Consider the following 113,247-nt stretch of genomic DNA (forward strand, 5'->3'; position numbering starts at 1 on the left):
AAGTGGCATTGGAGTTCGTGAACGTATACGTCATTGCATCAGCAACACGGTTTGTGTCCTCTGCCTTTATATGAAATTCGGTTAAGATGTCAGAAACGATATCAGCCGTTACGCCGAGGTCGGTTTGTCCGGCGGCTGCCGTCGCAAGCAAGCCGGGCATAGCGCCGATAATTTGGTTCGTCTTATAGCCGGCCATCGCTAAATACTGCATGCCTTCGGCTACTTGCCCATCCGTATACTGTGTGACGGCGCCAAGATGACGGGCTGTTTCTGTTAATGATGCCAATTGATCGTTTGTTGCGTTCGCCAAGGCGGCGACACGGCTCATATCTTTCTCGAAGCTCGCTGCGGCCTTAACGGTTGCACCGATCCCAAGCGCTCCGGCGGCACCAATTCCCGCTAATGCCTTTCCTGTGGCTTTTGCAGATTTATAAACAGCGTTCAGCTCTTTTGATACATCCTTTGAATCCTTTTTAAAAACAGAAAAAATTCCTGCAGCCCGACCGCTGCTGTCTGACATGGTCTGAAACTCTTTGCTGACTTTATTCAGCTCTTTACCGAGGTTCTCATGAACCGCAATAGCATCATTCAAACGCCGCGCCTGAATCTGTGTCTCTCGGTTGTCTTTTCCTTTTTGTCTGACCAGTTCTTCATACCGCTGACGGTGCTCTTGGACCAACCGGCCTTGAATCTTATACTTATTACTCAAGCCCTCCATCTGCGATTGCAGGAGCTTTGATTGATCACCAGCATTTTTATAGATGCTTCCGGCTGCCTTCATTTCTGAATTGGCCAGACGCATCTGCCTTTTTAAGCCTTCAATACCCCGGTTAAATCCTGTATCATCAAGGCCGACCTTAACGACCATATTTCCTATTGGTTGAGCCATATGTATCCACCCCGCTTTCCTGGCAAAGATTCAACAAAAAAGACAGGCTAAAAGCCCGTCTAAAAGAAGACATCTTCAAATTTCACTTCTTCTGGTTTATTGGTTTCGGTCAATATCTCTAAATAGTGATATATGTCCATCTCGTCAATTGCACTCATACTCCACCCTTGTTGTAGGAGAGTGGCGTAAATTTCATTTATCTGCTCTATTCCGCGCTCGTAGGTGTATTCTTCTCCGTCTGTTCCGGCAAAAAATCCTGATCAGCATCCTCAATTTTTTTATAGCCGGCAACTTCCGAGAGAATGCGGCTTATTTCCTTAGTCACTTCAAAAGATTCCAGCCCCTCAAATAATTGATCGTAAGTAAATTGGTTCCGGAATAGCCCAACAATAAATTGCAGCTGTTTTTCAAGAATCTTGATGCTTTTCTCCAAATTTTCTGCTGTTTTTTCAGCTTCTGCGTTCAACCGTAATGCTTCAATAAGTGTTTTCGTATTTGTCCGAGGTGCAATAAATGTTTTCAATTTCTTTTCATCTTCGAACCATAGTTTGATTGAAATATGTTTTTGAGCCATGTCGACTCCTCCTTTTAATTGTTATAGAAATTAAAAAGGAAGCACTCTGCTTCCCTTTTTAAGCGCCAAGATCAGTGCTTTTACTTGCTTTGGGTTCATCTTTAGATGAAGTGTAGGCGTTGCCGTATACCTTTTCATAAAACTTGTCTAAATCGAAATTAGGCGCGTCTTCATCTGCGATGATTTTATACACGTCATCCTGCTCTCTTTCAAGAAACTCCGCGGACAATTTAGAGGTCTGGAAGTCTATTTTTTCTTTTTTTGTACTCCAGTCATCATCCGGCAAAGTAAATCGACCTTGAACTAAGCCTACATGACGTTTTTTTCCGTTTGCTTTGACACCAAAGAAGGTAATCGCGATCCACGGCGGAGTAACGTTTTTCTTGAAAAGATATAGACCGTCTTTGGTTTCCTCTATCCCAAATAAATTGACAAGGTGTTCCGGCGGTACGTCTCGCATTTCTAAGTCGAGTTTCGTTGAGCCAGTCGAGACAGCTAAATCAGCTACTTTGTTATCTGCGTACTGTTTTTCTGTAGATGAATCGGTTGCCATCTTTGCGTTGATAGCATGTGGATAATCAATGATCTTGCTGGCGATCCACAAGCCTTCTTTTTTGATTAATGGTGAATACTTAACGCCTTCCAATCCCACCATAGAACTGTATTCGGGCATGATAAAACCTCCAATTATAATAAAATATTGGCCTCGAACCGATAACCTTTTCGAATGAGGCGCTCAGATTGTAAAAACTCATTAATAGGACCATAAGTCTGGAAATCAAAACTTCCCATTACATCAACGACAGCAGCCATTACGGATTCACAAGACTGATTGTGGTACGCATCAATCTGATATAGCGTGCTGTCCTGGATAGGCTTACCGTCTGCCCATTTGGTTGTTCGATAATCTAATTCTTGTACGACAATATAAGGCGGCTGGCTTTTTATCCCTTCCGGCACTGCCAATTCATAGATATTGCCGGGGTCAACCAATGATAAAAGCGCCGGATGGGCTTCCAGCGCTTCAAATAAACTTTTTTTCAATTGTGCAGCTCGTTCGATAAGATTCACAGCTTGTATCCCGCCTTTATGACTTTTTCCATAGCATCAAGCATCTTGCCATTCGCCTTTACCATACTCCGGTGAATAAATGGATTGGCAGCTTGATGGAGCGTGCCGAATTCCGGCAAGTGAACACGGAATTTTGTATCTTTTGTAGGGCCTACAACTGCGTATATCTCTCCGTCTTCATCCCGCCTGATACGGCTGCCGACTATAATATCATCGTCAATGTGCGGATGACTTCCGCCAATGGAAGAGCGTGGAGCTTCCTCGTTAATTTCCGCAGCCAAAACAGCCCCTCCGGCTTTCACTGCTGCTTTATGAATCTTTTCATCCTTACGGGCCAGATCAGCGAAAGTAGATTCAAGCTCTCTAAACCCTTTCAATTCCAGTTCAAAGTTCATCGGCTCACCACATTCGCTTTAATCGTAATGAAATGCCGCCGCGAATAATTCGGCAAGATAGCCTCAATTTCATATGAATCGCCCTGAAAGACGATTCGCATATGTTCATTGATATCTTCCCGGTGCCGGATTGTAAATTGAACTGTTTTTTCTTTTTGTATGGCCGCTGCAGCATAATATTCCCGGCCTTTTAAGCCTTCCGCCTTTGCCCAGCATTCAATAACTGTTTCCCAGCTATCATTTCCCTCCACAGGCAGACGGCCGCCGGGCTTCTTTTTTTGAAATTGAATGCGATACCGCATATCATTCAGCATTAGCCTTCACCTCTGGAACTACATATTTCAACTGATTGATCATCATAGTCAGCACCCCATCAAGATTGGATGTCGTGCCGGCAATCTCCCGGTTTTCATACCAATGCGTCACAAAAGCTTTTACACACATAGCTGCTCGTGCTGAGTTATTCGGAAATGTAAGGCCAGTAGCACCTGTTATATGTTCTTTTGCTGATGCGATAAAGTCTAAAATCAAATCATCCTCCAGATCACCATCGACCCGGAGGAATTTTTTCACTTTCTTTAATTCTATTTTTTCTGCTTCTGTCATCTGGCATCACCTGCCTTTCATTCTGCAGGAGTGGCGGATTTCAGTTCATCAATTTGTTTTTGCATACCATCAAGCACAGCCTTCACTTCACTGTTCAGATGATCCAACATGATGCTGCCACTGCCAACGTTTTTGCTGCGAACTGATTTTTCGCCCAGCATTTCATGTGCAATGCTACCCTCTTCAATGACAGCAGGATCACCTTTTTCACCTTTCGGGCCTGGCTCGCCTGGCTCGCCTTGGGGTCCTGGAGGTCCCGGTTCACCTTGAGGTCCTGGTTCACCCGGATCACCCTTTAGGCCTTTTACGTAGAGAGGATTTTCTTCGCTGTTATCAGCAACCGAAATGTCAGTGATCGGCACTCCTTTACCGTTGTCCCTCGCAGAAGTTAATACACCGTTACTTTCGTTCAGAATATTGTCTAATTTCGCCATGTCGATCAATCCTTTCAATTTCAATTTTTATTTTTATTTTCCAAGATCAGCAGACTGTTCAGGCGTTTCTACCTTTGCGTCTTCCCCGACGACAAGATCAGTGACAATGACGGCTGCCTCCGGATCTACTACTTTTCCGTCGAAACGTTCAATACCACGGAAATATGTCTGATCCGTAAGAAAAGCGTCTCCGCCTACGTCAGTTGATTTGATTTCGAATTTTTGACGGTCAAACATGAAATAGCCGCGCTTAAAATCACCAAATAGAATGTGCGTTTTCTGGGTTTTATCATCCGTAAGGATTTCGTCATAGACTTCAACAGGACGGCCGAAGAGCAAAAAGTTGTCCTCGTTTCTCGGATCTTCTGCTAAAATGCCACGACCGTTTTTATCTTCAATATTAGCCAGCGTTTCAAAAGCCTCCGTATTCATCACCCAAACTGCGCTGCGGCGATAACCGCGGTTAATTTGGTTTTTAACCTTGCGTAGAAATTTAATCGTAATTACAGATGGCGCTTTAAGCGTTTTGTATTTTCCGCTGGTAATGATGCCTTCAACATTCGTCTCCCCGCCTTTTCCATAAAAGACTTCATCGTTTTCTGTTACGATGGCAGATTCAGAGAGCCAGTCTACAATCTCACGAACGAAGTTTACAAATGAATCATTTAATAGCTCGCTGGGAGCAGGCATAAATCCGGCGAATTTTTTGACGTTGTACCAGACTTGATCGAATTCCATGTTTTTCAATTCTTTAATTTGTTCTTTTTCGGCTGTATTATAGAGTTTTCCAGCTACACCCTTTCGAACTGTATAACTCCCCGACGGAGCTGTTTTAGGCACAACACGAACCAGATTACGAACAGAGTTTAGCTCCTGAATGGACTTCAAGATTTCTTTTGAAATGTCATCCGGTACAGTGTATCCCCCATCTTTATCACTTCCAGAAGACAACGAGCGATTTTCCTTCAGAACACGCTGCATCATACTTCTTTCTTCTTCTCCGAGGTCATGACTGCGTCCGGTTAACACTTTAAACCAAGCATCCCGGTACTCATTTGTGGCTGTTAAGATGTCGCGCTGTTCCGGTTTCTCATCAGGTTTTCGTTCAAGTTCCGGTACAAAGTTTCGCTCTTCATCCAAAGCCGGCAGTTCCAAGTCGCGTTCTTCTGACATCAGTTCGATTTGTCTTTGCAGCGCCTTCGCTTCATCAAGCATGCTGCGGGCTTCTTCGGACTTTCCTTCATCCAAAAGATTGGATGCCTCTTGTTTTTTCTGTGTGAATTTTTGTCTTAATTCACGTTCTTTTTTTGTCATTGCTACTGGCATTCAGGTATCCTCCTTATATTTGAACATAAAAATAGACCTACAATGTGAGGTCTAAAAGCTCAAGTTCCATTTTCAATTTTTCAATTGGGGCAGTCCGCATTTCTTTTAACTGCTCCACTTTTTCTAAACTGCGTTCACCAATCACTGCCTCCGTATCGCTATAAGCAGGCGTCGTTACGAGAGAAATGTCAAAGATACGTTCGATATTATTGATGCGGCGTTCATAAATGTCCTCTTCATCATTATGTCGCCATTCGTCCGGATCTCCTTGACTGTAATCCAAAGAAAAAGCAAAAGAACACTGATTAACGACTCCGCTTCTAACATTCACCATTAAATCTTTCGCGTATGACGTGTCTGTAGGGATAAAACGGAACTTGAGACCTATTGCGTCTGTTTCTAGCTCCAGCCTCCCTACGTCCTCAGAAACGGTATTTCTCGCTAAGGGATAATCCTGACGGTGGTTAAAAAGAGCGACTACGTTAGAAAGGTCTGCGGAATCCAGGGCATTCCGGCTGATGATTTCTTTAAACCATCCTCCCAACGGCTCGGACCATTTTTCGAATTTCAAAGCGTACCCCTCAATAAAATGCCTTTTTTCTTCGCCTTCACCGGCAGAGCGCAACTCAATTTTCGTTGTCAGATGACGTACTTCCTTGCTCATGTTTGCCATCACCTCCTTTACTTGAGCCAGCTTTGTTCATTTGATACTGCTCCAATGAGTCAAGGAAGGTATAGTTAAGCGACACAAGGTGCCTATCACCGTGTTCAATCGCATTTTTCTCTTCCAGTGCACGAATTTCATTGATATTTAAGGCGCCGATCCGTTCCATAATTTCGTAATACTCGGCCCTTGATTTTGCATCACCGCGCAGCTCGCTGTTTACATTGAATTTGATGTAAAATCCTTCATTTATTTCACCATCAGTAAAAAGCTTTGTGATGATTTCCTGTTCAAAGGATACCAGCCAAGGATGCAGCGTATTTTTCACATACTCAATGGACTGGTGCTCAATATTGTTGAAAGTAGCCCGATCCAGTTCATTAATTTTGTGCAGAGGGACTTTATAGATAGACGCAATTTGTGCTTTGTTGAATTTCATCGACTCCACAAATTGCGCTTCTTGTAAAGGCATTGAAATTGATTCATATGAAAGACCGGCATCAATAATTGCGATGTTGCGGCCCGCATTGACTTTTTCCCATTCATCTCTAGCCCGATTTTTTGCGTCTTCATCAATTAAGGTTGGGACTTTCAATATTCCCCGGGGAGTAGCATCATTTTTATACAATTTCGCATTAAATTTGGTTGCAGCAGACTGAGCACCGATATGTTCCCTTATGACGCCTATCGGACTTTTCCCGTTAATCCCGTCTTCTGTCATACCCTTGAAATGCAGGACCTCATCCGCATATAATTCAACACTTTTTGAATTAATGACCGTTTCATACCACAGTAGACCGTTGTTCGGATTTACATAGGCCTGTGTATTGGCTGGATTTAACGGTAATAATGCTATGATTTTACCTGTTTTATCTACTTTGATATAAGAGTAGGCATTTCCCCAAAGACAGACGTGAATCATCATTAGCTTTTTCCATGTGAAAGCCGTCATGTAACGATTAGGCTTCAAATAGAGTAATTGAGCAACAGGATGTTTCATGCTGCTGATAATATCACCTTGGCGACTTTTGAACGTATGGACTGAAAGCTTAGCAATGTCATCAGACAATACATTCACACATGAATAGACATCAGGATGAATTAAGGCGGTTGATTCGCTCACACGTTCACCGCTGGCCGTCTTTGAGCCGCCGAACATATCAATGATCCAGTCAGGAGGGTTCGCAAGATTCCAAGTCTCTGATTCATTTGATCTTTTTGAAAACAGCCCTTCCAAAAACAATCAATCACCCCCTTTTTTTGCTAATTAACACCGCATAAAATATAAAAAAGACACCCGTCGTCAAAAGACCGATGTTTGTATGCAAGCGATATGCGGCGCACGCTATAAATGCTGCACCTGTGATAAAAAGAAAATCGTTTAACAGAAGCAGCATGAATGCGAATATTTTTTTCACGATTACACCGCCCTTAGAAAGAGAATGACGCTGATTTGATATATGAGTTCAGGTCTACTTCATTATCAGTTTGAGAAGCTCGTACATAAGCATTAATCAATGCGGCTACAGGATCAATCCGTTGTGTTGATTTGGATTTATCCAGCATGATATTCTCTTGAGCATCTACTTTAGTTACTGCGTTCCCCATCGCCCAAGTTAGCAGTGAATTTTTCGGATGAATGACTTTTTTTGATTTCACCTTAGCTCTGAAGCCTTTAGTCGGTTCTGATAGAGTAGCAACACCCTGACGAATTTCAATCATTACATACCCGTCCGCCTCCATCTGCTGAGCAAACTGCGTCGCATTGTATGGATCATATCCAATTTCTTTGATACGCCAGCCGTTTTCCTGCTCCATCTTTTTGATGTAAGCCCTGATGTAATCATAATCAACAACAGCCCCGTCAGTTGTCGTAAGCCATCCCCTATCTTTCCATGTGTCATACGGGACGTTGTCGGTTTTCATTCGCTCAAAAAAAGTATCTTCCGGCATAAAACTGTGGCTTTCCACAGCAACCCGCCCATCATCCAGAGGAAAAACAAAAGATGCTGCAGTTAAGTCGATTGTTTTTGACAAGTCGATACCGACGTAACACTCCCTGTTTTTCAGATCCGGAATTTTATCAGAACCGCAGTCCGTCCAGGCCTGCATATCCATATAGCCGTTTTCCCGCATGTTTACCCAGATGTTCATGTTTTTGGTCATGAAATTTCTCATTTTTTCCGGGACAGCAAGCGCGACCTCCAATTCCCCACGTAAATAATTCAAACCGTGCTCATTGGCAGCGACAATCGGATTCGCTTTAATCCAGTTCTTTTCATCCTTGACGTCATCGCCTTTATCAAGCTCATTGACCATTACAAAATATTGCTCGTTCTGTTCGACCTTATTCGGGTCCAGTATGCGAGACACGTAGTCATATTCCACACGATAAGCAGGATTATTTAATTCAAAGCCGGCCGTCGTAATAATTAACATTAATGGCTGGGCGCGGGCGGCCATACCAGAGGCCAGGACGTCATAAATTTCTGAGGTTTTATGAGCATGGTATTCGTCTATGATGCCGCATTGTGGGTTAAACCCGTCTCCGGTCTTCCCAGCATCTTTAGAAAGCGCCTCAATTTTCGACTGTGTTTTGGGATGCTCAATTTTTCCATATGCAATCCGATATTTTTTTTCCGGCTTGTTCAAAAGGTCGCTTTGCATGATCTGCGCCTTAATTTCATTCCAGCAGATTTTTGCTTGTTCGGTTTTTGTAGCCCCAATGTATACCTCGGACATATATTCATCGTTGGCCATCGTCTCATAGGAACCAACACAGGCCAGGCTCTGGGTTTTGGTGTTTTTACGGCCGACCTGCCAATATACCTTTTTAAATCGTCGGTAGCCGGTATCCTTATGCACCCAGCCGTACACATTACCAAAGATGAAAATTTGAATAGGTTCAGGAACAATATTTTCACCCTGTAATGGCCCTTTCGTATGTTTAAATTGTGTCATCCAGTAAAGGAACCGACGAGCTTTTTCGTCATCAAACACATATGGGAATTCCCTTGTGCCTTCCCTACTCACATCATTTAAAAAACGCTGGCAAGCCCATATGTGTTTTTCGCATGCCACAATCTCACCCGATATCACATCGCGCGAGTAATCAAGTAGAAACTGTTTGATTGTATTCATACATTTTTAAACTCCTTTTCTGCAGCTGTTTTCTCTCGTTCTTCCTGTGTACGAGTGATAGCAAGCTTTGCCCGGGCAGACGGAGTCAGGCCGAAGTCATTAGCGGCCGATTTCATCTGATCATAATAGTTTTTTTGCCGCTTTAATAAAGGATGTTCTTCCCCTATTAACTTGATAAGATTGCCCTCTTCATCCTCGCCTTCTGTATGGACCATAATCCCGTCTTCTTCAATCACTTTTGATATAGAAATATACTGAGAGTAGGCGTTGCAGTAGGCGGCCAACATGCTGATGTCCGCTTCCGTGATGATCTCGACCTCAGCCAGTAAAGCAGCAACTCGTTTGAATTCTTTTTTTCCGACTTTATCCAACCACGTTGGCGGTTTTATATTATCGGATCGCATTTTCAACTTTTTCTCGTGCTCTGCCCGGGCAGCCAGCTCTTCCGTATTCTTTTTATTTGGGTTGCCTTGTATCAATTGAAGCGTCGCTGATTTTGCAGGCCTCGGCATATACTCACCTCATTTCTTGTCAAAAAAGTTGCATTTTCCGCTTGTTTTTTTCGCCAATCGTGATACGATGAAATCAACAACAAAACCAGTCGCACCAAGCCCTCTCGGCAAATTTGCCGAGGGGGCTTTCTGCTGTTTTCGGAACTTTGAAAAGCGGTGTTTGTTTGCAGAAGGGGGATCGCCGTTCTCCATTCGTTTCCCTTCCAGAGATTTGTTAGGGGGGGATGGTCACTAGCCCTTACTGCCGTGCGCTTTGTTGTGACAGGCATTACACAAACTTTCAAGATTATTTATGTCTAATCTCTTCGACCAATCTTGCTTTACTTCCACGATATGATGCACCATGTCAGCCGGAGTGAAGCAATGATCTTTCAAACAATGCTGACAGAGATAATTGTCTCGTATCAAAGCAAGTTGTCTTGTTCGTTTCCATTCAGTTGATTTATAAAAACTTGTTATTGTTTTGTTTCTTGAATGTTTGTTGTAATGTTTTATTTCTTCCTGTTGTTGTGTCTTGTGTGTATCACAGTACCGGTCACGGGTGAGACTGGAGCATCCGCGAGCAGCGCATATCCTTAGAGGTTTAAGGGGCATCCCTTCCACCTCGCTCATTCCTGTTATAAAAGTTCTCTTTCCATAATAGCCTCGGTGGTATGAATTCCCCTTTCTCATCCCTATCTTTAACCCCTAAACTCTCATATGGAAGATGCAATAATCCTTTAACCTTACTGTATGGATGCATTTCGCTTATACGTGCAATACGTTCAACTGCTAATAGGTTATGCAATCCATAGTCACCAAGGTACCCTAAAGCCTCTACGACATCAGCATCCTGCCAAGGGCAACCTGAGACACGCAATTGGTATAAACCCTCATGTATCATTGCTGTAGTTATATTGTGCTTTGTGGCAGTGTTATAAGCTTGCACGCGTAAATCCTCATCAAATTGCATGGTGACCTCCTAAAAAAATAAAACACCTTTCCAAAGAGCAGAAAGGCGCTACTGATTAATGCTTTTATTCTTTTGATCAATTAACGGTTTCATAAGAACTTCAATCTGCGCCTTCACCTTTTCATATTCAGTAAGGAGACTGGCAGCTTTCTTTACTCTTTTTGCTTTTCTGTATTGGTTTCTTATTGTTCTTATCCTCTTTAGAAGAGATCTGATATGAGGATTTGTTACAGAGTAAACCGTTTTATGATGGCAAGCTGGGCATTGAATGAACCCCACAACGACACTATTTGCTTCTTTACACTCAAATAATTCGATCTCGTGATTTGCTCCGCATTGTTCGCATTTGCTAAAAGGTTTCATGATTTATCCCTCTATTCCTTAAAATTGGGTGCTCATATGGTTTCCTAGATTCACAAAGCCGGTTAATAATTTTCCGTCCTTATGTAATTCCTCTGCAACCTCTAAAGGAATGAGTTCGTCACACACAATGCTTTCATATTCTGATAGGTCCTTTCCATCCCAATACCCAATAAAGATTAAGTCTGGATGGATCTTTTTATAGTGATCTGCCATTGCTCGATTCGTAAGGACAGGAGCTTTGTTTTTTCGTGCAAAATCAATTAGTGCAGATGTTTTCCCTATACACCTTTGCCGACCTGGTTTGACATGAATGACCTCATTGCTTTCTGCTGCTTTTTCCAACAAATCAGAAATACTCATATGTGCAAGGTTCAAGTCAAATGCCATCTATTTGATCCCCCTTTAATAGTTCCAGTCTTTCGTCACGATTAGAAGTTTCTGCCCAATTATTAAACTCCTGAATTCCTATATTGACGCGTTGCAGGTGCAACTGCTTTTGTTTCTCGTTCAATTCGATTTTCCTTTGACTGATTTCAATGTCATAATTAATCTGTTTCAAAAGAAGCTCTTGTTCAGTGCGCCACGCTTTAAATTGATCGACATATAAATTATCTTCGGTCATGGTTAATCCCTCCAATAGAAAAAGCGCCCTCCCGATTGGGAAAGCGCTTGGTATATTCTTTCTAAACTGTCCCCGCACTCAAGCCGTTAACCGCCAATTGTTCTCCCTGAGATTTACCGGACGCAGTTTACAGAGAACATAAAAAAGCGACCCCGCTCATCAGCAGTGCCGCTTCCTTTGATTTATTACCTATTACCATAATACCTTATCTAAAACAAAATGGTGTGCCGTTATCGTGCCATCTTTCTGCCAAAATCTTTTTAGTACATTCCTTTTTGCTCTGCCGCAGTCATCCCGCTCACCTCCTAAAAATTGATACCGCGAGAAACTTCGAATTTTTCTATTTATCCCACAATTTACAAATGATCATGTTCGATTCTAATTAGGCCTTTTTCATCGTCAGTCGTTTTGCATGCTGGACATACATAGCGATAAAGACTATATGTCATTTCTTCATGTGCAACGAGCAGCTCCATTTCAGTAATTGGGTTGCACTTCGGACAATGTTTCACTTCGCAACAACCTCCCTCATCTCTTATTAATGATACCACGGAAAAGGGACAAGATTTTCCACATAACCCAATTAATCATAACTTATATTGTGTCCAATTCCCCGAATCGCTGAATCCTTTGCCACCGCTATGTTTAATTCATTTCTCTAAAATGAGTTTGACATTTTCTCAATATGGTTTATTCATAGGAAAAGGCATAAAAAAAGCCCGTCTGTTTTTTAAACAGATGAGCTTATAAGCTGAATGCATCCATTGTTTGATCCATGGTGTCTTGAGTAATTCCGATGTATCTGAGCGTAATGTCAGGGCTTGAATGATTAAATATCTCCTGCAGCAAGGCAACGTCTTTGAATTTCTTATAGTGCCAGTATCCGAAGGTTTTTCTCATTGTATGAGTCCCGATACCATCAAGACCAACATAATCAGCCGCTTCCCTTAAAATATTATATGCCATACTGCGGCTTATCGGTTTATTTAGTCCTTCGCGGCTTTTGAATAAGAATTCTTGATCATCCTTGTCCTTGATATAATCGGCAAAAGCCTTCCTTAATGCTTTATTGATTTTGATTCGCTTTTGTTTACTGGTCTTTTGCTCCCGCAGGTCGATATACATGCGCTTCACGTCCCTAACCCTTAAAAGCCGCAAGTCTGATATACGCAGACCTGAATTAATTCCGGCCACAAAAAGAAGGTGATTCCGTTCGCTCCGTTCTTTCAGGTACTTTTTAATATAATAAATCTGATCTAAATCCCTTATAGGTTGAACAAAATTCATTACGACGCGCCCCCATCCTTATAGACTTCCGCACGAAGGGCAAAGGCCAACCGGTAAAACGCTTTTGCTTTCGTCCGGTAGTAGCTGCGCTGGCTGATTCTCATTTCTGCATAGACTTCATAATCATACATCTCTTCATTCTGCATGTAGAGCATGACAAGAATTTGCCGCTCCTTTTGAGAAAGCCGGTTAACCGCTCTTTGCATTCTCTTTAAAAACCGTTCTCTTTCAATCTCCCAATCCATGCGTTTTAATGCTGCGTCTTCTGTGGAGGAATGAAATTCATTCGAAAAGCTGGGAGGGACAAGGCTATATGTTGCGGTCACTTTCGGCAAAAAATCTTCCGGCACTTGTAGCAAGTACATGCGATATTTTTCGAGCAGCTCTTCTGCCTTCGTTTTCGTTGCTTCTTCGTCAATTTGAGGTATGTTCAGTGTCATTTGATTCATCAAAAATCCCTCCTGTTATTATTTCTGTCTAAAAGCTCCGCCACGGCCTCTTTTGTATGTCGGTCTGTTTACCCCCATTAGGTCTTCTAAATCGCGCTTACTGAGCTTCTGAGACTTTTTAGATGGCTTTAAACAACGTTCTTTATTAACAATCGGCTTAGGTTTGGGTAATCGCGTTCCGAATTTTCTTAGGTTTTCCCCTAGTTCTTCACACGCCCGTTGCATTGTTTTCATCCTTTAACCTCCATTCAAATAAAAACGGACACCAATCAGAGCACAGTGATTCTGTGCAATGATCAGTGTCCGCAGGCTCTCCGTCTTGGACATATTGACTTTTGATTACTTCACGTAAAATTTTGCTGATTCAAATGTTCCGATGTAGTTCCGCTTGCCGGAATCAGAATAGCAGTCAAGCTGGATGACATAGGTTCCTTTCCCGGTCTTATTCCGGATCGTTCTCACGTTGAAAGATTTCAGAGGCGTTGCCGTTTTGAAGCTGCCGCGCTGTACCAGATTCGTATCAGTCAGCCCGCCGCCGCTGCGCTTCTTGTATACGCCGGCCGTGTAATAAAGTGTTCTTGAGCCTTTTTTCTCGGCTTTCCAGTCCACCGTAGAGGCGCCGGCCGTGTATGTCGCGGCATCCGTAAACACCCGGCCGCTGTACCCAGATTCGTTTTGCCAGCCGGACCATGCTGCGGAAGCAGACGGCGCAACGGCCGCCGCTCCCGTAAGTAATGCTGCTGATAGAATGATTGATTTGAATAGTTTTTTCATTATTTCCCACCCTTTTCTAATATCTGTATTTAAACGGATTAGCAAAAACAAACACAGGTTTACGTTTATCGAATCCTATGCACAGAACCCTTTTACTTCCGCAACCGCTATCATATTCTTTGTGTATGCATATCAGCGGCTTAATGTTGTTTAAATCCCATTGTTCTTTACGATGTATGTCAAAGCTTTTAAATTTCATTCCGCGCCCTCCTCACTCATATTTTCTGAATAACTATCCCAACCGCAACGGCACTTTTGCGCGCACCATATTGAATGCCCTTCTTTATTCCGTTTCAACAGCTTCCCTGTTTTAACTGACGTTTCATACTCAACCGCCATTTCCCCATAATCAATAATCTGGTCGTTCCCGCATTCCGGGCATTCAGTGTATTCGTTCATTCCGCGTCCTCCAATACTTCACCCGGAATCATAGCCCCGCACTCCGGGCATTCGTAAATGTCCATATGCCATAGTTCTAATTCACTTTCGCCGCAGGTAGGGCAAATAATATCTTCCATCACTCCGCACCCTCCTTCACGATATAGCCTTTTAAAATCGCCTTGTTCAGATCATAAGCAGACATGCTGTTGAGTGGTTCGAAAAGCCCGCCCCATGGTGCCAAGTCGCCATTATTGATAACAAATTGTGTCCCGACAAATTGAAGGCGTGCAAATTCTTCCTTGTCTCCGTTTGTTAATTCTTTCACTCTCTTGGGTGCATTATCAGCCATTATCATGTAATATTGTTTCCCTTCCTCAATCGCCCTCGCCTGCGCCTCCGTGACTTCAACCTTATCGCTTGTTTTGATTGTAATTTTTGTCTTCGTCATTCCGCGCCCTCCAACAACTCAGGATTTTGGTAAACGTCGCCGATTACTTCGATTTCTGGAACAAATGATTCGAGAAATTTCCCATCGAATAACAATGATTCTTTTTCATTCTCGAAATTATCTATCAATAACCCCGCCATGTAACCCCTTGCCCTAAAACCTTTTTCACTTTTCAAAAATTGCTGAATCCATATACCATTCCTTTGAACAACCTCGTAAATAGCATAACTTCCATGAATTTGTCGATTGATACTAACTGGCACTTTAAATACAGAACCGCCATAAACTAACTTTCCGTTCTTATCCTTCAACTCTGTGCCCCACATGAGAGCCGCATCCCAGTCATCACTAGACGCAACAATAACTCTGCAACCATCACGCCATAAAATCCATTTGCCCCCTTTGAGTTCAAGGCTCAACCCTTCATCATCCCCATAATGCATTTCCTCGCCGTCCCACACTCTGTATGCTGTGTTCATCAATATCCCTCCTGCTGCCGCTGATGATTGATGGCGTTTTTGTCCATGTAAGCCGCTTCGATCTGTTCCAAAGTAAATCCGAAACCGATAGTTCCAATGCTCAAGAACAAGGCCCAAGCCAAACTGAAACTGGTCTTTTTAGTGTCCTGATCTTTGGACATGTAAGAATTTAATAGCATCCATTTCATTTCTAGGAACACACCTGTTAAACCGCCTTCAAATCCCTTTTTCTTCATTTCGACAAACCCTTCTTCCGGTAGACTCATAGCATCTTCCCAGCCTTTTTTAATGGCTATTGAAAGAAAAAAGTGCAGGCAGTCCACAAATTCTTCAAGCAAAGAATACGATTTATAGCCATATTCAGGTTTCCATTCAAGGGCGCCTCCGTCCTCAGATGGTTTCCAGTTATACTCCGGTTCTTTCGGCAGCTGGTTATTACTCCAATGCTTGAACCAGCGTCCTTCATTTGCAAATTCAGCTAATTCAGTATCCAGAGCAACATAAGTGTTTGGCAGCAAGTCCTGCCCCTCAAGCCCCTTTTCTTTGATGATCCGATCATCAAGCACCTTTTGCATTTCAAACATTTTTTCAAGATTCATTGCGCATCCTCCCGAATATCTTTTTTGATCACTTTTATAGCGAATGCAGCCATATCTTTCACGTCTATTTTCTGCAAACAATTTCTGCTTTCTGTATCACACGCTGGTATTTCTATGGTTATGTTGGATTGTTCATAGATTTTATACGAGTAAGTTTTTCTATTGCATACTGCACATGGCTTTTTTTCTGATGATACGATGCTCGTTATTTTCATTTCGGTTCCCCCCTACTTCCACCAGCTGGTGGGATATATTTTTTAATAAAAGTCCACAGCTCCGTTTTCAGATGCCATTTCGAAAGCTTTTTTCCAATCGTCATACAAATAGATCCACACTTCTCCCGCATCGCCTAATGATTTGGCGAACTCACGGGCTGCACCGGCGTGTTCGTTGAAGTCTTTTGCCAGCTTTTCAGAAACGATAGGGCCTATTGTGCCCTCGTTATCTGCAAAATTGATTAACTCCTGAAAGGCGGTGTCTCCCTTGAATTCTTCTAATTTCCGACGCCACCAGCTGTATCCGCTGTAACTCCCCGCGCGGAAGCTGAAACTCTCTTCCCATGTATAAAATTTGTCAGGATCAACACCTTCGCCACGACCAGGAAAGTGCTCTTCCGACCATTTCATACTCTCACCCGGTGTCCATTCCGTTTCCCAATTTTTAATGTCGCCGTATTCATCCCGCTGAGGATTTTCAACAACCTTCAAATTTTTAAACACTCTAATATCTAATCCCATTTGTACCGCTCCCTTATTTCCGCCCGCCGACGGTATTTTTTAGAAATTCACGCACATGACACATAAGCAGCATGCCGCCTGTTTCCGGTCCGTGCTTTTCACGGAAGACAGCCAATGCTTGTTCGAAAGCCTGCCTGTAATCCTGTTTCACTGTTTTACCTCGGTGCCGCAGGCCTCTAAAGCCACTATACAAATTGCCATCTGAGGCGTTTCGGCAATAGCTGTGAAAACGCGTTTCTCTGTTGGTATTACTGCGAGGTATGGTGCATTACTTCTATTTGAATCTCTTTCAATTTTTACAAGTTTGAATTTCTCCACTACCGACCAAGCTTGATCAAGGTTTTTAGTAGGAGAAAATTGCTCCGGAATGGTCAATTCTCCATCCTCTGTGTAGGCAGATGTAACACCGATGTTAGGAAACGTTTGAGTCTGCCAACCCATCACCTTTTCAGCAATCAACCGGTCAATTTCTCTTTTATCTTTCACACTATTTCCTCCTCGGCGCCCATGCCGCGCCCACAATGCGGGCAGCGTGCATCTGCGCAGATTTCTAAATCGAGTTTTTTATAATCGCAGTCTGGGCAATAGTATTCGATCATGATGTTCCCATCCTTTTAATAACTTGGTTCCGGTTCTTTTTCTGGCGTAACTGCATCATTTTCCCATTCAATATCAAGGATTATCCCCACGCCGTTTTGTGATAATCTCATGAGAAGAATTTCAAATTCGTTCAGATGTCTGAGAGATTTCAAGTCATGAACTGAGTTGTATTTCAAATCCCATTCCTTATCTGTTCCGTTCTTATAAAAGGAAATCGGTATTTCAAAGTTCATTTCTTCGTCATGATCACACTCAAATACAATTATTGCGTGTTCAAAAATACTCCAACTTCTATCCTCGTTACGTTCAACATTTACAGATACCTCAACCGCTTCATATTCAGGTCCATCGTCAAATTCTACTTCCAGGTCGTCAGTCTCAACGTTTTTTGCAACATAGTTCATCCATTCTGCGAAGAGGTCAGACAGTTTGATTGTTTTTTCTGTCTCTTCCGACATCAATCCCTTGAAATTGTTTAGTAGGTTTCGGTTTTCTATTGTTGTGTTTTGTAATACTCCGACCAGCACATGATCAAGCTTTGTGATGTAATCCGAGTAATCATAGTTTTCTAAGTATGGGACGATGACGCTTTTTAGTTTGCTTTTAATAATCTCGGTCACATCGCCATAGCTTGAGAATAGATTTTCAAGCGCTTTTGAAATTCCTCTTTCCAGTTGTTCTGCGACCAGTTTTTCAACCAATCCTTCTTCCATTTGTTTTGCGATTACATCTTTGATATTTTGTTCAAGATTCATTTTGATTTCCTCCTATTTTGTGTTTATACTTGCAAATTTGGTCATGTGTTCACTTAAACAGGTATTGAAGAGATTTTCCTAAACCGGTTATGCTGTCACCCCATCAATCCCGGCAGGACAGCGACAGCGAAGAAGAAAAGCCCCACGCATGCCCCGACCAGCCAGATATTTGTTTTATCCCGTTTAGCGATAATGGTATCGCCGATCATTTTCAGATCGTCAGACCGTGCGACCAGCGTCGGGATGTAATCCGGGTGAACCTTTAAAAGCTCGGCCGCCTGCTCAACGGTCATTGCTTCGTCCTTTGTGGCCTTCACGTTCCGTTGCAGTTCTACTTGTAATGGCATCACTCTGCATCACCTTCCAATGCCAGGTTGGCTGTAGTAATCGCAAATTGAAAGTTGCAAGCGTTGGTATCATTGTTAGGCAAAGGCTTGAGAGCAGCGATTTTTTTTAATGCTTGTTTGAAACTGCCATTCTCGTATTTAAGCCGCCGAATCTCTTCCTGAGCCTGCTGGAACTGATGAACCGTTACTTCCTGCTGGCGTTGGTGTTCCTCAATGATTGCCTGCTGTTTTCTCATGTAGCCGATCATTATGTCTTTGACATAACTCTGCTCGATGATATAGCAAGGTCCTGCATTTATATCGAGTGGCTTCAATTCCTCTTTTGAAGCTAAGTGCCACAATGACAAGTCGCTTATAATTTCCTGTAATTTATCCATGCCCGTTCCTCCCCCGCAGAGGAAACCCCTGCTATTTGAATTTATGGCCGATCTCGTAATCACAACGAGCCAGGCCGCCTTTTACTGTTTGAATGATTGTTTTACCGTGCTCGGGGGCCTCAACGACATATGCGGCGTTTTGGTTGCCGTCTAACACGATGACAGACACCTTCCCCGGCTCAATAAATTGAGAAACACTTGTATTTTGATTGAGTGATATATGTTTTGGCTGCATGTTCAAAGCCTCCGTATGGTATAATAAAAGTGTCTAGTTTTTATTTTCCATACGGTGGCGGTTGCTTTAGCGACCGTCCTTACATCCAATAGTTTGACGGGAATAGCTGTATGCCAACCTTTGGTTTTTCCGTCGGAATGATTGGGTGTTTTTTTATATACTCAACGCGTTCCTCTTCGCTCATCACCCGTGTTGTAACTTCTCCATGTCGACGCAAGTTTTTGTTTTCTGTCATGGTGCTGTCCTCCTATTCTTTGTTCATGCCTTTGATTTGAAGATTATATAAGCGCTCAAGCTCTTCATCTGTCTGGCGGTTTAAAAAATCTCTGCCATAAGAACCGATAAGCAAAAGCCATTCCATTAAATGCTTTCGTTCTGCCTGTCCCAACGTCTGCCACTCCCTTCATAATCAGCATTTGTAAAGCTGCGTTCCGTACCTCCGGGGCACAGTCTTCATAACGCACGATGACCATAAGTTGCTGGACGGTTGCTTTTTCAAAATGGAAGCTTTTGTTTGTTGCGTTCATCTTCTGACGCTTCCTTTCCGAGCAAGCCGGATTCCCGAGGCTCTATGAGGTCTTTTTTTGCTTGGTCGATGATAAGAAATAATGTTTCGTCTTCATTCCGTTTCAGCTCTTTTGCTATGTTGAGATATGACTCATTTGCCGCCCATAGCTCCCGGAAACGCCTGATTTCGCTGTCATAAAACATGAAGTTTAGCTCCTGAAAAGGGATATACACCGGGCTTTCTTCAAACAAATAGCGCAGTCGATACATTTTATCTTTCATCGTTTTCTCAGATATTCTTATTCTTTTGTTAGCGCGTAAACCGTTCTTGCGGGCCGGCAGGATGTTTTTTCTTGCAAAGTCCATGACCAGCAAAATGATTTCATCCGAATCCCTGTTTAATAATTCCGACATATCAAGAATTGATTTCCCATCATGCCAGTATTGAACGACCTTTTTCAGCTGGACCATTGACCATTCATAATTCATATCCTCCAAAGCCAGTTCGAACCGTTCGGCACTGACCGCCTGACTCATGCTAAACACTCCCTTTTATAATTCATATAGCGGTGAACCAATATGAGACGATGCTCGTGCTGTAGATGCTCCAAGACGAGCCAGTTTTCAATGGTCAGGCCGTTTGCCTTAATGATTGCTTTTTGCGCACGCGTCGGACATTTACCACGTTTCACACTGCATCCCCCCTAAAGTTCTGATAGTCTGCTATTTTTTGATCAAGAACCTTGATAAGCTCGTCTATTTCTTTTTTGCGCTGGTCATCCGTTAATTTGCGTTCCGGGACGATCTGCAGCACGCCGGGCATGATTGCCTGTATCAACTGTTTTCACCTCCTTAAACCAGCGAAGCCGGTGTCTTGCGCCCTTTGCCTTTTTGCGCCTCTTCAAACTCAATTTGTTCAAGATGGGCTGTAAGGCGGTTGACGGTCTTTTTGTCATAAAGCTTTGCTAAAGCAATTCCGGTAAGATTAGTTGTCACAATCGTCACCTTGCCTTGCCTGCCAGTAGATATCCCATACCAAACCCTCTGAATGAAATCAGGTGCTGTCCTTTTCTCGTTATCTGTGTCGCCCACTTCGCTCCCCAAGTCGTCGATGACGAGGTAATCGACTCGTGTAAGCAGTTCGATCGCCTTGGACTCTGTAAGCTTTTCAGAATCATCGTTGAAAGAATTCTTTATGCGCCGCATGAGTGCGTCACTATTAACAAAAAGGGCTGATTTTGCATATTCCTCTTGACTCTTTTTGTTCAGTTCTTTAAGCGCTGATATTGCCAGATGACTTTTGCCGGCATTGGACGCCCCGGTTAGAAATATGTTCATGATTACGCCCGCTTTGATCTGTTCAACCAGTTCAAGCATCCGGCGTTTGTTCTGTTCATCCTCTTGGTTGTAACAGTGATATGTTTCAAACGTTGCCTTTTCCAGAGTTGGATCGGCAATGAGTGAGTGTGTAGATAAAACCCTTCTCTCTACCTGACGGCGCCATGCCTCGGCTTCTTGCTCAATCTCCTTATTACGCTGTTCCCTTTCGCACATAGGACACTTTACAGAGCCGTCCCAAAGTTTCATGAGCTGAACTGGATACGGTTTTTCTTCTCCGCCGATTATCCGTGTGTGTTTGTCGCAGTAGACAGGGTTGCCGTGCTCGTCAGTATGGAATGTCATCCTGCGAGATATTTCGCCCTCGACTGCCGCCGCTTGCTCCTTTGTAAAATCCTCCATTCGCTGATCCTCCTTTTTGGTTTAGGTATGATTCAAATTTTGTCCCAAACAATGTTTCAGGGCGTAAAAATCTATTCATAGCAGGATCATTGAGCCATTCCTCTGTTTTTACTAGAATGACATGTTTAAAATCCTCAAAGCGAAAACCTTCGTTCCAGCGTGCCTTGATGTCTTTTTTGGTTTTTGGTGTAGTAGGTCGGTATCGTTTGCCCGCTACTTTGTTCAGTAAATCAATGATCAGTTTGTAAGGAATCTCGTCCTTTTCGTTTTTGGAAGAAGATGCGTCGTCGGGTTTACCCGACAATATATCTTTTAATTCTTTTTCTTTATCTAATTCTTTATCTAATTCTTTATCTATATCTGTACCGTCACGTGACGTCACGCTAACGTCATTCTCTTTTTCTGGTCCAGAAAGTTGCAATTGTTTCTTTCGTTCCCTGTATTGTCTGTTTCTTTCCGCAGCTAATTTCCTTACCCTATCCATACCTTCGACGTTCTGATGTTTCTCCCAATTGGCGATGGAAATAAATTTATTTTCATCAACTTCAATCATTCCGAATTGTTGAAAGGTGTTGAGGGCCATTCTAACAATTGGCAAAGGCCTGTTAAAAATAGTTGCCAGCATCTCATCTGTATACGGGATATTTTGATTCAGGTAAATGTAACCTGATGCATTGGTCTTACCGGCTTGAGCAAGGAGTTTAACCCAAATAATTAGGATCGTATCTGACTCTGGCATTTGCTCAATGAGCTTGATTTTCTCATCCTCGAACATCTTGGTACTTAACTTGATCCATTTAACCTCAGACATTAGGATCAACTCCTTCTGCCTTCGTCAAAGGCCATACAGACCTCTTGCCGTTTACGATTACAGAGCCGAGGGTATTTTGCTGACATTGATCAGACAAGCAGACGCCGCCTTGCGCTTTTAGCTCGGCGATAGCTCGTTCATGAATCACGACAGACTCACTTATAACTACAGCGACTTGGTTGCGCAACCAAACAAGACTTTCTAAAAACATTTTGCAACCTCCTTATGCGTTCGAAATGCAGTTCTTTGCGATCCAAGCCTCAACAGCACGTCGCGAAAATCTTCGCTGGGTTTTTGCCCCGCCTGGGCGCTGAGGTGGTTCAAACGAAGGAAAGTCCGGCCTACTGAAATACAACTCTTCCGCGGTAGCGGCAGTACATTTAAGTATCCCTTCGTAAACCTCCTTCTTTGTTAGCAACTGATCCTGTGCAGACAGTACCATGATCATTTCTTGAATTTTAGGAACCAGCGCTGCGCTGACATTTGTGATTACTTCGCTTGTAATTGTGTCGATATCTGATTGTTCAAGTTCGATTTTCAATGTTTATACCTCCTCTAGTTTCCTTACAGGAAACCCAATTTCAAAAAAAATCGCTCATTGGAATGTCGAGCTTTTTAGAAATTTTTTCAATGCTATTAAGACTTGGATTGACTTTCCCATTTTCGATTTTAGATATGAAAGATGGAGAAAAACCCAAATGAGAAGCAAACTCCCTTACAGTCTGTTCACCTCTGATGCTTTTAATCTTACTTCTAAATTTAGAGAAATTCATTTTCTTCACCTCTCTCTTGGTTTCCCATCAGGAAACTAAATAAAATATAACATCTTGTTTTCTCCTTTGCAACCCCCTTTATAGTTTTTTGTGTATTATTTGTCAACTCTCGATGGTATAATGACTATAGTGATTATACGTTAATAAACGGGAGAAATAAGGTGATTTTTTGAATAAAAACATAGGAAAAAATATAAAAATCTTGCGTGAAAAAAAAGGTCTTGGATTAGTTGAAGCCGCTGAAGCAATAGGTATCTCTAAAAGCTATCTATCCAAACTCGAAAGAGGATTGCAAGACCCCTCAATGAAAAAGCTGGATATAATTGCAGACTTTTTTTCTGTTGATCGCTCTTATTTTTTTACAGACTTAGATAATATAGAACATTTCTCGGAGGAAGAAAAACAATTAGCGTTTGAAAAAGACTTGTCAATTGAAAACCTTAGGAAAAATTATAATATAACTCTTGATGGCAAAGAAGTTTCCGACGACGAAATAAATGTGATGTTAGAAGTCCTAAAAGCATACAGAAAATCAAAGGGCAGTTCTGATACTGATTGATTCTTGGTCGGCTAATTGCTTTATTTTCTCCAAAAATTCATCGAGTGAAATATCTGTTTTCATTTTATGCAATCCCCTTTATGCGAACTTTTGTTCTATTATAATGCATTGATGGTTAAAAATAAATCGGCAACTAAGGATTTCCTGTTTTTCATTTTTTGAAAACAGGAAATCCTTCTTAAAAACACGAAAGACGATGCCTATAATTTTGGCAGCGTCTTTTTTAATAAAATATAGTTTTTTCAGTTTTTGTGATTTTCGGCTCTACAACTTTGTAACTCATGCCCACCGGTGGATCAGCTAACTGTTTGGTGTTTCCAGAATTCTGCAAAGGTTGTGGTTCATTGTGTTCAGTATTAGAATTTGCTGTACTAAAAGCAAAGGCTAATACTATCACTAATGTTATTGCTATCCCTATGACTGTCTTTTTCACTAATATTCACCTCCCTCTTTATAATATTATAATCAACCCCCAATTTTAGCAACTCTATTTTTGGTAAATTTGCTCTGAAGTAGTCTTTTTTATCACAGAATATATGTAATGAGAGGAGCAATTTCTCTATGCTCTTCTCTCTCTTTCCATCGAAGTAAAAAGCTAATGCAGAGTATACCTCATAATCATAATATTGTTCCAAGTTATTCTGTCTAACTACATTTTTTATGAATTCAGATACGATAAGCTTTTTTGACACAGGTCTTTCCCAAAACATGTTTAAAATCGCCAGTTGCTCTCTTAGATCATTGGCAACAAAATACCTATCTCGAGAGTTATTAAGTTCTATCCCTCTTTTAAAATAATAAGCTGCATTGTCATAAGACTCATAGAAGTACGATAACCCTGAAATGAAAAATCCATTTGTTACTGAATTCACACTGAAGTTTCTTTCGATTAATTTCGCGGCTCTTTCCCGGGCCTGCTCTTTATTATTTCTAAATTTAAGATACATGTTAGCAAGAGCTTCATCCGTCCTACTTAAAAATGCCTTTTGAATAAAAGGGTCTTTTATTTCTGGCAGCATATCGTGAATCTTCTCGACATAATGCAAAGAAAGATCAAATTTCCCACTATAATAAAAACATAGCATTTCTAAAATTAACAAGAGGGTTTTTAAATCTTGTGAACTAGGCTTCAATGGTTTTAACTTCTCAAGATATTCAACTTCACTATAGACACGAGAATACTTTGACTCAAGCTGCCAGCCATAAACTAAAGCCCATTCCCTCAGCTCTCGATTGCTACCATTAATTGTTTCCCCTATCAAATGAGTAGTCATCGAATCGAGTTTTTTTGAGTGTGCATATTCAAATGCAGTTTTTATATTCTTTTTTGTTGCTTCATAGCAGCACTGGCGCATTATTTCAATTTCATTATCCTTATCAAGATAGCGAACGATTTCCAATACCATCCACAAGGCGATTTCTTGCCCATTAAGGAATTTACTGAGATGCGAAGCGCTGATTCCAATTTTATCAGCAATTTGTTTTTGCGGTTCTTCCTTTGACTCAATTATATTCTTCAAATGCCCTCTAACATCAAATTTATATTTATTCATATTAATCACCACTTCAAATTAATATATCACGTCCAGAAGAAAAACATTGTCGATAATTGACGAAAGCATCAAAAAAAGAACGATAATTTCGAATAAGAATAATATTCATATTTTTCTCTATTATACCATAATTCTTACTAAAATTATATATTTAGTGAGAATTTTTACAGGTACCACATGGCAACAAGCTTTAACTTTAATTGAACTAATCGCAAACGAAAATAACTTTACTCTACAAAAATATTCGATTGAGTTGCATAATAATATTAATAAAGTGATTTTAAGTAAAAATGGAGGATAGGATCAATGGCGAGTTATAGAAAACGCGGAGACAATTGGGAATACAGAATTACATACTATGATCCCATCACGAACAAAAGACGCGAAAAAACAAAGAAAGGCTTCAGGACTAAAAAAGAAGCTATGGTTGCAGCCGCTCAAGCTGAAATCAACATTGATCAAGATTTTTTTGAAAAGGATGATAATATTAGACTGGCCACTTACCTTGATAAATGGTTTGAAGATTATAAGCCCACCGTCAAAGAAAGCTCTTGGAAAACAAGACATGATAGTTTAATCATTTTAAAGAAGCACTTAGGGGCTTATAAATTAAAAGGCGTTAATGAAAAAATATACCGTAATTTTCTGAATGATATAGCGCCGCAATATGCAAAGAACACACTTATTGGGGTTCATCACGTAATTAAGATGGTTATGGATCAAGCTGTTAAAGACTCCTACTTCAGATATAACCCAATTAAAGAAGTGAAAATTCCTAAAACCACAAAAGACACCTCTTCAAAACAAGTTGATGAAGACCTTGCAGATATAAAATTTTGGGAGAAGGAGGAGATAACAGCATATCTGAACGCTGTAAAACGGAAAGGGAGGCCTAAAGATTTAGCGATGTTTTTGCTACTGGTGTATTCCGGTTTGCGTATCGGCGAAGCTGTGGCCCTCAAATGGGACAAAATTGACTTTGAAGAGTCTATTATCCGGGTCAGATTCACTTTGTTCCAAAAGAATGGGTTAAAAGGGAAATATAAAATGATGCCGCCTAAAACTCAATCATCTATCCGTAACGTACCGGTTCCGCCTCAAGTCATTAATCAATTACGTGTTTTGAAGCATGTACAAGAACGAATAAAAGAGGAGAAACGAGGCAATTACGTTGATGAAGACTTTGTTTTCGCTGATCATACTGGTCAGCCCGAACCGGCAAGAAACTTCAATTATCGAATGGCCACTTATATAAAAAAAGCAGGAGTGAAAAAAATCACTCCGCATAATTTAAGACACACATATACAGCTTTGATGATTGATGCTGGGATTGATATTAAAGAAGCTCAAAGACGCCTAGGACATTCCTCTGCAAAAACAACGCTCGACATTTATTCGCATATCATGAAAGATAAAAAAACTGCATCTATCGTCCAATTTAACGCTATGGCGAATGAAATCTTTTAAAAAACGTGGGCAAATTGTGGGCATGCACATTTTATAAAGCTGATACGCATGCCCACAACCCTTTTATATCAAGTTTTTTTCAAGGATCGTTTGAATCTTCGTGACCATCAGATCAATTGCGACGTGGTTTTGTCCGCCTTCCGGAATAATGATGTCCGCGTAGCGTTTCGTCGGTTCAACAAACTGATTGTGCATCGGTCTGACGACGGACACATACTGCTCAATGACAGAATCGATTGAACGGCCTCTTTCGTTAATATCTCTCATAATCCGTCTGATGATACGGAGATCCGCGTCCGTGTCGACATAAAGTTTCATATCCATGAGGTCGCGAAGTCTTTTATCTTCGAGAACGAGAATGCCTTCCAGAATAATGACATCCTTCGGCTCAACCGGAATGGTTTCCTCAGAACGCGTATGCAGTTTATAATCATAAATCGGCTTTTCTATCGGCCGGTAATTCAAAAGCTCTTGAATATGCTCGATTAAATAGTCATTATCAAATGCGAGCGGGTGATCATAGTTTGTGTTCAGCCTTTCTTCAAACGGAAGATGGCTTTGGTCTTTATAATAAAGGTCTTGCTGGATCATTAAAATCGAGTGTCCTTTAAACTGTTCATAGATGGAACGGGTGACGCTTGTTTTTCCTGATCCGGAACCTCCTGCGATGCCTATAACTACAGGACTCTTACCCATTGGTGATTACTTCCCCTTTCTCATCATGTTGCTCGGATAAATCTTTTTGTCTACTTTAAATGTAACGATTTGCAGGGGATGGCGGGCAGCATCAAGCTCGTTTCCGTCTTCGTCCCAAATAGTGCCGATTGTGAATGTGAAATTGTCGATTTCAGGACCGAAAAATTCCACTTCGTCACCTTGTTTAAAGAAATTGCGCTGCTGGAGCGTCACCATTTGAGTGTCCTCGTTATACGCGAGCACGAGACCGGCAAAATCAAATGTTGTTTTCTTTCCGTGTTCACCGAACATCTGCTCTTCATACCCGGGCGTGCCTTCAAAGAAAGCAGGCGCGGTATCCCGGTTTGCACATTTGTCCAGCTCATCCAGCCATTCTTTTTGAATGACAAAGTTTTCAGGATCAGCGCAGTATGCGTCGATGACTTTGCGATACACGCTGACAACCGTCGCAACGTAATGAATTGATTTCATCCGGCCTTCAATTTTCAGGCTGTCGATGCCCATCTCGATCATTTGCGGAATGGATTCAATCAATTTTAAATCTTTCGGGCTCATCGCAAACGGAGCGTCTTCTTCATCATAGAGCGCGACCGCGTTTGCACCGTCTGTCTGATACAGGTCATAATCCCAGCGGCAGGACTGACAGCAGCCGCCGCGGTTGGAATCCCGGGCCGTCATGTGATTGCTCAGCACGCATCGGCCTGAATAAGCGATACACATGGCGCCGTGGATAAAGGTTTCAATTTCAATATCCACCTTTTCCTTCATTTCTTTAATTTCCAGTCCGCTCGTTTCACGGGCAAGCACCACGCGGTCAAGCCCTTCTTCTTTCCAGAACTGCACCGCTTTCCAGTTGGAAAGGGACTGCTGTGTGCTGAGGTGAATTTCTACATCCGGGGCCACTCTCCGGCATGTTTCAATAATCAGCGGATCAGCGACGATAATTCCGGCAACTTTTGCGTCACCCAACGCTTTTAAGTATTCTTCCAGACCGTCCATATTTTCATTATGGGCGAAAATGTTTGTTGTCACATATATTTTTGCCCCGTATTTTTTGGCAAATTCTACGCCCTCTGCGATTTCTTCTATTGAGAAGTTATCCGCATTTGAGCGGAGTCCGTATTCCTGTCCTCCGATAAAAACCGCGTCCGCTCCGTAATGAACGGCAATTTTTAATTTTTCAAGGTTTCCTGCCGGAGCAAGGAGTTCAGGTTTTTTCGTAATGACGCGTTTTCCGTTTACGACTTTGGAAATGGTTTGATTTACGGCTGTCATCCGTTGCACCCTCCTTTTTAATAGACCGTTTCTTTAAAGAAGAATCCTGTGTCGATGCTTCTGTTCACAGGCTGAATGCTTTCAATCCGCTCTATCCAGCTCTCTTTTTTCTCTTCGTATGTCTCTCGGCTTTCGAAGCACAAATCGATTGCTTCTCTGTACATGCGGGTCACTTCAGTTAAGTATTCAGGAGACTTCAAAACTCCGTCGATTTTGAAAGAATCGATGCCGGCGTCCATCAGGTCCTCTAATTCATCAATCATGCACACATCGTTCGGGCTCATGATGTGCGTGCCGTTTTCATCTTCAAAAATCGGGTATTTATTGCCCCGTTCCTTGTCATGCAGAAACATTCCCGCTTCTTTTTTCTTCTGTTCGATGTCCATGACTTTACCCTGGTATTCGAAGTAATGGCCCACTAAAGAACGCTTCGATTGGAACATGCACGTCATGCCGTGGATTTGAATTTCAATTTCGACTTCGGCGTTTTCTTTTATGTCAATGATGCTGTCCATATTTAATTCCTTAGCCAGCACTGCCCGCCGTGCGCCTTTGCGTCCCCAGTAATTGCAGGAATAGTAGTTGGTTCCCGTTGTTTCCGTGCTCCAGTGCAGTTTAAGCTCGGGAGCCGCTTCACGCGCCGCCATTAAAACGGCCGGATCACCGAAAACAGCCGCATCAACGCCGGCCTCCTGCAAAAAGGCAAGATAGCCGTTCAGCTCGTCCACTTTTTCGTTGTGAAAAATAGCATTCACGGCGGCGTACACTTTCGCGCCTTCCTGATGAGCTGTCTTTACGGCTTCTTTTATATCTTCTCTTGAAAATTCACCGGCCAGTCTCAGGCCGTATCTCTGTTCTCCGACTAACAGGGCCGTTGCGCCCGCTTGAATGAGCGGAAGAATATCCTGTACAGAAGTCGGAGTCACCAAAAGTTCAGGTTTTTTCATGATCCTTCACCTCTTCTTTTTACTGATGGCGATGCCGTCTCCGACCGGCAGTATGACCGTTTGATAGTCAGGCCGGTTCATCAGCCATTGGTTATATTGATCAATTTTTTCAACAAGCTTCCGTCTTCTTTTCGGCTCAATGTCCACGTGATTTTGTGCCACCAGTCCTTTAAACAGAACATTGTCCGTAAAAATGACTCCATCCGGCGCAAGCATCGGTTCATAGAGCTCAAAAAAGTTCGTGTACTGGCCTTTGGCCGCGTCGATAAAAATGGCATCATAAGGAGCCGTGACACGGACAGACTCAGAAAGTTCCAGCGCATCCCCGTGCATTACGTGAATCCGGTTTTCCATTTCAAAGTCTTTTATATTGTTCACAGCTTCTTCATAGCGTTTGTCGTCCCGTTCAATCGTGTAAATATTCGCATCCGGAAGCTCAAGCGCCATCCGTATGGCGGAATATCCGATTGCCGCGCCGATTTCCAAAATGTTTTTCGCCTGTTGAATCGACAGCATTTGAAGCAGCACTTCAATGCCCGCTTCTTCCATAATCGGAACATGGTGCTCTTTTGCATAGGCTTCAAGCTTTTTCACTTTATCAGGCCGAGGCTTCAGCATCGCGTTTATATACTCGTTTATTTGTTCATACCGATCATTCACGGCAAACAGCCTCCGTTCTAAAAAGGAGTGCCCCTGACGAATCCGCGGGGACACTCTCTTAAGACACTTCTTTATCCATAAGTAAACAACCCGATATATTTTATCATAAAACCTTTCAGAATGGAATAAAAGGAGAGCTTTTGCCCTCCTTTTATTCGCTGTCTTTTTTGGAAATATACTTTTCCTTCGCTTTATTATGGTCTTTTAATGTTTTGGTGAAAACAACCTCGCCGTTTGATTTTGCAAGGAAATAGAGATAATCCGTTTTGTCAGGGCGGAGAGCCGCTTCCCATGATGAATCACCGGCATTTGCAATCGGTCCCGGCGGCAGCCCCTTATGTTTATACGTATTAAACGGAGAATCAATTTTCAGGTCTTTGTAGTAGACCCGGCTTTTATGCTTACCGGCCGCATATAATACCGTCGGGTCAGTCTGCAGCGGCATTTTTTCTTCGAGCCTGTTGTAAAAAACGCTGGCGATTTTGTGACGGTCGGCTTTGGCGGTGGCTTCTTCTTCAATAAGTGATGCCATTGTCAGCGCGTTATGGACGGAAAGTTTCTTTTTTTCCAGTTCAGATTTATACGTTTCGATACGGGTGTTTGTTTCCTGAACCATTGCCGTCAAAATCGTGTCAAGCGATGCATCCGGATCATTAAACGGATATGTGGCCGGATACAGATAGCCTTCGAGCGGATGCTTGAGCTTCTTGTTTGAAAGCGCGTCCGTTATCGTATCAGGAAACTGTTTTTTCAGTTTGCCGATGAATGTTTTGTCATCCAGTTTCGCCATGATCTCTTCTTTTGAATATGATGTTTCTTTTGCGATCGCATCCGCAATCTGCGTAAGCTGTTTTCCTTCAGGAACGGAGATCTGAAAGGCATATCCCGTTGATCCCGCGGTCAGTTTTTTGATAATCGCATCCGCATCCATTCCTTTATTCAGGTGGTAAAATCCCGCCTGAAACCCGGAAGCGCCTTTATACTTTACATACAGCTGAAATGCTTTTTTGCTTTTGATGACATGCTGATCCTCAAGAATTTCAGCGATTGCCGAAACGGAAGAACCGCTCGGAATATTAATATTGACTGCCGTTTTGCTGCCTTTGTCAACCGGGGACAGCAGAGATTTTCCATAGAAAAAAGCACCGCCAATGATGATAAGCAGAGCGATCACGGAGGACAGTATTATCGTCGTTTTTTTGTTTTTACGCGGAAATGAATTTTTAGTCTGATTGATATTCATACAAGTATTTTCCTCCCAACAGCTCTTATACTACATGATTCATGTGCATTCGGCAATTTATTACAAAAAAAGCCGAAGCGCATATGCGCTCCGGCTTTTTCCGTTCATTTTATTCTTCGTCTTCTTCCGCTAAAAACGTGTTCAGCGTTTCTTCGATCATTTCCCACTCTTCATCGGTTTCAATCGGCATCAGTTCGCCGTCTTCACCGTTTTCGTTCGGTTCGAAGCTTGAAGCGTGAATTTCGATTTCATCATCGTCTTGAGCATCAATCGGATAATAAAGTACGTAAGATTTGTTGAATGTGTCGTTTTCAAATGTGAACAGCACTTCGCAAAGCTGTTCGTTGCCTTGATCATCGACAATTGTAATGTGTTTTTCGCCGTGTTCCATTTGTTTCACCTCTTAGTTTAAACTGTCCAGATATCCTTGAAGGATCATGACAGCCGCCATTTTATCAATGACTTTTTTTCGTTTTTGCCTGCTGACGTCAGCCGCGATCAGCATTTTTTCAGCCGCCATCGTCGTCAGACGCTCGTCCCACAGCACAACAGGGACATTGTACGCTGTTTCAAGCAGTTTCGCAAATGTTTGGCTGGCTTCGCCTCTCGGACCGATCGTCCCGTTCATGTTTTTCGGAAAACCGAGCACGATCTTCTCTACATTATAGTCTTTCATCAGCTCGGATAAACGGTCCAGACCGTAATCTCCTTCAGCCTCGTTTATTTTTATCGTCTCAATGCCTTGAGCGGTCCAGCCCATTTCATCGCTTAAAGCTACGCCGAGTGTTTTTGTTCCAAGATCAAGTCCCAATATTCTCATGAATGTATTTACGCCTCTTTATGCTGTTCTAGATAGGATTTTACCAATTCCTCGATTAATTCGTCACGTTCCAGTTTGCGAATTAAGTTCCGGGCGTCGCGATGCCTAGGAATGTATGCAGGATCTCCAGACAGCAAGTATCCGACAATCTGGTTGATAGGATTGTACCCCTTTTCCTGAAGCGCATCATATACCGTAATCAGCACTTCTTCGACGTTTGTTTCAGCAGAATCATCGGAGAAATTAAATTTCATCGTTTTATCAAACGAGCTCACCGTTTTGCACCTCTTTCCCAAATTCGCAGGCAAAGTTCAGCCTGAGGTCCTCATCTTATCATCATTCTACACTAGTTGAAAGGATTATAAAACGGATTTTATCCAATCTTCCGCAGATGCGAGCGCCTCTTCCAATTTTTCAGGCTGCTTTCCGCCGGCCTGCGCCATGTCCGGACGGCCTCCGCCTCCGCCTCCGCAGACTTCAGCCGCTTGTTTGACCATTTTGCCGGCATGAAGGCCTTTTTCGATCAGGTCTTTCGTCACGCCTGCTGAAAGGTTGACTTTCTCATTTTGCACGGCGCCGAGAATGATGACCGCAGAACCGAGCTTCGCTTTCAGATCATCCACCATAGTGCGAAGGTGGTTCATGTCTTTCGCATTTACTTTTTCAGCCAGCACTTTTACGCCGCCGATGTCTTTTACTTTAGACAGAATGGCTCCGGCTTCCACATTGCCGAGTTTGCTGAGCAATGATTCATTTTCTCTTTGCGCTTCCTTCAGCTCCGCTTGAAGAGACTGAATTCGCTTCGGTACGTCTTTTACGTTTGATTTCAGCTCGTCCGCAGCGTGCTGCAGAAGGCTGAGCTGGCTGTTCATTTCCTGATAAGCGCCTTTTCCTGTTACGGCTTCGATTCTTCGCGTCCCTGCGCCGATCCCTGATTCGGATACGATTTTAAACAGACCGATTTCAGCCGTATTCGTGACATGGCATCCGCCGCAAAGCTCAAGGCTGTAATCTCCGACTTGTACGACGCGGACGATATCGCCGTATTTCTCGCCGAACAGGGCCATCGCGCCCATTTCTTTCGCTTCATTGATCGGTTTCAAATCAATCGCTACCGGAATGCTCGCCCAGATTTTTTCGTTGACGATTCCTTCAATGCGTTCAAGTTCTTCTTTCGTCACTTGACCGAAATGAGAGAAGTCAAAACGCAGACGGTTTTCGGTAACGAGTGACCCCGCTTGGTTGACATGTGTGCCGAGAACGTCTTTCAGCGCCTGGTGCAGAAGGTGGGTTGCTGTATGGTTTTTCACCACGCCGCTTCTCATTTGATCTTCAACTTCAGCCGTCACGCTTGCGCCTTTTTGAATCGTGCCGCTATCCACCGTGCCTTCGTGTACATGCTGACCGTTCGGAGCTTTTTTCACGTCCTTAATGGTTACGACAGCCTGCTCGCTTCTCAGCACTCCTCTGTCACCGATCTGTCCGCCGCTTTCAGCATAGAAAGGCGTTTTGTCGAGAAGGATTTGGACGGTATCCCCTTCCTGCGCCTCGCTGATTAATTGACCGTCATGAAGAAGCTCGATTACCTTCGCTTCAGCTTTTACGGAACTGTAGCCGACAAATGTGCTTTCTGCGGTAATGTCGCGCAATGCGCCGCCCTGCACCTGCATGCTTCCTACATCTTGGCGCGCATTTCTCGCCCGTTCACGCTGTTTTTCCATTTCGGCTTCAAAGCCTTTATGGTCAACCTTCATTTGCTCATCTTCCGCGTATTCCTCCGTCAATTCAACCGGGAATCCGTATGTATCGTACAGTTTGAATACGTCTTTTCCGGAGATGATGCCGCTGCCTTTTTCCTTCTCTTTCTTTATCACGTCGGATAAAATGGCCAGACCTTCGTTTAATGTTTCATGGAAGCGCTCTTCCTCCGTTTTGATGACTTTGGCGATAAACTCTTGCTTTTCTTTCACCTCCGGATAGAAAGCGTCCATAATTCCTGCAACAGTCGGAACCAGCTCGTACATAAACGGACGGCTGATACCGATGGTTTTCGCGTATCGCACCGCCCGGCGCAAGAGGCGTCTCAGTACATACCCGCGCCCTTCATTTGACGGCAGAGCTCCGTCGCTTACCGCAAATGCGACCGTTCTGATATGATCGGCGATCACTTTAAAGGCCGTATCCTTCACTGCATCCTTTCCGTAAGCATCTCCGGAAATGCGCTCTGTTGCTTCAATAATCGGCATAAACAAATCAGTGTCAAAGTTTGTCGGGACGTCCTGAATCACGGAGACCATCCGTTCAAGCCCCATGCCCGTATCAATGTTTTTCTTCGGAAGCGGTGTGTACGTGCCGTCCGGGTTGTGGTTGAACTCTGAGAATACCAGGTTCCACACTTCAAGATAGCGGTCATTTTCGCCGCCCGGATACAATTCAGAATCTGACGGGTCATTGCCGTATTTCTCGCCGCGGTCATAGAAAATTTCTGTATTCGGTCCGCTCGGGCCTTCGCCGATATCCCAGAAGTTCCCTTCCAGACGGATGATTCTTTCTTCCGGAACGCCGATTTTTTCCGCCCATAGCGTATAAGCTTCTTCATCCTCAGGGTGAACCGTTACAGACAGCAGCTCCGGATCAAAGCCGATCCACTTTTCGCTCGTTAAAAACTCCCAAGCCCACGTGATGGCTTCTTCTTTAAAATAATCACCGATGGAAAAATTTCCGAGCATCTCAAAGAACGTGTGGTGGCGCGCCGTTTTCCCCACATTTTCAATATCATTTGTGCGGATTGATTTTTGCGCGTTTACAATTCTCGGATTCTCCGGCACAACGCGGCCGTCAAAGTATTTTTTCAGCGTCGCAACGCCGCTGTTGATCCATAATAAAGACGGATCTTCATGCGGAACCAATGAGGCGCTCGGTTCAACGGCATGGCCTTTTTCTTTAAAGAAATCTAAAAACATTTGACGCACTTCAGCAGAAGTTAAGTGTTTCATCTATATTCCTCCTTATCACTACCCGAAATTCTCTTTTGCGACAGCAAAAAAGCTCTCTCCCTATGCAAACCATGCGTTCACACAGGGACGAGAGCTGTCTCGCGGTACCACCCTGATTACAGGCCGAAAAAGGCCTGTCACCTTTCATCCCGTAACGCAGGATTGCGGCAGCCTTTAACTGCACTCAGGATTAGCTTCGGCCGATCTTCTGCTGAAGCTCCTTTCAGCGTATCGGAGCTTCTCTCTTAAACAGGGCTTCGGCGTACTCATATCCGTCACTCGAGATTCGTATGTATTCTACTCGAAATTATAGACAAGCAGAACCCGAATGTCAATGTTCCGTCCTGATCCGCAAAAAGTGAATGGCCGTCACTTTTAAAACGGCTGCCGCCGGAACAGCGAGAATCATGCCGGGAATGCCCGCGAGCTCTCCTCCGGCAAGGAGCGCCAGCATGATCACGACGGGGTGCATTCTGAGACTGCGCCCGACAATAAGCGGGCTCAAAATGTTTCCTTCTATAAATTGCAGAATAAAAATCGTGACGATTACGATGATCACAGCTTTAGCAGAAATCGCCAGCGAAAGGAGCAGCGACGGTACAGCGCCGATAAACGGACCGAAATACGGGATGACATTCGTAATCCCGATGGCAAGGCCCAAAATCAGCGGGTAAGGAAGCCCGAACAGCCAAAATGAAACGCCGGCTATTAACCCGAGCAAAAAACAAACGAGAAGCTGACCGCGGATGTAATCACCGAGAGAGTCGTCCACATCCCGCAGAAATTCACTCCCCCTTTTTCTCCAGGATTTCGGCGTCAAATACCAGACCGTCTTTTTCATAACGTCTATATCCTTCACCATATAGAACACGAGAAAAGGAATCGTCGCCGCGATCAGGATATAATCAAGCACGAAACGGATGCTTCTGATCGTGCTTTCAATCGTGCCGGCAAGAAACGTTTCTGTCTGCTGAATCATTTTGTCCATCCGATGGTGCATGCCGTCAGGCCAATGATCCGTGTGATTATGCAGATGCCTCAGCATGCTGTTGTAGTTTTCGGCCAGACCGGGAATGCTCTCAGACAGATCCTGCAGCTGTTCAATTAAAACAGGAACCCCTTTATAAACCCCCCAGCCGATTCCGCCGAAAAACAGGCAATAAATCAGAAGCAGGCTTAAAGTTCTAGGCATCCCTTTTCTATGAAGCCATTCAGTAATCGGAAGTAAAAGATAAGCAATAAATACTGCGATGAATATAGGAATAAAGAGAGATTTTATAACAAGCCAAATGGGAGACCATAACATATCGAGCATGCAAAAGACATACACTGTTAACAAAACGAGCAGACATACAGCCGTCCACATTAAGAGCTGCAGCGGTTTTTGAAGCATGACGTTTCACCTCTTGCTTTATCTTTTGACAGAAAGCCGGAATTATTCCCGTTTCATAAACTCCGCCTTATGACGCAGACCTCTTGACGGAAATAATTATCAGAAATTACGAAATAATCTAAATAATATTCATAAAAATCTGTATAACCATCGTAATGTGTTAAAGGATTTCAGAAACTGTCCAGTCAATATGACTCATGTTTTTTTAAGGAGGATGGCCATGATTTCATTTCAGGATGTAAATAAGCACTACGGACATTTCCACGTGCTGAAAAACATTAATCTGCACATTAAAAAAGGGGAAGTCGTCGTTATCATCGGACCTTCAGGATCGGGAAAAAGCACGCTTCTCCGCTGCATTAATCAGCTGGAAACAGTTGATGGAGGCGCCTTAACGGTAAACGGCGTCTCCATCCATGACAAGAAAACGGATATAAATAAAGTCCGCCGCAATATCGGCATGGTGTTCCAGCATTTTCATCTGTACCCGCACAAAACCGTTCTGCAAAACATTATGCTCGCACCGATCAAAGTGCTTAAGCAATCAAAAGAAGAAGCAAAAGAAACGGCCTTATACTATTTGAAAAAAGTCGGTATACCGGAAAAAGCGGACGCTTATCCTTCACAGCTTTCGGGCGGCCAGCAGCAGCGTGTCGCCATCGCCAGGGGGCTTGCGATGAAGCCCGAAATTATGCTGTTTGATGAACCCACATCCGCGCTTGATCCGGAAATGATCGGGGAAGTGCTGGATGTCATGAAAACACTCGCAAAGGAAGGCATGACCATGGCAGTCGTCACACATGAAATGGGATTCGCAAAAGAAGTGGCGGACCGCATCGTGTTTATCGACGGCGGAGCCATCTTAGAAGAAGCTGCACCGGCTGAATTTTACGAAAGCCCCCGTGAAGAGAGGGCGCGTTTATTCTTAAGCCGTATTTTAAATCACTGAAAAGAAACGGAGGAGCGCTTATGTCACGCGTAACAAAATGGTTGTCATTCGGATTGATATCACTGCTGGCCGTCTTTATGCTGGCAGCCTGCGGAGGGAAAGATACGTCCGGGGATTCAAAGGGAACGGGAAAAGACACGTTAGCCTCTATTAAAGACAGAGACAAAATCATCTTCGGCGTCAAAACCGACACGAGGTTATTCGGACTGAAAAACCCAAGCTCCGGTGATATTGAAGGCTTCGATATTGATATCTCAAAACAGCTCGCAAAAGATATTCTGGGGGATGAGAAGAAAGCGGAATTTAAAGAAGTAACGTCAAAAACGAGAATTCCGATGCTGCAAAACGGCGATATCGACGCCATCACCGCCACGATGACGATAACGGCTGAGCGAAAAAAAGAAGTTGATTTCTCAGATGTTTATTTTGAAGCCGGGCAATCCCTGCTCGTCAAAAAAGGAAGCAGCATCAAAAGCATCGAAGACCTGGGAAAAGGCTCAAAAGTATTGGCGGTAAAAGGCTCTACTTCCTCACAAAACATCAGAGAAAAAGCGCCTGACGCCTCAGTGCTGGAATTTGAAAATTACGCCGAAGCGTTCACCGCGCTTAAAGCGGGACAGGGAGATGCGCTCACAACCGATAATGCGATTTTATACGGCATGGCAGATGAAAATAAACAATATCAGCTGACAGGCGAAACCTTCACTGATGAACCTTACGGAATCGCCGTCAAAAAAGGCCAATCCGGACTTATCAAGGAAATCAACGCCTCTTTGAAAAAAATGAAAGCCGACGGCAGGTACGAAAAAATCTATAAAAAATGGATTAAAGAAGAACCGGCAAAATAGAAAGGACCGCGGGATGAGCAGGCATGCTCATCCCCGTTTTATAAGGAGTGACATAGATGAACTTTTCAATTTTAACGGAAAACTTCGATATGTATATGGACGGTTTCCTGCACACATTGCTTGCGAGCTTCATCGCGCTGGCAGGCAGCTTTGCGCTGGGCGTTCTGATCGCAGTCATGAGAATCACGGCTTTCAAACCCCTTCAATGGATCGGCACTGCGTATGTGGAATTTATCCGCAACATCCCGCTTCTCCTCATCACATTCGTTTTTTATTTCGGACTTCCGAACGCCGGGCTGAGACTGGACGGCTTTCAGGCGGGAACGATTGCGCTTACGATATACACGTCGGCCTTTATCGCAGAAGCTATCAGAGCCGGAATTCTGACTGTCTCCAAAGGGCAGATGGAAGCGGCCAGATCGTCAGGCTTCACCTGCAGTCAGGCGATGAGATACGTCATTCTTCCTCAGGCCGTAAAAATCGTGATTCCCCCGCTCGGAAACCAATTTCTCAACCTTGTCAAAAACTCATCAATACTCGGAGTGGTGGCGGGACTCGATTTGATGTATCAGGCGGATCTCGTGTCCTCGAGCACTCTTGTCGTGTTTGATGTCTATATTTTCGTCGCGCTTTTTTATTTGATATTAACGATCCCGCTCAGCATCGGGGTTCACTATTTGGAAAGACGTCTCGGAAAGAGTTATTAGAGAAGGAGAGTGAAAAACATGGATTTTAGCGGCGCCTATACACCTGACCATCTGCTGTTTTTATGGGACGGCTTTTTGGTCACACTTTATGTTGCGCTGATCTCCATTGTCCTGAGTTTTATTTTCGGGCTTGCCGCCGGCACTTTGCGCTATGCGAACATTCCTATCGTCTCGGGCATTATAGCGGCCATTGTGGAAACCATCCGCAACCTGCCGCTGTTATTAATCATTTTCTTTACGTTTTTTGCCCTTCCGGAAATCGGGATCAAACTGGAAATTACCGCGGCCGCCATCACGGCGCTGACGATTTTTGAATCGGCCATGCTGTCAGAAATCATCAGAAGCGGTTTGCAATCCGTTGACAAAGGACAGATTGAAGCGGCGCGTTCTTCAGGACTGACGTACACGCAGACTCTTTTTCTCGTCGTCATGCCGCAGGCGCTCAGGCGTATGGTTCCTCCGATTGTGAGCCAGTTTATTTCTTTATTAAAGGATACGTCACTTGCGGTCGTCATCGCTCTGCCCGAACTGATTCATAACGCGCAGATTTTAAACGGACAAAGCGCTGACGGGGGGTATTTTTTCCCGATCTTTCTGCTGGCGGCCCTGATGTATTTCGCGGTCAATTACAGCCTGTCTCTTGCAGCCAGACGGCTGGAAGCGAGACAAACGTAAAAAGGATACTTCCGGAGAAGTATCCTTTTTTCTGCTTAAAACATTTTCATGACTCGTCTTCTCATCCGTTTCATACCTTTTTTATTCAGCATATCGGACTGAGAAGCCATACGATACATAACGGCTCCAGCTCCTAAAGCCAACAGAGAGGTCATTGTTCTGCCCATCGCGCGTATCTCCTTTCAACTTTAAAAATTGATACTGCGTTCGTCTTCAGAAAACAAATCATCAAGACTGCTTAACGTGCCGTCTTCCTCTACTTGATGTGTCGCAATTTTGCCTTTGGCCACCGTCAGCTCAATGAAGCAGCCCCAGCAATAGTATTGGTTTACGCCGATTTTGCCGATATCTTTGCTTTTGCAGTTCGGACATACAAGCACAGACTACACCTCTTATCCGTTCAGGACGATGCCTTCTTTCCCCGCTTCAATAAGCGTATCGGCGGCGCGGCGCACTTGGCGTCTGCCAGCCAGATCTGAAAAGAAGCCGTCCGAGAGTTCATATGCTACGATTATGCCCCTGTCCAAACAAAAGTATACATCTTCCAGCAAACCGAACATTTCACCATCAGGCGATTTCACCGGCTGCATTTTAATCTGTTCAAAGGTGAAACAGCTCTTCGGCAAAGGCTGCAAATGAGCATGACCGGCAGCTACGGCTTCTTGTTCCATCTCTTTTATATCACTTGCCTCTAAAAAAAGATGGCGGTTGTGAAACAGGCGTTTCTGCTCTAGCACGAAACCGAGAAACCGGCCGTCCAGAGAGAAACATACATCCGATATCATCCCGAGACTGCGCCCGGTGTTTTCGTCATATACTGTTCGTCCTTCAGCTGCATGGCATGTTCTCAAAGTGTGATCAACCACCTTTTGTTGAACACGTATAGGTTTTGCCAAGAAGCCGGGCAGCATACTTTGAAATGACTTCCACAGGCGAAAACCCGGCGCATGTTTATGCTCCGGGTTTTATTTACGCTTTTTCTTCCATAAAGTCAAAAGGCGTGATGCCTTCCATTCCGATGTTCGCATCATATACACTGAACGGCAGCTCTTTTTGCAGGGCGGCCAGTTCTGCATCCATCTCTTCAGTCTGCTCTGTGAGCCTGTTTTTAAGCGACGTCTGTCTGACGGTGGCATCATTGTTTTTGACGCCCCATTCAAGCGCTTCTTCTTCTCCGCAAAGAATCAGAAATTTTTTCGCCCTTGTTATGGCGGTATAAAGCAGATTTCTCCTGAGCATTCGATAGTAGCCTTTGACGACAGGAAGGACGACAATCGGGAATTCGCTTCCCTGCGACTTATGAATGGAACAGCAGTAAGCGTGGGTAAACTGGCTGAAATCCTTTTTCGTAAAGGTGATTTCGTTGCCGTCAAACGAGACGACGACCATGTCTTCTTTTTCCGTATTTTCTTTGGCATAAAAAATGGACACGATTTCGCCGATATCGCCGTTAAACACATTGTTTTCCGGCTGGTTGACAAGCTGTAATATTTTATCGCCCGTCCTGTAGACGACATCTCCGAATTTCAGCTCCCGCCTGTTTTCTTTAGGCGGATTCATGATGTCCTGAAGAAGCATGTTCAGCTCGTTAATTCCCGCTTTTCCTCTGTACATCGGGGCAAGCACTTGAATATCTCTGGAGGTATACCCCTTTTTTAACGCGTTCGAGACGACCTGGTCCACGACTTCTTTAATCTGTGAAGAATTACAGCGGATAAATGAGCGGTCCTTTGTCGGCGCGGTCAGCCCCTTTGGAAGCAGTCCTTTTTTCATATCATGGGCAAGTTCCACAATGGATGATCCTTCAGCCTGACGGTAAATATCTGTCAGGCGCACGGTCGGCAGCACCTCAGAAGCCAAAAGGTCTCTGAGCACCTGCCCCGGTCCTACTGAAGGAAGCTGGTCTTCATCACCGACTATAATGAGCTGAATGTGCTTAGGAAGCGCCTTAAACAAATGGCTGGCGAGCCAAATATCGAGCATACTCGCTTCGTCTATAATGATCAGTTTCCCTTCAATCGGCTGATCTTCATTATAGGTAAAGCCTTCAGCGCCATTCCAGCCAAGCAGCCTGTGAATCGTAACAGCCGGCAGACCCGTAGATTCGCTCATCCGTTTTGCGGCTCTTCCGGTCGGCGCGGCAAGCAGCACCGGAAATGCTTCATCTTTTTTATAATCACCAGGGTCAAGCGATACTCCGTGCAGTTCACTGTATAATTCCACGATTCCTTTAATAACGGTCGTTTTCCCCGTTCCCGGTCCCCCGGTCAGTAAAAGCATCGGCGAGGACAGCGCTTTTTGAATGGCATCCTTTTGGCTTGGTGCGTATTGAACATTCATCCGTTCTTCCAGTTCACCGAGTGCAAGCAGAAATTCCGATTCAGGAAACTGATCGGCATACTCCGTCTGGGCCGCAATGTCGAGCACGCGTTTTGCGACGTTTTGTTCCGCATAAAACAAGGACGGAAAATAGCAGCGCTCTCCTTCGATGACGATATCCTTACTCTCCCCGAGGGCGATGATGCCGTCAGCCGCATCCATTTCCGTGACGCAGCCGCCTTCAGCTGACTGATTCAGAAGCGTTTGCGTATTGATAATCAGCTGCTTTGTCTCTATGTACGTATGGCCCTCTGAAAGACAGGTCGATTCAATCGTATATAAGATTGCCGCTTTGATCCGCTCCGGGTGGTTTCCTGACAGACCCATTTTTCCGCCCAGCTCGTCAGCTTTCACAAAGCCGATGCCTTCAACGTCTTTTACAAGCTGATAAGGATTTTCCTGAATTTTCTCCAAGGTTTCCGTTTCGTAGGCCTGATATATTTTCATGGATAGCTGGGGCCCGAAACCGTATTGGTTCAGAGAGATCATAATCTGCTCAAGCCCCTGATGCCGCTGCAGCTCTCCGGCAAGCTTATCCGCTTTCTTTTTCGACATTTTCGGCACATCGTAAAGCACCGACGCATCCGTCAGAATTTTATTGAGCGCGCCGTCACCGAGCTTTTTGACGATTTCTTCCGCCGTTTTTTTTCCGATTCCTTCAAACAGATCACTTGATAAATAGTGAATGATCCCTTCTTTTGTGGTCGGAATTTCTTTTTTAAAGTGTTCAGCCTGAAATTGCAGGCCGAACTTAGGATGCGTGGCGGTTTTTCCGTAAAATGTGTAGGTCTCATCTTCTTGCAGCAGAGGGAAGTAGCCCGTTACGGATACGACCTTGTCTTCGATCGCCTCAGACGTTTCTGCAACTTTGACTTTCAGCACTGTATACAGGTTGGTGTCATTATGATAAATGACCGTATGAATGACGCCTTTTACATACGGCTGTTCTTCGATGTTCAGCTGGTCCACGAGCCTTCCCTCCTTTTGTTATGACTGGGTGATAAGCTGTTTCGCATGAAGCGCAAGCATATGATCAGGCTGTATGCCGATTGCGCCTTCCAGCATCTCAAGCGCCTTTTCACGATTTTCTTTGTACGCGTAAGCGACTCCGGCATTATAAAATGCGTCCGCGTGGCTTGGGTCCTGCTCGATCACCGTCTCAAACTGCGCCAGAGCTTCATCCAGCATTTCTTCATTTGCGAGGCACATTCCGAACTGGAAGCGTGCTTCCGTGTCATTTTCGTTTAATTCAACGGCACGCTGCAAATACGGCAGTGCAAGCTTCGGCCGCTCTAATTTAACGAGAACGGTCCCCAGCATATAAAACAAATCTCCGTTTTCCATTCCGGAGCGAAGCGCTTTTTCAAACATATCCTTCGCTTCGGAAAACAATTCTTTCATCACATATACGTTTCCCGCACCGTAATAAGCGGCTGCCGCCGAATTGTCCAATTCGAGCGCTCTGTTATAGAATGCAAGCGCCCGTTCGAGTTCGTTCACAGAAGAAAGCAGATTTGCGAAGTTGATATACGGCACCGGATCTTGGCCGTTTTCCTCAATCGCTTTCGTAAAAGCCTCTGCCGCTTTTTCAAAATCGCCCTCCTGCATGGCGTCAATCCCGATTTTATTATAATCCATTTTTAACTTCCTTTCGCTAAAAAACCCCAACATGCGAGTTGAGGTTTTTTACATGTGTTATACGTACCACAGTTTTGTTCCGTCTTTATAAACGTCATCTATCGTTCCGCCGCCGAGGCACTCTTCTCCGTCATAAAAAACGACGGCTTGTCCCGGCGTAACGGCGCGTACCTGCCCGTCAAAAATGACTTCCGCTTCATCATCACCCGTCATTTTCACCGTTACTTTGTGATCTTCCTGACGGTAGCGGAATTTCGCCGTGCATGTCATTTCGCCGCCGTCCATCAGACCGGGACGCGTCCAGCTGACATTTGTCGCCGTGATCTTATCGGAATACAGAAGCGGATTATGGAATCCTTGATCAACATACAGAATGTTTTTTTCAAGATCTTTACCGACGGCGAACCACGGCTCGCCGCTTCCGCCGATTCCAAGACCGTGGCGCTGTCCGATTGTATAATACATCAGACCGTCATGACGCCCTTTTACTTCTCCGTCCATTGTCATCATATCGCCCGGCTGAGCGGGGAGATATTGGCTGAGAAACGTTTTGAAGTTGCGTTCGCCGATAAAGCAGATTCCCGTGCTGTCTTTTTTCGCAGCTGTCGCAAGTTCCGCTTCTTTGGCGATTTCCCGCACGCGGCTTTTTTGCAGATCACCGATCGGGAACATGACTTTGCTGAGCTGTTCCTGATTGAGCTGATTCAGAAAATAAGTCTGGTCCTTGTTTTCATCCAGACCGCGGAGCATGCGCACTGTACCTGCGCTTCTGTCCACGCGGGCGTAATGGCCCGTCGCAAGATAATCCGCGCCGAGTGACAGAGCATGATCCAAGAAAGCCTTAAACTTAATTTCTTTATTGCACATGACATCCGGATTGGGGGTTCTTCCGGCTTTATATTCATCAAGGAAATATTGAAATACCTTTTCCCAATATTGCTTCTCAAAATTGACGGCATAATACGGAATTCCGATCTGGTTGCAGACCCGGATGACGTCTTCATAATCTTCCGTTGCCGTGCAAAAACCGTTTTCGTCCGTATCATCCCAGTTTTTCATAAAGATTCCGATTACATCGTAGCCCTGCTCCTTCAGCAGAAGGGCCGCCACGGAAGAGTCCACGCCGCCGGACATGCCGACTACGACTCTTGTATCCTCCGGCCGTTTTTCCATTTGCATTCACTCCATTAAAAACTAAGTCCGCCGTTTTAAGCAAGCCGTTTAACGACGGCGGCAAGCTTTTCGGCGGCTGTTTCGATTTGTTCCGCCGTATTGCCGAGGCCGAAGCTGAGGCGGATTGACGAAGTCAGCCTGCCGCTCTCACTTCCGAACATGGCCGTAAGCACATGGGACGGAAGAACGGATCCCGCTGTACAAGCAGATCCGCTGGAGACGGCAATGCCTTCCATGTCAAGATTGACCAGCAGCGCTTCCACCGGCACACCGGGAAAGTAAAGGTTTAAAATATGAGGCAGGCATTTCTCGGCATCTCCGTTCACCTCCGCTGTGACGCCGGCTTCTTCCAGCGTGCTCATGATGATGTTCTTAAACTCCTTATACTTCGCTGTTTTCTCTTCCCTCTCACGGTTTGAAAGGACGACCGCTTCTTTTAAGCCGGCGATGCCCGGTACATTTTCCGTCCCCGCGCGGCGCTTTCGTTCCTGCTCTCCCCCAAGAAGAATCGGTGACAGCTTCACCTCTTGATTTACATATAAAAAGCCTGTCCCTTTAGGCCCGTTAAGCTTGTGACCGGAAACAGACAGCATGTCAATTCTGCTTTTTTTCACATCAATCGGCATATAACCGAATGCCTGGACGGCATCTGTGTGAAAATAGGCCTGATGCCCGCTTAACAGCTCTCCGATTTCGTCAATCGGCTGAATGGTTCCGACTTCGTTATTGCCATACATGACGGTAACAAGGATTGTATCATCACGGAGCGCTTCTTTCACCTGATTTGCACTGATCCGTCCTGAAGGGCCGGGGATGAGGTATGTCACCTCAAAGCCGTCTTCTTCCAGCTTTTCGCAGGCGTGCAATACAGCATGATGCTCAACAGCGGTCGTAATGATATGCTTTCCTTCATTCTTCCGGGCGGCAGCCGTTCCGAAAATCGCTAAATTATCAGCCTCCGTGCCGCCGCTTGTGAAAATAATTTCCTGTTCTTTCGCACTGATTTCGCGCGCGATGTCCGCTCTCGCTTCATCGACCCATTTCCGGGATTCTCTCCCGAATGAATGAATGCTTGACGGGTTGCCGAAACTGCCGAAGAAATGGGGCTTCATTTCTTCGAGCACACGCTCATCCATCGGGGAAGTCGCGGCATGATCTAAATAAATCCGTTCCATTGTCTGTACACCTCTGGTTTAAATATAGAACATATAAGCTTCCTGCTCGCCGTCCGTGTAGCTCGCAAGGTCTTCTAACGTCGTGCTGTCCAGCACGTCTTTTACAGCGTCGCGGATGCGGATCCATAACTCCCGCTTGGCAGGCTCTTCATCCTCAAGCACTTCTACCGGGCTGATCGGCCCTTCCAGCACTCTGATAATGTCTCCGGCCGTTATCTCTTCAGGCCGGCCCCCGAGCACGTAACCCCCGTAAGCGCCTCTGATGCTTTTTACGAGTCCCGCGTTTCTGAGCGGTGATACAAGCTGTTCCAAGTAATGCTCAGAAAGGCTGTTTGTTTGGGCAATGCTTTTGAGCGACGTCGGACCGTCTCCGTGCTTTTTCGCCAATTCAATCATAATGGTGAGCCCGTATCTTCCCTTTGTCGATATTTTCAATATGAACACCCCAGTCAATTCTAATTGTTAATTTATACAAGTAAATGGATATGAATAATCTGTTTAGTATCTTATAGACCAACTGTTATTATAACATAACTTATCCTAATTTTCATTGAAACACGGGGCCCGCCGCAATTCGCTTTTCTAATCGTCCGTTTTCCGTTACCCTGTATATGTAAGGAGAGATGTTCATGAAACCATTGGCGTATCGGATGCGGCCTGCCAATATCGAAGACATTATCGGCCAGGAACATTTGGTCAAAGAAGATAAAATCATCGGCAGAATGGTGCGTGCAAAGCACTTATCATCCATGATCCTGTACGGACCGCCGGGCATCGGAAAAACGTCCATCGCCACAGCGATCGCAGGATCGACAAGCATCGCATTCAGGAAATTAAATGCCGTCATTCATAATAAAAAAGACATGGAGATTGTCGTACAGGAAGCGAAAATGTCAGGCCAGGTCATTTTAATCCTTGACGAAGTGCACAGGCTTGATAAGGGAAAGCAGGATTTTCTGCTGCCCTATTTAGAAAACGGCATGATTATTTTAATCGGCGCGACGACCGCCAACCCTTATCATGCCATTAACCCGGCCATCAGAAGCCGGACCCAGATATTTGAGCTCGAACCGTTAACACCCGATCTGATCAAGCAGGCATTGAAAAGAGCGCTCACAGATGAACACCGGGGACTCGGTTCCTACAGCGTTTCGGTGGACGACGACGCGATGGATCATTTCGCACAAGGGTGCGGAGGAGACGTCCGCTCCGCTTTGAACGCACTGGAGCTTGCCGTGCTCTCCACAAGGGAATCAAGCGACGGCACGATCCGGATTACACGGGAAACGGCGGAAGAATGTCTGCAGAAAAAAAGCTATACTCATGATAAAAACGGCGATGCGCATTATGACGTTTTATCCGCCTTCCAGAAATCGATCCGAGGCTCGGACGCAAACGCCGCCCTTCATTATCTGGCCCGTCTGATCGAAGCCGGAGACCTTGAAAGCATATCAAGAAGGCTTCTCGTGATCGCCTATGAAGATATCGGCCTCGCAAGCCCGCAGGCAGGCCCCCGGGTGCTGAGCGCGATTCAGACCGCAGAACGGATCGGCTTTCCGGAAGCGAGAATTCCGCTGGCCAATGCGGTAATCGAATTATGCCTCTCGCCAAAATCAAACTCCGCCATCTCAGCCGTTGATGAGGCGCTCAAAGACATCAGGACGGGTAAAATCGGCGATGTGCCGAAACATTTAAAAGACGCCCACTATAAAGGGGCCCAAGAGCTCGGACGCGGGATCGGCTATCAATATCCTCACGATTTCGAGAACGGATGGGTCGAACAGCAATATTTGCCTGATCCGTTAAAAAACAAGCAATACTATAAACCGAAACAAACGGGGAAATTTGAAGCCGCCATAAAGCAAGTGTATGAAAAACTGATGAAGCAGAAAAAATAACCGGACAAGGACACCCTATGTGTTCTTGTCTTTTTTGATACCGGCCAAAATCTTTCGTGTAAACGGCGGATTCAAATAAAAAACAGCCTTTCCTGAAGAAGGCTGTTTTTCTTTTTATTTATCTTTAACCCGTTTAATGTCGATCTCCTTTAAGAGCTCCATGACAACATGTCCGCCCATAATCAGACCGGCCACTGACGGAACCCAGGCGTTGGAAGACGGCGGCATTTGCGCTTTGCGGATTTTCGCTTCATCATTCCCGACTTCTTTTCTGACGTCTTCACGGATGACGATCGGGCTTTCATCAGAAAAAATGACCTGTACGCCTTTTTTAATGCCCTCTTTGCGAAGCCTTGTGCGGACGACTTTGGCAATCGGATCGGTATGGGTTTTTGAAATATCAGCAATCTGAAAGCGTGTCGGGTCTGTTTTATTCGCCGCTCCCATGCTTGAAATCAGCGGAACATTCCGTTTCAGACATTCTTTCATCAGATGAATTTTATAATGAATCGTATCCGACGCGTCAATGACGTAATCGAGCGGATGCTCAAAGAACTGCTCATACGTCTCTTCCGTATAAAACATTTTTAAGGCGACGACGTCACAATCCGGATTAATATCCGCGATCCGCTCTTTCATCAAGTCTGTTTTCGGCTGTCCCACCGTCGACAAGAGCGCATGCAGCTGGCGATTTACGTTTGTAATGTCAACATCATCTTTATCGACAAGCACGATCCGCCCCACTCCGGACCTCGCCAATGCTTCGGCTGCGAATGAACCGACTCCGCCGACGCCGAGAACGGCCACCGTGCTGTTTTTTAACGTGTCCAGCCCTTCTTTTCCAATCGCTAGCTCATTTCTGGAAAACTGATGTAACAAGAACCTCACTCCACATTCTGGTTTTATAAACTCGGCTTGTCAAAAAGCCGCTGGTTTTAGCGCACAAAAAATAAAGTCCCAATTGTGCCGTTGCAGCTTTCCTTCGTTTTGAACCCGCTCTCAGCAGGTGGGTGCCCTTTTTTAAATCTTGTAAGTCCTCTTAACGAATGAAAAGAGGCATGTACGCCATTTAAAAATACGGGCTCCCAAATCAAAAAAATGTTCGGTCAAAACTAGGTGTACAACTAACACATCAGGACTTTATTTAACTTGTCAAAATCATATCACAGCAGATTTTGATTTTCAAGAAACAAACTGCTGATCTTTACTGTTTCACTTTTCTTTTGACAGAAAGGTGAAGTTCTTCAAGCTGGGCGTCGCTCACTTCGCCGGGCGCTTCCGTAAGAAGGCAGCTTGCGCTTGCCGTTTTCGGGAAAGCGATCGTATCTCTTAAGTTTGTGCGGCCTGCAAGAAGCATAACCAAACGGTCTAAGCCGAGCGCGATTCCGCCGTGCGGAGGGGCGCCGTATTCAAAGGCTTCAAGAAGGTATCCGAACTCCTCCTCCGCTTCTTCTTTTGTAAAGCCGAGAAGCCCGAACATTTTTTCCTGAACGTCTTTTTCAAAAATACGGATTGAGCCTCCGCCGAGTTCATAGCCGTTTAAGACAAGGTCGTAAGCCTGCGCTTTCATATCTTCAGGCGCCGTTTCAATCAGGTCAAGATCTTCACGGACAGGCATTGTAAACGGGTGGTGAGCCGCATAGAAACGGCCTTCTTCCTCGTCATGCTCCAGTAACGGCCAGTCCACAACCCACAGGAAGTTGAAGAGGCTTTCGTCAATCAGGCCGCGTTCTTTGCCGAGCTTTAAGCGAAGCGCGCCGAGGGATTGAGCCACAACCTCAAACTTATCAGCGCCGAACAGGAGCAGATCGCCTTCAGAAGCATCAAGCGCTTCAGCCAGTTTTGCCTGCTTCTCTTCATCAAAGAATTTCGCAATCGGGCCTTTTACGCCGTCAGCTTCAACTTTCACCCAAGCGAGGCCTTTCGCGCCGTAATTTCCGGCAAATACGCCGAGCGCATCGATATCTTTTCTGGAATAGTCGCCGGCAGCGCCTTTGACATTGATCGCTTTTACAACGCCGCCGTTTGCCACGGCTGATGAGAACACCTTAAATTCTGTATCTTTCACTATGCCTGACACGTCCGTCAGCAGCATGCCGAAGCGGGTGTCGGGCTTGTCAGAACCGTAGCTGTTCATCGCTTCTTCATATGTCATTCGCGGAAGCGGAAGCGGTACTTCAACACCTTTTGTTTCGAGCATGACTTTCGCCATCATCTCTTCCGCCAGAGCCATGATGTCCTCTTGACTCATAAAGGACATTTCGATATCAATCTGCGTAAATTCCGGCTGGCGGTCGGCACGCAAGTCTTCATCGCGGAAGCAGCGGGCCACTTGATAATACCGTTCAAAGCCCGACACCATCAGAAGCTGTTTAAAAATCTGCGGCGATTGCGGAAGGGCGTAAAATTCTCCTTCATGCACCCGGCTCGGCACTAAGTAATCACGGGCGCCTTCGGGAGAGCTTTTTGTTAAAATCGGTGTTTCAATATCAAGAAATCCGTTTTCATCCAAGAAATGGCGGATGGATTTTGTGACTTGATGGCGCATTTGCAATGTTTGAAACATCGCCGGGCGGCGCAAATCCAAATAACGGTGTTTTAACCGGACGTCTTCAGAAACGTCAGCCGCCTGGTCACTGATCGGAAACGGAGGCGTTTTCGCCGTGCTGAGCACCGTCACCGCTTCAGCTTTGATTTCAATTTTACCGGTTTTCAGGTTGGGATTCACCGTGCCTTCTTCACGGGCAGAAACCGTGCCTTCGATATCAAGCACATATTCGTTTCTGATTGCTTCCGCTGCGGCAAGGGCTTCCTTGGATACGTCAGGGTTGAACACGACTTGCACAATACCCGAGCGGTCGCGCAAATCAATGAAAATCAAGCCGCCGAGATCGCGCCGTTTCTGCACCCACCCTTTCAGTTTGACGGTTTCGCCAATCGCTTTTTCAGTTATCTCGCCACAATAATATGTCCTTCCAAACATAGCGTTCCTCTCCTTCACTGCTTTTGATCTGCCTTTAACACTTGTATCAGCTCGTCTAACACCACTTCACGCTGCTCTCCTGCTTCCGCATCTTTTACATTGATTTTATTTTGGGCAAGCTCATCTTCTCCTAAAATCGCAATAAAACGTGCGCCGAGGCGGTCAGCCGTTTTGAATTGGCCCTTCATCTTTTTATTTTCATAATCGATTTCACTTGAGATGCCCGCTTCTCTCAGTTTGTACACGAGGGAAACGGAATAATCCTTCGCTTTTTCTCCGAGCGTCACGATGTAGCAGTCAATCCCCTGATTGACAGGAAGCTCTGTTTTCTCAGCGTCAATGGCTGCCAGCAGACGTTCGATGCTCATCGCAAATCCGATACCCGGCGCTTCAGGTCCGCCGATCTGTTCAACAAGCCCGTCATAGCGGCCCCCGCCGGCAAGGGTTGTAATCGCTCCGAATCCTTCGGCATTGCTCATAATTTCAAAAGCGGTATGGTTATAATAATCAAGCCCTCTGACAAGGTTCGGATCTATTTCGAACGGGATGCCGAGATCGTTTAAGTATTGTTTTACTTTCTCAAAATAAGCGGCTGATTCTTCATTTAAGTAATCAAGAATGGACGGAGCCGTTTTCATCAGTTCATGCTCTCTGTCTTTCTTGCAGTCAAGAATTCTGAGCGGGTTCGTGTGCAGACGCGACTGGCAGTCTGAGCAAAATTCTCCGATGCGCGGTTCAAAATGTTTGACGAGCGCTTCCCGGTAGGATTTGCGGCTCTCCTGGTCACCAAGGCTGTTCAGCACAAGCTTGACATGTTTCAAACCGGCTTTACGGTAAATACTCATCGCAAGTGCAATGACTTCTGCATCCACGGCCGGATCTTTGGAGCCGATCGCTTCAATTCCGAATTGATAGAATTGGCGGAAACGCCCCGTCTGCGGACGTTCGTAACGGAACATCGGTCCGACATAATAAAGCTTCGTCGGCTGCACCGGGTTCGCAAATAATTTATTTTCATTGAACGCGCGGACTGCGGCGGCTGTTCCTTCCGGCCGAAGCGTCAGGCTTCTCCCTTTACGGTCTTCAAACGTGTACATTTCTTTCTGCACGATATCTGTAGACTCACCGACGCCTCTTGCGAACAATTCCGTATGCTCGAAAATCGGTGTGCGGATTTCTTTATATTGATAAGTGCGGCACGTCTCCCTCATAATTTGTTCGACGAACTGCCATCTGTCTGATTCACCCGGCAGTATGTCCTGTGTGCCTCTTGGAATGTGATATGCCATGTTACAGGCCTCCTTAATGTCTTTCTTCAAATAAAAAAACTCCCGCTCCTACTATACATGTATAGTAGGGACGAGAGTTATACCCGTGGTGCCACCCTAGTTGGAATGCCGAAGCATCCCCGCTCTGACCTTTAACGCAGGTTCACGTCCGCTGCCTAATGACTTGCAAAAGCGTTCAGCAGGGAACCTCCGGAGTGTTGTTTCGAGAAAGATGCAGTGCGGATCCGCTTTCAGCCCGGGACGGTTCCTCTCTTCTCCATGCATTCTGACCTACTCTTCTCCATTATCGGTTCAAAATCGTTATCATGACTTATGTACATCAATTTCTATTATAATAATGGGATTGCACTCCCCTGTCAAGTTTTATTCCGTCTGTTTTTCCTTGCGACCGCTTCTTTCGATAAGAGACCGAACTCCGTCGACGTCTCTTCTAGAAAACCCGCCTTTTCTCTATCGCTCTGATCACTGAAGTGCAGATTTCCTTCCGCATCGTGCAGCGCGCGTCCCATTTTTGGTTGATATTTCATGATTTGCACACCTTTTCGCTGTATTTATGACTAGTATAAACAAACCATTTTATTTTTATTTAACATTCAGCAAGGAAAATACGATATTATACAAGAATGTATTTTAGTTAGTTCAGAAAGGAGGACAGCCATGAAGAAGAGAACTCTTGCTCTTATTTTATGCGGCGTCATCATCACAGAGCTTCTTCCGTCATTTCACACCGCAATCGCCGCAGAGGGAGAAGCGGTCATCGCGACAGACAAGATCAATGTCAGAGGCGGTCCCGGCCTGAGCTACGGAATTAAGGCTGAAGTGAAAAAAGGGGAAAGATACCCGATCACTAAAGAAGAGGGAGACTGGGTACAGCTTCAGCTGAGCCCCGGTAAAACCGGATGGGTCGTTTCCTGGCTGATATCAAAAACAGCCGGGGGAGCAGACAATTCATCCGCAACAAGCGGAACGGTCACTTCCACCGATCCTGACCTCCGCATCAGAAAAGGCCCGGGGACATCGTATGAAGTCATCGGCAAACTTCCGCAAGGCGCGCATGCATCCGTGCTGGACAAGAACAGCGGATGGGTGAACATTTCTTATCAAGGCACAACCGGGTGGGTTTCTTCCGAATACGTCACCGCGGACAGCGGCGGATCGGATACGAAAGCAACTTCGGCCCGAAGCGGGTCAAAAAGCGGGACTGTCGGCGTTTCTTCATTGAATGTCAGAAGTGCAGCGTCACATGATTCAGCGATTATGACTAAATTATCACGCGGAACAAAGGTTTCCATCTTAAGTGAAGACCACGGCTGGCTGAAAATTGAAGCAAACGGTCAAAAAGGCTGGGCAGCAAGCCACTACATCATAAAGGATTCTGACTCATCGGGCAGCGCATCCGGCTCGGGAGACGGTTCTGCGGGCTCACGCTCCTCGAAAAAAGCGTATATTGTTTACGGCGGCACCAACTTAAGGAGCTCGGCCTCGACTTCCGCTTCTATCGTAAAAAGAGCAGATAAAGGCGCAGCCTACCCGATTGTCGGCTCAAGCGGCAAATGGTATGAAGTCCGGCTTGAAAACGGACAAACCGCATATGTGGCAAACTGGGTCGTACAAACGTCAAAACGCGGTGAGGAAACAGGCGAAGCACCTTCTCCCAACACGTCAGGCGGCAGCGGCTCACTTAAAAACAAAACGATCGTCGTTGATCCCGGACACGGAGGAAAAGACAGCGGAACGATCGGCTACTCCGGAAAGTTTGAAAAAAACGTAACGATTAAAACCGCTAAGCTGCTGGCCCAAAAATTGCGGGCATCCGGTGCAAACGTGTATATCACCAGACAGGATGATACTTTTATCAGCCTGCAGGCCAGGGTTTCAACCTCTCATTACCGGAATGCGGATGCCTTTATCAGCATTCACTATGACAGCTATGCCGATACGTCAACGCGGGGAAGCACGGCTTATTATTACAGTCCGTCTAAGGACCGCCAGCTTGCCTCAGACGTCCATTCTGAAGTAGTGAAGCGTTCCCCTATCCCGGATCGCGGCGTTCTGTTTGGCGATTATTACGTCCTGAGGGAAAATAAACGGCCTGCCATGCTGTATGAGCTCGGCTATCTCAGTCAACCGCAAGAAGAAACAATCATACATAGCGGCTCTTACCAGGAAAAAGTGACAGACGGAATTGAAAGCGGATTGGAACATTATTTTCAATCATAAAAAAAAGCTGCCGAACGGCAGCTTTTTTATTGTTTAGAATCCATAATCAATGTAATCGGCCCGGAATTCGTCAGCTGAACATCCATCATGGCTCCGAATATTCCGGTTTCCACTTTGACTCCTTTTTCCCGAAGGAGTTCGTTCCACTTTTCATAAAGGAGCACAGCCTGATCCGGTTTAGCCGCATTCATAAAATTCGGGCGTCTCCCTTTCTTCGTTTCGCCGTAAAGCGTAAACTGGGAAACGGATAAAATCTCCCCGCCCGTATCCAAAAGCGATAAATTCATCTTGCCGCTTTCATCATCAAAAATCCGAAGATTCACGATTTTATCCGCCAAGTAAGCGGCATCTTCTTCTGTATCTTCATGAGTGATGCCGACAAGCGCCATAATACCGGGTCCGATCCGGCCTGCGACAGCGCCGTCAACCGTCACACTCGCTTCTGTTACACGCTGAACAACTAATTTCATAGCAAGCTCCTTTTAGTTCATTACCCGGCGGACTGAATAGATGTCTCTGATCTGTTTAATCCGCTCGACCACTTTGTGCAGATGATTGATGTTTTGAATAAAAATCGCCATATGAATCGTAGCGACTTTATTGCGGTCGGATTTGCCGGAGACAGAGGAGATGTTGGTTTTCGTTTCATTTACGGCTTGGAGCACCTCATTTAAAAGCCCGAGACGGTCATACCCCAAAATCTCAATCTCAACGTTATATTCTTTGCGCCTTTGAACCTGTGATTCATGCTCCCATTCAACGGGGATCAGACGTTCCTGCGCTTCATTCGTTTTGACGTTCGGACAGTCATCCCGGTGAACGGATACACCGCGCCCTTTTGTAATAAAACCGACAATATGGTCGCCCGGCACCGGGTTGCAGCATTTCGACAAGCGGACGAGAAGGTTGTCAATGCCTTTTACGCGCACACCCGCTTCCCGTTTTCTCCCTTGCGGATAATGTTTCGGCTCGGAAGTGACTTCCTGAACGATTTTTTCCTGCTCTTCCTGGTCACGCAGCTTCCGTTCTTTTTCGGTGAGCCTGTTGGCCACCTGAAGAGCGGTAATGCCGTTATACCCGACCGCCGCGTACATATCCTCTTCATTTGAGAAATTGAACTTGTCGGCAACTTTTTGAAGATTTTCAAGCGTTAAAACATCTTTCACTTCAAAATCAAGATTTTTAATTTCTTTCTCGACAAGCTCACGGCCTTTTTCGACGTTTTCTTCACGGCGCTGTTTCTTAAAGAATTGGCGGATTTTGTGTTTCGCCTGGGACGTCTGCGCCAGTTTGACCCAGTCTTGGCTCGGGCCGTATGAATGCTTGGACGTCAGAATCTCGACGATGTCGCCCGTCCGGAGCTTATGGTCAAGCGTCACCATTTTTCCGTTCACTTTCGCCCCGATTGTTTTGTTGCCGATCTCCGAGTGTATCCTGTAGGAAAAATCAATCGGCACAGAGCCTGACGGCAGTTCAATGACATCGCCTTTTGGCGTAAATACGTATACCATGTCAGAAAACAGATCGATTTTCAGCGATTCCATAAATTCTTCCGCATCGGTAGACTCGTTTTGGAATTCCAGAATTTCACGGAACCAGGACAGTTTTTTCTCAAATGTCGCTTCTTCGTTTGCAGCCTTGCCTTCTTTATATGCCCAGTGTGCGGCCACCCCGTATTCAGCGATCTCATGCATCTCAAACGTTCTGATCTGCACTTCCAGTGGATCGCCTTTAGGCCCGATTACGGTCGTATGCAGAGACTGATACATATTCGGCTTAGGCATCGCAATATAATCTTTGAATCTGCCCGGCATCGGCTTCCAGCACGTATGAATAATGCCGAGTACGGCGTAGCAGTCTTTAATGCTTCCGACAAGAATACGGACGGCGAGCAGATCATATATTTCATTGAACTGTTTATTTTGCAGCGCCATCTTGCGGTAAATGCTGTAGATGTGCTTCGGGCGTCCTGAAAAGTCCGCTTTGATATTCACTTCTTCGACCCGTTTTTTCACTTCATTGACAACCTCTTCGACATAAAGTTCGCGTTCCGCGCGCTTTTTCTTCATGAGGTTGACGATTCTGTAATACTGCTGAGGATTCAAATAACGGAGAGCGGTGTCTTCAAGCTCCCATTTGATTTTAGAAATCCCGAGCCGATGGGCCAGCGGAGCGAAAATCTCCAGCGTCTCATTTGAAATTCTCCGCTGCTTTTCCTGCGGAAGATGCTTTAACGTCCGCATATTGTGAAGGCGATCCGCCAGCTTGATCAATATGACTCTGATATCCTGAGCCATAGCGACAAACATTTTTCGATGGTTTTCCGCCTGCTGCTCCTCTTGAGATTTATACTTAATTTTACCGAGCTTCGTCACGCCGTCGACAAGCATCGCCACTTCTTCAGAAAATGCTTCCTTCAGGTCGTCGAGGGTGACATCCGTGTCCTCTACCACGTCATGCAGAAATCCGCCCGCAATTGTGGAAGGGTCCATTTCCAGATCGACGAGAATCCCCGCCACCTGAATCGGATGAATGATGTACGGCTCACCTGATTTGCGGTACTGTTCGCGATGCGCGTTTTGCGCATACAGGTAAGCTTTCTCAACAAACGCAATCTGCTCCTCCGGCAGATAAGTGCGCGCTTTATCTATTACTTGCTCGGCAGTCAATACTTGTTCGTTCGCCATGGAATCACCTTTTTTAAATGTAAACTGTATTAGTTTATTATCAAGAAAAAAACGAGAGATGTAAAGGGCAGAAGTTCAAAACACCTAAAGAATCTGTCAGGATGATGAAATAATAGGAAAAAAGCACCCTGACACGAGTGCTTTTTTCCATATGCGGTTAATATTTCATTAATGTTAAAATATCGTAATCGTCAAGCTTGTCTCTGCCGTCAAGGTAAGAAAGCTCGATTAAGAACGCAATACCGGCTACGACGCCGCCCAGTTCTTCGACAAGCTTAATCGTTGCTTCGATCGTGCCCCCTGTTGCCAGCAAATCATCAGTAATCAGCACGCGCTGTCCCGGCAGAATCGCATCTTTATGAATTGTCAGTACGTCTTTTCCGTACTCCAAACCGTAATCGACTTTAATGACCTCACGCGGAAGTTTTCCTTCTTTCCGAACCGGCGCAAAGCCGACTCCGAGCGCGTATGCAACCGGACAGCCGATAATAAAGCCGCGCGCTTCAGGCCCGACAACTAAATCAATTTCTTTTTCTTTTGCATATTCAACAATCTGGTCAGTGGCGTAACGGTATACGTCGCCTTTGTCCATCAATGTCGTAATATCTTTAAATTGTACGCCTTCTTTCGGGTAATCGGGCACAATTGTTACGTATTTTTTAAGATCCATCTGTTCTATGTCCTCCTCGTACTTTCATAAGCCTCTGAACCTTGGTTCATCAGCTTATTCAGCCATTCCTTCAGCTCATGGGCTGCGGAATAATTGAGCTTCTGGTCTAATTCCATCAGCTGCTGTTTTACCTGATAGGTTTGCGAATCTGCCAGGTCGCGTTTTTTCGCGCCGTTCACGACAGACAGCACACCATCTTCTATTTTAACAAAACCGAGATCAAAAAACACCTTTGTCATAAAATTGATTGTGTCAATTGACCATCCTCTGTGTCTTGCAAGCTCTGAACCATGCTTGCCGAAGTCAAAAGCGCCCCTTTTCAAGAGAAATGCGTAAAACCACTTGAAATCATTCCGCGATGGAAATGAGGACAGGAAATGTTCTTCATGATTGATAAAAACAAAATAAATCCGTTCCGGCTTCTTTCCGTCTAGCAAATGCTGCAGGCGATCCGCTGACGGCGGCACATCCAGAAAAACGGCATATTTTCCGTCAAGCTGGAGAACTTCCGCCTCGGATTCCGAAGTGATCTCGGCAAGCTCGCCCGACAGCTCTTTTTCACGGAGCTTCTGAGCGGTTTTTTCGTTAAAGCTGATGAGCACCCGTTTTTCCTTCGGCAGCGCGGTGACCGTGTCTTCCCACGTCCGCTTGCCTCGAATATCAAAAAGCTGCCATTCCGGCACCGCAGCATCTTTAATCATCAGCTGGGGCTTCTTTCTGTTGTTCCATTCATTAATGGACATCTCGCCGACAATGGAAATCGTTGATCCGGGGACAACTCCGGCTTCAAGCTCCCCTTTGTTAAAGCCGACGCAGTCAAGGACGGCGGAATCACTTTTCACCGTCATTTTCACGTGATTTTTATTCGCTCCGATCAGGCGCACATCATCAAGCACGGCATTTTTCACCATCACATGCGGTTTAGGGTTAAGCATGCCGAACGGCGACAGCATCTTCAATTCTGTAATGCTTTCAACGGTTATGTCTTCAACGCCGCAGACAAGATCAACCTCCTGAACGGGAATAAAATCCTCTTCCGTAAGGGTTTCTTCAGCCATTTGATTCAGCCTGTCCCTTAATTCCGCCACATCTTCAGCCTTCAACGTCATTCCTGCCGCCATCGGATGCCCGCCGAAATGAGGAAGAATGTCTCTGCACTGTGAAAGGCTCGTAAAAAGGTTGAAGCCTCTGATGCTTCGCGCCGACCCTTTAGCGATGCCCTGCTCCTCATCTATCCCAAGCACAACAGCGGGCCGGTAAAAACGTTCAGCCAGCTTCGATGCGACAATACCGACGACTCCCGGATTCCAGCCGGCTTTTGCCACTACAATGGCAGACGGGTTTCCGCCTTGCTGCTGAACCATTTCAACAGCCTCTTCGGTCATGGTTTTCACCATTTTCTGCCGCTCTTTATTCAGCCGGTCAATATCCGAAGCCAGTTCCTCCGCTTCAAACTGATCTTCGGTCATCAGCAGGTGTACGGCGGGATCGGCCTGTTCTATTCTTCCGACAGCATTGAGCCTCGGTGCGACCTGAAATCCGATCGTTTCCTCATCAGCTTGTCCGATATCTCCGCCGGAAAGCTTAATCAGAGCTTTGAGGCCCGGCCGATTTGTCGTCCGAAGCCTTTCAATTCCGAGTGACGCAATTAATCTGTTTTCATCATGAAGAGGCACCAGATCTGCAACCGTACCGATTGCCGCCAAGTCCAGCATAGCTTCCGGCAAAGAACCCGTAAGCGCGTGGGCAAGCTTAAACGCCACACCGACGCCGGCCAATTCTTTAAACGGATAGCCGCATCCCGGCTGCTTCGGGTGGATGATCGCAAATACGTCAGGAAGCTCGGGTCCCGGCTCATGGTGGTCGGTAATAATGACGTCTAAGCCCAGCTCTTTTGCGACTTCAGCTTCATGGACGGCGGCGATTCCCGTATCCACTGTAATGATCAGCGAAAATCCCCGCTCTTTTATGGAACGGAAAGCTTGTTCATTCGGGCCGTAGCCTTCTGTAAAACGGTCGGGAATATAAAAGTCAACGTCCGCCGACAGCTGTCTGAGTGCCGTCAGCATCACTGACGTGCTTGTAACGCCGTCTGCATCGTAATCTCCGTAAATCATAATCGGTTCCCCTTGAGAAACCGCCAGTTTTATCCGATCAACTGCTTCCCGCATTCCCTTTAATTCATACGGGTCATAAAAGTCTGCATCCTTTGTATGTAAAAACAGCCTTGCGCTTTCGGCAGTATCAAAACCTCTTTTTACAAGCAGTGATGCCACAAGAGGTGTTATGTCCAATTGTTCTGTGAGTGATTTGACTTTTTCCTGATCCGGCTGCTGGATTTCCCAGCGCATTTTTGACGCTAACATAAATTCACCCCTCAACCACCCTATTATACTAGAGCGGACTGAGGGGTTTCAAATGTTATTCTGATCCTTTTTTCTCTTCAAGCATTTCTTCCGGCGGCGCGGCTGTTTTTTGGCCGTCCGAATCAGCCGTCAATTCACCTGCGGATCTGTTTTCTTTCCGCAGCATTTTAATTTCGCGCTTCAGCTTCATCACTTGAAAGATACCGGCCGAAAACACGATCAGCGCTCCCATTAACACAGAACCTAAAATGACTAAAATCAGCGGCCATTCAGCGGTTCCGAACAGATAATCAACCTCAACCGCCCGCACGTTAATGACAGCAAAGATGGCGACAATCAGAGTAAATAGTAAAGCGAATATAATAGTCCATTGTTTATTCATGCGTCTGCCCCCAATTATTTTCTTATCTTTTCCCCCATTTTCCCGGGAGTAAACCCCGGCCTCAGGAAATCCGGGCCGTCAACTGCTCGCGGACCAGCTTTTTCAGTCCGCTTCTTTCTCCCGATATGACGAGGGTGTCCCCTTCTTCAATTACGGTATCAATACCGGGACTCAGCTGTTTTTGCCGGTTTTTCTTCACGATCGCAATAATCTGGACGTTGTAATGTTTCTTGATCTCCAAATCTCCGATTGTACGGCTGACAGCCGGTGCATGAGATTCGGCTTTAAACCACTCAATGACGAGGCCATCAAGCGCGACTTCCACAGATTCCAGCGCTTTCGGCTTATACGTCATCCCGCCTAAAATAGCGGAAATCTGCCTTGCCTCTTCGTCGTTAAATTCAACGGATGCCAAGCATTCGTCATGATCATTCTCATCGAAGTAATAGAGCTCTTTTCTGCCGTCATCATGAAGAATAATACTGATTTTATCGTGATTTTTCGTAATGACTTCTACTTTCTGGCCGATGCCCGGAAGCTCCGACTCACGAACGTTCATAAGAACCCTCCTACATGTTTTTACAATGATGATTGATTATGTAAGCGTATGTCATTATAGCAAATGCAGGTTTTAAGTTCAATGCGGCCTGAAAAAACAGGCTGCCTTCCGGAAGACAGCCTGTTTCCTTTTACTCTTCGATTGATTTTTTCCCTTTAAATTCTTTTCCTTTCCATACAAGCCACAGCTGCGCGGCGATGTAAAGAGAGGAATAAACACCCGTCAATAAACCGACCAATAAAGCGACGGAGAAGTTTGTAATTGACGATGAGCCCAAAATGAGCAGCACGACGACAACAATCACAACGGTTAAGACCGTATTAATCGAGCGTGTAAAGGTTTGCTGCAAGCTCAGATTCACGATGTGTTCCAGATCGGCAAATGACTTCGGCTTGCGCTTTTTCATCTGCTCGCGTATCCGGTCAAATGTAACGATCGTATCATTTATCGAGTAACCGATAATGGTGAGCACAGCGGCGATAAAGGTGACGTCGACCTCCAGCCTTGTAATGCTGAAAAACGCGACGATAAAGAAAGCGTCATACAGCAGGGATACAATTGCGGCGACAGCCATTCTGTACTCAAAACGTATTGACACGTAAATAATGATGCCGATTGATGCAATTGCCACGGCATATAAGGCATTACGGGCCAGCTCTTTTCCGACTGTCGGCGATACCGTGCTGACATTCGGTTCAGCTCCGTATTTGTCCTTAAAGTACGTTTTGATTTCAGCGATCTTTTCTTTAGATGGCTCTCCGACAAACCGGGCCGCGGCGACATGGTTCTCTTTACCTGAGAGCACTACGTTTTCCGGGTCCATGCCGAGAGAGTCAAAGTCTTTTTCAACCTGCTGCGCCGTCAAGGCATGATTGCTCTGCACGTCAATCCGCGCGCCGCTTGCAAAATCGATTCCCAGGTTGAGTTTAAAGATCAGTAAGATGATAATTCCCGCAATAGTCACAGCACTTGAGAAAATAAAGAAGTATTTTCGTTTGCTCGTGAAATCCCATTTTTGGAACGCCGTATGCGGTTCAGTATTTTCATCTGTTTTCTGGATGTCCATAATATGTTTTTTCTTGACGCCGAACCAGCCTTTTTTCCGGTCAAGCCATCTGCTTTCCACAAGAAGGGAGAGCAGGAATCTTGAAAGGAAGACAGCTGTAATAAAGCTTGTCAGAATTGACAAAATCAGCATCGTCGCAAACCCTTTTACAGAGCTTGTCCCGAAAATAAAGAGCACGACCGCTGCGATGATCGTTGTGATATTCGCATCGAAAATCGTCGCAAATGACCGTCTGTTCCCTGAACGGAAAGCCGAGCGGACGGATTTTCCGAGTTTCAGCTCTTCTTTTATCCGTTCATAGGTGATGATATTGGCGTCAACCGCCATCCCTACACCCAAAATGAGGGCCGCGATACCCGGAAGTGTCAGCACCGCCTGCATCCAGTCAAACACTTGAAGCGTGATATACACATATACAGAAAGCGTGATAACCGCAATGAGACCCGGCAGTCTGTAATAAAGCAGCATAAATAAGAAAACAAGTGCAATCCCGATGATGCCGGCCTCTACCGTATCATGCAAAGCCTGCTGTCCGAATTGCGCCCCTACTGAAGTAGAGTATTTTTCGGTCAGTTTCACAGGCAGCGCGCCCGCGTTTAAAATATTGGCCAAGTCCTTTGCTTTTTGAACGGTAAAATCATCATCCTCGATAGTAACGTCAGTAGTATTCAATTCTTGTCTGACGTTTGGTGCCGCAATATATTTCGGATGTGCTTTTTTAACTTCACTCTTAAATGATTCACTTTCTTTGTAGTCTAACCATATAACAAGTTGATTGTTAGGTGCCATCTTTAAAATTTTCTTAGTCACTTCACCAAATTTGTCAGCGTCCTTTAATTTCACACTGACGATTGGCTTATTCGTCGTCGGATCAAAGGTTTGCTTCGCGCCGTTTTCCACGAGATCAGAGCCGTTTAACAGCTCTTTATCATTCGTATCCCTGAACGAGAGCTGCGCTTCCGTTGACAGAATTTCGCGCGCCCTGTTCTGGTTCGTGACGCCAGCCAGCTGAACGCGGATACGGTTATTTCCTTCAATCTGAATGTTCGGCTCGCTTACGCCGAGAACGTTAGCCCGGCGGTTCAGCGCCTGCACCGTGCTGACGAGCACGTCTTTTGTGATTTTATCGCCTTTTTTGACGGGCTGCACATCGTACAGAACTTCAAACCCGCCGCGTAAATCCAATCCTAACGTAATATTATCGGCAGCCGGTTTTGTAAAATACCCCAGCCCTGTGCCGATCAATAATACGATCAGGAAAAACGCAATCAAGCGTCCTTTTTTCATTATGTATTTCCTCCTTAAACCTATGCCGTCAAATCATTATCTCAGCAGTTCATCCAAAGCTTCCTGACCCTCATCGCTTTCCAGCCAATTAGACGACTTAAAAGCTTCAACGGTTGCATAGTTCATAAAATCGCCAATTTTAACTGATAAAATATGACCGGCCAATTCATGCAGCGGCAGTTCCTTTTTCTGTTTCCACTTTTTATGTATTAAGTATGACCATAAACTCTCGTGCTCAACATCATCGTATCCGAGGATTTTGAACTCTTCAAGTTTACTGTACAAGAAAGGCCGCAAATGATCTTTGTACATTTCGGCGGGATGTTTCTCCACTGGGCGCTCGCTCCTTTTTCCATTTTTCTCGAAGACTTGTCATGCTCGGACGACATCGGCGCATATCCTTATTGTATATGATTCCAGGTAGTTTGAGAAGGCAGGGGTTGTAAAATGGCAAAACAGACTTTTTTAAGGGGCACTCTTATTCTCATCGCAGCCGGGATGATTACAAGAATGCTCGGCTTTGTCAACCGGGTGGTCATCGCCCGGTTTATCGGTGAAGAAGGGGTCGGATTGTACATGATGGCTGCCCCGACATTTTTCTTGGCCACCACTTTGACCCAATTCGGCCTCCCTGTTGCCATCAGCAAGCTTGTCGCTGAAGCAAGCGCCCGGGGGGACCGGGAAAAAATGAAACATATTTTAGTGATGTCGCTTACCATCACCGGGATATTAAGTCTCATCTTTACGCCGCTGTTTTTATGCTTTGCGCCGATTATGGCCGAAACGATGCTGACTGATCAACGCACGGTTTACCCGCTTTTGGCGATTACGCCCGTCGTGCCGATTATCGCAATCTCCAGCGTGCTGCGCGGTTATTTTCAAGGCAGGCAGAATATGAACCCGCTGGCGTTTTCCCAAGTGCTTGAACAAATTGTGCGGATTTCACTTGTCGCGGTCTGCACGACGGTGTTTCTGCCGTACGGAATTGAATATGCCGCGGCCGGAGCCATGATTTCGTCTGTCATCGGGGAGCTCGCCTCTCTTATTTATTTATTCATTTGTTTCAAGGCCAAAAAAACAATCAGAATCAGAAAACAATTTTTCAAGTCGATTGCAAATGGAAAAGAAACCTTCCGCCAGCTGATGAGCGTGTCGCTTCCGACAACCGGAAGCCGCTTCATCGGAAACTTGTCTTGGTTTTTTGAACCTATTGTCGTCGCGCAGAGCCTTGCGATTGCAGGAGTGGCCACCGCTGCCGCCACCAGCCAGTACGGGGAGCTGACCGGTTTTGCCATGACGGTTTTGACGCTGCCCAGCTTTATAACCTATTCTCTGTCAACAGCGCTTGTTCCTGCGATCAGTGAAGGAATGGAGCAAAAAAAGCTGCAAGTTGTCGAATACCGTCTGGAACAGGCGATGAGGCTGTGTCTTTTAAGCGGGGGCATTTCGGTGGTTATTTTATTCTCTTTCGCTGATGAGCTGATGTCCGTCATGTACGGATCAACGAATGCGGCGGTATTTATTAAAGTGATGGCGCCGTTTTTTCTGCTTTATTATTTTCAGGGGCCCCTTCAAGCGGTGCTGCAGGCGCTTAATTTAGCCGGGGCCGCCATGATGAACAGTTTTATCGGCGCCGCTGTTAAAACAGGCCTTATTTTTGTGCTGGCGACCAGGCCTTCGCTCGGCATTATGGGCGCGGCATTGGCGATTGTGACGGGAATGGTCCTCGTCACCCTGCTGCATGCGGCCACTGTAAGCAAAGTGCTCCCGATCAGCATTAAAATAAAAGAATACGCGCTCTGCTTTGCCGTCATATTCATTTGCGGCTATGTGAGCCGCATTATAAAGCACGCCGTTCATTTTTCAGGGTCAGAGGCTGTTAATCTCACAGGATGGATTGCAATGACCGTGATACTGTACATTGTGCTTCTGCTGATATTCAGGCTGATTAAAAGGGAGGAGCTGATCCGGATTCCGGTCATCGGCCGGTTTGTGATGCGGTGAGTCCGGTTTAAGGCTCCCCTTTTTCATTTTTGATATCAATAAAAAAAGCCCCGTCTGTAAACGTGCAGAATGATATTTCCGAAAGATCGCGATATCCTCTTTTTGCTAAATTTTTTTCGAGCCAGTGTTTGTCTTTCCCGATTCTGTCTAAATGCTCGTTTTGAACGACTCCATCGACAATGAGCGGGGTTTCCAGCTGCTTATCCTTATTGTTTTTCTTTTTGACGATTGACAGTTTTCCTGATGACTCTAAAACGGCGTATGACACGTCAGAAATTCTTTCGATGTTATTTTCCCTCAGCTGCATCAGAAGGTCGTCAAAATTGTAGCGCTGTGATCTCATCGCCCGTTCGTCGATTTTTCCCTGTTTAATGATAGTGGTTGGCTTGCCGTCAAGCAGCTGCCGTATTTTTTGGCTTTTGAGCGAGACAAAAGCAAGGCTTACCTGAATAATCATTAAAATGACAATCGGCACAATGGTATGCAAAAGCTGATCCTCTACATTTTCAATTGCCAAAACCGCTATTTCAGCAATCATAATGGAAACGACAAAATCCAAAATGCTCAGCTCTCCGATTTCCCGCTTTCCCATCAGCCTGAAAATCACAAGAATGATGATGTAAAGCACTATTGTACGAAACGTAATAATGAAAATATCTCCCATATCGCACCTCCAACGGTCATAGCATTTGCCATCGGCTCTGAATTATGTAATAAACGGGCTGAACATCATGCATTTACGTCTAATTCGAACATTCAGAGAATACATTTAGAAAAAGACGGGCTCCGGCTTGTCATATATCAGGCCGCAGAGCGGAGAGGAGATAAAAATGGAAGAAACGAAACAAGTGGGAAGAGGCGTTTTGTACGGTTTAGTGGCTATTTTTGCGGTGATGCTTCTTACAAGTTTGGCGATTTCACTGTTACTGACGGTCACCTCAATGGAAGAGTCATCTTTCAGCTGGCTGATCACCGCGCTTTCTTTTCTATCTTTATTTGCGGGCGGTTTTATTTCCGGCGGCAAAGCGAAAGAAAAAGGCTGGATGATCGGAGCGTTAACCGCCGTTTGTTTCTCGTTAATCATCTTGCTGTTTCAATATTTAGGGTTCGGAAAAACGTTTACATCCGGGCAGCTTTTGTTTCACCTCGGCTTTTTGGGAGTCAGTATGCTGGGCGGGATTTTCGGAGTGAATTTGAAAGGAAGCAGATCAGCGTAATAAAAAAAAGAGCGGATTCTCCGCTCTTTTTTAGTATGTATGAGCTTCTCTGTTACTCAGCGGAAGCTTCTCTGATTGCGCGGCGGTCAAAAGTTAAACGGGTGTTATCACCTGTTTTAATGACGACCTTGCTCTCATCAATTGAATCAACAGTGCCGTGCAATCCTCCGATTGTCACCACTGAATCCCCTTTTTTCAGCTCTTCCTGCATCTGGCGTACGGCCTTCTGCTGCTTTTGCTGCGGACGGATGAGCAGGAAATAAAGCACTGCAAACATTAAAATAATAGGAACGATTGTGCCTAAAGTACCCATCTGTTTCCCTCCTTTCAAGAATGGTTTTATTTAGAAGCTTTTCGCATTTGGCTTATTATAGCCGTAACGCTCAAAGAACTCTTCTCGGAAATCACCAAGACGATCCTCCCGGATGGCTTGTCTGACCTGCTCCATTAAGTGTAACAGAAAATGAAGGTTATGGTAAGTTGTTAATCGAATTCCAAACGTTTCATTACAGCGGATCAAATGTCTGATGTAAGCGCGGGAGTAATTTTTGCATGTATGGCAGCTGCACTCTTCGTCAATCGGACGGAAATCACGCTCATATTTGGCGTTTTTCATATTCAGACGCCCTTCATTCGTAAACACCGTGCCGTTTCGGGCAATCCGGGTCGGCAGTACGCAGTCAAACATATCCACGCCGCGGATGGCGCCGTCAATTAAGGCATCCGGTGAACCCACACCCATTAAATATCTCGGCTTGTCCTTCGGTAAAAGCGGAGTTGTAAACTCAAGCACTCGGTTCATGACGTGCTTCGGCTCGCCGACAGATAATCCGCCTATGGCATACCCCGGAAAATCAAGCGAAACCAAGTCTTTTGCACTTTGTGTCCGCAGGTCTTCGTATTCTCCGCCTTGTACGATTCCGAACAGACCCTGCTCATCTGAGCGCCCGTGCGCCTCCAGGCAGCGTTCCGCCCAGCGGCTGGTCCGTTCCACAGAGCGTTTCATGTAATCATACTCTGCCGGATACGGCGGACACTCATCAAACGCCATCATGATATCAGAGCCGAGGGCGTTTTGAATTTCCATCGCTTTTTCCGGAGATAAAAACAGCTTGTCTCCGTTTAAGTGATTGCGGAAATGAACGCCTTCTTCTTCTATATTACGAAACTTGCTCAATGAAAAGACCTGAAAACCGCCGGAATCTGTTAAAATCGCGCGGTCCCAGTTCATAAACTTATGAAGCCCGCCCGCTTCTTTTACAATGTCGTGTCCCGGACGGAGCCATAAATGGTACGTATTGCTTAAAATAATGCCCGCATCCATAGATTTCAGCTCATCCGGAGACATCGTCTTTACCGTAGCAAGCGTGCCGACCGGCATAAATACAGGCGTCTCAAAGGAGCCGTGGGGCGTATGAACTCTGCCCAGCCGCGCTCCCGTTTGTTTGCATTCCTTTATAAATTCATAACGTATCGGTTGTTCAGCCACTTTGTATGAGGCCTCCTGTCATTCAAATTAGATAATCAGCATGGCGTCGCCAAAGCTGAAGAAACGGTATTCCTCTTCTACCGCATGACGGTAGGCGGAAAGAACATGCTCTCTGCCGGCAAGCGCAGAAACGAGCATGATAAGGGAAGATTTCGGCAGATGAAAATTGGTGATCATACCGTCAATCGCTTTAAATTCATATCCCGGATAAATGAAGATGGACGTCCAGCCGCTTGAAGCGGTAAATACGCCGTCATGCTCGCCGGCAATGGTTTCCAGGGTGCGCGTTGATGTCGTCCCGACCGACACGATGCGCCCTCCCGCCTTTCTGACCTCGTTTAAAGAGGCGGCGGTTTCTTCCGTCATTTCATAAAATTCCGCGTGCATGTTATGCTCTTCCACATCATCCGCACTGACGGGGCGGAATGTGCCGAGTCCCACATGAAGTGTGATAAATTCAATCCGCACACCCTTTTGCTTCAGCTCGTCCAGAATCTCTTCCGTAAAATGAAGTCCGGCCGTCGGAGCTGCGGCAGATCCGATTTCTTTTGAAAAGACGGTCTGATACCGTTCTTTATCATCAAGCTGCTCTTTAATATAAGGAGGCAGCGGCATTTCACCGAGTGATTCAAGCACTTCGTAAAAAATCCCGTCATACCGAAATTCTATTTTTCTGCCTCCGTGATCAAGCTCCTCCGTGCAGACCGCTGTCAGCCGGCCGTCGCCAAATGTCAGGACCGTTCCTTTTTTTACGCGTTTCGCCGGCTTTACGAGCGTTTCCCATGTGTCATTTTCTTCCTGTTTTAATAACAGAAGCTCCACTTTCGCTCCCGTATCTTCTTTTGTGCCGAATAATCTTGCAGGCAGCACACGGGTATTGTTCAAGACGAGACAATCCCCTTCATTAAAAAAGCTTACAATCTCTTTAAATGAACTGTCCGTCAGCCCGCCCGTCTGTTTGTCGAGCACCATCAGCCGCGATGCGTCACGCTCTTTCAGCGGCACTTGGGCAATGAGGCGTTCAGGCAGTTCAAAATCAAATAAATCGACTTTCATCATTTCACCTTTATTCTGTCTATTGTTATTTCATTCTGCCGAAAAAATTAAGCAGAATGGATAGTATCACACTGATCACAATACAAGTGACAACGGGAAAGAAAAATGTAACATTTCCCTTCTTAACGAAAATATCTCCGGGCAGCCTTCCGACAAAGTGCCAGACTGCGCCGGCAATAAGCAAAACGGCACCGAGAACCATGAGAACCTTCGGAAAGTCAGTCACGGGCGGGCGCCTCCAATCGAAAATGTTCATACACAGCCGGAGTCACGACCCGTCCCCTCGGCGTCCTCTGTAGAAATCCGATCTGCAGCAGATACGGTTCGTACACATCCTCTATTGTGTGCGGTTCTTCGCCGATTGTCGCGGAAATCGTATCAAGGCCGACAGGACCGCCGCTGAATTTTTCGATCATGCCCATCAGCAGCTTATGGTCGATATGGTCAAGGCCGAGCGCATCGACTTGAAGACGTTCGAGCGCGTCGTGAGCGATTTCTTCCGTGATGCGGCTGTCGCCGAGCACCTGGGCAAAATCTCTCACCCTTCTGAGAAGCCGGTTTGCAACCCGCGGCGTTCCCCTTGACCGTCTGGCGATCTCCAGAGCCGGAGCTTCTTCGATATCCACTTCAAAAACGTCAGCCGTTCTTGACACGATATCTGTCAGCTCTTCCTGCGTATAGTATTCAAGGCGCGACAGCACCCCGAACCGGTCTCTGAGCGGTGCGGTCAATAATCCGACCCTTGTCGTCGCTCCTACAAGCGTAAAAGGGGGAAGGTCGAGACGGACGGAGCGGGCGGACGGGCCTTTTCCAATGACGATATCAAGGCAGAAATCCTCCATCGCCGGGTACAACACTTCCTCAATCGAGCGGTTCAGCCTGTGAATTTCGTCTATAAACAGCACATCCCCTGGTTCGAGCGCCGTCAAAATGGCTGCCAAATCTCCCGGTCTTTCGATGGCGGGACCTGACGTCGTCCGCATCTCCACACCCATCTCATTGGCCACGATAGACGCAAGCGTTGTTTTCCCGAGACCCGGAGGCCCGTATAAAAGAACGTGGTCCAGCGTTTCCTGCCTCATTTTCGCCGCATCGATAAACACGCGCAGATTTTCTTTCACCTTCTTTTGGCCGATATACTGGGCGAGATTCTGCGGCCTGAGGCTTTGCTCGATTATTGATTCATGGCTGTCTGCTTCACTTGAAACGAGCCGTTCATCCATGAACATCACCTTACTTTAATAATTTTTGCAATGCTTTTTTCACATATTGATCTGTTGAAAGCGCCGTTTCCTCTTTTAAGTGAGGAAGCACTTTTTTAATTTCTTTTTCGGCGTAGCCGAGAACCCTAAGCGCTTCAAGCGCCTCGTCAAGCGCCGTTTCAGCCTCTTGTTTTTCAATGCGCGCTTCATGATTGAACAGGTTGTCAATCATTTCAGGCACGACGTCGGCCAGTTTGCCTTTCAAATCAAGAATAATCTGCCGCGCCGTTTTTTTGCCCACACCCGGAAATTTCACCAAAAAGGCTTCATCTTCCTGTTCGATCGCTTCGATGACGGCTCCGGGGTCACCGGAACCGAGGATGGCGAGGGCCCCTTTCGGCCCGATGCCGGTGACGTTCAGCAGCTTTGTGAAAAGCGCTTTTTCTTCCCGGGTTGAAAAACCGTACAAAGAAAAGGCGTCTTCTTTTATATGATGATACGTAAAAATGGTCTCTTGATTGCTTACCTTATAAATAAACGGATTCGGAGTGAAGACCTGATAGCCGATTCCGCCGTTTTCAATCACGATGTATTGGGGAGATACATAATCAATCGTCCCCTTCACGAATTCAATCACACCTATTCACCTCTTTGACTGCTTATCATTGTAACACAAAAACAGCCAAAGTCTTATAGAAAAGTTAACGTATGTTCGCTTTGACACCTTCCATTCAGAAAAAAAAGACATGTGTCACATGTCTTGCGTCAAAGTCAGCCGCTGTAAGTCTTAATATGATCGATCACGCTCTCAAACTCCGCTTTTGTCCTGTACGGTATGCCGTGTTCCAAGTGCTTTTGCAATCGGCTTTCCAGCCTTTCTATATCAATCTGGAAGAAAGATTGAATCGGCTCGGCCAGCGATCCGGGACGGCCGTGAAAAGTGGAGATGACGCCTCCGTCCGTGACGCCGATATAACCGTTAACCTTACTGAGCGGAGAAATGTCATCAACATGCTTACGGAAAAGGACGAAGCCTTTTTTCTGCTCAACGAGCGTCCAGCCCGCATATGCGGCCCAAAAATCCTCCATCGCCAAAACGGTTTCATCCGTATGTTCGATGCCGACATCTCCGTCCAGATAGACCTTTTCCAGCTGGACGTGCACCCGAAGCGGCCCGTAATGCTCAACCTCCGCCCCGTATGCGCCTTTTCCTCCGCAAATCAGGACTGCAGCCGATAAGATAAGCATAAACAATAGACGAGCACCGCAAATTCGTTTCACCAATAACACCTCTTTATTCAATCAAACTCTTGATGCTAGTTTGACCAAAGATGCCGGTGCTTAACCGTTTTCTTTCATTTGTCTGTTTCAGCCGGAAAAAAGCAGCCTCTATATGAGGGCTGCCCCGATGATTATGCCCGGCCGGCTGAAATCAGTTTCATTTGTCCGGGCGTCAGTTTGAGCCGGTATCCCCTTACGGTCAGATACACAGTTTTTTCTCCGCGGCTTTTGTCATGCTCCGTTTTTTTCATTCCGGCCCCTCCGTTACGTTTTATTACTTTTATGTTAACACCGCAACATAAAGAGCGTTTTAAGAATATGTAAAGAAATGATGAAGCTTTATCCATAAAAATACTGCCGGATGAAATCATCCGGCAGTCCCGTTTAACGGCTGTTTCTGTTCATGTCTTGCAGCTTTGTAAAAGTAGCGTTGTCGGTAAACACTTGAATTGTACGGCCGTCCGCAAATTTTTTGGCCGCATGTTTGACATGTTTATCATCATTTTTCGTAAAAGGATGATTTGTTCTGACGGCAATGACGACTCTCGTGTCAGTCACGATGACCTGACTATCCTGTACGCCTTTTACTTTTTTCACGCGGTTTGCAACTTTTGCCGCCAGCCTGATGTTTTCGTCGTTGTCATACCCATTATAAGACATTGCTGCCGGCGGGGTATTGACATTTCGGCCGTTATATGTGCCGTCCGTCGTTAACGGAACCCCGTCATTAGGCGCATACTGGTCGGACACGTTTGTCGTATTATGACGGCCGTTTCGGTTTTCCATCATTTCAGAAACGGGTCCTTGATGGTCCATTCCGTACTGGCGTCTGCCGTTATCATTATCATTCGAATAATATCCGACCGGACGTGTTGACTGATTGTAGCGTCCGTCATTCATGGCATTATTTGCTCCGCATGCCGTTAAGCTAGCCGTCACGGCTAAAACGCCTGCGATCGTCATCAGTTTTTTACCCAATGGAAAAACCCCCCGTGGATTCATCGCTGTTTGAGCGTTTTCCGCTCATGTTTAGGATGTGCGGCCGACGGCGGGTTTAAGCTTGTCAGTTATGTCCATTCCTCAGTTGGACATAAAAAAAGGAACGACATACATCGTCCCGAAACATTAATCTTCTTCTTCCTCCGGCCGTCCGAATACTTGATTTGGACTCGGCTGATTCGGCGCGGCATTAGGATTTGCTCCGCCGTAAGGCATAAAATATCCGGCGTTTGCACCCACATTCGGATACGGCTGCACAGGCACATTTGCGTGATGGTGATGTGAACCGTGGTGGTGATGATGGTGATGATGTGAATCATGGCAGCCGCAATCATCATCCTTATATTTTCCATCATGATGAGGGGCGTGTGCGTAATGTGACGAATATCCGCCGTAATACGGCATTTGACCGTAAGGAGCACCGCCGAAACCAGATGCAGAACCATCATAATGCTCTGCATTTTCATGGGCCTGGTTTTCATATTCACCGTAACCCGCTTGCGGCCCAAATCCCGGATGATGGAATCCGTACGGTAACGGCATCGGCATGACCGGAAAGCCTCCGAAACCTCCTCCAAAACCGCCGAAACCTCCGCCTACCGGGAAGCACGGATGGCATAATCCAGAACCCGGCAGCATCGGTGTCACCGGAACCGGACAAGGACAAGGCATGCACGGCATCGGGTAATGCATAAAAGGCGGTTCAACGGCCGGCATATTCGGAAACGGGACATTCGGAATGTTTGGCATGTTCGGCAGATGATAAGCGGCGTTTTCTTCTTCCATCTTTCCGGCTTCAGGCGCCTTTGGCATATTCGGGTAATTCGCGTTTTCCATGTTGATCATTTCCTCCTGTTGTGGAATGTTATTGTCATGCTCTTTTTCTTTCGGCTCGACAAAATGTGTCACCGGTTCCTCCGGCTTAGGAGGCGACCACGGCTGAAACAGCTGATTGGACGGGTAATATTGGTTCATATCAGCTTCCGGCAGCACATTTTCATGCTTTTCAGGGATTGGCGGCACATAAGGAATCGACGGCTTTGGTTCTTCCGGTATGGTGTCTTCAATGTCCACAACTGATTTCGGTTTTTCTTTGGCATATGGATGCTCATGCTTATGCGCAGACGTTCCGAAGCCGGCCTTAGGTTCTTTTCTGACCGGAACGGCTTCTGAAGGCACCTTTATCTTCATTCCAGGCATAATTAAGTCTGGATTGCTAAGCTGATGATTCAGTTTTTTTAACTCTTCAAGATCAACTCCGTATTTTTCAGCTATTTTCCAGAGCGAATCGCCTTTTTGAACGATATGAATTTTCAACGTTTTCCCCTCCTATGCACAAAACGTGAACGGTACATTTGTCATTACAATACGTTTCTTCACACTATATGCCGATGGACTGGGCATGATGATAAAAAATTTGGGAAGGAGGGGAAATTTTTATAACTACGTATGACTCAGCATTCTGTTCAAAGCACGAAGCGCTTCTGTCCGAACCGCTTCCGGAACTTTAATGACACCCTTCAGCTCGCCTTTTTCAAGCTGCTCAAGCGACCACAATAAATGCGGCAGATCGATTCTGTTCATTGTCAGACACGGACACATATCGGGATTCAATGATTCAATCTGTTTATCCGGATGCGATTGAATGAGGCGCTGAACAAGATTCATTTCCGTTCCGATCGCCCACTTGCTTCCCGGTTCAGCCTGTTCAATCGTATCAATAATGTATTTGGTAGACCCGCTGTCGTCACTGAGCGAGACCACTTCCCTCGAACATTCCGGATGAACGATAATGCGGATGCCGGAATCCCGCTGCCGCAGCTGAGAAATATTTTCCGCTGTGAACTTTTCGTGTACGGAGCAATGCCCTTTCCAAAGGATGACTTTAATGTTTTCCGGATGGTCAGTAAGCAATCGGTTCTGCCCCGGGTCCCATACAGCCATTTCTGTCAGCGGAATGCCGAGATCATAGGCTGTATTTCTGCCTAAATGCTGATCCGGCAAAAATAAAATTCTCTCTTTTTGTTTAAAAGCCCATTTCAGCACACTCCGGGCATTCGAAGAGGTGACGGTCGCTCCTCCGTGCCGTCCGACGAATGCTTTAATTTCCGCCGTCGAGTTAACATATGTTAACGGAATGATGGTGTTACCGTACAGTTCTTGAAGCTCTTGCCATGCTTTGTCCGTCTGCTGAATATCTGCCATATCAGCCATCGAGCATCCGGCGCGCATATCGGGCAAAATGACGGTTTGGTTATCATCAGTCAGCATATCAGCGGTTTCCGCCATAAAATGCACGCCGCAAAACACAATATATTCCGCCTCTTTATTTTTTTCTGCCACTTGAGCAAGCTGCAGGGAGTCACCTGCCGTATCGGCGAATTGTATTACTTCGTCTTTTTGATAGTGATGCCCCGGAATGAACAGGCGCTTTCCGAAATCCCGTTTAATGGCAGCGACCCGCTTCTCCATTTCTCCGGTGCTCATGTCTTTATAATGGCTCGGCATCATTTCGGCTGATGCAGTTAACACGTCAAAAATAGACATCTTAAAAATCCCCCTGTTCCGCAGCCTCAACATCCATGCTGATGTCGGCGCTTTTTACTGAATGAGTCAGAAATCCGAGTGAAATATATTGGACGCCCGTTCCTTTATAAGCGGGCAATGTGTCGAGCGTTATGCCTCCAGATGCTTCCGTTTTGATATGGCCCGGTGTCATGCCTGCAAAACGCCGGACGGACTCAGGCGGACAGTTGTCAAACATAATAACGTCTGCGCCCGCTTCTATTGCCTCGAGCAGCTGCTGTTCGGATTCGATTTCGACTTCAACCGCAAGCATCTGCCCCGCCGTTTTTCTTGCCCGCTCCACGGCCGCCTTTATCGATCCGCAGGCGGCAATATGATTATCTTTTATCATGATGCCGTCATATAAGCCGAAGCGATGATTAAAGCCGCCTCCGACCCGAACGGCGTATTTTTCCAGCATTCTGAGCCCGGGTGTCGTTTTTCTCGTATCACAAATCTTAATGGACGGATCATCAAGACGCCTTTTGGCCTCATCCGTCATTGTCGCAACGCCTGACATTCTTTGTAAGAGATTCAGAATGACCCGCTCCCCCGTAAGAAGAGCCGCCGCCTGGCCTTCCATTTCAGCGAGCACGTCTCCTTTTTTCATCCGTTCTCCGTCTTTTTTCAGGGAGCGGACGCGGATATCATCGTGTAAAAGCTTCCATCCTTCACGGATAACGGCTTCTCCGGCAAACACGCCATCTGTTTTTGCGATGATTCGCGCTTTACATTGCTGATCAGCAAAAATCGCTTGTGACGTCGCATCACCCGTTCCGATATCTTCCTGAAAAAAATGAGTCAGCATTTGTTTCAGCTGCAGAATGTCCATAGTTCCCCAATCCTTTCGTTTTTTCTGATAACTGTTCCAGATGTTGAATGAATGATTTGTTTTCCGTGCCACTCTTTCTCCGTCCCGGGAAAATCAGCGCGAAAATGAGCGCCTCTGCTTTCTTCCCGAATAAGGGCTGAGGTCACAACAAGTTGCGCAGTCTTCCATAGGCAGGATAGCTCGGCTTGTTCTATTGTGATATCCTTCACATTTATATGACGCACAGATACGTTGTTAAGCCAGGATGCCAGCGCCTGCATGTTTTCTTTTTGCCTGACGATGCCCGCTCCGGTTGTCATTTTGGCTTGGAGCACATGAAGCGTTGTGTCCGGCACTTCTAAGATGACGTCAAATTTCTTCGGGGTTTTTTTATATCTTCCGTTTAACGGTGTTTGAATGATATGTTCAGCACATCGTTGCCCGCTTGCCAGCGCTTCCAGCAGTGAGTTGCTCGCAAGGCGGTTCGCCCCGTGCAAGCCTGTGCAGGCGGTTTCGCCTATAGCGTACAAATCAGGCACGGACGTTTTCCCCCATGTATCGGCTTTTACTCCGCCCATTAAAAAATGCATTCCGGGTGCTACGGGAATTCCGCTTTCGAGATCAACACCGGCTGTTTGACAAATTTCTGTTATGGTCGGAAAACGTTTCTTAAAATCGGCTATTCGGCTGCAATTTATAAAAACAGGATTTTCTTTCATCATTTCTTCATAAATCGCCCGTGAAACCACATCCCGGGGCGCCAAATCTTCTAGTGCGTGTCTGCCAGCCATGATCCTGCGCCCGAAGCGATCCGCTAAATATCCTCCTTCTCCTCTCACTGCTTCAGAAATCAGGCCGTACACAGTCCCGTTTTTCACAAGGAGGGTCGGGTGGAACTGGGTGAACTCCATATCCGTGATCTCAGCTCCCGCGCGAAAGGCAAGAGCGATGCCGTCTCCCGTTATGGCGGAATCATTTGTGTGATATTGGTACAGACTGCCGCAGCCGCCTGATGCAAGCACTACACAATCCGCTCTTCTGTAAGAAACGGCGCCTGAAGCATCCTTTACGGCAACGCCTGCGCATCGTCCGTGTTCAATCAGCAGATCAACAACCGACTCGTGTTCAATGATCCGTATGCCGTCCCTCAGCTGCCGAACCAGAAACTCAACCAACATCCGTCCGGTCGCATCTCCCCCGGCGTGCAGAATCCTCCTTTTGGAATGAGCCCCTTCCCTGCCGAGACAAAACGTTCCGTCCGACTTCGTATCAAAAGGGAAATGGCCTTCTATCAGCCTGTTTATCATGGTCTGTCCGCTTTTCAGCAAATGCCGCACGGCTGTCACGTCATTGTGTCCGCATCCCGCATACAGTGTATCGTTCACATGGGATTCTAAAGAGTCATCTTTTGCGTATGAAACAGCAATCCCGCCTTGAGCATAATGCGAATTGCTGTTCGTTACGTTTCTCTTTGTGATGACGGTCACTTGATATGACGGAGGAAATGAGGAAGCACAGGCAAGGGCCGCCGTCCCCGAACCAATGACGATAATTGTTTTTTCAGACATACATCACCCTCCTGTTATATTTACACCTGTCTTGACACCTATATTTACACAGCGATAAAATAAACTCAAGCTTTTTTTTAACATAAACGGATAGGAGACGGGCTGTATGATTTATCTTGATTACGCGGCGGGAGCGCCTTTAAGCAAAGAAGCCGCGAAAGTCTTTCAGCATCTCAGCACAGAGGTATACGGCAATGCAAGCAGCCTTCATGACGCCGGAGGAAGAGCGGCGGACGTGCTGGAATATTGCAGACATTCTGCAGGAAAATTGATCGGCGGAGCGGCAGACGGCATTTACTTTACAAGCGGCGGAACGGAAGCGAACATCTTGGCCGTCCAATCATTGCTGCACGGTCTGCCCGATCACAAAAAACATTTTATTACGACCGCAATGGAACACCATTCGATCCATAATGCCGCAGCGTTTTTAGCTGATCGGGGAATTGATATCACCATCATATATCCCGACGAAAACGGCCTTATAACCGAGGACATACTGGCGGCTCATATCCGTCCTGACACGGGGCTCGTTTCCATACAGCACGCCAATTCAGAAACCGGCCTCATCCAGCCTGTGAATCGTCTGGCCGCTTTTCTTCACCAGAGAAACATTTTGCTGCATTGCGATTGTGTTCAAAGTTTCGGCAAACTGCCGATTAATGCAGATCAGGCGGGAATCGACGCCCTTTCCGTCTCCGGTCATAAAGTATACGGCCCGAAAGGCACCGGGGCTGTTTACATTCGGCCCGGTGTCAGCTGGAACCCGGTTTATCCGTATACCGTGCATGAAAACGGGTTCAGGCCCGGTACGGTGAATGTGCCGGCCATCGGCGCTTTTACCGCTGCTGCGGAGTATGCAGTGAAACATATGGAGGAACACCGTGAGCATGCTGACAGGCTGAGGAATTATTTGTATGACCAAATTCGGCGTCAAGGCCTCCCCATTTCATTTTCAGAGGAAGAAACCGGCGGTGAATGCCTGCCCCACATTGTCGGGTGTTTTTTTCACTCCTTTGAAGGACAATATATTATGTTAGAATGTAATCGTAACGATATTTGCATCTCAACCGGGAGCGCATGTTCCGCCGGCAGCCACGGCCCTTCTTCAGCTATGAAGGCGCTGAAAAAAACCGAACGGGAAGCGCGGCAGTTTTTCCGAATCTCATTCGGAAACGAAACAACATGTGAACAGCTCGATATGCTGATACATACATTTACGGCGCTGTGGGAGCAAAAGAAAGGAGAATCAGCAATTTGACAGAAGGAACGAAGCTTACTGGGGAGAAAAGACGCGACATGCTGCTTCATTGGCTGAAAGAAGCCGGCTCGCCATTAACAGGAGGCGAATTGGCCAAAAAAGCAAATGTCTCAAGACAGGTGATCGTGCAGGACATATCGCTCTTGAAAGCAAAAAACGAGCCGATCATCGCGACGAGCCAAGGCTACTTATACATCAGCATGAATGCCGGCGGCGAAAAAAACGCCGAACGGATTGTCGCCTGTCTGCACGGCCCGGAGCGGACGGAAGAAGAGCTTGAACTCATTGTCGATGAAGGCGTCACCATAAAGGACGTCATTATTGAACACCCCGTATACGGCGATTTAACCGCCGCCATAAGAGTCAGCACACGGAAAGAAGTCAAACAATTCATGGATCACATTAACTCGACAAATGCCGCTTACCTTTCACAGCTGACCGGAGGCGTGCACCTCCATACGTTAAGCGCCCCGACAAAAGAGCGGATTGACCAAGCCTGCCAAGCGCTGGACGACGCGGGTATTTTAATAAAAGATTAAAAAAAAGCCCCCTGAAGGGCTTTTTTTATATCGAATAGGATTGATATGTTCCCAGAAGCTTGACCCGGCAGCCGAGGGCTTCCATCTCTTGAACGGCACCGGGAATGAGAACCTGATCCATCGCCTGTTCAATATCAATAATAAAGAAATAGTTGCCGAGACCCGTTTTTGTCGGGCGCGATTCGATCTTTGATAAATTCAGGTTTCTCCATGAAAAAGCGGACAGCACCCTGTGCAGCGCACCTGATTGGTCATCTTGGGGAAGCGTTACCATCATCGTCGTTTTCGGCCGTGAAGACAGTTTCGCATTCACTTCGAATGAGACGTCTTTTTCAGGCGAAAGAATGACAAATCTCGTGTGGTTGTCCTGATAATCCTGAATATCCCGCTTCACGATGCTCAATCCGTATGTAGCGGCGGCCATTTCATTTGCAATCACGCCGATCGGAAGGTCCGAATGCTCACTGACATACTTGGCAGCCGCACCTGTTGACTTCGCATACTCATAAGGAACGGACGAAAAATGCCGGTGAAGAAATTTGTGGCATTGCGCAATCGCATGGGAATGAGAATAAATTTTCTCAAGCTTTTTCCACTCATTTTCTCTCGAAGGGTGAACGAGCAGATGCTGGTGAATCGGCAGCGTCATTTCCCCCACGATCGCAAGAGGCTGCTCATGAATCAAATAGTCAATCGTTAAGTTAACCGAGCCCTCCAGCGCGTTTTCCAAAGGAACAAATGCAAGATCAACTTCTCCCGCAACCGCCGCATCCATGCATGCCGGTATTGTTTGATAAGGTGCTTGTGTCACGCTGTTTTGAAAGCAGGAACTGACTGCTAGATGTGTAAATGTGGCTTCTGGCCCTAAATAACCGACTTTCATGTCTCTTCTCTCCTTACGCGCCTGACCCTAAGATCTCAACTTTTTCTATAAAATCAAATTTTCTCAGTTTATTCATTAACGTATGAATGTTTTCTTCCATTGCGGACGTACTGATTGAGAGCGTGACATTCGCCCTGCCCTGAAGCGGAATCGTCTGGTGAATGGAAAGCACGTTGCTTCCTGAGTCAGCCACCGCCTGCAAAAGCTGGGATAACGCGCCTGACCGATCCTCCAAATGAAAGAAAAGTGTGATTATTTGTTCTTTAACCATCGTGTAAAAGGGGAAAACCGCATCTCGGTATTTGTAAAAAGCGCTTCTGCTTAAATCAACTTTCTGCACGGCATCTGCAACCGATTCAGCCTTTTTTCTGTCGAGCAGCTTTTTGACTTCTAGAGTTTTCCGCATCGCATCAGGCAGAACGTCTTCACGCACTAAATAAAATGTCTCTTCTTTCACCTGCACCCCTCCCTTTTACATCAGAGAGCCTGCATCGCAAGCTCTCCGTTTTTTTAATCAATAAATTCAAATTCAAATTCCAGAAGCCGGATGATATCGCCGTCTTTAGCACCGCTTTCTCTGAGCGCTTCATCAACGCCCATACCGCGCATCTGTCTTGCAAAACGCTTGACGGATTCGTCACGGGAGAAGTCAGTCATTTTAAAGAGGCGTTCCAGGCTGTCACCTGAAAGCACAAACGCACCGTCCGGATCACGGGTAATGTTAAATGGAATTTCTTCATCTTCCATCGTGTACATTACACGGTTTTCCGCCAGTTCTTCTTCATCATACAGCGGGAATTCAGGCGTTGTTTCCAGCTGGTTGGCGACTTCAAACAGAAGATCGCGGAGCCCTTCTCTCGTCACCGCGCTGATCGGGAAGACAGGGTGATCATCCTGAAGCTTTTCTTTAAACGCTTTAAGATTTTCAGCCGCTTCGGGCATGTCCATTTTATTCGCAACGATAATTTGCGGACGCTCCGTCAGCCGCAGATTATATTCACTGAGCTCCTGATTAATGGTCACATAATCCTCATACGGATCACGGCCTTCCATCGCTGACATGTCAATGACGTGAACGATGACGCGCGTCCGTTCGATATGGCGGAGAAATTGGTGGCCTAAGCCGACTCCTTCGTGCGCTCCTTCAATCAAACCGGGCAGATCCGCCATGACGAAGCTTCTTCCGTCATCCGTTTCCACCATGCCCAGATTCGGAACAAGCGTTGTAAAATGATAATCGGCGATTTTCGGCTTTGCCGATGAAACGACAGACAGAAGCGTAGATTTTCCGACGCTCGGGAAGCCGACGAGACCTACGTCTGCAAGCACTTTCAGTTCAAGCACGATATAGCGCTCTTTTCCGGGCTCTCCGTGCTCTGACAGCTGCGGTGCCGGGTTGGCCGGTGTCGCAAAGCGGGTATTCCCGCGTCCGCCGCGTCCGCCTTTTGCGATGACGGCGCGCTGCCCGTGCTCAGTCAGATCGGCAATGACCTGTTTTGTATCGTCATCCGTTACGACTGTGCCGGGCGGAACTTTAACAACCATATCGTCCGCATTTCTGCCGTGCTGGTTTTTAGACATGCCGTGTTCGCCGCGTATCGCTTTGAAATGCCGCTGGTACCGGAAGTCCATGAGCGTGCGCAGTCCTTCATCAACCTCAAAAACGACGTCGCCTCCATTACCTCCGTCACCGCCGGCAGGCCCGCCTTTCGGCACATATTTTTCACGGCGGAACGCAACCATTCCGTTACCGCCGTCGCCGCCTTTTACATATACTTTCACCTGATCTACAAACATAATATCCTCCGTTCTAAACCGTAAAAAACCGCTAGTTCATTCCAATTTCGGCCACACATTCATGGCCGGTCAGCTCAAATTGCATGACATCAAAGTCCTCATACCGGGATTTGCGAAATTCATCAAACACATCTGCATTTGCAATCGTTCCATGAAAATCGAGATATACAATAAGCTGTCTGTCAGGGTGATCCGTCTGCAGCGATACGGTCAGATGATTTTCACTTTCATTGTTTACCGCCAGACCGAACAGATGAAACAGTTTTCTCATCAGGTTCGACAGCTTTTGATCATATGCCGATAAATCTTTAATTTCTCCGAGCACTTCGTATTCGAGCCTCATATAACGGGACTTCCAATTAAATGTAAGAAAGTCAAACGCCAAGTGCGGGGTTTTCAGGTTTGAGAGCTTTGATTCGTGCTTTGCATCTATGACCATTTCGTCAATAATTTCAACGACCCTGTCATACTTCTGCAAACTTAAGTTTCCTTTTATCAGCTGCAGCTTATTCATCCAATCATGACGGAAATGGCCCATTAATTGGATCAGCTCATTGATCAGAGCCGCATCGCTTACAGGTTCTTCTTGTTTCTTCGATACATCCTTCATTTTCGCACTCCCAATCGTTTAATTTCTTTTTAGGAGTCTTGATAAGTGTGTACTATGAATTATAACAGAGAAGGCTTTGTTAAAAAAACACTTGTTTTTCCTGGTTCATCATGTTCCTTTTTCGGATCGCATACTATGCGGATGCCAGGCAGAAACATTTTTGGTATCACTGCTTGGGGAACATATCCAGTGGGTATGGGAAGCTGATGTCCTCATTCAAGGCGGGGTTCACTCACGCATCCTCTGCTTTTCATTCTTGATGTTACTCCGCTTACTGCAAAAAAAACTCCAGTCAACGACCGGAGTTTTTTGTGTCATTATTGAGCTACAGGATATACGCTCACTTTTTTGCGGTCACGGCCGAAACGTTCGAATTTAACAGTTCCGTCGATTTTAGCAAAAAGAGTGTCATCTCCTCCGCGGCCCACGTTTTCACCTGGGTAGATTTTCGTTCCGCGTTGACGGTAAAGGATAGATCCGCCTGTTACGAATTGACCGTCTGCACGTTTAGCGCCTAAACGTTTAGATTCAGAGTCACGTCCGTTCTTTGTAGAACCTACACCTTTTTTAGAAGCGAAAAACTGAAGATCTAATCTAAGCATGTAACTCACCTCCTATATTTGGTTTGCAGTCAACCGTAAGTGTTCACTGTAATCCCGCTCGATCGTTTCAAGAGAAACAATCATGCCTTCAATCAGCAGCTGCGCTTTTTGCAAAGCTTCCTGATCAGCGGCTTCAGGGAATTCAAAGTAGAAATAACCCCCGTCCTCGCCTATATCAAGAATCGGTTCGAGAGGAGCCAGCGCGATAACCGCATTGACCGCTCCGAAAACGACAGCCGTGACCCCGGCGCATACGAGATCTCGTCCATGTTCAGCAAAATCGGCATGTCCCGTCATTTCAAAGGACAAAATGCCCCCGTCATTCCGGGATCTTCGAATTGTTGCCTCAATCATGCTTACGCGTTGATTTTTTCGATTGTCAATTTAGTATAAGGCTGACGATGACCTTGTTTTTTATGAACATTTTTCTTTGGCTTGTAACGGAAAACAGTGATTTTTTTCGCACGGCCTTGTTTTTCAACTTTAGCTGTAACTGTCGCGCCTGCAACTGTTGGGTTGCCGACTTTCACGCTGTCTCCGCCAACAAACAATACGTCTTCAAACGTCACTGTTTCACCTGCTTCAGCAGCAAGTTTTTCGATGTAAACAGTTTGACCTTCTTCAACTTTGATTTGTTTTCCGCCTGTTTTAATGATTGCGTACATTCTCTGCACCTCCTATTAGACTAAGACTCGCCAGCAACAGGGGGCTTTAAAGCTCTTATCACCTGTCCCGAGCGGTTGTAGCATTGGTGCTACATCCATAACATTAAAAAATATATCAGAACCAAAAGGATATGTCAATCTATTTCTAGTAAGGCAGCAGCAGGTCTTCCATAGAGGAATCTGTCCGTTTATCGGCAAAATACGCATGAAGCACTTCATTTTCATCGAGCTGGCTGAGCTTTTCTCCGGCTTTTTCAACGATGATGGGGTGCTTGCATCCCCGTTTGAATTCGGCCATGACATGTTTCACTTTGGCATCGGCCGCGACCGTCAAAGGATGCAGCATGGCGACATCGCGGTTTTTGCCGTAGTATCTCTCCAAAAGAAACCTCAGCTGAATATAGTGCCGCTTCCGGTATTCATCCCATAAAGAAGCGGCGAGAAAGACGAACAGCACCCATGCACTGACCTGAAGGGGGACGGCCAGCACAATCCAGCAGCAGAGCAAAAGCGCGGAAACGGCCGATGTCTGCAGGCTGAGGAGATGCGCTTTTTGAAAAGCCATTTGTTTAGAGAAGTATAAAAACACAAACTTTCCGCCGTCAAGCGGCCAGATCGGCAAAAGATTGATGAAAAGAATAGAGAGATTATAAAAGGTAAACATCTCAAATGTCTGCTCACTTGCAAAACCTGACATGAAAAAGAGCCAGGCTGCCGCCTGAAGCCACACATGCTGAAGCGGGCCTGCCAGGATGACCGCGAATTCCTCTTTAAGCGGCCGGTTTCCGTGCTCCTCCACCTCAACCGTCCCGCCGAAAGGGAGCAGAAAGATTCGTTTTATGCGCCACGAAAAAAACACAGCCAGAGCAGCATGCCCCAGCTCATGAACGGATACGACCAGCAAAAGACACAGCAGCGCTTTGATGTGCCCCGTCATAAGACCAAGCCCCATGATAATCCAAAGAAAAGGATGGACATGAACTTTGAAAAGGAGGCTGAGCCATTTATTCATCAAAAGTGATCACCTGGATCGGATCTATGAATTTATCGCCATCCTGGATCGCGAAATAGTACTGGCCTTTACTTTTATCGTTAAGCTTGATCGAACCGATCTTTTTCCCTTTATCGACAAAGTCGTACAATGAAACGTTAACATCTTTTAGCCGGCCGTAAATGCTGCTTGTATTGTCGGCGTGCTGCACCTTCACCGTCAGCCCTGTTTTTTTATCTTTGCTCACTTCCATAATGTAGCCTTCTTTTACGCTGTCAATGGCTTCGCTGGCGGTTTCGACGACGACGCCCTCTCCGTTATTTTGAAAGTCCTGCTGGATTTTCCCCGCGGCAGGAACGGCCATATCCTGACTGACCGCCACCTGACCGTCCTTCTTTTTCGTTCCCGGCGTAAGAAAAGCGAGCGGGTTTCCGAAGGAAGATACGAACCAATTGCTTACGGCAGCAAACTGAAATTCCTTTTGAAAGGTTTGTGCGATCGCCGGTTTGATCTGACTCAACGGCTGTTTGTCAGTTTTATAGGCAATAGCGGAGATCAGTACGAGACAGGCGGCCAGCAGGCATTTTAAAATAATAGAATGAGCGCTGATCAATGGATGCCGTCCGTTAAATTCGGGCGGGTGTTCCGTTTGATATTCGTAGTCCGGTAGAAGCTTGTGCTTTTCCTGCTCCTTGACCGTCTGCCACGCGGGAAAATCCTGAGTTCGGGCGTTTTGAACGAAAGTCCGTTTTGATTCAGGCCGCTGTTTTCTTCTTTTGGCCAGTCTTTTTCTAATTTCATCAGCTCTGTGACTCATCGCCATCATCCTTTGCAATCGTTGGGTTTGTACATCCTATGTCTTGTCCATTGCAAATATGCGCTCTTGAAAAACAAAAAAGACCTGATAAGCTGGGCTTCATCAGATCTTTGTATTCTGGTATATATTATGAACGCACGCCGAAAAATGACTTGATTTTCGCCATCATCCCTTTTTGCTGCTCTTCAAGCACCTGCAAAGGAACGGATTCTCCTAAAATGCGCCGGGCGATATTGCGGTACGCAATGCTGGCGCGGTTTTTGGAATTCATGGCAATCGGTTCGCCGATATTTGAAGCCCTGATCACTTCATCATCGTCAGCAACGATTCCGAGGAGATCAATAGACAGATGATGAACAACTTCATCCACATCCATCGTGTCACCGTTTTTCACCAGGTGATTTCTGATGCGGTTCACGATAAGGCGCGGCGGTTCAATATCTTCCTGCTCCAAAAGTCCGATAATGCGGTCAGCGTCCCGCACCGCTGATATTTCCGGCGTCGTCACAACAATCGCCTTATCAGCTCCGGAGACGGCATTTTTATAGCCTTGTTCAATTCCGGCCGGACAATCAATAATGACATAATCAAATTCCTGCTTAAGCTCCTGCACAAGCGATTTGATCTGCTCAGGGACAACAGCCGTCTTGTCGCTTGTCTGGGCAGCCGGCATTAAATGAAGCAGATCATCAAAACGTTTGTCTTTGACAAGCGCTTGATGCGTCTTGCATCTGCCTTCAATTACATCTACTAAGTCGTAAATAATTCTGTTTTCAAGACCCATTACGACATCAAGGTTGCGCAGTCCGATATCTGTGTCTACCAAACAGACGCGCTTCCCTAAAATGGCTAAGGCGGTACCGAGGTTTGCAGATGTTGTTGTTTTACCTACTCCGCCTTTTCCCGAAGTTATTACGATAGCCTCACCCAATTTCACATTCCTCCCTCAAGCCTTGTTAGATCAGGTCTTAAATGAGCCAATTGCTGAAGGCGTTCAATGACCATATTTCCGTCAGTATCTAAATAAGCACATTCCATGTCGTTCCCTTTTTGAATGTGGTCTGGGGAGCGATTTAACACGTGATTGATCCTCAATTGTGTCGGCATCATTTCGGATGCGGCGATCACAGCCCGGTTATTTCCGTTATAACCCGCGTGGGCAATCCCTTTTAATGAACCGAGAACAAATATATTTCCTCCGGCTCTGATCGTACCGCCGGGATTCACATCTCCGATTAAAAGCAAATCTCCCGTCACGTGAAGCACCTGGCCCGAACGGACGATTTTGGAAACCGAAACAATTTCCTGCTCCTCTTTCATCCGCTGCGCTTCTTCTTTGGCGATGACTTCACTGTCAATTGAATGCACGACTAAATCTTTCTTTGACGCGATCAGATCAGTCAGCTGCTCTGCCTGTTCCTGATACAGATACCGATGCCCGAGTTTAATATGAACACTGATTTTTTGGCCTTTGCCATCAGTATATTGTTCAATCGACAGCATGTTTTGAAGACCATCGAGAAGCTCATCAAAAGAACACGCATCATCCAGATGCAATGTTAAGCCGTTTTTTGTTCCTTTTATTGTTACATATTGCTGCTTTTTGGTCTTCATCAATGTTCACCTCAACAACATACTCTTTTCGTCAAAAAAAGATAAAATCCTTTTTACTCATCTCTTAATTCTTTCTTCAGACTTATATAAAACAGCCTGAAGGGCAGGACTAATATAACGGCCCCCGCAATATTCAGCAAAGCAGTCGGCAAGAACCGCTGAATGACAAAATCGTTAAACGTCATTGTGCCGCTGCGGATTAACGTCTGAATGCCGTAGACGTAAAATTCAAGCACACATACGCTCAGCACCGCGACCAGAATGACCATCAGGGCGTTTGTCTGCAGCACTTTAAACGCTTTGGCCGCCAGATAGCATAAACCGGCAAAACCAAACATATAAACGCCTAAAACACCCGTATAATTGATGTCATAAAGAAATCCGAAAATCAAACCGTAGATCACCGCATGCTTTTGGTTGATATAAGCGGACATAAAAATCAGCGCAAGCAAAAGAAAATGCGGAACGACCTGCTGCTCGACGGAAACGAAAGGAAAACGCACCAGATCCGTATAGATGCTTTCCGCACAAAAGACCAAAATCATAATCAAAGGGAGAAGGAAACGTTTCACGATCCTTCCTCCCCTGTTGCTACGCTTCGGTTCACGACGATGACATGGTCAAGATCGTACAGGTTGGCAGCCGGTTTCACGTAAGCGATTTTCGTCAGGCCGTAAGCATCTGATTCTACATCGGTCACTTCCCCGACCGTCAGCCCTTGAGGAAATACGCCGCCCGTTCCGGATGTCTCCACGAGGTCGCCTTTTTTCACTTCACGTTTTTCATCCGGCTCAAGGATGGTCATTTTCAGAGTCTGTTTCTTTTTATCATACCCTTCAATTAAACCGTAGCCTTTGCTTCCCTTTTTGCCGGAGATTTTGGTGGCCACTCTGTTATTGCGGTCAACATCACTCAGCAGCTGAACGGCGGATGTGAAACTGTTGAGTCCGCTGCTTTTGATCTTCCCGACCAGCGCACCCTTTTCGTTCGTGACAGCCATGTCTTTGGCCACTTTCTGCTTCGTTCCCTTATTGATCATGATCTGCTTGTACCATTGATCAGGGTTTCTGGCGATAACGGTCGCTAAAATCGGATCATAGTCGGAAATTGATTTGACATGCCCGAGTTCATCACGCAGCTTCTTGTTTTCATCTTTGAGTTCTTGGAGCTTCGCTTCATATTGTGTCTGTCCGTCCAGCTTTTGTCTTAAGCGTTCGTTTTCCTTGTACGTGTTTTTCAGGTCTTTTATGTCCCCGAAGAACCCTGCAAAATATTCGGCAGGCGTGTGAAAAATGTTTTGAAATACTCCCGTCGTATCACCGATCAGCTTTTCAGGCCAGGTGGTATTACGGCCGTTCTTCAGCGAGAATCCAATCATAGCCACCAATATGATAATACACAGAAGTAATAGCATTAACCGTTTGTTCGGCATCGTGATACACCTCTTCTATTTAACTCCTGATTATCTTGTTTTTCCTTTGAAAAGATGGATGTGCTCCAGTGCTTTTCCAGTGCCGATCGCAACACAATCCAGCGGATCTTCAGCGATAAGAACAGGCATTTTCGTTTCGTCGCTGATGACTTTGTCGAGATTGCGGAGCAGGGCGCCTCCCCCTGTTAATACAATACCTCTGTCCATAATGTCAGCGGCCAGCTCAGGCGGTGTTTTTTCAAGCGTGCTCTTCACCGCGTCAACGATTGAGAGAACTGTATCACGCAGTGCATTTGCAATTTCCGTTCCCGTGATTTCGATCGTTTTCGGCAGACCTGTCAGAAGATCGCGGCCGCGGATTTCCATTGACGCATTTTCTTCACCGGTTTCTGCTGAACCGATTTCCATTTTAATAGCTTCCGCCGTACGGTCACCGATCATCAGATTATATGTTTTTCTGATATAGCTGATGATTGAGTCGTCCATTTCGTCACCGGCTACGCGGATTGACTGAGACGTGACAATGCCGCCTAAAGAAATGATCGCCACTTCAGTTGTTCCGCCGCCGATATCAACGACCATGCTGCCCGTCGGCTCCCATACAGGAAGATTCGCGCCGATTGCTGCCGCAAACGGTTCTTCAATCGGATAAGCGTCACGTGCGCCCGCTTGTCTTGTCGCGTCGATGACCGCCCGTTCTTCAACGGCCGTAATACCTGACGGCACACACACCATAACGTAAGGCTTTCTCGCAAACAATCCTTTATTTTTCACAGCCTGATTAATGTAGTATTTCATCATTGTCGCAGTTGTTTCATAGTCAGCGATAACGCCGTCTTTCATCGGACGGAGCGCGACCACGTTGCCCGGAGTTCTTCCGATCATGTTTTTCGCATCGTTACCGACCGCAACGATTGACTTCGTATCCGTTTGCAGAGCAACGACAGACGGCTCTCTCACTACGATTCCTTTACCTTTAACAAACACAAGCGTATTCGCGGTTCCCAAATCTATACCAAGGTCTCTCGTACCAATTCCGAACATATGTATGTATCTTCCTTTCTTAAAGCAAAAATACCCTAAAGGGAAAAACTCATAAAATCTATTATATCTTAAATCAACGAAAAAAAAAGTGTTACAAATATCCTTTTTCCTTTAAACTCACAAATTTTTTATCACCAATGACCAAATGATCCAGCAGCTCGATGCCGATTAAATTTCCGCACTCAAAAAGCCGCCTGGTTACCTCTATATCTTCCCTGCTCGGTGTAGGATCTCCTGAAGGATGATTGTGAACGCAAATGAAGGACGCGGCGGATCGTTTGAAAGCTTCTTTAAACACCTCCCGCGGGTGGACAATAGATGAATTCAGACTTCCGATAAAAACGGTGCGTTTATGAATGACTTGATTTTTGGTATTTAAATATAAACAGACAAAATGCTCCTGGGATAAAAAGCGCATATCCTCCATCACATACTTCGCCCCGTCTTCCGGAGAGCGGATGACGCAATGCTCCCCGGCGGATGTCTTATGAATGCGGCTCCCCAGCTCAATTGCGGCAAGAATCTGAACGGCTTTCACCGTGCCGATTCCCGGAATGCTGGAAAGCTCCTGGGCAGAGGCGCCTTTTAACAGTCGCAGCCCGTCAAACGTCCGCAGCAGCCGGTGAGCGAGGTTCATGACGGACTCATGTTTCGTTCCCGTCCGCAGCAGGATGGCGAGCAATTCATTGTTAGAGAGATGTTCGGCTCCGAAGTGCAGAAGCCGCTCTCTCGGTTTTTCTTTTTCGGGGAAATCTCTTAATTTTAACGGCAGATCACGGATGATCAACCCCTCCTTGTTCCCCTTCCCGGTTTGAACATCAAGCTTTTATATTAAATTCTTTCAAGGCTCTCATTGTTTTAGCGACAGGAAGCCCGACGACAGAATAAAAATCACCGTCTATTTTTTTCACTAAAAGCGCGCCTTTTCCTTGGATGCCGTATGCACCTGCTTTATCCATCGGTTCTTTTGTTTCAATGTAGAGCTGTATGTCGTCTTCACTGAGCGGCCAAAACGTCACTTCCGTCGTGTCACAGAACGTTTCTTTCCGGTCATGCGTCTGAATGCTGACCGCCGTAATGACTTGATGGCTTCGGCCGGAAAGCCTCCGCAGCATGTGTGCCGCTTCTTCTCTGTCATGCGGTTTGCCGAGGCATTCGCCGTCTATGCACACCATCGTGTCAGCCCCGATAACGACTGCATCGGGATTTTCGGCCAATACAGCACCGGCTTTTTGCTCGGCCAAACATTGGACGTTTTCTTCCGGCGAAAGGTTTCGATTTAATTTTTCTTCTGTGCGGCTTGCAATAATGCTGTAAGGAATCTGAAGAAGATTAAGGAGTTCTTTTCTTCGCGGAGATTGTGATGCGAGTATTAAGCGTTTTGTCATGATTGTCATCCTTTCAGGGTTTGCTTAAGAAAAAAAGATACTTGTCTATCCTACCAAATCAAACGGGCAACCACAATTTCAGAAAAATAACTTTTTGATGACAAAATAAAAAATCCCGCCGGATGACGGGAAATGAGATACTATTTTACAACACTTAAAAGCTCTTTTTGGGCTTTCCAGCCGGATTCCGAACCCGACGTTTCCAGTTCTTTCAGCGCTTGAAGCACGGCCTCTTTCTGCTTTTTGTCAGCGGCGTCTGCACCGTCTGCCGTTTTTGCCGCTTCAGCCACTTCCGTTTTTGAAAGATCTTTGCCGGTAATCGCTTTGGCGGAGAGCTCAGATGCTTGTTTAAAAGAGTCTTCCAGCCCTGAATCGACCGCAAAGCTGAGCTCTTTACCGCCCCAAGCCTCAAAATCATGGTCTATCAGTGTCTGACCCAATTGCTGTGATAAGCTTTTTTCCGCTGCAAGCCCGGCGATCACGTATGTGTATCCGTCTTCTTTAGCCAGAGAGACGGCCGAGTATCCTTTTTCAGTCAGCTGGTCAACAAGCGTTTGCGCTCCTTTTTCTGATGAAAATTTTCCGGCCTGCACCGCATATGTTTTATAGTTTCCCTCTGAAGTTTCCGCATCTCCTGTACCGGCTGTTTCAGATTTGTCTTTAGAAACATCTCCCGCTTTCGCCGTCTGCCCTTGTGAACCTTTGTCAGCTGATGCCGGAGCGGAGGCTTCTTTACTTCCCGACATATTTAAGGCGACAAGGCCGAGCCCGGTGCCTAAAACAGCCGCAACGGCAATTGTCGTGACCGCTTTTTTAACTGGAGAAGACGGCTGCTTTTTTTTCGGAAAATGAGGGCCTGTTTTTTTCTTCTGGTATGGCGGAACGACTTTCGGGTCATCTTCAAATACCTCAGAATTCTTCTCATGATCCCAATTGAAATCTTCTTCTTTCGGATCTTCATGGGAAGCGGCGGTCTCCTGCTCCGCCTTTTTTGTTTCCTCCCAATTTGAAAATGTGACGGTTTTCTCCCCGCCTTCTTTCACATCTTCTTGTCCATACATCGTTTCTTCTTGTCCGTTAATGGTTACTTTAAGGGCATTGTTTTTTGCTTTGCTGTGCTTTTTGCTCTTCCTTTTTTTCAACGTCTCTTCCCCCTTGCATTCGTCTTGGCCGTACCTTGAACTGATCATGGTTCACACTTTAGCATAGGCGAAAAAAAAAAGAACAAGACTTTTGTCGTCTTGTCCAAAAAACGTTCGCCAAATTTTTCAAGCCCCTCCTGAAGCGAGCTTGATGTAAAACGAAAACAGCTCTTCACCGTATAAATAACTCAAAGCGCTCCCGGCTGAGATGGCCGGCGCAAACGGAAATGGCTGCTTTTTACCAAGCCTGCCCCGGGCTGCGGCGCACATACCGTATACGGCTCCGATCATAACGGAAAGAAAGAATGCAATGAGCACGAGCTTCACGCCGAGCGTCAGGCCGATCACCCCAAACAGTTTCACATCACCTGCGCCGATGCCTCCTTTACTGACAAACATGATAAAAACAAGCAGAAAAAATCCGCAAACGGCTCCGGCAAACCCTGCATACCATGAATCCAGCGGAGAAAACATACGGCCGGCGATGAAAAGCGGAAGAAAAAACAGCAGAACCTTGTCAGGAATCAGCATATATTGCAGATCCGTCATAGTAACAATCATGAGCAGAGACAGAAATAACAGCGCGACTAACAGTTCTTTTGAGAAACCGAAATGAATACCTGCAGCCGTGAATAAACATGCCGTCCAGCATTCCGCCGCCGGATACATAACCGACAGCTTCGCACGGCAGTTTCTGCATCTGCCTCTTTGCAGAATATAGGAAACGACGGGCACAAGCTCCCCCCAGGAGAGCGGCAAGCGGCAAAACGAACAGGCTGAACGCGTCGAAATAACCGAGATTCGCAGCGGGATACGGCACGCTGCTGTATAAAAAAAAGAACCGAAAATCAAGCCGAGAAAAAACAGAATCAAAAGCACTAGAGACCACACCTTTACTATCAATCTGGCTCAGATTATAGCAAAGAAAAACACCATGACTGAAATGGCTGAAAATATATTTTCAGCATAAAAACACCCGGCAAAACCGGAAAAGGGTCTGCCGGGCATCCGAGGGGCTGTCAGATAAGCCGCTTTCTCATTTCTGAAATAAAATATAAGGAGCCGGTAATGATGATGACATCATCCGCCCCGTCTTTTTGTTCTATCCATTCTTTCACACTGTCCGGGTTCTCATCGAAGCTCTTATCCGTTAAACTGCTTGCATTGTAAAGGGCTTCGGCGCTTGAAGCACGCGGAAAGTCAAATGATACAAAGTGAATAGAGTCCGCTTCGGTTTCAAGCTTTTTAATCATTTCCTGATACGGTTTGTCTTTTAATGCGCTGAATACGACATGGACGTTTTTATCGGCAAAGCGCTGCCTGATCGTTTCTGTCAGTGTGTCAACGCCTTCTTCGTTATGTGCGCCGTCCGCAAACACTAAAGGGCGGCTTTGAAGACGTTCAAACCGGCCCGGCCAGGAAGCTTTTTTCAGACCGTTTCGCATCGCTTCTTCAGAAATGGCTGCGGCTCCCAGACGATTCATCCATTCAGCGGCCAATATCGCCAATGCTGCATTGTGCCTTTGGTGAATGCCGATCAGCGACGTTTGAATGTCTTCATAGCATTTCGTTTCCGTTTCCAGCGAAAAGCTTTCACCGGACGGAAGCGCCGCTTCATTAGACAGTCTGCACGTTTTATATAGTGACTGATACGGAGCCTGCTTTTTTTCGGCTTCCGCTTCAATAACGCCGAGTGCTTCCGGCTGATTGACGCCCGTAATGACCGGAATGGAATTTTTAATGATACCGGCTTTCTGCCCGGCGATCTCCTCGATGGTATTGCCTAAAATCGCCATATGGTCATGTCCGATACTTGTAATGACCGACAGAAGCGGATTCACAATATTGGTTGAATCAAATGTGCCGCCCAGTCCCGCTTCAAAAATGACAAAATCGATATCAGCCCGCTTCGCAAAATATAAAAATGCACACGCTGTAATGATTTCAAATTCTGTCACCGTCCCGGCATCGGTCTTATCAAGCTCATCGACTATCGGTTTTATGTCATTAACGAGCGTTCTCCATTCCTCATCAGAAATCGGCGTGCCGTTGACGCTGATACGCTCATTAAACGTAATAATGTAAGGCGATGTGAACGTGCCGACCGTATAACCGGCTTCTTGAAGCACGGAACGGATAAAAGCGACGGTCGATCCTTTGCCGTTTGTGCCCGCCACATGAATAGCGCGAATGTTCTTTTCCGGGTGTTCCAGTTTTTCCATCAGCTTTTCCATACGGAGAAGGCCCGGCTTAACGCCGAACTTGAGTCTGCCGTGAATCCAGCTGATCGCTTCTTTGTACGTATTAAACAATGAAATCCCCTCTTTTATACGACAAGGCGGTTTCTTAGGAAACCGCCCCGCTGTTTTATCAGCCTTTCAGCTCTGCAATCCGCTGCCGGACAGCTTCGCGTTTTGCCGTGTAGTCTTTCTCTTTTCCGCGTTCTTCTTCAATGACATGCTCAGGAGCTTTTTTAATGAATCCTTCGTTGCCGAGTTTTTTCTGAACGCGTTCGACTTCTTTTGTCAGCTTGTCGAATTCTTTTTGCAGACGGGCGATCTCTTCATCAATGTTAATCAGCCCTTCAAGCGGCAGAATGACTTCCGCTCCGGTGACGACCGCTGTCATCGCTTTGTCTGCCGCAGTGATATCCGTCCCGATTTTCAGCGTGCTCGGATTCGTAAAGCGTTCAACGTAAGAACGGTTCTTCTCAAGGCGGCCGGCAATGTCTTCCGTAGATGTTTTAATGTAAAGCTCAACCTGCTTGCTCATCGGCGTGTTGACTTCGCTCCGGATATTGCGGACAGAACGGATTAATTCGACGAGCAGTTTCATATCCGCCGCTGCCTCTTTATCCGTATGTTCCGGCACCGGAACCGGCCAAGAGCTGATCGTGATTGACTCGCCTTCATGAGGAAGGTGCTGCCAGATTTCTTCCGTTAAGAATGGCATAAACGGGTGAAGAAGACGCATCGTCTGGTCAAGCACGTATGCCAGAACAGAACGGGTTGTTTTCTTCGCCGCTTCATCTTCCCCGTACAGCGGAAGCTTCGCCATTTCGATATACCAGTCGCACACATCGTCCCAGATAAAGTTGTACAGGTGGCGTCCGACTTCACCGAATTCATAACGATCCGCAAGCTGTGTTACGTCTTCTATCGTTTCATTCAGTCTTGTGAGGATCCACTTATCAGCAACTGATTTTTCACCGGACAGATCAAGCTCGTCATACGTCATGCCGTCCATGTTCATTAATGCAAAACGGGAGGCGTTCCAAATTTTATTTGCGAAGTTCCATGTGGATTCCACTTTTTCATAGCTGAAACGGAGATCCTGTCCCGGTGAACTTCCGGTTGCCAGGAAATAGCGCAGGGAATCCGCTCCGTACTTGTCGATGACATCCATCGGGTCCACGCCGTTCCCAAGGGATTTACTCATTTTTCTGCCCTGCTCGTCACGGATTAAGCCGTGAATCAGCACGTCTTTGAACGGACGCTCGCCGGTAAACTCAAGACCTTGGAAAATCATCCGGGATACCCAGAAGAAGATGATGTCATACCCTGTCACAAGAACATCGGTTGAGTAATACCGCTTAAAGTCTTCAGCGTTTTCATCAGGCCAGCCCATTGTAGAAAACGGCCAAAGCGCGGAGCTGAACCATGTATCAAGCACGTCTGAATCCTGTTCCCAATTTTCACTGTCCTCAGGCGCCTCAAGGCCGACGTACACTTCTTTTGTTTCTTTATGATACCAAGCCGGGATGCGGTGGCCCCACCACAGCTGACGGGAAATACACCAATCACGGATATTTCCCATCCAGTGCAGGTACGTTTTCTCGAACCGGTCAGGAACGAAGTGAACTTTCTCTTCTTTTGACTGAAGGTCAACCGCAGCATCGGCCAGCGGCTGCATTTTGACAAACCATTGTGTGGACAGGTACGGCTCAACAACGGCGCCGCTTCTTTCACTGTGGCCGACAGAATGCATATGGTCTTCGATTTTAAAGAGAACACCGGATTCCTGAAGATCTTTGACGAGTTTTTTGCGGCATTCAAACCGGTCCATGCCGTTATATTGCAGCGCTTTTTCATTCATTGTTCCGTCTTCATTCATGACGAGAATCCGCTCTAAATTGTGGCGGTTTCCGAGTTCAAAGTCATTCGGGTCATGGGCAGGCGTGATTTTAACAGCGCCTGATCCGAATTCCATATCAACATAATCATCGCCGACGATCGGAATTTCGCGGTTTGTAATCGGCAGAATCACCGTTTTGCCGATTAAGTGCTTGTAGCGCTCATCTTCAGGATGAACCGCGACAGCCGTGTCGCCAAGCATCGTTTCCGGACGGGTGGTCGCGATTTCAATTGAGCCTGAACCGTCTGCTAACGGGTAGCGCAAATGATAAAACGCGCCCTGTACGTCTTTGTAAATCACTTCAATATCGGATAAAGCCGTTTTTGTGGCAGGGTCCCAGTTGATGATATATTCGCCTCTGTAAATCAAGCCTTTCTCGTACAGCTTGACGAATACTTCACGCACGGCTTTGTTCAGCCCTTCATCAAGAGTAAAACGTTCGCGTGAATAATCGAGTCCGAGTCCCATCTTGGCCCATTGGCTGCGGATGAAATCAGCATACTCTTCTTTCCACTTCCACGTTTCTTCTAAAAACTTTTCACGGCCGAGGTCATAACGGCTTGTGCCCTGTTCGCGGAGTTTCGCTTCGACTTTTGCCTGAGTGGCGATGCCGGCGTGATCCATGCCCGGAAGCCAGAGCACGTCATAGCCCTGCATGCGTTTCATACGCGTAACGATATCTTGCAGCGTCGTATCCCACGCATGTCCGAGGTGCAGCCTGCCCGTCACGTTCGGCGGCGGAATGACGACAGAATACGGCTGTTTCGTTTGATCGCTGCCCGCTTCAAAATATTTTCCTTTCAGCCAAAAATCATAGCGGCCTTTTTCAATCGCAGACGGATCATATTTTGTCGGCATTGTTTGTTCGTTTGTATCCATGATAACCCTCCAGCATGTTTAGAAATGGCTGAGCAACTAAAAAAGAGCCTTCATCCTGATAAAGGACGAAAAGCTCTTTCGCGGTACCACCTTTTTTCATGAACAGATTTGTTCATGCACTTAAACGGATAACGGGTGCGGCCCGAATTTCTCTACTGTATGTTCAAGAAATTATGCTCCCGGGCGACCTTCCAATGAGACGGCATAAGAAGCCTTTCAGCACAGTAGCTTCTCTCTCTTCATGCGTCTTTCTTGTACTCTTCCCGTTCAAAGCAGGTGTATTTATATCAGCTCATGATCTTATTTATTATGTTCTTTATTATAGTAAAAGTGTTTTTGATTCGTCAATCATCTTTTCCAAAAACCGCTGCCGTCATACATAAATGGGCATGCACCCCGCCCTTTCCCTTACATACGATACATAGAAAGGCGAATGTGAGGAGGAATTGCCCGTGAGAAAAAAATTCAATTCTTATTCGCTCCCCCAGTGGGCCAGACAGGTCCGCCTTGTATCCGTGCAAGTCATTATCCCGATTACGATCTTTCAGGGGATCAGGACGATTTTCTTTCCGACGACTTTTGATGTCCTGCTGCTTGCCATCCTGCTGTTTTTAGCGTGCGCCCTGCATTTGGAATGGATATAAAAAAACGAGTCCCGTTATGAAGAGGACTCGTTTTCCGCTTTTATTTTTTTCTCCCGCTCAATCTGATGAACCTTCATGAGAAAAGGCTCAACATTTTTCATCTGCCAAAACGCTCTTAATAATTGCGTGCACTCTTCTTTTTCAGAGCCCCTTTGGCCGGTCTGATACCGTTTCAGCACTTTGTACATGGCGGACGGATAAGCCATATAGCTGAGAAACAGGCTGATTTCCGCTTCACGGAGCGGGAATAATTTGTGATACGTATAAAACCAGTCCAGACACTCCGGGCATGCTTTCGGATAGCTTCTGAACATTCTGGAGTAAAAGCCGAGCAGGTCGTTTTGCGGAGGGCCCAGCGCAGCTTTCTCGAAATTCGTGAAAAAGCCCGATCCCGCATCATTATACAGAAAGTGGCGGCTCGATAAGCTGCCGTGGTTGATCACCGCTCTCGTCTTGTCATGGTCCTTTGCCGCCTCAAACCATTCTTCCAGACGTTCCAGAGCAAAATTGACGGCGGAAACCGTTTCTGTAAGATACGTAACAGCCTGCAGTTCAAAAGGTGAAAGGTACCACTCTTTTTCCGCCCGGTCGGCGAATTGTTCATAGACAAGCTTATCATTTTCCCAATCTCTTTTCGTTGCTTCATAAAAGCCGCTGATATCTTCAGTCCGGATTTGGATGTCCCGCACAGTCGCGGAATGGAGCTTCGCGACCTCTTTAAAAAGGTAAACATGTTTTTGATCCCGTTCCTCTTCCTGATCGTACTGAAGCCAAGGCATTAAATAATAAGAATTCTCCGTCTGTCTTCCCGCAAAAAAATCGCCGGCATACGTGCGGCAGATCGGCACAAATGATCGGTAGCCCTTCTCCTCAATCTCAATCATAAGATCCGTAAATTCACTGCTGCGGGCCGGCTTGAGCTGTTTCAAAGCAAAAATGCCGTAGTTTGAGTAGACCTTCCAAACATGCGGGCTGACAGGCTCAATATACTCTGCCGCCAGCCCGTATTCCTGAAGCACTGATTGGACTGCTTCCATTCCATTCACCACATTTTTACGGCCTCTTTGTGCTTACGCATGGCTGTTATTATATTCAGGTATATACAGAAGCTGACCTTCTTCAAGCTCGTCATCAAACGATAAAGCATTCGTTCTGATGAGCTGCTGGGATGTTATGTCATATCGTTCACACACCCGGTCGATAGTATCTTGCTGCTGTACGATACAAATTTTCATTCTTGAAAACTTTTCTTCTTCCCTTGTAAATAATTTTGTCAAGTAATGAGAGTTGTCATTTTCCTTCTGCTCGGTTCCCGGTGCCGCTTCTTCATTCTTTCTTTCAGACTTAAGCGGCTCAGGCGGTTCAGCTTGCGCCGGCTCCTCAGGCTGCAGTTTGGAAAACTGAAATGACAAATCGAGAGGCTTCCCGGTTTCCTCCTCCGGCTGCGCCATCTTCCTTACCTCAATTTCAAACCCTTCTTCATCATGAGCCTCTTCTTCAAGCAGCTTAGGAGCGCTGTAAAACTCCTCTTCCTGCTGTTCCGGAACGAACTCGCGATAAACGGGCGCCTGCTCTTCTTGAAAAACCGCAGGCTCATCTTCGTCTTCTGCCGCCTCATGATCGCTCTGACGGAGAAGCGGCTCGGCCTCTGGCTGCTCTTCTTTTTGAAGGAAGGGCTGTTCCGCAATTTTTGGTTTTTCTGCATGCGGAGTCAGAGTGAACGCAGGGAAAACCGGCTCGTTATCATCTTTTGGCTCTTCCTGCACTTCTGCTGAATCATCCTCAAATACAGGTTCATTCCTCACAGCCGACATGATTGCAGGCTCCTCAGCTTCTTCCGGCTCTTCTTCGTGTTGAAAGGAAACGGGAGGAGGAGGCTCAGTAAAGGAAACAGGTTTCGGCACCTCTTCCTGCTCCCTCAGAATCGGGGCAGTCTCATGCTCTTCTTCTTCCCGCTCCCTCAGAATCGGGGCAGTCTCATGCTCTTCTTCTTCCCGCTCCCTCAGAATCGGGGCTGCTTCCTGCTCTTCTTCTTCCCGCTCCCTCAGAATCGGGGCAGTCTCCGGCTCTTCTTCTTCCCGCTCCCTCAGAATCGGGGCAGCTTCCTGCGCTTCTTCTTCCCGCTCCCTCAGAATCGGGGCAGTTTCTTGCTCTTCTTCTTCCTGCTCCCTCAGAATAGGGGCAGTCTCCGGCTCTTCTTCTTCCTGCTCCCTCAGAATAGGGGCAGTCTCCGGCTCTTCTTCTTCCCGCTCCCTCAGAATAGGGGCAGTCTCCGGCTCTTCTTCCCGTTCCCTCAGAATCGGAGCAGTCTCCAGCTCTTCTTCCTCCTGCCTGAGTAAAGGCGGAGTTTCTTCCTCGTTCTTCTCGGTTTCTTGTGCTGCTTCTTCTGATACAGTCAAAGGTATTTCAGGCTCATGGCGTATCATTAATTCTGGTTCGTTTTCGTCCTCAGAATAATGTCCGGCAAGATTGATCATTTCTTCTCTGGCAAATTCAGGCGCCACGTACAAAGGGATCTCCGGCTCTTTTGGCTCGGATTCCTCAAGCAGCCCTTCAATTGCCAAATCAGCTTGAATGGTTAAGATCCTTGAATCCGTCAGCTGATAATCAAAGGCATCAATAAATACGAAAACATCATTGAGGTGGCTCACTTTATTTTTCGGAATCGTGATGTCCACCGGGAAACAATGAATGAGCTCGGCCGTGCCATCCTCCCTCGCCCTCACTTCCTCTACATGCCTCAGCTCCCTATCAAGCTCTTCAAAATGACTGCTGTGATCTATGTTGTACTCGCCAGTAAGTTCTAATGATCCTTTAATTGAGACATAATCATTTACTTCCTGCACCCTGATGTCAGGGTCTAATGAAATCGAAAGTAATTCAGAAACTTCCTGTCCTTTTTGGAAACAGATTGATTCTTCAACAGAAAATTGCAATCGGTGATTATGCGGCAAGTTCATATCCTCCTTTCATCTAATCCATACAATTAGATGTCACTAAAGGTGTATGCCGCAATCCGGAAAAATATGATAATGGAGGCATTGAAAAAAGCCGATACAAGTCTTGCTTGCATCGGCTTTTCGGTATCAGCGGCTGATCGCCTGGAACACTTTCTCAGCGGCTTCAATGGTTTTTTCAATATCCTCCATTGTATGCGCAGTGGAGAGAAACAATCCTTCAAATTGAGACGGCGGCAGAAATACGCCTGCGTCGGCCATCCCTTTATAATATTTGGCGAACAGCTTTAAATCAGAAGATTTGGCTGTTTCATAGTTAATGACAGGCTCATTTGTGAAAAAGAAGCCGATCATGGAACCCGCCCGGTTAAACGTGTGCGGAATGCCATGTGCTGCAGCTGCTTTTGAAATGCCTTCTTCAAGCATATCGCCTTTTTTCACAAATTCTTGGTAAGATTCAGGTGTGAGCTGCTGTAGCGTCTCAAGTCCCGCTGTCATGGCAAGCGGATTTCCTGACAATGTTCCCGCCTGGTAGATCGGACCGCTCGGCGCGATTCGTTCCATAATGTCAGCTTTTCCGCCATACGCACCGACAGGAAGACCGCCGCCGATGACTTTGCCGAGACACGTTAAGTCAGGCGTCACGCCGAAATACCCTTGCGCACAGTTATAATCCACGCGAAAACCGGTCATGACCTCATCAAAAATGAGCAGCGCGCCATACTGTTCCGTAATGTCGCGAAGTCCTTGTAAAAAGCCTTCCTGCGGCGGAACAACGCCCATATTGCCTGCTACCGGTTCAACAATGACCCCGGCAATATCTTCACCGTACTCCCGGAATGCGAGTGCAACGCTTTCCAAGTCGTTGTATGGAACGGTAATCGTATTCATTGCTATTCCTTCCGGCACGCCCGGGCTGTCCGGAAGGCCGAGTGTCGCCACTCCGGATCCCGCTTTGATCAGCAGCGAATCGCCATGGCCGTGGTAACAGCCTTCGAATTTCAAAATTTTGTTGCGGCCGGTATATCCTCTTGCCAGACGCAGGGCGCTCATTGTCGCCTCTGTGCCGGAGCTGACCATCCGCACGATTTCAACAGACGGCACACGGTCAATGACCAATTTGGCCAGTTCGTTTTCCACCTCAGTAGATGCCCCGAAACTTGTCCCGTTCTCGGCTACTTTTTTCAGGCTTTCAACGACCCGGTCATTTGTGTGGCCCAAAATGAGCGGCCCCCAGCTCAGGACGTAGTCGATATATTCATTGCCGTCAATATCAAAAATTTTCGATCCTTTTCCGCGCTGCATAAAGATCGGGTCCATATCAACTGATTTAAACGCGCGCACCGGGCTGTTCACTCCGCCCGGCATCAGTTTCTGCGCTTCTTTAAAAGCGGCTTTTGATTTTTCATAGCTTCTCATCTGCCTCAGCTCCCGTCAAATGAAATCGTTACTCAGCAAGCCATTTTGCTGCGTCTTTTGCATGATACGTCATAATCAGATCGGCTCCTGCACGTTTCATGCTCGTTAAAATTTCCAGCACCATTTCTTTTTCTTTAATCCAGCCGTTTTGGGCTGCCGCTTTCACCATGGAATACTCCCCGCTCACATTATATGCGACCAGCGGCAGGTGATGGCGGTTTTTCACATCACGCATAATATCTAAGTATGACATAGACGGTTTGACGATTAAAAAGTCAGCGCCTTCTGCCGCGTCTGATTCAGCCTCACGGAGCGCTTCCAAGCGGTTGGCCGGATCCATCTGATATGTTTTTCGGTCTCCGAACTGCGGCGTGCTGTCAGCCGCGTCGCGGAACGGACCGTAAAATTCACTTGAATATTTCACGGCATAAGACATGATCGGAATATTCGTGAATCCTTCTTTGTCGAGCGCTTCTCTGATCACTGTGACAAAACCGTCCATCATATTTGAAGGAGCGATGATGTCAGCGCCTGCTTTGGCCTGGCTGACGGCTGTCTGCGCCAGCAGCTCAAGCGACTCGTCATTTAAGATTTCTCCGTCTTTCACGACGCCGCAATGGCCGTGATCCGTGTATTCACAGAGACACGTATCAGCGATTACGATCATTTCAGGATAATGCTTTTTAATTTCAGCAATCCCTTTCTGCACAATGCCGTGATCGTGAAAAGCCTGGGTTCCGCAGGCGTCTTTTTCTTCCGGCACGCCGAAAACGATGACCGACTTAATGCCGAGCGATATCAGCTCAGCCATTTCATCCTTTAACAAATCGAGTGATACATGATAAACCCCCGGCATGGAAGGAACTTCTTTTTTTCCTTCAAGTCCTTCAACGACAAATAACGGGTAAATAAAATCTGAAGGGTGAAGACGTGTTTCTTTTACTAAATCTCTCATCTCAGCGTTCACGCGCAAACGGCGGTGTCTGTTAAATGTTTGATTCATCATTATCAATCCTTTCCCGACATGCTGCACATGACGTCCAGCATGCCTTCAATCGTATAGATGTCAGGCACATGGGATGAGATCCCGTATTCCAAGAGCGCTTTCTCTGTCAAAGGGCCGATGCTGATATAGCTCGCACCGCTGTTTTCCCACGCTTTTTCTCCGTCTCCGACCGCGTGCATAAACGTATGCACCGCCGATGAGCTGGTAAACGTAATAAAATCAAAATGAGAGCGGGATGCAGCCCGTCTCAGCTCGTCCATGCCTTTTTCATCCTGAATGGTATTGTATAACACCCATTCCCTTATTTGATAGCCAAGCGGCTCAAGCTCCGCTTTTATGACATCGCGTGATAAATTGCCCTTTATCACTGAAATGGGTTCGGCAGCTGATGCGTGCCGTTTTAAAGTATCAGCCAGACATTCCGCCACATACTCGTCAGGCATCGCATCCGTCCGGGCTCCCCGCTCTTTCAGGGCGCGCGCAGTCTTTTCACCGACGGCTGCGATTTTTTTCCGTCGCGAAAGCGCAAGACCGTGCCGATCAAGATAGGAAAAAAAGAACCGGACACCGTTTACGCTTGTAAACACAAGCCATCCCGGCTCAGAAAGGTCTTCCCGGAGACTGTCCGCACATTCATCCGGGAGCGCTTCCTGAAAAGCGATCAGCGAAGCGGAAACAGCCGTTCCGCCGAGCGCCTCCACTTTTTTTCGGAACGGTGCGGCCTGTCTTTTGTTCCGGGTGACGAGCACGGTCTTTCCTTGTAAAGGAAGGTCATTTGCCATCCTGATCGAGCTCCTGTTTCACGCTGTCGATTAATGCTTTGGCTCCTTTTTCAGACATCATCGCCGCACAGCGTTTCCCGATTTCTTCCGGATCATGTCCCGCCGCTGTTTCTTTATAAATCGTCTTTCCGTCCGGAGACGCGACAAGACCGACCAATTCAACCTCATCCCGGTCATTGACGGACGCATACCCGGCTATCGGCACTTGGCAGCCGCCTTCCATCGCGTGTAAGAAAGCCCGTTCGGCTGCCACCGTGCGCTGCGTATACTCATCGGTAAATTGCGCAAACAGCTTCAAAAGCTCCTCATCCGACTCTCTGCATTCAATGGCAAGAGCGCCTTGGCCGACCGCAGGCAGACAGCGGTCCGGTTCGAGAAATTCAGATACGACATCATCTTTCCAGCCCATTCTCGAAAGTCCCGCAGCCGCTAAAATAATAGCATCGTAATCTTCCGTTTCAAGCTTTTGAAGTCTCGTATCGATATTGCCTCTGATCCACTTAATTGTAAGATCAGGGCGTTCAGCAAGAATCTGGGCGCTTCTTCTTAAACTGCTGGTGCCGATGATGCCCCCTTCTTTTATGCCGTCCAGCTTTTGATGCCCCTTTGAAATCAGCGCATCACGCGGATCCTCACGTTTCGGTATGCAGCCTATGACAAGACCCTCAGGCAAAACGGCGGGCATGTCTTTCATGCTGTGAACCGCCATATCAATCTCCTGATGCAGCAGCGCCTGTTCAATCTCTTTGACAAACAAACCTTTGCCGCCCACTTTTGACAGTGTAACATCAAGGATGCGGTCGCCTTTTGTGACAATCTCCCGGATTTCAAAGTTATAGGAAGGGTTCAATTCCTTCAGTTTGTTAATCACCCATTTTGTCTGGGTCATAGCCAGTTTGCTCCGTCTGGAACCTACCTTAATCGTTCTCATTTTCTTTCCTCCCGAATCTGTTTGGGCGCGTGCGTTAACTGAACCAATGGAATTGCGACAGGCTTCCGAGCAGGAAGTAATTAATCATCAGCACGAGAAAACATGCTGAATTCCATAACGCCGCCACTTTTCCCTGCAGTTCCTTAATCATTCTGATATATAAATAGTAGCTGTATAAAAGCAGCACAATAAACGAACCGAGCACTTTTGAATCAAACCAGTACAGCGTTTCCAGCGACACATACGCCCAGATCACGCCTAATATCAGGCTCAACAGCAGCATCGGAACCCCGATGACATTTAAAACGTAAGCCATATAATCAAGTTTTGACAAATCTTCAATTCTCAACAGCCATTTTCCCCACTTTTTCTTCTTTAATAAAGAATATTGAAACTGATAAAGAAGCGAAAAGACAAAAGAAAGGGAAAAAGCGCCGTAAGACAGAATCGCCATTGTAATATGAATGACCAAAAGCTCTGAGACCAGCTGGCCGGAAAAAGCGGCCGAATGCTGATCCGTCGGTGAAAACGTATGGATCGCAATCATCGAGAAACCGATGACATTCGTGAAAAATACGATAAAATCAACGCGCAGAATCTGCGTGACCACAAGTGAGAGCGTGACAAGCACCCACGCATAAAAGTAAAGGGCCTCTGTAATATTCAAGACCGGAAATCTGCCCGTCTGCCACATGAAATAAGAAAGATAGACGGTTTGCAGAGTCCAGACAATAGAAAGCAACCAGAAGGCCATTTTCCCAGCCTTCCGGTTGTGTTGAAGAAAATCTATAAAGTAAAAAAGGACGCTTACTGCATAAATAACAATTGTCGCTTCATTAAGTCTTGCCATTGCTGTATCAATCATACAGCCCTCACTCACTTACAAGCGGACGTAAGCCCGTTTTTGCTTCTGCCTTTTGAAACGAATGAACCGTCTGGCGGTTATCCAGGCTTTTGTCCAGCTGGCGGCCGGCCTCTTCCTCAATATCGAATATCTGCATAAACAGCTTCAGCTTTTCATCTGAATCCGCTTCAGCCGCAAGCTCTTTCGCTTTCAGAATCGGGTCGCGCAGCATTTGGTTAATGATGCTTTTCGTATGTTTGCTGAGAAGTTTTTTCTCTCTTACCGTCAGATGAGGCAGCTTGCGCTCAATGCTCTGCATCGTATCGGACTGGATGGACAGCGCCTTTTCACGCAGCGCCGAAATGACCGGCACGACGCCGAGCGTATTAAGCCACTGCTTAAACTCAACAATTGCCGCTTCAATAAACAGCTCGACTTTTTCAGCGGTTTCACGGCGTTCTTGTAAGTTAGCTTCAACGATTCCTTCAAGGTCATCAATATCGTACAGAAAAACACCTTCAAGATCGTTAAGCGCCGGATCGAGGTCTCGCGGCACAGCGATATCCACCATAAATAACGGACGGCCTTTCCGCTGTCTGCCCGCTCTCTCCATCATTTCTTTGGACACGACGAAATCACTTGCGCCTGTCGAACTGATTAAAATATCAGCTTCAGCAAGTGCATGTTCAAGCTGGTTTAAGCTGCGCGCTTCTCCGGAGAAACGGTCAGCAAGCGCTTTTGCCTTCAAAAACGTTCTGTTGATGACCGTTACTTTGCCGATGCCCTGACCGTGCAGGTTTTCTGCGGCGAGCTCGCCCATTTTTCCCGCACCGAGAATCAAAATGTGCTTATTTGACAATGAGCCGAAGATTTTTTTCGCGAGTTCAACGGCGGCGTAACTGACGGAAACGGCATTGGCGCCGATATCGGTTTCGGCATGCGTGCGTTTGCCGACGGTCACCGCCTGTTTAAACAGCTCATTGAAAATGGTGCCGATCGTCTTTTCTGCCTGCGCCGTTTTAAAGCTCGAGCGGACCTGGCCGAGTATTTGCGTTTCTCCGATGACCATGGAATCCAAGCCGCACGCCACACGGAATAAATGCTCGATCGCCGCGTCGCTCTCATAAAATTTCAGAAACGGAGACAGCTCTTCTTTCGGCAGCGAGAACCATTCGGATAAAAATGTTTTTATATAATAACGGCCGGTATGGAGCTGGTCGACCACCGCATATATTTCGGTGCGGTTGCAGGTTGACACGATAATGTTTTCAAGAACGCTTTTTTCTTCTTTTAAACGGAGCATCGCTTCTGCAAGCTCATCCGGCTGAAAACTTATTTTTTCGCGTATTTCAATAGGGGCGGATTTATAATCTACTCCCACAACAAGAATATGCATCGCTTTCATGCACCCCCGTACATCGCAATTTATTTATAATCATTCTAACATAGAATTTATTATTTATAATAATTATAACATAGTTTCTTCGGGAAAATGTGAACAGATTTCAAAAATGTTATGCTATAGTATAAAAAGCTCGTTTCCACTTAATCATCATACTAAAAATCCTTTACTGCGGGTAGGTGACAGGATGAAAAAAACATCAATTTTATTACCGGGACTTCTGCTTGCCGCTTCATTATTCGCATGGCTTCAGAGCGGACAGGTTCACCTGTTTGCGAATCAGGGGGAATGGCCGGTGCTCCTTATGCTCTTGGGCGCCGTGCTCTTGTATCAGGGCAAAAAGGAAGCGGCCGGGCCTCACGTCCTGATCGGCTTGCTTCTTTTCGGCATAGGTTTACACTTTTTCGCCAAACCTGAGCTCTCATGGTGGCCGGGAGATTTTGAAATGATTCTCTTCGTCTTCGGATTCTCCTTATTTGCGGCAGCCAGAAAAGAATATGTATACGAAGCGGCTGCCATGATTGGTTTTTCCCTCTTTTTATACTTCTTTAAACAAATTACGGCGTGGCTGGAGTCCGTCCATATTCCGACGGAACACTTCAAAACATACTGGCCGTATGTTTTCATCGGAATCAGCCTTTTATTATTGTTTATCAAGCGGAACAAAACTATACGATAAAACCCAAAACGCACTGCGTTTTGGGTTTTTCATTATCGGCTGATCATTTTTTTAATGGCTCCCCATGCTTCATCTTTGCCTTTTTTCGTTTCAGAGGAAAATAAAATCAGCTCATCTTCAGGATCCATATCAAGCGTCTGTTTGACAACCTTTAAGTGCTTGTCCCATTTTCCTTTTGGAATCTTATCCGCTTTTGTCGCGATAACGATGACGGGAATGCCGTAATACTTCAGGAATTCATACATGTTCACGTCTTCAGCAGACGGCGCGTGCCTGAGGTCGACAATCTGCACGCAGGCTTTCAGCTCTTCGCGGGTCGTCATATAGGTTTCAATCATTCTCCCCCATGCTTCCCGCTCGCTTTTGGAAACTTTCGCAAATCCGTACCCGGGAACGTCGACAAAATGCAATTCATCATTGATGATGTAAAAGTTTAAGGTCTGTGTTTTCCCCGGTTTTGATGACGTTCTGGCCAAGTTTTTCCGATTGATTAATGAATTGATAAAAGATGACTTTCCTACATTTGATCTTCCCGCCAGCGCGATTTCCGGAAGCCCCCCATCAGGGTACTGTTCGGGTTTGACCGCGCTGATCACGATTTCTGACTTTGTGACTTTCATTTCTTCTCTCCTACTAAGGCATGTTCCAAAACGTCATCCAGGTGAGAAACGAATATAAACTTCAGTCCTTCTCTGACGCTTTCTGGAATATCCTCTATATCTTTTTCGTTATCTTTAGGCGCAATAATAGTAGTCAGGCCCGCTCTGTGCGCGCCGAGCGCCTTTTCTTTCAGTCCGCCGATCGGAAGCACGCGGCCCCGCAGCGTGATTTCTCCCGTCATACCGACTTCGCGTTTTACCGCACGGTCCGTTAATGCTGAAACGAGCGCCGTGGCCATCGTAATTCCGGCAGAAGGGCCGTCTTTCGGCACCGCTCCTTCAGGGACATGGATATGAATGTCATACTTCTCATGGAATTTCGGGTCGATTCCGAACTGTTCCGCTTTCGAGCGGACATAACTGAAAGCGGCCTGCGCTGATTCCCGCATGACATCTCCAAGCTTCCCGGTCAGAATCAGCTTTCCTTTTCCCGGTGACAATGACACTTCGATTGACAGCGTATCTCCGCCGACCGTCGTATACGCGAGCCCCGTGACAACCCCGATTTGATCTTCGGTTTCCGCCTGTCCGTATCTGAATATCCGTTTTCCGAGATAGTCGGCCAGATTTTTCTCTGTAACGGTAATGCGTTTTCTCTCCTCAGACACAATGGCTTTCGCAGCCTTTCGGCAAATGGCGGCAATCTGGCGTTCAAGCGTTCTCACGCCGGCTTCCCTCGTATAGTAGCGGATGATGTCCGTAATCGCCTGGTCCCGAATCTGCAGGTTGCTCTTTGTGAGCCCGTGCTCTTTGATTTGTTTCGGAAGCAGGTGGTCCTTCACGATTTCCAGCTTTTCGTTTTCAGTGTAGCCTGACAGGCTGATAATCTCCATTCTGTCTCTGAGAGGTCCCGGTATGGAAGCAAGGTTATTCGCAGTCGCGATAAACAGCACTTTCGATAAATCGAACGTCTCTTCAATATAGTGGTCGCTGAATGTGCTGTTTTGTTCCGGATCCAGCACCTCAAGCATCGCCGAAGACGGATCGCCTCTGAAATCAGACGACATTTTGTCGATCTCATCCAGGAGAAAGACGGGATTTTGTTTACCGGCTTTTTTCATCCCCTGTATAATACGGCCCGGCATCGCTCCGACGTATGTACGCCGGTGCCCGCGGATTTCAGACTCATCGCGCACTCCGCCCAGTGAAATTCTCACAAAACGGCGCCCCATGCTCGTACTGATTGATTTTGCAAGAGATGTTTTACCGACTCCCGGAGGTCCGGCCAGACAAAGAATCGGCCCTTTCAGCGTTTTCGTCAGCTGTTTCACGGCCAAATACTCCAAAATCCGCTCTTTCACTTTCTCTAAGCCGTGATGCTCTTTATCTAAGATTTCCCCGGCTTTTTTAATGTCAAGTTTATCTTCTGTTTCATCCGACCACGGAAGGGCGATGAGCCAGTCAATATAGTTGCGGATAACAGAGCTTTCCGCTGAGCTTGACGGCACTTTTTCGTAACGGCTTAATTCCTTAAGCGCCGTTTCTTTGACACGCTCAGGCATGCCTGCTTCTTCTATCTTTTCCGTGAGCGACTGAACTTCGCCGGTTTTTCCTTCTTTGTCGCCAAGCTCCTTCTGAATGGCTTTCATCTGTTCACGCAAGTAGTATTCCTTTTGAGTGCGTTCCATCGAACGTTTGACGCGCTGACCGATTTTTTTCTCAATCTCCAGCACTTCTTTTTCATTATGAATGGAACGAATGACCTTATTCAGACGTTCTTTAATATCCGCCGTTTCTAAAATGTCCTGCTTGTCCTTTAATTTCAGCGGGAGATGAGAAGCGACGATATCCGCCATTCTGCCGGGCTCTTCAATATCAGTCACAGCCGCATACGTTTCTGCGGAGATTTTTTTAGAAATTTTTATGTACTGGTCAAAATGGTCCAGCAGCGTCCGCATAAGCGCTTCGTCTTCCACGTCTTTTGAATCATCCTCATGCATCAGCTGTATATCGACCGAAGTATAATCTTCGAGCTCGGTGTATTCAAGGATCTGCGCCCGCTGAATTCCTTCTACAAGCACTCTGATCGTACCGTTGGGCAGCTTCAGCATCTGTTTAATTTTTGTATAAGTGCCGACGGCGAAAATATCCTCTTCACCCGGTTCGTCTATCGAAATATCCTGCTGAGTGGCTAAAAAAATCATATGATCATGCATCATTGCCTGTTCAAGAGCCTGAACCGACTTGTCACGGCCTACATCTAAATGTAAAACCATTGTCGGGTATACCAATAAGCCTCTTAAAGGGAGGAGCGGGATGCTGCGTTTTGTATCTTCTGCCATGTGACTGACACCTCCGTGACTTTAGTATGAACCATTATAATACAACTTTTTCATCGTTGTACAATTCCGGGATCGGGCAAAATCGGCTTATCCGCCTGCCCTGTATATAAAACAGTCTCTTCGTAGTATACCCTTTCTTTCTGTTCTGAAAAAGGAAAAGATGTCCTCCATAAAAAAACCCCATTATAAAAATGGGGTTTATACGGATTCTTTATTCATTTGGATATCAAACGGTTTTTGTTCTGAAGGAGGGTCAACCAATATGACGTCCAGCACTTCCTGGAACGTTTTTACCGCTTTAATGGTGATTCCGTCTATTCGTTTCAAAATGGACTGCTGATTTTCATATGGGATAATGACCGTTTTTGCTCCGGCCTGTTTTGCGGCTTTAATTTTCGGAATGACGCCGCCGATCGGTTTGACAAGCCCCGTCAGGCTGATTTCTCCCGTCATCGCCACCGTATGGTCGATCGGGATGCGGTGAATCGCGGAAAAAATCCCCGCGGCCATCGCGATACCTGCTGAAGGTCCGTCAATCGGGCCTCCGCCCGGAAAATTGACGTGAATGTCATAGTCTGAAGGTTTGATGCCCATTGTGCGCAGAACCGTCAGAACATTTTCCACAGATCCCTTCGCCATGCTTTTGCGGCGGATCGACTTCGATTGGCTGCCGATGCTTTCTTCCTCTGCAATTCCCGTGATATTCAGGCTTCCTTTGTCCTGCGCAGGTGTGACATTCACTTCGATTTCCAGCAATGCGCCGCTGTTCGGCCCGTAGACAGCAAGTCCGTTCACGATGCCGACTTGCGGTTCATCGGCGATTTTCTGCTCATTTTTAGGCGTAAGCTGACTGGAATGAACAACCCATTCTATATCTTCTGTCGTAATTTCCTGTCTGTCCTCAGTCACCGCCATGCCGGCGGCGATCTGGATCATATTGACGGCTTCACGTCCGTTTCTCGTATATGTGGTCAGCACACTGAGAGCTTCGTCAGAAATCTCTTTCTGAATTTTGTCGGCTGCTTTTTTCGCAACGATTTTAAGTTCATCCTTTTCCAGCTCGCGGAAAAATACTTCAAGACAGCGCGAACGGATGGCCGGCGGAATTTCATTCGGCATTCTCGTTGTCGCTCCGATCAAACGGAAATCTGCCGGAAGCCCATTTTGAAAAATATCATGAATGTGATTCGGTATTTGCGTATTTTCTTCACTGTAATACGCACTGTCTAAAAATACTTTTCGATCTTCAAGCACCTTCAGCATTTTATTCATCTGAATCGGGTGAAGCTCGCCGATTTCATCAATAAACAATACCCCGCCGTGAGCATGGGTCACAGCCCCCTGTTTCGGCTGCGGAATGCCTGCTTGGCCCATCGCACCCGCTCCCTGATAAATGGGATCATGCACTGAACCGATAAGCGGATCGGCAATCCCCCGTTCATCAAACCGCGCGGTCGTCGCATCAAGTTCAACAAAAACAGCCTGCTTTTGAAACGGTGACTGTTTATGTTTTTTCGCTTCTTCCAATACCAGCCGCGCCGCAGCCGTTTTACCGACTCCCGGAGGACCGTAAATAATGACGTGCTGCGGGTTCGGTCCGCAAAGCGCTGCTTTTAACGCTTTAATTCCGTCTTCCTGGCCGACAATGTCCTGAAAGCTTTTCGGCCGCACCTTTTCTGATAAAGGTTCTGATAAACTGATGGCGCGCATTTTGCGCAGCTGTTCCATTTCTTTTTTTGATTCTTTATCTATCGTCACTTTTTGTGTACGCTGGTTTTTGAGCAGATTCCAAAAATATAATCCGATGACTATTCCGAAAAACAGCTGTACAAATAATGCGATCCCTGTCCAACTCATGCTGGTCCCTCCTGAAAAAACGATTTATGTATCCAATTCATTCCTCTGTCCGCTAGTATCTCCCAGCAAAGCCCGGAATAAACATTTTCAGAAGGGTCAGGACAAGAAAAAAAACCTCCTGATCAATTCGGGTCAGGAGGTTTTGTCATGTTATGCTGATGTTTTATCTTGGCCGACAACTGTGCCGTCTTTTAATACAAGACGCGGTGCTTCACCGTCTGCGACTGTCGCTCCGGTAATGACACATTTTTCAATATCATCGCGGGACGGCAGATCAAACATGACGTCAAGCATGATGCCTTCAATGATAGAACGCAGGCCGCGTGCGCCTGTTTTACGCTCGATCGCTTTTTTCGCAATTTCAGATAATGCCTCGTCTTCAAATTCAAG

135 protein-coding genes, 1 other RNA gene and 4 other annotated features (2 of these 140 running past the window's edge) are annotated in these 113,247 nt (G+C 46.3%); of the genes, 14 read left to right on the forward strand and 122 right to left on the reverse strand.

Features of this window, described 5'->3' with window-relative positions:
* From NYE38_RS12990 to NYE38_RS13210, 45 genes are all read right to left on the reverse strand, one after another.
* A protein-coding gene (locus tag NYE38_RS12990) for a phage tail tape measure protein (RefSeq protein WP_340802343.1) crosses the window boundary here: on the reverse strand, positions 1-889 show its beginning. Its footprint begins 3,599 nt before the window's first position; the window shows 889 of its 4,488 coding nt (coding positions 1-889); its start codon is at positions 887-889; the stop codon falls past the left edge of the window.
* Between the two features lie 205 nt (positions 890-1,094).
* Positions 1,095-1,463 carry a hypothetical protein gene (locus tag NYE38_RS12995; protein ID WP_061890675.1) on the reverse strand — a complete coding sequence of 123 codons (369 nt, stop codon included), beginning with the start codon at positions 1,461-1,463 and terminating at the stop codon, positions 1,095-1,097.
* A 58-nt stretch (positions 1,464-1,521) separates the two neighbouring features.
* Positions 1,522-2,136, reverse strand: a complete 615-nt coding sequence (locus tag NYE38_RS13000) for a major tail protein (RefSeq protein WP_014305137.1) — start codon at positions 2,134-2,136, stop codon at positions 1,522-1,524.
* A gap of 14 nt (positions 2,137-2,150) precedes the next feature.
* Positions 2,151-2,534 (reverse strand): DUF3168 domain-containing protein, encoded by a 384-nt coding sequence (locus NYE38_RS13005; protein ID WP_340802341.1) that lies wholly within the window; start codon positions 2,532-2,534, stop codon positions 2,151-2,153.
* Positions 2,531-2,929 carry an HK97-gp10 family putative phage morphogenesis protein gene (locus NYE38_RS13010; protein WP_014305139.1) on the reverse strand — a complete coding sequence of 133 codons (399 nt, stop codon included), beginning with the start codon at positions 2,927-2,929 and terminating at the stop codon, positions 2,531-2,533. The genes NYE38_RS13005 and NYE38_RS13010 overlap by 4 nt, the downstream gene beginning before the upstream one ends.
* The gene (locus NYE38_RS13015; protein WP_025852580.1) at positions 2,926-3,243 is read right to left on the reverse strand and encodes a phage head closure protein; all 318 of its coding nucleotides are present in this window, start codon (positions 3,241-3,243) and stop codon (positions 2,926-2,928) included. Before NYE38_RS13015 ends, NYE38_RS13010 begins: the two co-directional genes overlap by 4 nt.
* Entirely contained in the window at positions 3,233-3,535 is a 303-nt protein-coding gene (locus NYE38_RS13020) for a head-tail connector protein (RefSeq protein ID WP_069007359.1), read from the reverse strand. Before NYE38_RS13020 ends, NYE38_RS13015 begins: the two co-directional genes overlap by 11 nt.
* A 17-nt stretch (positions 3,536-3,552) precedes the next feature.
* Positions 3,553-3,969 (reverse strand): hypothetical protein, encoded by a 417-nt coding sequence (locus NYE38_RS13025; protein ID WP_065522646.1) that lies wholly within the window; start codon positions 3,967-3,969, stop codon positions 3,553-3,555.
* Between the two features lie 33 nt (positions 3,970-4,002).
* Positions 4,003-5,295: a phage major capsid protein gene (locus tag NYE38_RS13030; RefSeq protein WP_340802335.1), complete on the reverse strand. Its 1,293-nt coding sequence runs from the start codon at positions 5,293-5,295 to the stop codon at positions 4,003-4,005.
* A 37-nt stretch (positions 5,296-5,332) separates the two neighbouring features.
* Positions 5,333-5,959 (reverse strand): HK97 family phage prohead protease, encoded by a 627-nt coding sequence (locus tag NYE38_RS13035; RefSeq protein WP_015387941.1) that lies wholly within the window; start codon positions 5,957-5,959, stop codon positions 5,333-5,335.
* A complete protein-coding gene (locus NYE38_RS13040) occupies positions 5,922-7,202 on the reverse strand; it encodes a phage portal protein (protein ID WP_015387940.1) in 1,281 nt (426 codons plus the stop codon). The genes NYE38_RS13035 and NYE38_RS13040 overlap by 38 nt, the downstream gene beginning before the upstream one ends.
* 188 nt (positions 7,203-7,390) lie before the next feature.
* Entirely contained in the window at positions 7,391-9,100 is a 1,710-nt protein-coding gene (locus tag NYE38_RS13045; RefSeq protein ID WP_340802333.1) for a terminase TerL endonuclease subunit, read from the reverse strand.
* Complete coding sequence (locus tag NYE38_RS13050) at positions 9,097-9,612, reverse strand: phage terminase small subunit P27 family (RefSeq protein ID WP_340802331.1); 516 nt, start codon at positions 9,610-9,612, stop codon at positions 9,097-9,099. The genes NYE38_RS13045 and NYE38_RS13050 overlap by 4 nt, the downstream gene beginning before the upstream one ends.
* Positions 9,613-9,621: 9 nt before the next feature.
* Positions 9,622-9,804 (reverse strand): hypothetical protein, encoded by a 183-nt coding sequence (locus tag NYE38_RS13055; protein ID WP_340802328.1) that lies wholly within the window; start codon positions 9,802-9,804, stop codon positions 9,622-9,624.
* A 39-nt stretch (positions 9,805-9,843) separates the two neighbouring features.
* Complete coding sequence (locus tag NYE38_RS13060) at positions 9,844-10,206, reverse strand: HNH endonuclease (RefSeq protein ID WP_076982849.1); 363 nt, start codon at positions 10,204-10,206, stop codon at positions 9,844-9,846.
* A complete protein-coding gene (locus NYE38_RS13065; RefSeq protein WP_069007363.1) occupies positions 10,196-10,564 on the reverse strand; it encodes a hypothetical protein in 369 nt (122 codons plus the stop codon). Before NYE38_RS13065 ends, NYE38_RS13060 begins: the two co-directional genes overlap by 11 nt.
* Before the next feature lie 381 nt (positions 10,565-10,945).
* Positions 10,946-11,314 carry a hypothetical protein gene (locus NYE38_RS13070; protein ID WP_069007365.1) on the reverse strand — a complete coding sequence of 123 codons (369 nt, stop codon included), beginning with the start codon at positions 11,312-11,314 and terminating at the stop codon, positions 10,946-10,948.
* Positions 11,304-11,549 (reverse strand): hypothetical protein, encoded by a 246-nt coding sequence (locus NYE38_RS13075; RefSeq protein WP_069007366.1) that lies wholly within the window; start codon positions 11,547-11,549, stop codon positions 11,304-11,306. Before NYE38_RS13075 ends, NYE38_RS13070 begins: the two co-directional genes overlap by 11 nt.
* 744 nt (positions 11,550-12,293) lie before the next feature.
* Positions 12,294-12,836, reverse strand: coding sequence for a site-specific integrase (locus tag NYE38_RS13080; RefSeq protein WP_017417279.1), 543 nt, complete (start codon positions 12,834-12,836; stop codon positions 12,294-12,296).
* The gene (locus NYE38_RS13085) at positions 12,836-13,285 is read right to left on the reverse strand and encodes an ArpU family phage packaging/lysis transcriptional regulator (RefSeq protein ID WP_340802320.1); all 450 of its coding nucleotides are present in this window, start codon (positions 13,283-13,285) and stop codon (positions 12,836-12,838) included. Before NYE38_RS13085 ends, NYE38_RS13080 begins: the two co-directional genes overlap by 1 nt.
* A gap of 18 nt (positions 13,286-13,303) precedes the next feature.
* A complete protein-coding gene (locus tag NYE38_RS13090; protein ID WP_099566814.1) occupies positions 13,304-13,519 on the reverse strand; it encodes a hypothetical protein in 216 nt (71 codons plus the stop codon).
* Between the two features lie 105 nt (positions 13,520-13,624).
* The gene (locus NYE38_RS13095) at positions 13,625-14,059 is read right to left on the reverse strand and encodes a hypothetical protein (protein WP_340802316.1); all 435 of its coding nucleotides are present in this window, start codon (positions 14,057-14,059) and stop codon (positions 13,625-13,627) included.
* A gap of 195 nt (positions 14,060-14,254) precedes the next feature.
* Positions 14,255-14,458, reverse strand: coding sequence for a hypothetical protein (locus NYE38_RS13100; protein ID WP_340802314.1), 204 nt, complete (start codon positions 14,456-14,458; stop codon positions 14,255-14,257).
* A complete protein-coding gene (locus NYE38_RS13105) occupies positions 14,455-14,580 on the reverse strand; it encodes a hypothetical protein (protein WP_340803138.1) in 126 nt (41 codons plus the stop codon). The genes NYE38_RS13100 and NYE38_RS13105 overlap by 4 nt, the downstream gene beginning before the upstream one ends.
* A complete protein-coding gene (locus NYE38_RS13110) occupies positions 14,577-14,888 on the reverse strand; it encodes a hypothetical protein (RefSeq protein WP_277507458.1) in 312 nt (103 codons plus the stop codon). Before NYE38_RS13110 ends, NYE38_RS13105 begins: the two co-directional genes overlap by 4 nt.
* Positions 14,885-15,367 carry a YopX family protein gene (locus NYE38_RS13115; protein WP_340802311.1) on the reverse strand — a complete coding sequence of 161 codons (483 nt, stop codon included), beginning with the start codon at positions 15,365-15,367 and terminating at the stop codon, positions 14,885-14,887. Before NYE38_RS13115 ends, NYE38_RS13110 begins: the two co-directional genes overlap by 4 nt.
* Positions 15,367-15,966 (reverse strand): dUTP diphosphatase, encoded by a 600-nt coding sequence (locus NYE38_RS13120; protein ID WP_340802309.1) that lies wholly within the window; start codon positions 15,964-15,966, stop codon positions 15,367-15,369. Before NYE38_RS13120 ends, NYE38_RS13115 begins: the two co-directional genes overlap by 1 nt.
* Complete coding sequence (locus NYE38_RS13125) at positions 15,963-16,181, reverse strand: hypothetical protein (protein ID WP_167340423.1); 219 nt, start codon at positions 16,179-16,181, stop codon at positions 15,963-15,965. Before NYE38_RS13125 ends, NYE38_RS13120 begins: the two co-directional genes overlap by 4 nt.
* A gap of 42 nt (positions 16,182-16,223) precedes the next feature.
* Positions 16,224-16,703 carry a hypothetical protein gene (locus NYE38_RS13130; protein WP_340802306.1) on the reverse strand — a complete coding sequence of 160 codons (480 nt, stop codon included), beginning with the start codon at positions 16,701-16,703 and terminating at the stop codon, positions 16,224-16,226.
* A 13-nt stretch (positions 16,704-16,716) separates the two neighbouring features.
* A complete protein-coding gene (locus tag NYE38_RS13135) occupies positions 16,717-16,854 on the reverse strand; it encodes a hypothetical protein (RefSeq protein WP_340802304.1) in 138 nt (45 codons plus the stop codon).
* The gene (locus tag NYE38_RS13140; RefSeq protein ID WP_061861547.1) at positions 16,851-17,189 is read right to left on the reverse strand and encodes a hypothetical protein; all 339 of its coding nucleotides are present in this window, start codon (positions 17,187-17,189) and stop codon (positions 16,851-16,853) included. The genes NYE38_RS13135 and NYE38_RS13140 overlap by 4 nt, the downstream gene beginning before the upstream one ends.
* Before the next feature lie 128 nt (positions 17,190-17,317).
* Positions 17,318-18,058, reverse strand: coding sequence for a hypothetical protein (locus NYE38_RS13145; RefSeq protein ID WP_340802301.1), 741 nt, complete (start codon positions 18,056-18,058; stop codon positions 17,318-17,320).
* Positions 18,059-18,153: 95 nt separating this feature from the next.
* Positions 18,154-18,408, reverse strand: a complete 255-nt coding sequence (locus tag NYE38_RS13150; protein WP_063095655.1) for a hypothetical protein — start codon at positions 18,406-18,408, stop codon at positions 18,154-18,156.
* Entirely contained in the window at positions 18,405-18,782 is a 378-nt protein-coding gene (locus NYE38_RS13155) for a hypothetical protein (RefSeq protein ID WP_340802297.1), read from the reverse strand. The genes NYE38_RS13150 and NYE38_RS13155 overlap by 4 nt, the downstream gene beginning before the upstream one ends.
* Positions 18,783-18,813: 31 nt before the next feature.
* Positions 18,814-19,017: an XtrA/YqaO family protein gene (locus NYE38_RS13160; protein ID WP_277507452.1), complete on the reverse strand. Its 204-nt coding sequence runs from the start codon at positions 19,015-19,017 to the stop codon at positions 18,814-18,816.
* Positions 19,018-19,096: 79 nt separating this feature from the next.
* A complete protein-coding gene (locus tag NYE38_RS13165; protein WP_015387919.1) occupies positions 19,097-19,252 on the reverse strand; it encodes a hypothetical protein in 156 nt (51 codons plus the stop codon).
* Between the two features lie 12 nt (positions 19,253-19,264).
* Positions 19,265-19,405 (reverse strand): BH0509 family protein, encoded by a 141-nt coding sequence (locus NYE38_RS13170; protein ID WP_015387918.1) that lies wholly within the window; start codon positions 19,403-19,405, stop codon positions 19,265-19,267.
* 107 nt (positions 19,406-19,512) lie between these two features.
* Entirely contained in the window at positions 19,513-20,061 is a 549-nt protein-coding gene (locus NYE38_RS13175; protein WP_340802289.1) for a hypothetical protein, read from the reverse strand.
* Positions 20,058-20,216, reverse strand: coding sequence for a hypothetical protein (locus tag NYE38_RS13180; RefSeq protein ID WP_024085440.1), 159 nt, complete (start codon positions 20,214-20,216; stop codon positions 20,058-20,060). Before NYE38_RS13180 ends, NYE38_RS13175 begins: the two co-directional genes overlap by 4 nt.
* Entirely contained in the window at positions 20,213-20,362 is a 150-nt protein-coding gene (locus tag NYE38_RS13185) for a type VI secretion system contractile sheath protein TssC (protein ID WP_160331354.1), read from the reverse strand. The genes NYE38_RS13180 and NYE38_RS13185 overlap by 4 nt, the downstream gene beginning before the upstream one ends.
* Before the next feature lie 14 nt (positions 20,363-20,376).
* Positions 20,377-21,207 carry an ATP-binding protein gene (locus NYE38_RS13190; RefSeq protein ID WP_209783248.1) on the reverse strand — a complete coding sequence of 277 codons (831 nt, stop codon included), beginning with the start codon at positions 21,205-21,207 and terminating at the stop codon, positions 20,377-20,379.
* Positions 21,191-22,075, reverse strand: a complete 885-nt coding sequence (locus NYE38_RS13195; RefSeq protein WP_340802281.1) for a phage replisome organizer N-terminal domain-containing protein — start codon at positions 22,073-22,075, stop codon at positions 21,191-21,193. Before NYE38_RS13195 ends, NYE38_RS13190 begins: the two co-directional genes overlap by 17 nt.
* Positions 22,068-22,286, reverse strand: a complete 219-nt coding sequence (locus tag NYE38_RS13200) for a hypothetical protein (RefSeq protein WP_340802278.1) — start codon at positions 22,284-22,286, stop codon at positions 22,068-22,070. Before NYE38_RS13200 ends, NYE38_RS13195 begins: the two co-directional genes overlap by 8 nt.
* Before the next feature lie 12 nt (positions 22,287-22,298).
* Complete coding sequence (locus NYE38_RS13205) at positions 22,299-22,616, reverse strand: hypothetical protein (RefSeq protein WP_041481795.1); 318 nt, start codon at positions 22,614-22,616, stop codon at positions 22,299-22,301.
* Between the two features lie 40 nt (positions 22,617-22,656).
* A complete protein-coding gene (locus NYE38_RS13210; RefSeq protein WP_041481796.1) occupies positions 22,657-22,848 on the reverse strand; it encodes a helix-turn-helix transcriptional regulator in 192 nt (63 codons plus the stop codon).
* Positions 22,849-23,017: 169 nt separating this feature from the next.
* Between NYE38_RS13210 and NYE38_RS13215 the strand changes: the two genes are divergently transcribed.
* On the forward strand, positions 23,018-23,407 hold the full coding sequence (locus NYE38_RS13215) for a helix-turn-helix transcriptional regulator (RefSeq protein ID WP_015387909.1): 390 nt from the start codon (positions 23,018-23,020) through the stop codon (positions 23,405-23,407).
* A gap of 371 nt (positions 23,408-23,778) precedes the next feature.
* Here the strand turns inward: NYE38_RS13215 and NYE38_RS13220 are convergent, their stop codons facing one another.
* Entirely contained in the window at positions 23,779-24,960 is a 1,182-nt protein-coding gene (locus tag NYE38_RS13220) for an AimR family lysis-lysogeny pheromone receptor (RefSeq protein WP_340802272.1), read from the reverse strand.
* Between the two features lie 306 nt (positions 24,961-25,266).
* Between NYE38_RS13220 and NYE38_RS13225 the strand changes: the two genes are divergently transcribed.
* A complete protein-coding gene (locus NYE38_RS13225) occupies positions 25,267-26,427 on the forward strand; it encodes a site-specific integrase (RefSeq protein ID WP_044801644.1) in 1,161 nt (386 codons plus the stop codon).
* Positions 26,428-26,490: 63 nt separating this feature from the next.
* Here NYE38_RS13225 and udk read toward each other — a convergent pair whose 3' ends face one another.
* The 10 genes from udk to NYE38_RS13275 form a co-directional block, all read right to left on the reverse strand.
* Entirely contained in the window at positions 26,491-27,123 is a 633-nt protein-coding gene (gene udk / locus NYE38_RS13230; protein ID WP_014418513.1) for a uridine kinase, read from the reverse strand.
* 6 nt (positions 27,124-27,129) lie between these two features.
* Complete coding sequence (locus tag NYE38_RS13235) at positions 27,130-28,398, reverse strand: U32 family peptidase (protein ID WP_017418217.1); 1,269 nt, start codon at positions 28,396-28,398, stop codon at positions 27,130-27,132.
* Positions 28,399-28,415: 17 nt separating this feature from the next.
* Positions 28,416-29,345, reverse strand: a complete 930-nt coding sequence (locus tag NYE38_RS13240) for a peptidase U32 family protein (protein WP_007408214.1) — start codon at positions 29,343-29,345, stop codon at positions 28,416-28,418.
* Positions 29,346-29,351: 6 nt separating this feature from the next.
* Positions 29,352-30,005 carry an O-methyltransferase gene (locus tag NYE38_RS13245; RefSeq protein WP_017418218.1) on the reverse strand — a complete coding sequence of 218 codons (654 nt, stop codon included), beginning with the start codon at positions 30,003-30,005 and terminating at the stop codon, positions 29,352-29,354.
* A 151-nt stretch (positions 30,006-30,156) separates the two neighbouring features.
* A complete protein-coding gene (gene mltG / locus NYE38_RS13250; RefSeq protein WP_017418219.1) occupies positions 30,157-31,248 on the reverse strand; it encodes an endolytic transglycosylase MltG in 1,092 nt (363 codons plus the stop codon).
* A 109-nt stretch (positions 31,249-31,357) separates the two neighbouring features.
* The gene (locus NYE38_RS13255; protein WP_003152751.1) at positions 31,358-31,639 is read right to left on the reverse strand and encodes a DUF1292 domain-containing protein; all 282 of its coding nucleotides are present in this window, start codon (positions 31,637-31,639) and stop codon (positions 31,358-31,360) included.
* Between the two features lie 12 nt (positions 31,640-31,651).
* Entirely contained in the window at positions 31,652-32,068 is a 417-nt protein-coding gene (gene ruvX / locus NYE38_RS13260; protein ID WP_003152750.1) for a Holliday junction resolvase RuvX, read from the reverse strand.
* A gap of 8 nt (positions 32,069-32,076) precedes the next feature.
* Positions 32,077-32,343, reverse strand: coding sequence for an IreB family regulatory phosphoprotein (locus NYE38_RS13265; protein ID WP_003152749.1), 267 nt, complete (start codon positions 32,341-32,343; stop codon positions 32,077-32,079).
* A gap of 84 nt (positions 32,344-32,427) precedes the next feature.
* A complete protein-coding gene (gene alaS / locus NYE38_RS13270) occupies positions 32,428-35,064 on the reverse strand; it encodes an alanine--tRNA ligase (protein ID WP_063636751.1) in 2,637 nt (878 codons plus the stop codon).
* Between the two features lie 80 nt (positions 35,065-35,144).
* Positions 35,145-35,352, reverse strand: a binding site (T-box leader).
* Positions 35,353-35,395: 43 nt separating this feature from the next.
* Positions 35,396-36,457 (reverse strand): AI-2E family transporter, encoded by a 1,062-nt coding sequence (locus NYE38_RS13275; RefSeq protein ID WP_063636752.1) that lies wholly within the window; start codon positions 36,455-36,457, stop codon positions 35,396-35,398.
* 220 nt (positions 36,458-36,677) lie between these two features.
* Between NYE38_RS13275 and NYE38_RS13280 the strand changes: the two genes are divergently transcribed.
* The 4 genes from NYE38_RS13280 to NYE38_RS13295 are packed head-to-tail and all read left to right on the forward strand — an operon-like array spanning position 36,678 to position 39,636.
* On the forward strand, positions 36,678-37,406 hold the full coding sequence (locus tag NYE38_RS13280) for an amino acid ABC transporter ATP-binding protein (protein WP_007408209.1): 729 nt from the start codon (positions 36,678-36,680) through the stop codon (positions 37,404-37,406).
* A gap of 20 nt (positions 37,407-37,426) precedes the next feature.
* Complete coding sequence (locus tag NYE38_RS13285) at positions 37,427-38,254, forward strand: transporter substrate-binding domain-containing protein (RefSeq protein ID WP_065180378.1); 828 nt, start codon at positions 37,427-37,429, stop codon at positions 38,252-38,254.
* A 56-nt stretch (positions 38,255-38,310) separates the two neighbouring features.
* Complete coding sequence (locus tag NYE38_RS13290) at positions 38,311-38,961, forward strand: amino acid ABC transporter permease (protein WP_065180379.1); 651 nt, start codon at positions 38,311-38,313, stop codon at positions 38,959-38,961.
* An 18-nt stretch (positions 38,962-38,979) separates the two neighbouring features.
* The gene (locus NYE38_RS13295; protein ID WP_025649673.1) at positions 38,980-39,636 is read left to right on the forward strand and encodes an amino acid ABC transporter permease; all 657 of its coding nucleotides are present in this window, start codon (positions 38,980-38,982) and stop codon (positions 39,634-39,636) included.
* Between the two features lie 35 nt (positions 39,637-39,671).
* Here NYE38_RS13295 and NYE38_RS13300 read toward each other — a convergent pair whose 3' ends face one another.
* The 8 genes from NYE38_RS13300 to cymR form a co-directional block, all read right to left on the reverse strand.
* A complete protein-coding gene (locus tag NYE38_RS13300; RefSeq protein ID WP_003152741.1) occupies positions 39,672-39,803 on the reverse strand; it encodes a YrzQ family protein in 132 nt (43 codons plus the stop codon).
* A gap of 21 nt (positions 39,804-39,824) precedes the next feature.
* A complete protein-coding gene (locus tag NYE38_RS13305) occupies positions 39,825-40,016 on the reverse strand; it encodes a hypothetical protein (RefSeq protein ID WP_003152738.1) in 192 nt (63 codons plus the stop codon).
* A gap of 12 nt (positions 40,017-40,028) precedes the next feature.
* Entirely contained in the window at positions 40,029-40,487 is a 459-nt protein-coding gene (locus NYE38_RS13310; RefSeq protein WP_025649674.1) for a PRC-barrel domain-containing protein, read from the reverse strand.
* A gap of 118 nt (positions 40,488-40,605) precedes the next feature.
* Complete coding sequence (locus NYE38_RS13315) at positions 40,606-42,984, reverse strand: ATP-dependent RecD-like DNA helicase (protein ID WP_340802263.1); 2,379 nt, start codon at positions 42,982-42,984, stop codon at positions 40,606-40,608.
* Between the two features lie 18 nt (positions 42,985-43,002).
* Positions 43,003-43,653: a tetratricopeptide repeat protein gene (locus NYE38_RS13320; protein ID WP_263433344.1), complete on the reverse strand. Its 651-nt coding sequence runs from the start codon at positions 43,651-43,653 to the stop codon at positions 43,003-43,005.
* Positions 43,654-43,710: 57 nt separating this feature from the next.
* Positions 43,711-44,826 (reverse strand): tRNA 2-thiouridine(34) synthase MnmA, encoded by a 1,116-nt coding sequence (gene mnmA / locus NYE38_RS13325; protein ID WP_012118077.1) that lies wholly within the window; start codon positions 44,824-44,826, stop codon positions 43,711-43,713.
* A gap of 35 nt (positions 44,827-44,861) precedes the next feature.
* The gene (locus NYE38_RS13330) at positions 44,862-46,001 is read right to left on the reverse strand and encodes a cysteine desulfurase family protein (RefSeq protein ID WP_071391560.1); all 1,140 of its coding nucleotides are present in this window, start codon (positions 45,999-46,001) and stop codon (positions 44,862-44,864) included.
* A gap of 18 nt (positions 46,002-46,019) precedes the next feature.
* The gene (gene cymR, locus NYE38_RS13335) at positions 46,020-46,436 is read right to left on the reverse strand and encodes a cysteine metabolism transcriptional regulator CymR (RefSeq protein ID WP_017418225.1); all 417 of its coding nucleotides are present in this window, start codon (positions 46,434-46,436) and stop codon (positions 46,020-46,022) included.
* 194 nt (positions 46,437-46,630) lie between these two features.
* Between cymR and NYE38_RS13340 the strand changes: the two genes are divergently transcribed.
* The gene (locus NYE38_RS13340; protein WP_017418226.1) at positions 46,631-47,899 is read left to right on the forward strand and encodes a replication-associated recombination protein A; all 1,269 of its coding nucleotides are present in this window, start codon (positions 46,631-46,633) and stop codon (positions 47,897-47,899) included.
* Positions 47,900-48,013: 114 nt separating this feature from the next.
* Here the strand turns inward: NYE38_RS13340 and NYE38_RS13345 are convergent, their stop codons facing one another.
* From NYE38_RS13345 to NYE38_RS13365, 5 genes are all read right to left on the reverse strand, one after another.
* The gene (locus NYE38_RS13345) at positions 48,014-48,778 is read right to left on the reverse strand and encodes a tRNA threonylcarbamoyladenosine dehydratase (RefSeq protein ID WP_017418227.1); all 765 of its coding nucleotides are present in this window, start codon (positions 48,776-48,778) and stop codon (positions 48,014-48,016) included.
* Between the two features lie 71 nt (positions 48,779-48,849).
* Positions 48,850-49,041, reverse strand: a non-coding RNA gene (ssrS, locus tag NYE38_RS13350) — 6S RNA.
* Positions 49,042-49,103: 62 nt separating this feature from the next.
* Positions 49,104-50,882, reverse strand: a complete 1,779-nt coding sequence (gene aspS, locus NYE38_RS13355) for an aspartate--tRNA ligase (RefSeq protein ID WP_017418228.1) — start codon at positions 50,880-50,882, stop codon at positions 49,104-49,106.
* A gap of 14 nt (positions 50,883-50,896) precedes the next feature.
* Positions 50,897-52,171: a histidine--tRNA ligase gene (hisS, locus tag NYE38_RS13360; RefSeq protein ID WP_072177617.1), complete on the reverse strand. Its 1,275-nt coding sequence runs from the start codon at positions 52,169-52,171 to the stop codon at positions 50,897-50,899.
* Positions 52,172-52,234: 63 nt separating this feature from the next.
* Positions 52,235-52,467, reverse strand: a binding site (T-box leader).
* A 60-nt stretch (positions 52,468-52,527) separates the two neighbouring features.
* A complete protein-coding gene (locus NYE38_RS13365; RefSeq protein ID WP_094247699.1) occupies positions 52,528-52,698 on the reverse strand; it encodes a YrzK family protein in 171 nt (56 codons plus the stop codon).
* A 130-nt stretch (positions 52,699-52,828) separates the two neighbouring features.
* Here NYE38_RS13365 and NYE38_RS13370 point away from each other — a divergent pair, with 130 nt between their 5' ends.
* Complete coding sequence (locus tag NYE38_RS13370) at positions 52,829-54,391, forward strand: SH3 domain-containing protein (protein WP_340802255.1); 1,563 nt, start codon at positions 52,829-52,831, stop codon at positions 54,389-54,391.
* A 26-nt stretch (positions 54,392-54,417) separates the two neighbouring features.
* Here NYE38_RS13370 and dtd read toward each other — a convergent pair whose 3' ends face one another.
* From dtd to NYE38_RS13410, 8 genes are all read right to left on the reverse strand, one after another.
* Positions 54,418-54,861 (reverse strand): D-aminoacyl-tRNA deacylase, encoded by a 444-nt coding sequence (gene dtd / locus NYE38_RS13375; protein ID WP_007408194.1) that lies wholly within the window; start codon positions 54,859-54,861, stop codon positions 54,418-54,420.
* 12 nt (positions 54,862-54,873) lie between these two features.
* On the reverse strand, positions 54,874-57,078 hold the full coding sequence (relA, locus tag NYE38_RS13380; protein WP_003152716.1) for a GTP diphosphokinase: 2,205 nt from the start codon (positions 57,076-57,078) through the stop codon (positions 54,874-54,876).
* Positions 57,079-57,235: 157 nt separating this feature from the next.
* Positions 57,236-57,748, reverse strand: a complete 513-nt coding sequence (locus NYE38_RS13385; protein WP_003152714.1) for an adenine phosphoribosyltransferase — start codon at positions 57,746-57,748, stop codon at positions 57,236-57,238.
* A 5-nt stretch (positions 57,749-57,753) separates the two neighbouring features.
* On the reverse strand, positions 57,754-60,114 hold the full coding sequence (recJ, locus tag NYE38_RS13390) for a single-stranded-DNA-specific exonuclease RecJ (protein ID WP_260654634.1): 2,361 nt from the start codon (positions 60,112-60,114) through the stop codon (positions 57,754-57,756).
* A gap of 55 nt (positions 60,115-60,169) precedes the next feature.
* On the reverse strand, positions 60,170-60,496 hold the full coding sequence (locus NYE38_RS13395) for a lipopolysaccharide assembly LapA domain-containing protein (RefSeq protein ID WP_014418528.1): 327 nt from the start codon (positions 60,494-60,496) through the stop codon (positions 60,170-60,172).
* A 61-nt stretch (positions 60,497-60,557) separates the two neighbouring features.
* Positions 60,558-61,055 (reverse strand): cation:proton antiporter regulatory subunit, encoded by a 498-nt coding sequence (locus NYE38_RS13400; protein ID WP_017418232.1) that lies wholly within the window; start codon positions 61,053-61,055, stop codon positions 60,558-60,560.
* Positions 61,056-61,185: 130 nt separating this feature from the next.
* Positions 61,186-63,408: a protein translocase subunit SecDF gene (gene secDF, locus NYE38_RS13405; RefSeq protein WP_340802252.1), complete on the reverse strand. Its 2,223-nt coding sequence runs from the start codon at positions 63,406-63,408 to the stop codon at positions 61,186-61,188.
* Positions 63,409-63,444: 36 nt separating this feature from the next.
* On the reverse strand, positions 63,445-63,741 hold the full coding sequence (locus NYE38_RS13410; protein WP_007408189.1) for a post-transcriptional regulator: 297 nt from the start codon (positions 63,739-63,741) through the stop codon (positions 63,445-63,447).
* A 114-nt stretch (positions 63,742-63,855) separates the two neighbouring features.
* On the opposite strand from NYE38_RS13410, the gene spoVB reads away from it, so the two are divergent.
* Positions 63,856-65,412, forward strand: a complete 1,557-nt coding sequence (gene spoVB, locus NYE38_RS13415; RefSeq protein WP_065522677.1) for a stage V sporulation protein B — start codon at positions 63,856-63,858, stop codon at positions 65,410-65,412.
* Positions 65,413-65,419: 7 nt separating this feature from the next.
* On the opposite strand, the gene NYE38_RS13420 is transcribed toward spoVB, so the two are convergent.
* Positions 65,420-66,076, reverse strand: a complete 657-nt coding sequence (locus NYE38_RS13420) for a DUF421 domain-containing protein (protein ID WP_013353038.1) — start codon at positions 66,074-66,076, stop codon at positions 65,420-65,422.
* 166 nt (positions 66,077-66,242) lie between these two features.
* On the opposite strand from NYE38_RS13420, the gene NYE38_RS13425 reads away from it, so the two are divergent.
* Positions 66,243-66,629 carry a TIGR04086 family membrane protein gene (locus NYE38_RS13425; protein WP_003152697.1) on the forward strand — a complete coding sequence of 129 codons (387 nt, stop codon included), beginning with the start codon at positions 66,243-66,245 and terminating at the stop codon, positions 66,627-66,629.
* 52 nt (positions 66,630-66,681) lie between these two features.
* Here the strand turns inward: NYE38_RS13425 and yajC are convergent, their stop codons facing one another.
* From yajC to nadB, 12 genes are all read right to left on the reverse strand, one after another.
* Positions 66,682-66,942, reverse strand: a complete 261-nt coding sequence (gene yajC, locus NYE38_RS13430; RefSeq protein ID WP_003152695.1) for a preprotein translocase subunit YajC — start codon at positions 66,940-66,942, stop codon at positions 66,682-66,684.
* Between the two features lie 30 nt (positions 66,943-66,972).
* A complete protein-coding gene (gene tgt, locus NYE38_RS13435) occupies positions 66,973-68,118 on the reverse strand; it encodes a tRNA guanosine(34) transglycosylase Tgt (protein ID WP_007408186.1) in 1,146 nt (381 codons plus the stop codon).
* Positions 68,119-68,145: 27 nt separating this feature from the next.
* A complete protein-coding gene (gene queA / locus NYE38_RS13440; protein WP_003152692.1) occupies positions 68,146-69,174 on the reverse strand; it encodes a tRNA preQ1(34) S-adenosylmethionine ribosyltransferase-isomerase QueA in 1,029 nt (342 codons plus the stop codon).
* 25 nt (positions 69,175-69,199) lie between these two features.
* Positions 69,200-69,400, reverse strand: coding sequence for a DUF2905 domain-containing protein (locus NYE38_RS13445; protein WP_003152687.1), 201 nt, complete (start codon positions 69,398-69,400; stop codon positions 69,200-69,202).
* Positions 69,393-70,397, reverse strand: a complete 1,005-nt coding sequence (gene ruvB, locus NYE38_RS13450) for a Holliday junction branch migration DNA helicase RuvB (protein ID WP_003152685.1) — start codon at positions 70,395-70,397, stop codon at positions 69,393-69,395. Before ruvB ends, NYE38_RS13445 begins: the two co-directional genes overlap by 8 nt.
* Positions 70,398-70,407: 10 nt before the next feature.
* On the reverse strand, positions 70,408-71,013 hold the full coding sequence (ruvA, locus tag NYE38_RS13455) for a Holliday junction branch migration protein RuvA (RefSeq protein ID WP_003152683.1): 606 nt from the start codon (positions 71,011-71,013) through the stop codon (positions 70,408-70,410).
* A 134-nt stretch (positions 71,014-71,147) separates the two neighbouring features.
* The gene (locus tag NYE38_RS13460) at positions 71,148-71,657 is read right to left on the reverse strand and encodes an intercompartmental signaling factor BofC (RefSeq protein WP_012118093.1); all 510 of its coding nucleotides are present in this window, start codon (positions 71,655-71,657) and stop codon (positions 71,148-71,150) included.
* 384 nt (positions 71,658-72,041) lie between these two features.
* The gene (locus tag NYE38_RS13465) at positions 72,042-72,635 is read right to left on the reverse strand and encodes a YhcN/YlaJ family sporulation lipoprotein (RefSeq protein ID WP_065180387.1); all 594 of its coding nucleotides are present in this window, start codon (positions 72,633-72,635) and stop codon (positions 72,042-72,044) included.
* 147 nt (positions 72,636-72,782) lie between these two features.
* Complete coding sequence (gene safA, locus NYE38_RS13470; protein WP_340802242.1) at positions 72,783-73,973, reverse strand: spore coat assembly protein SafA; 1,191 nt, start codon at positions 73,971-73,973, stop codon at positions 72,783-72,785.
* 126 nt (positions 73,974-74,099) lie between these two features.
* Positions 74,100-75,203, reverse strand: a complete 1,104-nt coding sequence (gene nadA / locus NYE38_RS13475) for a quinolinate synthase NadA (protein WP_014418538.1) — start codon at positions 75,201-75,203, stop codon at positions 74,100-74,102.
* Between the two features lies 1 nt (position 75,204).
* Positions 75,205-76,053, reverse strand: a complete 849-nt coding sequence (gene nadC, locus NYE38_RS13480; protein WP_017418241.1) for a carboxylating nicotinate-nucleotide diphosphorylase — start codon at positions 76,051-76,053, stop codon at positions 75,205-75,207.
* Positions 76,035-77,600: an L-aspartate oxidase gene (gene nadB, locus NYE38_RS13485; RefSeq protein ID WP_022552882.1), complete on the reverse strand. Its 1,566-nt coding sequence runs from the start codon at positions 77,598-77,600 to the stop codon at positions 76,035-76,037. Before nadB ends, nadC begins: the two co-directional genes overlap by 19 nt.
* Before the next feature lie 106 nt (positions 77,601-77,706).
* On the opposite strand from nadB, the gene NYE38_RS13490 reads away from it, so the two are divergent.
* Positions 77,707-78,858: an IscS subfamily cysteine desulfurase gene (locus NYE38_RS13490; protein WP_017418243.1), complete on the forward strand. Its 1,152-nt coding sequence runs from the start codon at positions 77,707-77,709 to the stop codon at positions 78,856-78,858.
* Positions 78,855-79,397 (forward strand): transcription repressor NadR, encoded by a 543-nt coding sequence (locus NYE38_RS13495; RefSeq protein ID WP_014418541.1) that lies wholly within the window; start codon positions 78,855-78,857, stop codon positions 79,395-79,397. The genes NYE38_RS13490 and NYE38_RS13495 overlap by 4 nt, the downstream gene beginning before the upstream one ends.
* 25 nt (positions 79,398-79,422) lie before the next feature.
* On the opposite strand, the gene pheA is transcribed toward NYE38_RS13495, so the two are convergent.
* The 20 genes from pheA to NYE38_RS13595 all read right to left on the reverse strand — a co-directional run bounded on the left by pheA (position 79,423) and on the right by NYE38_RS13595 (position 97,395).
* The gene (gene pheA, locus NYE38_RS13500) at positions 79,423-80,280 is read right to left on the reverse strand and encodes a prephenate dehydratase (protein WP_003152668.1); all 858 of its coding nucleotides are present in this window, start codon (positions 80,278-80,280) and stop codon (positions 79,423-79,425) included.
* Between the two features lie 13 nt (positions 80,281-80,293).
* Positions 80,294-80,737 carry a transcriptional regulator ThrR gene (gene thrR / locus NYE38_RS13505; RefSeq protein ID WP_007408173.1) on the reverse strand — a complete coding sequence of 148 codons (444 nt, stop codon included), beginning with the start codon at positions 80,735-80,737 and terminating at the stop codon, positions 80,294-80,296.
* A gap of 53 nt (positions 80,738-80,790) precedes the next feature.
* Complete coding sequence (gene obgE, locus NYE38_RS13510) at positions 80,791-82,077, reverse strand: GTPase ObgE (RefSeq protein ID WP_017418244.1); 1,287 nt, start codon at positions 82,075-82,077, stop codon at positions 80,791-80,793.
* Between the two features lie 31 nt (positions 82,078-82,108).
* A complete protein-coding gene (locus NYE38_RS13515; protein ID WP_014418543.1) occupies positions 82,109-82,687 on the reverse strand; it encodes a sporulation initiation phosphotransferase B in 579 nt (192 codons plus the stop codon).
* Between the two features lie 317 nt (positions 82,688-83,004).
* Positions 83,005-83,289, reverse strand: coding sequence for a 50S ribosomal protein L27 (rpmA, locus tag NYE38_RS13520; protein ID WP_003152662.1), 285 nt, complete (start codon positions 83,287-83,289; stop codon positions 83,005-83,007).
* A 12-nt stretch (positions 83,290-83,301) separates the two neighbouring features.
* Entirely contained in the window at positions 83,302-83,643 is a 342-nt protein-coding gene (locus tag NYE38_RS13525) for a ribosomal-processing cysteine protease Prp (RefSeq protein WP_012118103.1), read from the reverse strand.
* Positions 83,644-83,645: 2 nt separating this feature from the next.
* A complete protein-coding gene (gene rplU, locus NYE38_RS13530; RefSeq protein ID WP_003152660.1) occupies positions 83,646-83,954 on the reverse strand; it encodes a 50S ribosomal protein L21 in 309 nt (102 codons plus the stop codon).
* A gap of 13 nt (positions 83,955-83,967) precedes the next feature.
* Positions 83,968-84,041 (reverse strand) — a sequence feature (ribosomal protein L21 leader region).
* Positions 84,042-84,099: 58 nt separating this feature from the next.
* Entirely contained in the window at positions 84,100-84,966 is an 867-nt protein-coding gene (locus NYE38_RS13535; RefSeq protein ID WP_017418245.1) for a M50 family metallopeptidase, read from the reverse strand.
* A complete protein-coding gene (locus tag NYE38_RS13540) occupies positions 84,959-85,762 on the reverse strand; it encodes a M23 family metallopeptidase (RefSeq protein WP_017418246.1) in 804 nt (267 codons plus the stop codon). Before NYE38_RS13540 ends, NYE38_RS13535 begins: the two co-directional genes overlap by 8 nt.
* 127 nt (positions 85,763-85,889) lie before the next feature.
* Positions 85,890-86,693 (reverse strand): septum site-determining protein MinD, encoded by an 804-nt coding sequence (gene minD, locus NYE38_RS13545; RefSeq protein WP_003152655.1) that lies wholly within the window; start codon positions 86,691-86,693, stop codon positions 85,890-85,892.
* Positions 86,694-86,695: 2 nt separating this feature from the next.
* Positions 86,696-87,376: a septum site-determining protein MinC gene (minC, locus tag NYE38_RS13550; RefSeq protein ID WP_003152653.1), complete on the reverse strand. Its 681-nt coding sequence runs from the start codon at positions 87,374-87,376 to the stop codon at positions 86,696-86,698.
* A 53-nt stretch (positions 87,377-87,429) separates the two neighbouring features.
* A complete protein-coding gene (gene mreD, locus NYE38_RS13555; protein ID WP_007408167.1) occupies positions 87,430-87,948 on the reverse strand; it encodes a rod shape-determining protein MreD in 519 nt (172 codons plus the stop codon).
* Positions 87,945-88,808, reverse strand: coding sequence for a rod shape-determining protein MreC (gene mreC / locus NYE38_RS13560; RefSeq protein WP_016938781.1), 864 nt, complete (start codon positions 88,806-88,808; stop codon positions 87,945-87,947). Before mreC ends, mreD begins: the two co-directional genes overlap by 4 nt.
* Positions 88,809-88,838: 30 nt before the next feature.
* Positions 88,839-89,852: a cell shape-determining protein MreB gene (gene mreB, locus NYE38_RS13565; RefSeq protein WP_003152647.1), complete on the reverse strand. Its 1,014-nt coding sequence runs from the start codon at positions 89,850-89,852 to the stop codon at positions 88,839-88,841.
* 91 nt (positions 89,853-89,943) lie between these two features.
* Positions 89,944-90,639, reverse strand: coding sequence for a DNA repair protein RadC (gene radC / locus NYE38_RS13570; protein WP_007408165.1), 696 nt, complete (start codon positions 90,637-90,639; stop codon positions 89,944-89,946).
* 31 nt (positions 90,640-90,670) lie between these two features.
* The gene (locus NYE38_RS13575; RefSeq protein ID WP_012118105.1) at positions 90,671-91,240 is read right to left on the reverse strand and encodes a Maf family protein; all 570 of its coding nucleotides are present in this window, start codon (positions 91,238-91,240) and stop codon (positions 90,671-90,673) included.
* 140 nt (positions 91,241-91,380) lie between these two features.
* Positions 91,381-92,382, reverse strand: coding sequence for an SPOR domain-containing protein (locus tag NYE38_RS13580; RefSeq protein WP_025649687.1), 1,002 nt, complete (start codon positions 92,380-92,382; stop codon positions 91,381-91,383).
* 126 nt (positions 92,383-92,508) lie between these two features.
* Positions 92,509-93,261 (reverse strand): A24 family peptidase, encoded by a 753-nt coding sequence (locus NYE38_RS13585; RefSeq protein WP_167340805.1) that lies wholly within the window; start codon positions 93,259-93,261, stop codon positions 92,509-92,511.
* 140 nt (positions 93,262-93,401) lie between these two features.
* Positions 93,402-94,694 carry a folylpolyglutamate synthase/dihydrofolate synthase family protein gene (locus tag NYE38_RS13590; RefSeq protein WP_017418285.1) on the reverse strand — a complete coding sequence of 431 codons (1,293 nt, stop codon included), beginning with the start codon at positions 94,692-94,694 and terminating at the stop codon, positions 93,402-93,404.
* A 58-nt stretch (positions 94,695-94,752) separates the two neighbouring features.
* Positions 94,753-97,395, reverse strand: a complete 2,643-nt coding sequence (locus NYE38_RS13595) for a valine--tRNA ligase (RefSeq protein ID WP_017418286.1) — start codon at positions 97,393-97,395, stop codon at positions 94,753-94,755.
* Between the two features lie 58 nt (positions 97,396-97,453).
* Positions 97,454-97,675: a binding site (T-box leader), on the reverse strand.
* A 172-nt stretch (positions 97,676-97,847) separates the two neighbouring features.
* On the opposite strand from NYE38_RS13595, the gene NYE38_RS13600 reads away from it, so the two are divergent.
* Positions 97,848-98,039: a hypothetical protein gene (locus NYE38_RS13600; RefSeq protein WP_003152639.1), complete on the forward strand. Its 192-nt coding sequence runs from the start codon at positions 97,848-97,850 to the stop codon at positions 98,037-98,039.
* A gap of 14 nt (positions 98,040-98,053) precedes the next feature.
* On the opposite strand, the gene ysxE is transcribed toward NYE38_RS13600, so the two are convergent.
* The 8 genes from ysxE to hemA form a co-directional block, all read right to left on the reverse strand.
* Positions 98,054-99,076 carry a spore coat protein YsxE gene (gene ysxE, locus NYE38_RS13605; protein ID WP_025649689.1) on the reverse strand — a complete coding sequence of 341 codons (1,023 nt, stop codon included), beginning with the start codon at positions 99,074-99,076 and terminating at the stop codon, positions 98,054-98,056.
* Between the two features lie 33 nt (positions 99,077-99,109).
* The gene (locus NYE38_RS13610; protein WP_117363995.1) at positions 99,110-100,993 is read right to left on the reverse strand and encodes a LysM peptidoglycan-binding domain-containing protein; all 1,884 of its coding nucleotides are present in this window, start codon (positions 100,991-100,993) and stop codon (positions 99,110-99,112) included.
* Positions 100,994-101,125: 132 nt separating this feature from the next.
* On the reverse strand, positions 101,126-102,415 hold the full coding sequence (gene hemL, locus NYE38_RS13615; RefSeq protein WP_025649691.1) for a glutamate-1-semialdehyde 2,1-aminomutase: 1,290 nt from the start codon (positions 102,413-102,415) through the stop codon (positions 101,126-101,128).
* Positions 102,416-102,443: 28 nt separating this feature from the next.
* The gene (gene hemB, locus NYE38_RS13620; RefSeq protein ID WP_025649692.1) at positions 102,444-103,418 is read right to left on the reverse strand and encodes a porphobilinogen synthase; all 975 of its coding nucleotides are present in this window, start codon (positions 103,416-103,418) and stop codon (positions 102,444-102,446) included.
* 5 nt (positions 103,419-103,423) lie between these two features.
* A complete protein-coding gene (locus NYE38_RS13625) occupies positions 103,424-104,203 on the reverse strand; it encodes a uroporphyrinogen-III synthase (protein WP_017418290.1) in 780 nt (259 codons plus the stop codon).
* Positions 104,193-105,134, reverse strand: a complete 942-nt coding sequence (gene hemC / locus NYE38_RS13630; RefSeq protein WP_012118114.1) for a hydroxymethylbilane synthase — start codon at positions 105,132-105,134, stop codon at positions 104,193-104,195. The genes NYE38_RS13625 and hemC overlap by 11 nt, the downstream gene beginning before the upstream one ends.
* 34 nt (positions 105,135-105,168) lie before the next feature.
* Positions 105,169-105,999, reverse strand: a complete 831-nt coding sequence (locus tag NYE38_RS13635; RefSeq protein ID WP_007408154.1) for a cytochrome c biogenesis protein — start codon at positions 105,997-105,999, stop codon at positions 105,169-105,171.
* 7 nt (positions 106,000-106,006) lie between these two features.
* Positions 106,007-107,374 carry a glutamyl-tRNA reductase gene (gene hemA / locus NYE38_RS13640; RefSeq protein ID WP_003152628.1) on the reverse strand — a complete coding sequence of 456 codons (1,368 nt, stop codon included), beginning with the start codon at positions 107,372-107,374 and terminating at the stop codon, positions 106,007-106,009.
* Between the two features lie 193 nt (positions 107,375-107,567).
* Here hemA and NYE38_RS13645 point away from each other — a divergent pair, with 193 nt between their 5' ends.
* Positions 107,568-108,059, forward strand: a complete 492-nt coding sequence (locus NYE38_RS13645; protein ID WP_017418292.1) for a hypothetical protein — start codon at positions 107,568-107,570, stop codon at positions 108,057-108,059.
* A 32-nt stretch (positions 108,060-108,091) separates the two neighbouring features.
* Here NYE38_RS13645 and yihA read toward each other — a convergent pair whose 3' ends face one another.
* From yihA to clpX, 4 genes are all read right to left on the reverse strand, one after another.
* On the reverse strand, positions 108,092-108,679 hold the full coding sequence (gene yihA, locus NYE38_RS13650) for a ribosome biogenesis GTP-binding protein YihA/YsxC (RefSeq protein WP_003152626.1): 588 nt from the start codon (positions 108,677-108,679) through the stop codon (positions 108,092-108,094).
* The gene (gene lon, locus NYE38_RS13655) at positions 108,676-111,000 is read right to left on the reverse strand and encodes an endopeptidase La (RefSeq protein ID WP_007612896.1); all 2,325 of its coding nucleotides are present in this window, start codon (positions 110,998-111,000) and stop codon (positions 108,676-108,678) included. Before lon ends, yihA begins: the two co-directional genes overlap by 4 nt.
* 198 nt (positions 111,001-111,198) lie before the next feature.
* On the reverse strand, positions 111,199-112,857 hold the full coding sequence (lonB, locus tag NYE38_RS13660) for an ATP-dependent protease LonB (RefSeq protein WP_007612897.1): 1,659 nt from the start codon (positions 112,855-112,857) through the stop codon (positions 111,199-111,201).
* Between the two features lie 150 nt (positions 112,858-113,007).
* Positions 113,008-113,247: the 3' end of an ATP-dependent protease ATP-binding subunit ClpX gene (gene clpX / locus NYE38_RS13665; RefSeq protein ID WP_007408149.1), read on the reverse strand. The gene runs 1,023 nt beyond the window's last position; 240 of the gene's 1,263 nt are visible here — the last part of the coding sequence; the start codon falls outside the window, past its right edge; the stop codon is at positions 113,008-113,010.

This window comes from Bacillus sp. EU63, assembly GCF_038592915.1.
GTDB classification, from domain to species: domain Bacteria; phylum Bacillota; class Bacilli; order Bacillales; family Bacillaceae; genus Bacillus; species Bacillus velezensis.

Excerpts from the sequence above, each read along its gene's own strand:
- NYE38_RS12995 (WP_061890675.1), bottom strand. The coding sequence starts at position 1,463 with ATGGCTCAAAAACATATTTCAATCAAACTATGGTTCGAAGATGAAAAG.
- NYE38_RS13000 (WP_014305137.1), bottom strand. The coding sequence starts at position 2,136 with ATGCCCGAATACAGTTCTATGGTGGGATTGGAAGGCGTTAAGTATTCA.
- NYE38_RS13010 (WP_014305139.1), bottom strand. The coding sequence starts at position 2,929 with ATGAACTTTGAACTGGAATTGAAAGGGTTTAGAGAGCTTGAATCTACT.
- NYE38_RS13015 (WP_025852580.1), bottom strand. The coding sequence starts at position 3,243 with ATGCTGAATGATATGCGGTATCGCATTCAATTTCAAAAAAAGAAGCCC.
- NYE38_RS13020 (WP_069007359.1), bottom strand. The coding sequence starts at position 3,535 with ATGACAGAAGCAGAAAAAATAGAATTAAAGAAAGTGAAAAAATTCCTC.
- NYE38_RS13025 (WP_065522646.1), bottom strand. The coding sequence starts at position 3,969 with ATGGCGAAATTAGACAATATTCTGAACGAAAGTAACGGTGTATTAACT.
- NYE38_RS13030 (WP_340802335.1), bottom strand. The coding sequence starts at position 5,295 with ATGCCAGTAGCAATGACAAAAAAAGAACGTGAATTAAGACAAAAATTC.
- NYE38_RS13035 (WP_015387941.1), bottom strand. The coding sequence starts at position 5,959 with ATGAGCAAGGAAGTACGTCATCTGACAACGAAAATTGAGTTGCGCTCT.
- NYE38_RS13045 (WP_340802333.1), bottom strand. The coding sequence starts at position 9,100 with ATGAATACAATCAAACAGTTTCTACTTGATTACTCGCGCGATGTGATA.
- NYE38_RS13050 (WP_340802331.1), bottom strand. The coding sequence starts at position 9,612 with ATGCCGAGGCCTGCAAAATCAGCGACGCTTCAATTGATACAAGGCAAC.
- NYE38_RS13055 (WP_340802328.1), bottom strand. The coding sequence starts at position 9,804 with ATGGAGAACGGCGATCCCCCTTCTGCAAACAAACACCGCTTTTCAAAG.
- NYE38_RS13060 (WP_076982849.1), bottom strand. The coding sequence starts at position 10,206 with ATGCCCCTTAAACCTCTAAGGATATGCGCTGCTCGCGGATGCTCCAGT.
- NYE38_RS13065 (WP_069007363.1), bottom strand. The coding sequence starts at position 10,564 with ATGCAATTTGATGAGGATTTACGCGTGCAAGCTTATAACACTGCCACA.
- NYE38_RS13070 (WP_069007365.1), bottom strand. The coding sequence starts at position 11,314 with ATGGCATTTGACTTGAACCTTGCACATATGAGTATTTCTGATTTGTTG.
- NYE38_RS13075 (WP_069007366.1), bottom strand. The coding sequence starts at position 11,549 with ATGACCGAAGATAATTTATATGTCGATCAATTTAAAGCGTGGCGCACT.
- NYE38_RS13080 (WP_017417279.1), bottom strand. The coding sequence starts at position 12,836 with ATGAATTTTGTTCAACCTATAAGGGATTTAGATCAGATTTATTATATT.
- NYE38_RS13085 (WP_340802320.1), bottom strand. The coding sequence starts at position 13,285 with ATGAATCAAATGACACTGAACATACCTCAAATTGACGAAGAAGCAACG.
- NYE38_RS13090 (WP_099566814.1), bottom strand. The coding sequence starts at position 13,519 with ATGAAAACAATGCAACGGGCGTGTGAAGAACTAGGGGAAAACCTAAGA.
- NYE38_RS13095 (WP_340802316.1), bottom strand. The coding sequence starts at position 14,059 with ATGAAAAAACTATTCAAATCAATCATTCTATCAGCAGCATTACTTACG.
- NYE38_RS13100 (WP_340802314.1), bottom strand. The coding sequence starts at position 14,458 with ATGAACGAATACACTGAATGCCCGGAATGCGGGAACGACCAGATTATT.
- NYE38_RS13110 (WP_277507458.1), bottom strand. The coding sequence starts at position 14,888 with ATGACGAAGACAAAAATTACAATCAAAACAAGCGATAAGGTTGAAGTC.
- NYE38_RS13115 (WP_340802311.1), bottom strand. The coding sequence starts at position 15,367 with ATGAACACAGCATACAGAGTGTGGGACGGCGAGGAAATGCATTATGGG.
- NYE38_RS13120 (WP_340802309.1), bottom strand. The coding sequence starts at position 15,966 with ATGAATCTTGAAAAAATGTTTGAAATGCAAAAGGTGCTTGATGATCGG.
- NYE38_RS13125 (WP_167340423.1), bottom strand. The coding sequence starts at position 16,181 with ATGAAAATAACGAGCATCGTATCATCAGAAAAAAAGCCATGTGCAGTA.
- NYE38_RS13130 (WP_340802306.1), bottom strand. The coding sequence starts at position 16,703 with ATGGGATTAGATATTAGAGTGTTTAAAAATTTGAAGGTTGTTGAAAAT.
- NYE38_RS13145 (WP_340802301.1), bottom strand. The coding sequence starts at position 18,058 with ATGAATCTTGAACAAAATATCAAAGATGTAATCGCAAAACAAATGGAA.
- NYE38_RS13155 (WP_340802297.1), bottom strand. The coding sequence starts at position 18,782 with ATGGATAAATTACAGGAAATTATAAGCGACTTGTCATTGTGGCACTTA.
- NYE38_RS13160 (WP_277507452.1), bottom strand. The coding sequence starts at position 19,017 with ATGCAGCCAAAACATATATCACTCAATCAAAATACAAGTGTTTCTCAA.
- NYE38_RS13165 (WP_015387919.1), bottom strand. The coding sequence starts at position 19,252 with ATGACAGAAAACAAAAACTTGCGTCGACATGGAGAAGTTACAACACGG.
- NYE38_RS13175 (WP_340802289.1), bottom strand. The coding sequence starts at position 20,061 with ATGAGTCAGGCGGTCAGTGCCGAACGGTTCGAACTGGCTTTGGAGGAT.
- NYE38_RS13190 (WP_209783248.1), bottom strand. The coding sequence starts at position 21,207 with ATGACATTCCATACTGACGAGCACGGCAACCCTGTCTACTGCGACAAA.
- NYE38_RS13195 (WP_340802281.1), bottom strand. The coding sequence starts at position 22,075 with ATGTCTGAGGTTAAATGGATCAAGTTAAGTACCAAGATGTTCGAGGAT.
- NYE38_RS13200 (WP_340802278.1), bottom strand. The coding sequence starts at position 22,286 with ATGTTTTTAGAAAGTCTTGTTTGGTTGCGCAACCAAGTCGCTGTAGTT.
- NYE38_RS13210 (WP_041481796.1), bottom strand. The coding sequence starts at position 22,848 with ATGAATTTCTCTAAATTTAGAAGTAAGATTAAAAGCATCAGAGGTGAA.
- NYE38_RS13220 (WP_340802272.1), bottom strand. The coding sequence starts at position 24,960 with ATGAATAAATATAAATTTGATGTTAGAGGGCATTTGAAGAATATAATT.
- NYE38_RS13225 (WP_044801644.1), top strand. The coding sequence starts at position 25,267 with ATGGCGAGTTATAGAAAACGCGGAGACAATTGGGAATACAGAATTACA.
- udk (WP_014418513.1), bottom strand. The coding sequence starts at position 27,123 with ATGGGTAAGAGTCCTGTAGTTATAGGCATCGCAGGAGGTTCCGGATCA.
- NYE38_RS13235 (WP_017418217.1), bottom strand. The coding sequence starts at position 28,398 with ATGACAGCCGTAAATCAAACCATTTCCAAAGTCGTAAACGGAAAACGC.
- NYE38_RS13240 (WP_007408214.1), bottom strand. The coding sequence starts at position 29,345 with ATGAAAAAACCTGAACTTTTGGTGACTCCGACTTCTGTACAGGATATT.
- mltG (WP_017418219.1), bottom strand. The coding sequence starts at position 31,248 with ATGAATATCAATCAGACTAAAAATTCATTTCCGCGTAAAAACAAAAAA.
- NYE38_RS13255 (WP_003152751.1), bottom strand. The coding sequence starts at position 31,639 with ATGGAACACGGCGAAAAACACATTACAATTGTCGATGATCAAGGCAAC.
- ruvX (WP_003152750.1), bottom strand. The coding sequence starts at position 32,068 with ATGAGAATATTGGGACTTGATCTTGGAACAAAAACACTCGGCGTAGCT.
- alaS (WP_063636751.1), bottom strand. The coding sequence starts at position 35,064 with ATGAAACACTTAACTTCTGCTGAAGTGCGTCAAATGTTTTTAGATTTC.
- NYE38_RS13275 (WP_063636752.1), bottom strand. The coding sequence starts at position 36,457 with ATGCTTCAAAAACCGCTGCAGCTCTTAATGTGGACGGCTGTATGTCTG.
- NYE38_RS13280 (WP_007408209.1), top strand. The coding sequence starts at position 36,678 with ATGATTTCATTTCAGGATGTAAATAAGCACTACGGACATTTCCACGTG.
- NYE38_RS13285 (WP_065180378.1), top strand. The coding sequence starts at position 37,427 with ATGTCACGCGTAACAAAATGGTTGTCATTCGGATTGATATCACTGCTG.
- NYE38_RS13290 (WP_065180379.1), top strand. The coding sequence starts at position 38,311 with ATGAACTTTTCAATTTTAACGGAAAACTTCGATATGTATATGGACGGT.
- NYE38_RS13295 (WP_025649673.1), top strand. The coding sequence starts at position 38,980 with ATGGATTTTAGCGGCGCCTATACACCTGACCATCTGCTGTTTTTATGG.
- NYE38_RS13300 (WP_003152741.1), bottom strand. The coding sequence starts at position 39,803 with ATGGGCAGAACAATGACCTCTCTGTTGGCTTTAGGAGCTGGAGCCGTT.
- NYE38_RS13320 (WP_263433344.1), bottom strand. The coding sequence starts at position 43,653 with ATGGATTATAATAAAATCGGGATTGACGCCATGCAGGAGGGCGATTTT.
- mnmA (WP_012118077.1), bottom strand. The coding sequence starts at position 44,826 with ATGGAAAAACGGCCGGAGGATACAAGAGTCGTAGTCGGCATGTCCGGC.
- NYE38_RS13330 (WP_071391560.1), bottom strand. The coding sequence starts at position 46,001 with ATGGAACGGATTTATTTAGATCATGCCGCGACTTCCCCGATGGATGAG.
- NYE38_RS13340 (WP_017418226.1), top strand. The coding sequence starts at position 46,631 with ATGAAACCATTGGCGTATCGGATGCGGCCTGCCAATATCGAAGACATT.
- aspS (WP_017418228.1), bottom strand. The coding sequence starts at position 50,882 with ATGTTTGGAAGGACATATTATTGTGGCGAGATAACTGAAAAAGCGATT.
- hisS (WP_072177617.1), bottom strand. The coding sequence starts at position 52,171 with ATGGCATATCACATTCCAAGAGGCACACAGGACATACTGCCGGGTGAA.
- NYE38_RS13365 (WP_094247699.1), bottom strand. The coding sequence starts at position 52,698 with ATGAAATATCAACCAAAAATGGGACGCGCGCTGCACGATGCGGAAGGA.
- NYE38_RS13370 (WP_340802255.1), top strand. The coding sequence starts at position 52,829 with ATGAAGAAGAGAACTCTTGCTCTTATTTTATGCGGCGTCATCATCACA.
- dtd (WP_007408194.1), bottom strand. The coding sequence starts at position 54,861 with ATGAAATTAGTTGTTCAGCGTGTAACAGAAGCGAGTGTGACGGTTGAC.
- relA (WP_003152716.1), bottom strand. The coding sequence starts at position 57,078 with ATGGCGAACGAACAAGTATTGACTGCCGAGCAAGTAATAGATAAAGCG.
- NYE38_RS13385 (WP_003152714.1), bottom strand. The coding sequence starts at position 57,748 with ATGGATCTTAAAAAATACGTAACAATTGTGCCCGATTACCCGAAAGAA.
- recJ (WP_260654634.1), bottom strand. The coding sequence starts at position 60,114 with ATGTTAGCGTCAAAAATGCGCTGGGAAATCCAGCAGCCGGATCAGGAA.
- NYE38_RS13395 (WP_014418528.1), bottom strand. The coding sequence starts at position 60,496 with ATGAATAAACAATGGACTATTATATTCGCTTTACTATTTACTCTGATT.
- NYE38_RS13400 (WP_017418232.1), bottom strand. The coding sequence starts at position 61,055 with ATGAACGTTCGTGAGTCGGAGCTTCCGGGCATCGGCCAGAAAGTAGAA.
- secDF (WP_340802252.1), bottom strand. The coding sequence starts at position 63,408 with ATGAAAAAAGGACGCTTGATTGCGTTTTTCCTGATCGTATTATTGATC.
- spoVB (WP_065522677.1), top strand. The coding sequence starts at position 63,856 with ATGGCAAAACAGACTTTTTTAAGGGGCACTCTTATTCTCATCGCAGCC.
- NYE38_RS13420 (WP_013353038.1), bottom strand. The coding sequence starts at position 66,076 with ATGGGAGATATTTTCATTATTACGTTTCGTACAATAGTGCTTTACATC.
- NYE38_RS13425 (WP_003152697.1), top strand. The coding sequence starts at position 66,243 with ATGGAAGAAACGAAACAAGTGGGAAGAGGCGTTTTGTACGGTTTAGTG.
- yajC (WP_003152695.1), bottom strand. The coding sequence starts at position 66,942 with ATGGGTACTTTAGGCACAATCGTTCCTATTATTTTAATGTTTGCAGTG.
- queA (WP_003152692.1), bottom strand. The coding sequence starts at position 69,174 with ATGAAAGTCGATTTATTTGATTTTGAACTGCCTGAACGCCTCATTGCC.
- ruvB (WP_003152685.1), bottom strand. The coding sequence starts at position 70,397 with ATGGATGAACGGCTCGTTTCAAGTGAAGCAGACAGCCATGAATCAATA.
- nadA (WP_014418538.1), bottom strand. The coding sequence starts at position 75,203 with ATGTCTATTTTTGACGTGTTAACTGCATCAGCCGAAATGATGCCGAGC.
- nadC (WP_017418241.1), bottom strand. The coding sequence starts at position 76,053 with ATGGACATTCTGCAGCTGAAACAAATGCTGACTCATTTTTTTCAGGAA.
- nadB (WP_022552882.1), bottom strand. The coding sequence starts at position 77,600 with ATGTCTGAAAAAACAATTATCGTCATTGGTTCGGGGACGGCGGCCCTT.
- NYE38_RS13490 (WP_017418243.1), top strand. The coding sequence starts at position 77,707 with ATGATTTATCTTGATTACGCGGCGGGAGCGCCTTTAAGCAAAGAAGCC.
- pheA (WP_003152668.1), bottom strand. The coding sequence starts at position 80,280 with ATGAAAGTCGGTTATTTAGGGCCAGAAGCCACATTTACACATCTAGCA.
- obgE (WP_017418244.1), bottom strand. The coding sequence starts at position 82,077 with ATGTTTGTAGATCAGGTGAAAGTATATGTAAAAGGCGGCGACGGCGGT.
- NYE38_RS13515 (WP_014418543.1), bottom strand. The coding sequence starts at position 82,687 with ATGAAGGATGTATCGAAGAAACAAGAAGAACCTGTAAGCGATGCGGCT.
- rpmA (WP_003152662.1), bottom strand. The coding sequence starts at position 83,289 with ATGCTTAGATTAGATCTTCAGTTTTTCGCTTCTAAAAAAGGTGTAGGT.
- NYE38_RS13525 (WP_012118103.1), bottom strand. The coding sequence starts at position 83,643 with ATGATTGAGGCAACAATTCGAAGATCCCGGAATGACGGGGGCATTTTG.
- rplU (WP_003152660.1), bottom strand. The coding sequence starts at position 83,954 with ATGTACGCAATCATTAAAACAGGCGGAAAACAAATCAAAGTTGAAGAA.
- NYE38_RS13535 (WP_017418245.1), bottom strand. The coding sequence starts at position 84,966 with ATGAATAAATGGCTCAGCCTCCTTTTCAAAGTTCATGTCCATCCTTTT.
- NYE38_RS13540 (WP_017418246.1), bottom strand. The coding sequence starts at position 85,762 with ATGAGTCACAGAGCTGATGAAATTAGAAAAAGACTGGCCAAAAGAAGA.
- minC (WP_003152653.1), bottom strand. The coding sequence starts at position 87,376 with ATGAAGACCAAAAAGCAGCAATATGTAACAATAAAAGGAACAAAAAAC.
- mreC (WP_016938781.1), bottom strand. The coding sequence starts at position 88,808 with ATGCCGAACAAACGGTTAATGCTATTACTTCTGTGTATTATCATATTG.
- mreB (WP_003152647.1), bottom strand. The coding sequence starts at position 89,852 with ATGTTCGGAATTGGTACGAGAGACCTTGGTATAGATTTGGGAACCGCG.
- NYE38_RS13575 (WP_012118105.1), bottom strand. The coding sequence starts at position 91,240 with ATGACAAAACGCTTAATACTCGCATCACAATCTCCGCGAAGAAAAGAA.
- NYE38_RS13595 (WP_017418286.1), bottom strand. The coding sequence starts at position 97,395 with ATGGATACAAACGAACAAACAATGCCGACAAAATATGATCCGTCTGCG.
- ysxE (WP_025649689.1), bottom strand. The coding sequence starts at position 99,076 with ATGGAAGCAGTCCAATCAGTGCTTCAGGAATACGGGCTGGCGGCAGAG.
- hemL (WP_025649691.1), bottom strand. The coding sequence starts at position 102,415 with ATGAGAAGCTATGAAAAATCAAAAGCCGCTTTTAAAGAAGCGCAGAAA.
- hemB (WP_025649692.1), bottom strand. The coding sequence starts at position 103,418 with ATGAATCAAACATTTAACAGACACCGCCGTTTGCGCGTGAACGCTGAG.
- NYE38_RS13625 (WP_017418290.1), bottom strand. The coding sequence starts at position 104,203 with ATGGCAAATGACCTTCCTTTACAAGGAAAGACCGTGCTCGTCACCCGG.
- hemC (WP_012118114.1), bottom strand. The coding sequence starts at position 105,134 with ATGAGAACGATTAAGGTAGGTTCCAGACGGAGCAAACTGGCTATGACC.
- NYE38_RS13635 (WP_007408154.1), bottom strand. The coding sequence starts at position 105,999 with ATGATTGATACAGCAATGGCAAGACTTAATGAAGCGACAATTGTTATT.
- hemA (WP_003152628.1), bottom strand. The coding sequence starts at position 107,374 with ATGCATATTCTTGTTGTGGGAGTAGATTATAAATCCGCCCCTATTGAA.
- NYE38_RS13645 (WP_017418292.1), top strand. The coding sequence starts at position 107,568 with ATGAAAAAAACATCAATTTTATTACCGGGACTTCTGCTTGCCGCTTCA.
- yihA (WP_003152626.1), bottom strand. The coding sequence starts at position 108,679 with ATGAAAGTCACAAAGTCAGAAATCGTGATCAGCGCGGTCAAACCCGAA.
- lon (WP_007612896.1), bottom strand. The coding sequence starts at position 111,000 with ATGGCAGAAGATACAAAACGCAGCATCCCGCTCCTCCCTTTAAGAGGC.
- lonB (WP_007612897.1), bottom strand. The coding sequence starts at position 112,857 with ATGAGTTGGACAGGGATCGCATTATTTGTACAGCTGTTTTTCGGAATA.